The sequence below is a fragment of the Aminomonas paucivorans DSM 12260 genome (assembly GCF_000165795.1).
GTDB classification, from domain to species: Bacteria; Synergistota; Synergistia; order Synergistales; family Synergistaceae; genus Aminomonas; species Aminomonas paucivorans.
Window position 1 is genome coordinate 1,302,038 of the sequence record NZ_CM001022.1, and the last position, 95,674, is coordinate 1,397,711.

General features: G+C 65.7%; 85 protein-coding genes, 4 tRNA genes, 3 rRNA genes and 1 pseudogene (1 of these 93 only partly in view). 80 read left to right on the forward strand and 13 right to left on the reverse strand.

Annotated features, from left to right (window positions below; translation table 11 throughout):
• The 4 genes from coaBC to APAU_RS06070 form a co-directional block, all read left to right on the forward strand.
• On the forward strand, positions 1-852 hold the 3' portion of the coding sequence (coaBC, locus tag APAU_RS06055; protein ID WP_006300845.1) for a bifunctional phosphopantothenoylcysteine decarboxylase/phosphopantothenate--cysteine ligase CoaBC. 360 nt of this gene lie to the left of the window's left edge; 852 of the gene's 1,212 nt are visible here — the last part of the coding sequence; its start codon lies off the left edge, out of view; it ends in the stop codon at positions 850-852.
• Positions 853-861: 9 nt separating this feature from the next.
• On the forward strand, positions 862-2,685 hold the full coding sequence (locus APAU_RS06060; protein WP_040344938.1) for a primosomal protein N' family DNA-binding protein: 1,824 nt from the start codon (positions 862-864) through the stop codon (positions 2,683-2,685).
• Positions 2,686-2,713: 28 nt separating this feature from the next.
• The gene (gene der, locus APAU_RS06065; RefSeq protein ID WP_006300847.1) at positions 2,714-4,057 is read left to right on the forward strand and encodes a ribosome biogenesis GTPase Der; all 1,344 of its coding nucleotides are present in this window, start codon (positions 2,714-2,716) and stop codon (positions 4,055-4,057) included.
• A gap of 108 nt (positions 4,058-4,165) precedes the next feature.
• On the forward strand, positions 4,166-4,447 hold the full coding sequence (locus APAU_RS06070; RefSeq protein ID WP_006300848.1) for an HU family DNA-binding protein: 282 nt from the start codon (positions 4,166-4,168) through the stop codon (positions 4,445-4,447).
• 35 nt (positions 4,448-4,482) lie between these two features.
• Here the strand turns inward: APAU_RS06070 and rsmA are convergent, their stop codons facing one another.
• Positions 4,483-5,346, reverse strand: a complete 864-nt coding sequence (gene rsmA, locus APAU_RS06075) for a 16S rRNA (adenine(1518)-N(6)/adenine(1519)-N(6))-dimethyltransferase RsmA (RefSeq protein WP_006300849.1) — start codon at positions 5,344-5,346, stop codon at positions 4,483-4,485.
• A gap of 127 nt (positions 5,347-5,473) precedes the next feature.
• Positions 5,474-5,551: transfer RNA gene (locus tag APAU_RS06080), tRNA-Pro, on the reverse strand.
• Positions 5,552-5,751: 200 nt separating this feature from the next.
• Here APAU_RS06080 and trmB point away from each other — a divergent pair.
• Positions 5,752-6,708 (forward strand): tRNA (guanosine(46)-N7)-methyltransferase TrmB, encoded by a 957-nt coding sequence (gene trmB / locus APAU_RS06085; RefSeq protein WP_006300850.1) that lies wholly within the window; start codon positions 5,752-5,754, stop codon positions 6,706-6,708.
• Here trmB and APAU_RS06090 read toward each other — a convergent pair.
• Positions 6,705-7,880, reverse strand: a complete 1,176-nt coding sequence (locus tag APAU_RS06090; protein ID WP_006300851.1) for an MFS transporter — start codon at positions 7,878-7,880, stop codon at positions 6,705-6,707. The two genes, trmB and APAU_RS06090, sit on opposite strands and share 4 nt — an antisense overlap.
• Before the next feature lie 101 nt (positions 7,881-7,981).
• Here APAU_RS06090 and APAU_RS06095 point away from each other — a divergent pair, with 101 nt between their 5' ends.
• Both APAU_RS06095 and coaD read left to right on the forward strand, forming a co-directional pair.
• A complete protein-coding gene (locus tag APAU_RS06095) occupies positions 7,982-8,458 on the forward strand; it encodes an RsmD family RNA methyltransferase (RefSeq protein ID WP_040344939.1) in 477 nt (158 codons plus the stop codon).
• A gap of 23 nt (positions 8,459-8,481) precedes the next feature.
• Entirely contained in the window at positions 8,482-8,982 is a 501-nt protein-coding gene (gene coaD / locus APAU_RS06100) for a pantetheine-phosphate adenylyltransferase (protein WP_006300853.1), read from the forward strand.
• On the opposite strand, the gene APAU_RS06105 is transcribed toward coaD, so the two are convergent.
• Positions 8,966-10,186: a tRNA(Met) cytidine acetate ligase gene (locus APAU_RS06105; RefSeq protein ID WP_006300854.1), complete on the reverse strand. Its 1,221-nt coding sequence runs from the start codon at positions 10,184-10,186 to the stop codon at positions 8,966-8,968. The two genes, coaD and APAU_RS06105, sit on opposite strands and share 17 nt — an antisense overlap.
• 86 nt (positions 10,187-10,272) lie before the next feature.
• On the opposite strand from APAU_RS06105, the gene APAU_RS06110 reads away from it, so the two are divergent.
• From APAU_RS06110 to APAU_RS06210, 21 genes and pseudogenes are all read left to right on the forward strand, one after another.
• Entirely contained in the window at positions 10,273-11,469 is a 1,197-nt protein-coding gene (locus APAU_RS06110; protein WP_006300855.1) for an acetate/propionate family kinase, read from the forward strand.
• A 16-nt stretch (positions 11,470-11,485) separates the two neighbouring features.
• Entirely contained in the window at positions 11,486-12,088 is a 603-nt protein-coding gene (locus APAU_RS06115) for a YceD family protein (protein ID WP_006300856.1), read from the forward strand.
• The gene (gene rpmF / locus APAU_RS06120; RefSeq protein ID WP_006300857.1) at positions 12,089-12,307 is read left to right on the forward strand and encodes a 50S ribosomal protein L32; all 219 of its coding nucleotides are present in this window, start codon (positions 12,089-12,091) and stop codon (positions 12,305-12,307) included. It begins immediately after the preceding gene.
• A gap of 119 nt (positions 12,308-12,426) precedes the next feature.
• A pseudogene (fapR, locus tag APAU_RS06125) lies at positions 12,427-13,030 on the forward strand (transcription factor FapR).
• A gap of 14 nt (positions 13,031-13,044) precedes the next feature.
• Positions 13,045-14,046, forward strand: coding sequence for a phosphate acyltransferase PlsX (gene plsX, locus APAU_RS06130; protein WP_006300858.1), 1,002 nt, complete (start codon positions 13,045-13,047; stop codon positions 14,044-14,046).
• The gene (locus APAU_RS06135) at positions 14,047-15,045 is read left to right on the forward strand and encodes a beta-ketoacyl-ACP synthase III (RefSeq protein WP_006300859.1); all 999 of its coding nucleotides are present in this window, start codon (positions 14,047-14,049) and stop codon (positions 15,043-15,045) included.
• 19 nt (positions 15,046-15,064) lie between these two features.
• Positions 15,065-16,045, forward strand: a complete 981-nt coding sequence (gene fabK / locus APAU_RS06140; protein WP_040344942.1) for an enoyl-[acyl-carrier-protein] reductase FabK — start codon at positions 15,065-15,067, stop codon at positions 16,043-16,045.
• Positions 16,042-16,989, forward strand: a complete 948-nt coding sequence (gene fabD / locus APAU_RS06145; RefSeq protein ID WP_006300861.1) for an ACP S-malonyltransferase — start codon at positions 16,042-16,044, stop codon at positions 16,987-16,989. The genes fabK and fabD overlap by 4 nt, the downstream gene beginning before the upstream one ends.
• Before the next feature lies 1 nt (position 16,990).
• Positions 16,991-17,734: a 3-oxoacyl-ACP reductase FabG gene (gene fabG, locus APAU_RS06150; RefSeq protein WP_006300862.1), complete on the forward strand. Its 744-nt coding sequence runs from the start codon at positions 16,991-16,993 to the stop codon at positions 17,732-17,734.
• 28 nt (positions 17,735-17,762) lie between these two features.
• Positions 17,763-18,014: an acyl carrier protein gene (gene acpP / locus APAU_RS06155; protein WP_006300863.1), complete on the forward strand. Its 252-nt coding sequence runs from the start codon at positions 17,763-17,765 to the stop codon at positions 18,012-18,014.
• A 152-nt stretch (positions 18,015-18,166) separates the two neighbouring features.
• Entirely contained in the window at positions 18,167-19,405 is a 1,239-nt protein-coding gene (fabF, locus tag APAU_RS06160; RefSeq protein ID WP_006300864.1) for a beta-ketoacyl-ACP synthase II, read from the forward strand.
• Between the two features lie 19 nt (positions 19,406-19,424).
• Positions 19,425-20,123 (forward strand): ribonuclease III, encoded by a 699-nt coding sequence (gene rnc / locus APAU_RS06165; protein ID WP_006300865.1) that lies wholly within the window; start codon positions 19,425-19,427, stop codon positions 20,121-20,123.
• A 148-nt stretch (positions 20,124-20,271) separates the two neighbouring features.
• Positions 20,272-20,826, forward strand: coding sequence for a bifunctional pyr operon transcriptional regulator/uracil phosphoribosyltransferase PyrR (pyrR, locus tag APAU_RS06170; protein ID WP_040344945.1), 555 nt, complete (start codon positions 20,272-20,274; stop codon positions 20,824-20,826).
• The gene (locus APAU_RS06175; protein ID WP_006300867.1) at positions 20,807-21,763 is read left to right on the forward strand and encodes an aspartate carbamoyltransferase catalytic subunit; all 957 of its coding nucleotides are present in this window, start codon (positions 20,807-20,809) and stop codon (positions 21,761-21,763) included. The genes pyrR and APAU_RS06175 overlap by 20 nt, the downstream gene beginning before the upstream one ends.
• On the forward strand, positions 21,760-23,055 hold the full coding sequence (locus APAU_RS06180; protein ID WP_006300868.1) for a dihydroorotase: 1,296 nt from the start codon (positions 21,760-21,762) through the stop codon (positions 23,053-23,055). Before APAU_RS06175 ends, APAU_RS06180 begins: the two co-directional genes overlap by 4 nt.
• A gap of 29 nt (positions 23,056-23,084) precedes the next feature.
• Positions 23,085-23,840, forward strand: coding sequence for an iron-sulfur cluster-binding protein (locus APAU_RS06185; protein WP_156789447.1), 756 nt, complete (start codon positions 23,085-23,087; stop codon positions 23,838-23,840).
• On the forward strand, positions 23,827-24,780 hold the full coding sequence (locus APAU_RS06190) for a beta/alpha barrel domain-containing protein (protein WP_006300870.1): 954 nt from the start codon (positions 23,827-23,829) through the stop codon (positions 24,778-24,780). Before APAU_RS06185 ends, APAU_RS06190 begins: the two co-directional genes overlap by 14 nt.
• Positions 24,777-25,472, forward strand: a complete 696-nt coding sequence (gene pyrF / locus APAU_RS06195) for an orotidine-5'-phosphate decarboxylase (protein ID WP_006300871.1) — start codon at positions 24,777-24,779, stop codon at positions 25,470-25,472. Before APAU_RS06190 ends, pyrF begins: the two co-directional genes overlap by 4 nt.
• The gene (pyrE, locus tag APAU_RS06200; RefSeq protein ID WP_006300872.1) at positions 25,469-26,059 is read left to right on the forward strand and encodes an orotate phosphoribosyltransferase; all 591 of its coding nucleotides are present in this window, start codon (positions 25,469-25,471) and stop codon (positions 26,057-26,059) included. The genes pyrF and pyrE overlap by 4 nt, the downstream gene beginning before the upstream one ends.
• A 25-nt stretch (positions 26,060-26,084) precedes the next feature.
• Positions 26,085-26,987, forward strand: coding sequence for a bifunctional 5,10-methylenetetrahydrofolate dehydrogenase/5,10-methenyltetrahydrofolate cyclohydrolase (locus APAU_RS06205; RefSeq protein WP_006300873.1), 903 nt, complete (start codon positions 26,085-26,087; stop codon positions 26,985-26,987).
• Entirely contained in the window at positions 26,984-27,835 is an 852-nt protein-coding gene (locus APAU_RS06210) for a hypothetical protein (protein WP_006300874.1), read from the forward strand. Before APAU_RS06205 ends, APAU_RS06210 begins: the two co-directional genes overlap by 4 nt.
• A gap of 61 nt (positions 27,836-27,896) precedes the next feature.
• On the opposite strand, the gene selD is transcribed toward APAU_RS06210, so the two are convergent.
• Both selD and APAU_RS06220 read right to left on the reverse strand, forming a co-directional pair.
• On the reverse strand, positions 27,897-28,940 hold the full coding sequence (selD, locus tag APAU_RS06215; protein WP_006300875.1) for a selenide, water dikinase SelD: 1,044 nt from the start codon (positions 28,938-28,940) through the stop codon (positions 27,897-27,899).
• A 96-nt stretch (positions 28,941-29,036) separates the two neighbouring features.
• The gene (locus APAU_RS06220) at positions 29,037-30,059 is read right to left on the reverse strand and encodes a biotin--[acetyl-CoA-carboxylase] ligase (RefSeq protein WP_006300876.1); all 1,023 of its coding nucleotides are present in this window, start codon (positions 30,057-30,059) and stop codon (positions 29,037-29,039) included.
• An 86-nt stretch (positions 30,060-30,145) separates the two neighbouring features.
• Here APAU_RS06220 and prfB point away from each other — a divergent pair.
• A protein-coding gene (gene prfB, locus APAU_RS06225; RefSeq protein WP_006300877.1) for a peptide chain release factor 2 occupies positions 30,146-31,271 on the forward strand; the annotation gives its coding sequence in 2 pieces (ribosomal slippage) (positions 30,146-30,217 and positions 30,219-31,271; 1,125 coding nt in all).
• The gene (locus APAU_RS06230; RefSeq protein ID WP_006300878.1) at positions 31,271-33,115 is read left to right on the forward strand and encodes a SpoIVB peptidase S55 domain-containing protein; all 1,845 of its coding nucleotides are present in this window, start codon (positions 31,271-31,273) and stop codon (positions 33,113-33,115) included. The genes prfB and APAU_RS06230 overlap by 1 nt, the downstream gene beginning before the upstream one ends.
• Positions 33,116-33,138: 23 nt before the next feature.
• On the opposite strand, the gene APAU_RS06235 is transcribed toward APAU_RS06230, so the two are convergent.
• Positions 33,139-33,498, reverse strand: a complete 360-nt coding sequence (locus APAU_RS06235; RefSeq protein ID WP_006300879.1) for a diacylglycerol kinase — start codon at positions 33,496-33,498, stop codon at positions 33,139-33,141.
• Positions 33,499-33,674: 176 nt separating this feature from the next.
• On the opposite strand from APAU_RS06235, the gene APAU_RS06240 reads away from it, so the two are divergent.
• Positions 33,675-35,342, forward strand: coding sequence for a formate--tetrahydrofolate ligase (locus tag APAU_RS06240; protein WP_006300880.1), 1,668 nt, complete (start codon positions 33,675-33,677; stop codon positions 35,340-35,342).
• A gap of 87 nt (positions 35,343-35,429) precedes the next feature.
• On the opposite strand, the gene APAU_RS06245 is transcribed toward APAU_RS06240, so the two are convergent.
• Entirely contained in the window at positions 35,430-36,380 is a 951-nt protein-coding gene (locus APAU_RS06245) for a TAXI family TRAP transporter solute-binding subunit (RefSeq protein WP_006300881.1), read from the reverse strand.
• Positions 36,381-36,609: 229 nt separating this feature from the next.
• On the opposite strand from APAU_RS06245, the gene rpmE reads away from it, so the two are divergent.
• From rpmE to glmS, 24 genes are all read left to right on the forward strand, one after another.
• Entirely contained in the window at positions 36,610-36,837 is a 228-nt protein-coding gene (gene rpmE, locus APAU_RS06250; RefSeq protein WP_006300882.1) for a 50S ribosomal protein L31, read from the forward strand.
• A gap of 85 nt (positions 36,838-36,922) precedes the next feature.
• Positions 36,923-37,615 carry an FAD-dependent thymidylate synthase gene (gene thyX / locus APAU_RS06255; protein ID WP_006300883.1) on the forward strand — a complete coding sequence of 231 codons (693 nt, stop codon included), beginning with the start codon at positions 36,923-36,925 and terminating at the stop codon, positions 37,613-37,615.
• Positions 37,612-38,562, forward strand: a complete 951-nt coding sequence (locus tag APAU_RS06260) for a DUF1385 domain-containing protein (RefSeq protein WP_006300884.1) — start codon at positions 37,612-37,614, stop codon at positions 38,560-38,562. The genes thyX and APAU_RS06260 overlap by 4 nt, the downstream gene beginning before the upstream one ends.
• Before the next feature lie 16 nt (positions 38,563-38,578).
• Positions 38,579-39,652 carry a peptide chain release factor 1 gene (gene prfA / locus APAU_RS06265; protein WP_006300885.1) on the forward strand — a complete coding sequence of 358 codons (1,074 nt, stop codon included), beginning with the start codon at positions 38,579-38,581 and terminating at the stop codon, positions 39,650-39,652.
• Between the two features lie 10 nt (positions 39,653-39,662).
• A complete protein-coding gene (locus tag APAU_RS12550; protein WP_006300886.1) occupies positions 39,663-40,538 on the forward strand; it encodes a N5-glutamine methyltransferase family protein in 876 nt (291 codons plus the stop codon).
• Between the two features lie 39 nt (positions 40,539-40,577).
• Entirely contained in the window at positions 40,578-41,765 is a 1,188-nt protein-coding gene (gene trxB, locus APAU_RS06275; protein WP_006300887.1) for a thioredoxin-disulfide reductase, read from the forward strand.
• A 44-nt stretch (positions 41,766-41,809) separates the two neighbouring features.
• Positions 41,810-42,742 carry a 1-phosphofructokinase family hexose kinase gene (locus tag APAU_RS06280; protein ID WP_006300888.1) on the forward strand — a complete coding sequence of 311 codons (933 nt, stop codon included), beginning with the start codon at positions 41,810-41,812 and terminating at the stop codon, positions 42,740-42,742.
• A gap of 11 nt (positions 42,743-42,753) precedes the next feature.
• Positions 42,754-43,209 carry a CBS domain-containing protein gene (locus APAU_RS06285; protein ID WP_006300889.1) on the forward strand — a complete coding sequence of 152 codons (456 nt, stop codon included), beginning with the start codon at positions 42,754-42,756 and terminating at the stop codon, positions 43,207-43,209.
• Positions 43,206-43,679, forward strand: a complete 474-nt coding sequence (locus tag APAU_RS06290) for an arsenate reductase/protein-tyrosine-phosphatase family protein (protein WP_006300890.1) — start codon at positions 43,206-43,208, stop codon at positions 43,677-43,679. Before APAU_RS06285 ends, APAU_RS06290 begins: the two co-directional genes overlap by 4 nt.
• 47 nt (positions 43,680-43,726) lie before the next feature.
• The gene (gene fliS / locus APAU_RS06295) at positions 43,727-44,212 is read left to right on the forward strand and encodes a flagellar export chaperone FliS (RefSeq protein WP_006300891.1); all 486 of its coding nucleotides are present in this window, start codon (positions 43,727-43,729) and stop codon (positions 44,210-44,212) included.
• Position 44,213: 1 nt separating this feature from the next.
• Complete coding sequence (locus APAU_RS06300; protein WP_232207691.1) at positions 44,214-44,660, forward strand: flagellar biosynthesis protein FlgN; 447 nt, start codon at positions 44,214-44,216, stop codon at positions 44,658-44,660.
• On the forward strand, positions 44,638-45,765 hold the full coding sequence (locus APAU_RS06305) for a M48 family metallopeptidase (protein ID WP_006300893.1): 1,128 nt from the start codon (positions 44,638-44,640) through the stop codon (positions 45,763-45,765). Before APAU_RS06300 ends, APAU_RS06305 begins: the two co-directional genes overlap by 23 nt.
• Before the next feature lie 59 nt (positions 45,766-45,824).
• Positions 45,825-47,681: a DNA polymerase III subunit gamma/tau gene (dnaX, locus tag APAU_RS06310; RefSeq protein WP_006300894.1), complete on the forward strand. Its 1,857-nt coding sequence runs from the start codon at positions 45,825-45,827 to the stop codon at positions 47,679-47,681.
• Positions 47,678-51,088 (forward strand): DNA polymerase III subunit alpha, encoded by a 3,411-nt coding sequence (gene dnaE / locus APAU_RS06315; protein WP_006300895.1) that lies wholly within the window; start codon positions 47,678-47,680, stop codon positions 51,086-51,088. Before dnaX ends, dnaE begins: the two co-directional genes overlap by 4 nt.
• Before the next feature lie 77 nt (positions 51,089-51,165).
• Positions 51,166-51,393: a trp RNA-binding attenuation protein MtrB gene (mtrB, locus tag APAU_RS06320; RefSeq protein ID WP_232207692.1), complete on the forward strand. Its 228-nt coding sequence runs from the start codon at positions 51,166-51,168 to the stop codon at positions 51,391-51,393.
• Positions 51,380-53,131, forward strand: a complete 1,752-nt coding sequence (gene pyk / locus APAU_RS06325) for a pyruvate kinase (protein ID WP_006300897.1) — start codon at positions 51,380-51,382, stop codon at positions 53,129-53,131. The genes mtrB and pyk overlap by 14 nt, the downstream gene beginning before the upstream one ends.
• Positions 53,132-53,241: 110 nt before the next feature.
• Complete coding sequence (locus APAU_RS13015) at positions 53,242-53,745, forward strand: NUDIX hydrolase (protein WP_269490276.1); 504 nt, start codon at positions 53,242-53,244, stop codon at positions 53,743-53,745.
• A complete protein-coding gene (locus tag APAU_RS06335; RefSeq protein ID WP_006300898.1) occupies positions 53,736-54,575 on the forward strand; it encodes a deoxyribonuclease IV in 840 nt (279 codons plus the stop codon). Before APAU_RS13015 ends, APAU_RS06335 begins: the two co-directional genes overlap by 10 nt.
• Positions 54,576-54,597: 22 nt before the next feature.
• Complete coding sequence (locus tag APAU_RS06340) at positions 54,598-55,662, forward strand: alanine racemase (RefSeq protein ID WP_006300899.1); 1,065 nt, start codon at positions 54,598-54,600, stop codon at positions 55,660-55,662.
• Positions 55,663-55,682: 20 nt separating this feature from the next.
• Positions 55,683-56,516: a diadenylate cyclase CdaA gene (gene cdaA / locus APAU_RS06345; RefSeq protein WP_006300900.1), complete on the forward strand. Its 834-nt coding sequence runs from the start codon at positions 55,683-55,685 to the stop codon at positions 56,514-56,516.
• Entirely contained in the window at positions 56,509-57,750 is a 1,242-nt protein-coding gene (locus APAU_RS06350; protein ID WP_006300901.1) for a CdaR family protein, read from the forward strand. The genes cdaA and APAU_RS06350 overlap by 8 nt, the downstream gene beginning before the upstream one ends.
• Positions 57,751-57,810: 60 nt before the next feature.
• Positions 57,811-59,157 (forward strand): phosphoglucosamine mutase, encoded by a 1,347-nt coding sequence (glmM, locus tag APAU_RS06355; RefSeq protein ID WP_269490076.1) that lies wholly within the window; start codon positions 57,811-57,813, stop codon positions 59,155-59,157.
• A 43-nt stretch (positions 59,158-59,200) separates the two neighbouring features.
• A complete protein-coding gene (locus APAU_RS06360) occupies positions 59,201-60,079 on the forward strand; it encodes a UTP--glucose-1-phosphate uridylyltransferase (RefSeq protein ID WP_006300903.1) in 879 nt (292 codons plus the stop codon).
• Positions 60,080-60,276: 197 nt separating this feature from the next.
• Positions 60,277-62,103, forward strand: a complete 1,827-nt coding sequence (gene glmS, locus APAU_RS06365; protein WP_006300904.1) for a glutamine--fructose-6-phosphate transaminase (isomerizing) — start codon at positions 60,277-60,279, stop codon at positions 62,101-62,103.
• A 91-nt stretch (positions 62,104-62,194) separates the two neighbouring features.
• Here glmS and APAU_RS06370 read toward each other — a convergent pair whose 3' ends face one another.
• From APAU_RS06370 to APAU_RS06385, 4 genes are read right to left on the reverse strand one after another with little or no spacing between them, the layout of a single operon-like run.
• The gene (locus tag APAU_RS06370; RefSeq protein ID WP_006300905.1) at positions 62,195-63,319 is read right to left on the reverse strand and encodes a hypothetical protein; all 1,125 of its coding nucleotides are present in this window, start codon (positions 63,317-63,319) and stop codon (positions 62,195-62,197) included.
• Positions 63,320-63,321: 2 nt separating this feature from the next.
• Positions 63,322-64,182 (reverse strand): response regulator, encoded by an 861-nt coding sequence (locus APAU_RS06375; protein ID WP_006300906.1) that lies wholly within the window; start codon positions 64,180-64,182, stop codon positions 63,322-63,324.
• Between the two features lie 25 nt (positions 64,183-64,207).
• The gene (gene mrtS, locus APAU_RS06380) at positions 64,208-64,735 is read right to left on the reverse strand and encodes a Synerg-CTERM system glutamic-type intramembrane protease MrtS (RefSeq protein ID WP_006300907.1); all 528 of its coding nucleotides are present in this window, start codon (positions 64,733-64,735) and stop codon (positions 64,208-64,210) included.
• 55 nt (positions 64,736-64,790) lie between these two features.
• Positions 64,791-65,198: a Fur family transcriptional regulator gene (locus APAU_RS06385; RefSeq protein ID WP_006300908.1), complete on the reverse strand. Its 408-nt coding sequence runs from the start codon at positions 65,196-65,198 to the stop codon at positions 64,791-64,793.
• Positions 65,199-65,317: 119 nt separating this feature from the next.
• Between APAU_RS06385 and APAU_RS06390 the strand changes: the two genes are divergently transcribed.
• The 20 genes from APAU_RS06390 (at position 65,318) to APAU_RS06485 (ending at position 88,080) form a co-directional block, all read left to right on the forward strand.
• Positions 65,318-65,391, forward strand: a tRNA-Gln gene (locus APAU_RS06390).
• Between the two features lie 93 nt (positions 65,392-65,484).
• On the forward strand, positions 65,485-66,900 hold the full coding sequence (gene glmU, locus APAU_RS06395) for a bifunctional UDP-N-acetylglucosamine diphosphorylase/glucosamine-1-phosphate N-acetyltransferase GlmU (RefSeq protein WP_006300909.1): 1,416 nt from the start codon (positions 65,485-65,487) through the stop codon (positions 66,898-66,900).
• Entirely contained in the window at positions 66,885-67,868 is a 984-nt protein-coding gene (locus tag APAU_RS06400) for a ribose-phosphate diphosphokinase (protein ID WP_006300910.1), read from the forward strand. Before glmU ends, APAU_RS06400 begins: the two co-directional genes overlap by 16 nt.
• Before the next feature lie 27 nt (positions 67,869-67,895).
• Positions 67,896-68,549 (forward strand): 50S ribosomal protein L25, encoded by a 654-nt coding sequence (locus APAU_RS06405; RefSeq protein WP_006300911.1) that lies wholly within the window; start codon positions 67,896-67,898, stop codon positions 68,547-68,549.
• An 11-nt stretch (positions 68,550-68,560) separates the two neighbouring features.
• On the forward strand, positions 68,561-69,175 hold the full coding sequence (gene pth / locus APAU_RS06410) for an aminoacyl-tRNA hydrolase (RefSeq protein WP_006300912.1): 615 nt from the start codon (positions 68,561-68,563) through the stop codon (positions 69,173-69,175).
• On the forward strand, positions 69,172-72,297 hold the full coding sequence (locus APAU_RS06415) for a DEAD/DEAH box helicase (protein ID WP_006300913.1): 3,126 nt from the start codon (positions 69,172-69,174) through the stop codon (positions 72,295-72,297). The genes pth and APAU_RS06415 overlap by 4 nt, the downstream gene beginning before the upstream one ends.
• 73 nt (positions 72,298-72,370) lie before the next feature.
• Positions 72,371-73,207, forward strand: coding sequence for a nucleoside triphosphate pyrophosphohydrolase (gene mazG, locus APAU_RS06420; protein ID WP_006300914.1), 837 nt, complete (start codon positions 72,371-72,373; stop codon positions 73,205-73,207).
• 16 nt (positions 73,208-73,223) lie between these two features.
• Positions 73,224-73,454, forward strand: coding sequence for a NifU family protein (locus APAU_RS06425; protein WP_006300915.1), 231 nt, complete (start codon positions 73,224-73,226; stop codon positions 73,452-73,454).
• Complete coding sequence (locus tag APAU_RS06430; RefSeq protein ID WP_006300916.1) at positions 73,451-74,458, forward strand: PhoH family protein; 1,008 nt, start codon at positions 73,451-73,453, stop codon at positions 74,456-74,458. The genes APAU_RS06425 and APAU_RS06430 overlap by 4 nt, the downstream gene beginning before the upstream one ends.
• Entirely contained in the window at positions 74,430-76,529 is a 2,100-nt protein-coding gene (locus APAU_RS06435; RefSeq protein WP_006300917.1) for an HD family phosphohydrolase, read from the forward strand. Before APAU_RS06430 ends, APAU_RS06435 begins: the two co-directional genes overlap by 29 nt.
• Entirely contained in the window at positions 76,526-77,041 is a 516-nt protein-coding gene (ybeY, locus tag APAU_RS12555; protein WP_006300918.1) for an rRNA maturation RNase YbeY, read from the forward strand. The genes APAU_RS06435 and ybeY overlap by 4 nt, the downstream gene beginning before the upstream one ends.
• 94 nt (positions 77,042-77,135) lie before the next feature.
• On the forward strand, positions 77,136-78,368 hold the full coding sequence (locus APAU_RS06445) for a hemolysin family protein (protein WP_232207694.1): 1,233 nt from the start codon (positions 77,136-77,138) through the stop codon (positions 78,366-78,368).
• Positions 78,368-78,778 (forward strand): cytidine deaminase, encoded by a 411-nt coding sequence (locus APAU_RS06450; protein ID WP_006300920.1) that lies wholly within the window; start codon positions 78,368-78,370, stop codon positions 78,776-78,778. Before APAU_RS06445 ends, APAU_RS06450 begins: the two co-directional genes overlap by 1 nt.
• A gap of 1 nt (position 78,779) precedes the next feature.
• Positions 78,780-79,706: a GTPase Era gene (gene era, locus APAU_RS06455; RefSeq protein ID WP_006300921.1), complete on the forward strand. Its 927-nt coding sequence runs from the start codon at positions 78,780-78,782 to the stop codon at positions 79,704-79,706.
• A 42-nt stretch (positions 79,707-79,748) separates the two neighbouring features.
• Complete coding sequence (gene recO / locus APAU_RS12560) at positions 79,749-80,528, forward strand: DNA repair protein RecO (RefSeq protein WP_006300922.1); 780 nt, start codon at positions 79,749-79,751, stop codon at positions 80,526-80,528.
• On the forward strand, positions 80,525-81,433 hold the full coding sequence (gene glyQ / locus APAU_RS06465; protein WP_006300923.1) for a glycine--tRNA ligase subunit alpha: 909 nt from the start codon (positions 80,525-80,527) through the stop codon (positions 81,431-81,433). The genes recO and glyQ overlap by 4 nt, the downstream gene beginning before the upstream one ends.
• Positions 81,430-83,514, forward strand: coding sequence for a glycine--tRNA ligase subunit beta (glyS, locus tag APAU_RS06470; RefSeq protein WP_006300924.1), 2,085 nt, complete (start codon positions 81,430-81,432; stop codon positions 83,512-83,514). Before glyQ ends, glyS begins: the two co-directional genes overlap by 4 nt.
• On the forward strand, positions 83,511-84,311 hold the full coding sequence (locus APAU_RS06475; RefSeq protein WP_006300925.1) for a pyruvate, water dikinase regulatory protein: 801 nt from the start codon (positions 83,511-83,513) through the stop codon (positions 84,309-84,311). The genes glyS and APAU_RS06475 overlap by 4 nt, the downstream gene beginning before the upstream one ends.
• 30 nt (positions 84,312-84,341) lie before the next feature.
• A complete protein-coding gene (gene ppdK / locus APAU_RS06480) occupies positions 84,342-86,990 on the forward strand; it encodes a pyruvate, phosphate dikinase (protein WP_006300926.1) in 2,649 nt (882 codons plus the stop codon).
• 70 nt (positions 86,991-87,060) lie between these two features.
• Positions 87,061-88,080 carry a deoxyguanosinetriphosphate triphosphohydrolase gene (locus APAU_RS06485; protein WP_006300927.1) on the forward strand — a complete coding sequence of 340 codons (1,020 nt, stop codon included), beginning with the start codon at positions 87,061-87,063 and terminating at the stop codon, positions 88,078-88,080.
• Here the strand turns inward: APAU_RS06485 and APAU_RS06490 are convergent.
• The gene (locus APAU_RS06490; RefSeq protein WP_006300928.1) at positions 88,070-90,394 is read right to left on the reverse strand and encodes a transglycosylase domain-containing protein; all 2,325 of its coding nucleotides are present in this window, start codon (positions 90,392-90,394) and stop codon (positions 88,070-88,072) included. The two genes, APAU_RS06485 and APAU_RS06490, sit on opposite strands and share 11 nt — an antisense overlap.
• Before the next feature lie 208 nt (positions 90,395-90,602).
• Between APAU_RS06490 and APAU_RS06495 the strand changes: the two genes are divergently transcribed.
• The 5 genes from APAU_RS06495 to rrf all read left to right on the forward strand — a co-directional run bounded on the left by APAU_RS06495 (position 90,603) and on the right by rrf (position 95,623).
• A 16S ribosomal RNA gene (locus APAU_RS06495) occupies positions 90,603-92,126 on the forward strand.
• Between the two features lie 48 nt (positions 92,127-92,174).
• Positions 92,175-92,251: transfer RNA gene (locus APAU_RS06500), tRNA-Ile, on the forward strand.
• Between the two features lie 23 nt (positions 92,252-92,274).
• A tRNA-Ala gene (locus tag APAU_RS06505) sits at positions 92,275-92,349 on the forward strand.
• 104 nt (positions 92,350-92,453) lie between these two features.
• A 23S ribosomal RNA gene (locus APAU_RS06510) occupies positions 92,454-95,435 on the forward strand.
• 72 nt (positions 95,436-95,507) lie between these two features.
• A 5S ribosomal RNA gene (gene rrf, locus APAU_RS06515) occupies positions 95,508-95,623 on the forward strand.
• Together the 16S, 23S and 5S rRNA genes with 2 tRNA genes alongside form the textbook arrangement of a ribosomal RNA operon.
• The last annotated feature ends 51 nt before the right edge of the window (positions 95,624-95,674 follow it).

The following is a 95,674-nucleotide window of genomic DNA, read 5'->3' on the forward strand; positions in this document are numbered from 1 at the left end:
CCCGTCACCCTTTTCCCCGCCATGAACGTCCACATGTGGGAGCACCCTGCCACCCAGGAGGCGGGAGAAGCCTGTCGCCGATGGGGCTACGGGGTGGTGGACCCGGAAGAGGGGGACCTGGCCTGCGGCTACGAGGGCAAGGGGCGACTCCCCCGGACGGAGGTCCTGGCGGAGTGGACCTGGCGTTCCCTGTCCCCCAAGCGGGACCTGCAGGGGAAGCGGGTCCTGGTCACCGCGGGTCCCACTCGAGAGTATCTGGACCCGGTCCGCTTTCTCAGCAACCCCAGCACCGGTCGCATGGGGGTGGAGATTGCCCGCACCGCCTGGTACCGGGGGGCGGAGGTGACGGTGGTCTGCGGTCCTGGGGTGGATCGGTCCCTTCCCGGTGTGACCTGGGTGCCCGTGGAAAGCGCCCAGGACATGCACGCCGCCTGCATGGACCTGGCGGATCGGGACGTCATCGTCAAGGCCGCTGCGGTGGGGGACTACCGGGCAGAGACCCCCAACCCCCAAAAGGTCAAGCGCCGGGGGCGCACAGGCTGGACCCTGGAGCTGGTGGCCAATCGGGACATCGCCGCGGACCTGGGGGCGCGCAAACGTCCCGGGCAGATGTTGGTGGGCTTTGCGGCGGAGACCCAGGATCTGGCCGCCCATGCCCGGGAGAAGCTGGCCGCCAAGGGGTTGGACCTCATCGCCGCCAACGACGTTTCCGCTCCCGGGGTGGGGTTCGGCTCGGAGGAGAATGAGGTCCGGCTCTTCGCCCCGGAGGGGGAGCTGGGAGTCCTTGCGGGAAGCAAGGAAGAGGTGGCGGACCGTCTCTGGGATCACATCGCGCTGCGAGTCGACCGCTGAGGGCAGGGCGTGTCCTGTTTCGTTCCGGTTCTCTTCCCGGGGCCCTGGTGGAGGCCCCTTTCCTACCTCTCCCCGGAACCTCTGGAGGAAGGGGTTCGGGTACGGGCTCCTCTGGGACATGGGAAGGCGGAACGTCCCAAGGTGGGCTTCGTCTGCTCCCCCGAGGAGGGAGCCTCGATTCCCCCGGGGCGCTGCAAGCCCCTGCTGGAGGTGGTGGACCCTCGCCCCACGATCCCGCCGGATCTCTGGCACCTCGTGGCCTGGGGGGGGCGACAGTTCGGCGTCCCCGGAGGCAACCTCCTGGAGCTGCTCTTTCCCCGGTGGGTTCTGGAGGGAGAAGCCCTCTGCCCTTGGGGGGCGGAAACCCTGGAACCTCCGGGTTCCCTGGAGCCTCGCTGCGTCCTCCGGTGTCCCGACCGTTCCCGGTGGGAGGAGTATCGCCGAATCCTGGAGGAAGAGGTATCCCCGACCCTGCTCCTTTTTCCCGAGAGGATTCAGGGAGAGTGTTTCGCCGCCTCCCTGGAAGGAGAGGAACGGCAGTTTCGTTGGGTCCTGTGGCCTTCCCGCGCCCGAGACCAGCGGCTTCTCTGGCAGGAGGCCCGGGAGGGGCGGTGGGATCTCGTGATCGGATCCCAAGGGGCGGCGACTCTCCCCCTGAGGGGACTAAGGCGGGTGATCCTGGACGACGAGAGCAGCGAAGCCTGGCGGCCCCTGCGTCATCCCCGCATTTCCCTCCGCAGTCTGGTGGGGGAGCGATGCCGTGTCCGAAGAGGGGCGTTCTTCCTGGGCGCTCGGGTCCCTTCCTCCAAAGTCTTCCTCCGTGCCTCCAAGGATCCGGAAGGACGGACCACCCCGGGGAAACGGCTGGTCTTCGTGGATCTGCACAGCCTCAAGACGGTGCCGGAGGAAGCGGGCGTTCCCCGGTCTCCCGTGAGCCCCACCCTGCGTCGCCGGACGGAGGAGGTGTTACGGCAAGGGGGCAACGCCCTCTGGGTCCTGGACCGCAAGGGCTTCGCCGGGGCTCTTCTCTGCGGGGAGTGCGGCCACTCCTGGGCCTGCCCCGCCTGTGGGGTCCCCGTGGTCTGGTACAGACGGGAGGATCGGCTGCGGTGCCCCTCCTGCGGTTCCCTCCAGGACGTCCCGGAAAGGTGCCCCCGCTGTGGGGGGGGGTGGATCGAAGCGCGACGCCCCGGCCTGGAGTCCCTGTTCGACGAGGCACGGCGGTTTTTTGGCGCTCGGGGGGGCGGAAGCGTGGAGGACGCAAGCCTGCCCCTCCACGCCAAGGAACGGGCGGCACGGAGGGGACGACTTGCCCGGGGAGGGGTCCTGCTGCTGGGAACCCGGGGAGCCCTGGAGATCTGCGACCAGGCTCCGGTAGGCCTGATCGGGTGGGTGGAGGCGGACGGAGAATCCCTGCGGGAGGAGCACGATGCCCGCTTCCGCGCCTACCGGCTTCTCTGGGAGTCCTGTTGGCGGGGGATCGATGCGGATTCCCGCATCGTGGTGGTGCAGAGCCGCATGGCGGGCAAGGGATGGCAGGGAGGGTTGTCTCGGGGGTGGTCCTCCTTCTGGAGGCAGGAGCTGGAAGAGCGTCGCCAGCTTCGTCTTCCCCCTTACGGGGTGCTGGTGCAGGTGGAGGCGCCGCCGGAGGAAAGAAAACGCATCCAGGCTGCTTTGGACGAGGCGGGAGCTTCCTGGATGGAGCAGGAGGGGAGCGATGTCCTTTGGATCCGGGAGGAACAGCCTGCCCGGGTGCCTGCCCTGCTGGGACGTTTTCTTCCCCCGAAGCGTCCCGCCCAGCTGCATCCCCGCATCACCCTGTGGACCGATTGAAAGAGCACGGCAAAAGGAGGGTTCGGTCATGTCCATCATCGCACTGGTGGGACGCCCCAACGTGGGGAAGTCGTCCCTGTTCAACCGCCTCATCGGCAAGCGTCTGGCCATCGTGGACGACATCCCCGGCGTGACCCGGGACCGCCTGTACGGCGAGGCGGAATGGGACGGGAAGCGGTTCTACCTGGTGGACACGGGAGGCATTGAGGCCTCCTCTCCCCACCCCTTCGAGAAAGCCATCGAACACCAGGTGCGCATCGCCCTGGAGGAAAGCGACGGGGTGGTGTTCATCCTGGACGGCAAGGACGGGGTGACCCCCGGGGACGAGGCCATCGCGGACCGGCTGCGCCGGGCGGGGAAACCTGTGGTGGTGGCCATGAACAAGCTGGACAACGACAAGCGCGACGAGAACCTGGCGGAGGCCTACGCCCTGGGGTTCCCCTGCGTGCTGGGCATGAGTGTGGAGCATAACCGGAACATGGGGGACCTGCTGGACGAGATCTCGGCGCTGCTGCCGGAGGCGGAGCCGGAGGAACGCAGCCCCGACGAGCCCGTCCGGGTTGCCTTGGTGGGACGTCCCAACGTGGGCAAGTCCAGCCTGTTCAACAGCCTGCTGGGGGAAGAGCGCACCCTGGTGAGCGACATCCCCGGAACCACCCGGGACACGGTGGACTCCCTTCTGGTCTGGAAGGGCATGAACCTGCGGATCATGGACACGGCGGGTCTGAGGCGGAAGAGCCGCGTGGACGGAGCTCTGGAGTACTACTCCACCGTTCGTACCTTCCAGGCGGTGGACCGTTCCGACGTGACGGTGGTGCTCCTGGATGCCCAGGAGCTTCTGGCGGAGCAGGACAAACGACTGGTGGGCCACGTGCTGGATCGGGGGAAGGGGCTTGTGCTGGGGGTGAACAAGTGGGACCTTCTACCCCCGACGGAGGATCTGGGAGATCGCATCCGGGACCGGATTCGGGAGGAGCTGCCCTTGGTGCGCCACGCCCCGGTGGTGTTCCTTTCCGCCAAGACGGGGCGAGGGGTGCAGCGGGTGCTTCCGTACGTGAAAACGGTGGACGAGAACCGACGCAGGCACCTGAAGACCTCGGTGCTCAACAAGCTGGTTCGGGAGACCCTGGAGTTCGAGCGTATGCCGGGAGACGGAAAGGGGCATTTCCTGAAGATCCTGTACCTCACCCAGGCAGAGACGGTGCCTCCCACGTTCCTCTTTTTCGTGAACGACCGGCGCCTGGTGGAGCGTCCCTTCATCCGAAGGCTGGACCGATTGCTCCGGGAATTGGACGATTTTTCGGGGACCCCCCTGCGAATTTGGTTCCGAGACAGGGAAAATCAGGAAACTTCCAGGTCTGGACGGGGTTGAGCCCTTGACCAGTCCATGATTTGGCGGTAATAATCGAAAATAGCCTAGAGCAGGGCTGATTCAAAACCTTCGCCCTAGGCGATGATCCCAATTCGGAGGTGACGGAAGGTGACCAAGGCAGATCTGGTGAATGAGCTGGCCAAGGCGGTGGAAGACCTGACGAAGAAGAAGGCAGCGGAGATCGTGGACGCCCTCTTCGAAACGGTCCAAGGCGCTCTTGCCAAGGGAGACAAGGTTCAGGTCGTGGGCTTCGGGACGTTCGAGGTTCAGAGGCGGGCGGCGCGCCAGGGGCGGAATCCCCAGGACCCCAAGAAGACCATCAACATCCCCGCGAAGAACGTTCCCGTGTTCCGGGCCGGCAAGGCGTTGAAAGACCTCGTCAACAAGTAGATCTTCCCTGGCTCATCCTTACGCCACACCATCCTTCATCGTTCCCTTTCGGCGGACCGTCCCTCCGGGGCCGGTCCGCCTTCCCGTCTCCAATCATGTTCCTGGGCCAGACGGATCCACTGAGGAAGGGTCAGCTCCTCCGGGCGAGCGGTTCGAGGCAGGGCCAATGGGGCGAGCCTCCCTTCCGCCTCTTCCCGGGGGAGCCGCCAGCCGGCGATCCAGTTGTTCACCAGGGTCTTGCGCCGCTGGGCGAAGGAACCCCGGACGAAGGCGCGCCAAGAGGGATCGTTGGCCAAGTCCGGTTCCCGCTGGATGCGGATCTCCAAGATGGTGGAAGCCACCTGGGGGATGGGGCGGAAAGCCCCGGGGGATACGGCGCGGACCTTCCGGAGGGTACCCATACGCTGCAGGGTGATCCCCAGGGGGGTCCGATCTCGGCTCCCTTCCTGCGCCATGAGGCGCCACGCGGCCTCCCGCTGCACCATGAGCACCAGGGTTCGAGTCCCCCGGGGCGTCAGTTCCTCCAGGAACTTCCAGATCAGGGGGGTGGTGATGTGGTAGGGGAGGTTGGCCGCCACCAGATGGGGGATTTCGGGAAGCAGATCCTGGAAGGTGACCCGGAGGGCGTCCCCCCAGAGGAGGGTACCCTTGGGGGCGTAGCGGGCAAACAGAGGCTCCAGGAAGGGCTCCAGGCGCCGGTCGATCTCCAGGGAAAAGACCTTCCGGCAGGGACTACCCAGGAGGGCCTCCGTGAGGATGCCCTTCCCCGGTCCCACCTCCAGGACCACCGTGTCCGGGTCAGGGGCCGCGGCTGCCACCAGGTCCCGCACCACCTTGGGGTCCACGAGGAAGTTCTGGCCGATCTCGGTTCTGCAGGCGAAGGGGGTCGGATTTTCCATGGGGCGCACCTCCAAGGGTGAGGATGGGGGGAGAACTTCCTGCGGTTCACCCCGAAGGACGGTGCGAGGCGCCGCCCCCGGTAGGGCATACGAAAAAGCGGGGGTCCAAGACCCCCGCTCTGCCTTCTGGTCGGGATGAGAGGATTCGAACCTCCGACCACCTGCACCCCATGCAGGTGCGCTAGCCAGGCTGCGCTACATCCCGAAAGCGAGTGTTATTCTATCCTCCTTCCCCGGTTCGGTCAAGCGGGGTCTTGCCAGAGCACCCAACGGAGGCCACTGTCGGGGCTTCCTGTGTCCCGGGATGCGGGAGCCTGAGAGCGAGCGCTTGAACGGACCCGCCCGGGCAGGGATAATACGAAACCGCGACGTCCCGGCGAGGGCGCACGGGAAAGGATGGGGTGCATGTACTGGGCTTTCCAAGACGTGGTGGTGGACGGAGCGAGGCACCCGCTGCCTCTGTCCTGGGTCGTCCCCGGAGGGGACGGACGGCTGTTCGTGGAGATCGGCTTCGGGAACGGGGAATTCCTGGCTCATCTGGGACGTGCCGAGCCGGGGGCCACCGTGGTGGGGATCGAGGTCTCCCAGTGGTGCGTCACCAAGGCTGCCCGAAGGGTCCAGGCCTGCGGGCTCACCAACGTCCGCCTGCTTTGGGGGGATGCCCGCCACCTGATCCCCCTGTGCTTCGCTCCGGCATCCCTGGATCGGGTCATCCTGAACTTCCCGTGTCCCTGGCCCAAGAACCGTCACGCCTCCCGCCGGGTCACCAGCCCGGAGTTTGCGGGCCTTTTGTCTCGTTTCCTCAAACCAGGCGGTTTTTTTTCCCTGGCCACGGACGTGGACTGGTATGCTCGTTCCGCCCGGGAGTGTTTCGCCGCTCTTCCGGGGTTTTCCCTCCGGGAGGAGAGGACCAATCCCCAGAGGGAGTACCTGACGAAGTACGAGCGGAAATGGAAGGAGGAGGGCCGGGACACCTTCACCCTGGAGGTGGAGTGGGCCGGCGGTGGCGTCCCCGCTCCCGAACCCCGCTTCGAGGAGGAGTCGCTTGAGATGGACATGCCGAACTGCGGTCAGGGTCTTGCCTCGATCCTGGAGGGGCTGCGGGACCGGGAGGGAGGGCGGGGAGACCACCGCTTCGTGTTTCGCGAGGCCTTCACGTCTCCGGGAGGCGAGGGAATCCTCCTGGCCATCACGGTGGACGAGGGTTTCGAGCAGCACTTCTTTCTGCGTTTTTACCCCAGCCGGGGTCGGATTGCCGTGAAGCCCGACCCCACCACCTTGCCCTACCGCACCCCTGCGGTGAAGGAGGCTCTGAAGGAAGCCTCCCGGGCCCTGGGTTCGCCTGCCTCGCGGGAGGCCTAGCGAGGGGCGCCTCGAGAGACCCGGGAGACCAGGGGGTTCAGGGCCAGGAAGGCCCAAGGGGTCAGGGCGATGCAGATCAGGGCTTGGTTGAGCCCCCAGGCGTCCGCCAAAAGCCCTAGGGGGGAGGTCACCCAGTTCGCCAGACCCCAGGAAACTCCCATGGCCAGGGAGCTGGCAGTGCTCCGGGATTCCGGGGTGGTCTTCTGCGCAAGAGCGGTGGTCACGGGGGAGCTGGAGGACAGGACCGCGCCCCCCAGAACCAGGAGAAGCCAGGAAATTCCTCCCTGCGTGACAAGGCCTCCCAGCAGCAGAGCCGGGGCCAGGGCGAAGCTCCCGGTGAGGAAGGGGCGGGTGCCCAGCCGGTCCGAGAGGCGCCCCGCCACCATGCCTCCCGCCATGCCTCCCAGGGTGTAGGCGAACAGCAGCGTCCCTCCCTGGGCCAGGGTCCCTCCTCGCAGGGTGACCCAGAGGGGCAGGAAGACCCGGATCCCCTGGGAGGTGGCGTCTCGGGCGATGGTTAGGGCCAGGATGGGGGCCACCAGCCGTCCCACGTGGAGGAACTGCTTGAACGGGGGGAGCTGAGAACCCGCTCCGGGGGTCCTCCGGGGAAAGATCCCCCGGCACAGCAGAGGGATCAGCAGGGCGCCCGCCGAGACCCCGACGAGGCCCAGGTGTCCCGGAGTATCCCACAGGGCCACGGCATAGAGAGGGCTCAAGGCCGCTCCCAGGGTTCCTGCGGCGGCGAAGATCGCCAGGGCGCCTCCCAGTTCGTTTCCCGGGACCACGGCTCCCACCAGCCCGTGTCCCTGGGGGTGGAACGCCGCGGTGCCCAGGCTGAAGATGCCTACGATTAGGAAGGCCAAGGGGAGAGTGGGAGCCAGGGGGATGAGGCAGGCTCCCCACAGGGTGAGCACCGGTCCCCAGAAGACCAGAAGGGATCGGGCGGACCGATCCGCCCAGAGCCCCGCCAGGGGCTGGGCGATGAGATGGATGCCTCCGAAGAGGGCGTTGAGGGTTCCCGCCTCGCCCAGGGTAAGGGACAGGTTGCGGATCAGAAGCGGCAGGAAAGTGGGGAGGAACGAAGCATGGAGATCGTTGATGAAATGAAGGCCCGAAAGCACCATAAGACCCTTGTGGCTCCGGCGGCCGTCTGCGTTGGTATGGCTGGACATGGGATATGTACCTTCCTTTCCCTTCAGGGTCCCCAGAGTGTACCATCGAGAAGACAGATCGGGCCCATGGAGGGCGTTCTTCCGTCTTCTGGTATCCGGGGTTGAAGGGCCTCCGTCCCACCACGGGAAAGGTGGTCCAGGCGCTGTTCAACATCCTGGGACAGGATCTCGGAGGATCGAGGTTTCTGGACCTTTTCGCCGGGACCGGAAAAGTGGGCCTGGAAGCACACCAGCGAGGAGCGTTGGTGGTGGCTGTGGAGTCGGACCGGCGAAGAAGCACCCTGTTGAGCCGCATGGCCCCGCCGGAGGGGTTTCAGGTGCGCCCCCTGGACGTGCGTCGGGCCCTGCCGATGATGGTGCAGGCCGGGGAGACCTACGACGTGGTGTTCGCAGACCCGCCCTACCATTTGGGGTGGGTGAAGCAGTTCCTGGAACTCTGGGAGGTCTCGTCCTCCTTGCTGGCGCCCGGAGGCTGCATGATCCTGGAGCACAGCAAGAGGGAATCCATCCCCTCCAGCTGGGAAAAGCCCTACGAGACCCGGGTCTACGGGGAGACCCTGCTGACCCTGTTCCGATAGCGAGAGGATCGGAGGAGCGTTCCATGATCCGGGCGGTCTATCCGGGGTCCTTTGACCCCATTACCAACGGGCACCTCTACATTGCGGAGCGGGCGGCCTTTTCCTTTGACGAGCTGGTGGTGGCGGTGCTCCACAACCCCCAGAAACGGGCCACCTTCAGCGTGGAGGAGCGGCAGATCATGGCTCGGGAGGCCCTGAGCCACCTCCCCAACGTCCGGGTGGCGGCCTTCGAGGGGTTGCTGGTGGACTTCATGCGGCACCAGCAGAGCCGGATCATCGTCCGAGGGCTTCGGGCCCTCTCGGACTTCGAGTACGAGTTTCAGCTGGCTCAGATGAACCGCCAGCTGGCTCCGGAGATCGAGACCCTGTTCATCGTCACCGATGCGCAGTACTCCTACCTCTCCAGCCGGGGGGTGAAGGAGGTCTTCCACTTTGGGGGGTCCGTACAGGACATGGTGCCGCCGGGGGTCTATCGGCGCCTTCGGGAACGAATCCCCCCGCCGGACATCAGGGACCCGTCATGAGGGGACGGCTGCGGGGCTCCCTTTCCGGGTCCCCTCCGGGGACGAGGCTCTCCCAGAGGCGGGAGGCCCGACCCTCCAGGGCCAGGATGCCCCGGGAGTAGGGATCCGGGGGGCAGGCGAACCGGGAGAAGAGGGGGAGGGTGGCGGTCTGTCGCATCCGCCGCAGCAGCTTCCGTCCCTGCCCGTTGGCCCCCAGCACGGAGATCCAGGAGGGCCCCAGTCTTTGGGTGGCCCGATTGAACCAGTGGTCGTGCCGAAGGAGCAGGTGGACGCAGAGCCTCTGGATGCGGGAGCGAGGGTAGCGCCGGCTCACGGTCCTCTGGAGGAACTGTTCGTAGTCCCGGGTTTCCCGGGCTTCCTTGAGGAGCTTGTGCTCCAGCCCCTCGGCCATCTCGGCGCTCTCCCGCAGCTCTTCGGGGGTGCTTCGGTCCAGGATGTGGCGCAACAGGGCCCACCAGAGGGGTAGAGGGCCTCCACAGACCCGCCCTCGGTCCGCTTCCCGGACAAGCAACGCCCCGGACCGGGGAGGCAGCCCCTCCAAAGCCTGGGCTCGGTCTCCCCGAAGCCAGTGGGCGCGGATCGCCGTGGCGCTGGGCAGGCCTTCCGTAAAGGATGGGTCGTGGTAGGCCGCTCCTTTGCGAGGGACCGCAAGGAAACGGAATGGATAGCCCTTCCGTCGGGCATGGAGGCGGTAGGCCAGGGCCAGGTTGTTGTTGGGGCGACGAAGTCGTGCCGCAGCCCCGGGGATCCATTCCTCCAGCGCCAGGCTTCGGGCCTCTACGAAGGAATGCCCTTCCTCCAGATGCCTCCTCAGGGATTGCTTGAATCCGGGAGGTTCGTGCATTAGAATACCCACGATTGTGTCCATGGAATCCTCTCCGTCGTCTTCCACGCCGAAGGAAAGGTGTGTCACCAGTCCGGTTCCCCACAGGACATCCAAGGCTCCTGCGGCGAAGATTCCCGCCTGGTGGCAAGAGAAGGCCGTGGGAAGCCCCAGGACCAAGTCGACCCCCTCGGAAAGGGCCATTTCCGCTCGGGTCCACTTGTCCAAGAAGGCTGGTTCGCCCCGCTGGACGAAGTGGGAAGACAGCACGGCGACCACCGCCGCGCCGGGCAGGCGGGCCTTCGTGGCCTTCAGGTGGTGGGCGTGGCCCAGGTGGAAAGGGTTGTACTCCGCGACGATCCCCACCACGGGGTTCTCCATGGACGGTCACCTCGCACCGAAGGATGTGGTTTCACACCATAGGGGCCCGATGGGGGCCGGTCAAGCTGAGGGAGGCTGGTGGAGACGTGAAGATCCTGGTTCTGAACTGCGGCAGTTCGTCCTTGAAATACCAGCTCATGAACATGCAGGACGAGTCCGTGTTGGCCAAGGGGTTGGTGGAGCGCATCGGCATCGCCGGTTCGCGGATCAAGCATGTCCGCACGGGGTTGGATGCGGTGGTACGGGACACGGACATCCCGAACCATAAGGTGGCCATCAAGCTGGTCCTGGAGGCCCTCCTGGATCCGAACCACGGTGCGTTGAGGGATCTCTCGGAGCTTTCCGCGGCGGGGCACCGGGTGGTGCACGGCGGGGAACTCTTCACCACCTCTGTGCGGATCGACGCGGACGTCATCAAGGGCATCGAGGAGGTCATCCACCTGGCGCCCCTGCACAACCCCGCGAACCTCCAGGGGATCCGGGCCATGATGGACGCCCTCCCGGACCTGCCCAGCGTGGCGGTCTTCGACACGGCCTTCCACCAGACCATGCCTCCTCGGGCTTTCGTTTATGGGATTCCCTACCACTACTATGAAAAAGACCGGGTGCGTCGCTACGGCTTCCACGGCACCAGCCACTTCTACGTGGCCCACCGGGCGGCGGAGATCTTGGGTCGCCCCGTGGGGGAACTGAAGATCGTCACCTGCCATTTGGGCAACGGCAGCTCCGTCACCGCCGTGAACGGGGGCAAGTGCGTGGACACCAGCATGGGCCTGGGAACCGCGGAGGGAGTTCTGATGGGAACCCGAAGCGGTAACGTGGATCCCTCGGTGATGCTTTTCCTCATGGAGCAGGAGAACGACCCCAAGGTGGTCAGCCACATCGTCCACAAGGAGAGCGGCCTTCAGGGCATCTCCGGCTTCTCCAGCGACCTCCGGGACATCGAGGAGGAGGCGGAGAAGGGCAACGAGCGGGCTCAGCTGGCCTTCGACATGCTCTGCTACGGCATCCGCAAGTACATCGGGTCCTACGCCGCCGCCATGGGCGGCCTGGATGCGGTGGTCTTCACCGCCGGGATCGGGGAGAACAGTTCCCTGTTGCGGGAGAAGGTCTCCGAGGGCCTGGGTTTCCTGGGGGCCCACTTCGACCCCTCCCGGAACCAGGTGCGGGGCAAGGAGGCGGAAATCAGCGCCCCCGGTTCCAAGGTGAAGATCCTGGTGGTGCCCACCAACGAGGAACTGGTCATCGCCCGGGACACCCGGGACCTGGTGGGAAAGCGCTGAAGGAGAAGGCGAAGCCTTGATCGGTCTCCCCTGGCCTTCTTCCTGGGAAGCCCTTCGGATCGACGTTCCCGCTCTGAAAGCGGACGGGGAGCCCCTGGAGGACGCTTTCTCCCTCCCAGTCCCCCTCCTGTCCCATTGGGGACTGGACTACCGTTTCCCCCAACCCGTGGCGTTTCGGGTCCGGGCCTCCCGGCAGGGGGAGAGGATTCTGGTGGAGGTGGGCATGAAGGGGGTTCTCGTGGTACCCTGCTCCCGATGCCTTGCCCCAGCCTCCGCCTCCATGGAGGGGGAGGGGGAGTTCGCCTTTCGCCTGGGTCCGGAGGGGCGTCAGGAAAGTGAGGACGAAGACGGCGAGGACGCTCCGCAGGAGGATGTGCAGGAGCTGGATGCCTGGGCGGATCGGGTGGAGCTGGCGCCTCTGTTCTGGGAGGTTCTGGTGACCGCGCTCCCTTCGGGAGTGCTCTGCAAAGAGGATTGTCGGGGGCTCTGCCCGCATTGTGGCGCGGACCGGAACGTTCAGTCCTGCCAGTGTGAGGAGGGTTCCGTGGATCCAAGGCTGGAAGCGCTTCGGCGGGCCTTGGACGCAGACGAGGAATTCCAGCGAAGGGAGGGAAAATGAATGGCCACACCGAAACGGCGTGTATCCCACGCCCGGACCCACAACCGCAAGGCTCACTGGCTGGGCGCCCTGGAGGCTCCTGCCATGACCACGTGCAGCCACTGCGGGGAGACGATCCAGACCTATCGGGCCTGCCCGGCTTGCGGTTACTACCGGGGGCGGCAGGTCCTTGCGGGAAAGGAAGAGGCTTCCGCGAAGAAGGATCAGGGCGCGAACTGAGCGACCTGCCTGACTGAAGGGGGGATCGGGGCGACCCGGTCCCCCCTTTTTTGCTCTCTTGACGAAGCCCCGCGGGCTTTTTATACTCCCCATGTGTTCGGAACAGTTCTTAGTACCAGATCACAAGGGAGTGGGCCCCGACGCGATCGGACCGCAAGAAGCTTCGCCACCAAAAGCTGCGACAGTTGATCGACACGAATCCGCTCCTCCCGGACGAAGAGCTGGCGGAGCGGCTTCGCGTCAGCGTGAGCACCGTGCGCCTGGATCGAGCGGTCCTGGGGGTGCCGGAGCTTCGGGAGCGCATGCGGGCCATGGCGGAGGCGGCAGGGAGCCGCCTGACCTCCCTCCGACAGGAGGAAGTGGTGGGGGAGCTTCTGGAACTGGAACCCAACCAGTGGGCCCTCTCCATCTCTGGATACCACGCGGGACATGGCGTTTCGCCATACCGACCGAGTGTGGGACCATTTCCTCTATGCCCAGGCCACCACCCTGGCCATGGCCACCATCGCCGCGGAAATGGTGGTGACCGGTGCGGCCCGTCTGCGATACCGCAGCCCCGCCCTGGTGGGGGAGCGCTTGGTGGCCCGGTCCAAGGTGGGGATCCACAAGGGGAACAAGTATGTGGTGAGCGTCCGCACCCGGGTTCAGGAGCGGGAAGTCTTCGTGGGCCGGTTCATCGTGGTGGCCATCGAAGGGGTTTCTTCTTCAAACGAGAGTCTTTAGGGGGATTACAAGGAATGCTTCTCGCTCTGGATGCCATGGGAGGCGACCGGGCTCCTCAGGAACCCTGCAGGGGGGCCGTTCGGGCTTGTGAATCCCTCCCGGATCTGGAAGTCGCCCTGGTGGGGGACGGCAAACGTCTGGAACCCCTGCTGGCGGAGGTCTCTTCCAACGTGCGTTCTCGGCTGCACGTGGTGCACACCGAGGAATACATCACCATGGAGGATTCCCCCTCCGTGTCCATGCGGCGCAAGCGCAACTCCAGCCTGCGCCTGGCCTTGGACATGGTACGGGGAAAGGAGGCGGCGGGCTGCGTCTCCGCGGGAAACACGGGGGCCATCGTCGCCGGAGGGGTGCTGGTGTTGGGGCGCATCGCCGGAATCGACCGGCCCGGCCTGGGGGTCCCCATCCTCTCCCTGTCCCGGACCAGCCTGCTCATCGACGTGGGGGCCACGGTGCGCTGCAAGCCCGTGAACCTGGTGCAGTTCGCCCTCATGGGGTCCATCTACATGCGCTGCCTCGCCGGGGTCCCGGAGCCTTCCGTGGCCCTGCTCTCCAACGGGGAGGAGGACATCAAGGGGGACGACGTGATCTCCGAGGCTCGGGAGATCCTCAAGGCCAGCTCCCTGAACTTCGTGGGCTATGTGGAGGGCAAGGACGTCCCGGTGGGAAAGACCGACGTGGTGGTCTGCGACGGCTACACCGGCAACGTGCTCCTCAAGTTTGGGGAGGGGCTGGGGGAAGGGGTCTTCGGGCTCATGAAGGAGGAGATCCGGCGGAGCTTTCTGCCCAAGATCGGTCTTGCCTTCATGTGGCCCATGCTTCGACAGCTCCACACCCGGTTCGACTACGAGAAGCAGGGGGGAACGCCCCTGCTGGGAGTGGAAGGCACGGTCATCAAGGCCCACGGGCGCTCCAAGGCCCGAGCCATCGACAATGCCCTACGGGTTGCCCGCCAGTTCGTGCTTCAGCGAGGGGTGGAGACGATCCGGGAGGAAGTTGCCAAGGGAGGAATGTGAATGTCTCTCCTGAAGGGAGTGCCGGTAGGACTTTTGGGCACGGGGATCGCCCTGCCCGAGAAGGTCCTTACCAACCAGGACCTGGAGAAGATGGTGGAGACCACGGACCAGTGGATCGTGGAGCGTACGGGCATCCGTACCCGTCACGTGGCTGCAGAGGGAACGGTCACCACCGACCTGGCGGAGGAAGCTTCCCGCAAGGCCCTGTCTGCGGCGGGGGTGGCCCCGGAGGACCTGGACCTGATCCTGGTGGGGACCAACTCCCCCGACACCCTGTTCCCCTCTGTGGCCGCCAAGCTTCAAGGTCGCCTGGGGGCGAAGAGGGCGGGGGCCTCGGACATCCAGTCAGGCTGCACGGGGTCCGTGTACGCTCTGACCTTTGCCTCTGCAGGCATCGCCGCAGGTCTCTTCCGGAACGTGCTGGTGGTGGGGGCGGAGGTCCTTTCCCGCCTGATCGACTGGACGGACCGGAACACCTGCATCCTCTTCGGGGACGGGGCGGGAGCCGCCGTCCTGGGGCGGGTGGAAGAGGGGCGGGGCCGTTTTCTCGGTGCCTCCCTCCGGGCGGACGGGGCCAAGCACGATCTGATCACCTTCCAGGGCGGACTGGTGGAGTACCCCGCCTCGGAGGAGACCCTCCGGGACGGACGTCACTTCGTGCGCATGAAGGGCAATGAGGTCTTCAAGTTCGTCAACCGGGAGCTGCCGCCTTTCCTGGAGGAGTTCTGCAAGAGCGTGGACGTGGAGGCTTCCTCGGTGGACTGGTGGGTGTTCCATCAGGCCAATTGGAGGATCATGGAGGGAGTCCTTCGCCGGTTCGGCGTCCCGGCGGAGAAGGCGGTGGTGAACCTGGACCGCTATGGCAACACCTCCGCCGCGTCGGTTATGATCGCCCTGCACGAGGCCCTGGAGGACGGACGCATCGGACGGGGGCAGAAGGTGATCGTCACGAGCTTCGGCGCGGGGATGACCTACGGCGCCGTGCTCTTCGAAGTCTAGGATCGAGGTGATCGGGCCAGTGCAGCAGTGGAATCGCGTCACCCAACTCACGGGCATCCATTATCCCCTCTTTCAGGGCGGCATGGCCTGGGTCGCGGAGGCCCGTCTGGCTGCGGCGGTGAGCAACGGCGGCGGGCTGGGCATCATCGCCGCAGCCAACGTCCCCCCGGACCTGCTGGACCAGCAGCTTCGCCTGGTCCGCCAGCTGACGACCCGTCCCTTCGGGGTGAACATCATGCTCCTTTCTCCCACGGCGAACGAGGCCATCGAATTGGCGGCGGAGCACCGGGTCCCGGTGGTCACCACCGGCGCGGGGATGCCCGGCAAGGTCATCGAGCGGCTCAAACCCCTTGGCACGGTGGTGATCCCGGTCATCGCCTCGGTGGCCCACGCGGAGCGGGTGGCCAAGCAGGGGGCGGATGCGGTGATCGCCGAGGGGCTGGAGTCGGGGGGACATATCGGAGAGATCACCACCTTCGCCCTGGTGCCCCAGGTGGTGGACGCGGTATCCATCCCCGTCATCGCCGCCGGGGGCATCGCCGACGGGCGAGGGATCGCGGCGGCCTTCGCCTTGGGGGCTGAGGGGGTCCAGGTGGGCACGCGGTTCGTCTGTGCCGAGGAGTGCCACGCCCATCCCCGCTACAAGGAGATGATTCTGAAGGCCTCGGATCGGAGCACTGTGGTGACGGGCCGATCCACGGGGCACCCGGTGCGGAGCCTGAAGAACAAACTCACCCACCGTTTCGACGAACTGGAGCGTTCCGGTGCCTCGGTGGAGGAAGTGGAAGCCCTGGGATCCGGAAAGCTCCGGGCCGCAGTGATGGACGGGGACGTGGAGTGGGGGTCCGTCATGTCCGGCCAGTGCGCCGGCATGATCCGGGAGATCGCCCCCGCGGCGGTCCTGGTTCGGCGGCTCTTCGAGGAGGCCGCAGCGGCCTGCGGACGTCTCGGTTCCCTGGAGAACCCGTTGCAGCAGTTGGGGAAGGAGGTCCCGCGTTGACCTATGCTCTGGTCTTTCCCGGACAGGGAGCGCAAGAAGTGGGTATGGGCAGGGGATTCTACGACGCCTGCCCCGCGGCGAGACGGGTTTTCGACGAGGTGGACGAAGCCCTGGGCTTTTCCCTCTCCCGCGTGATCTTCCAGGGGCCGGAGGAGGAGCTTCGTAAGACCGCCCTCACCCAGCCCGCGATCCTCACGGTTTCCATCGCCATCCTGGAGGCCCTGCGGGAAGAGTGGAACCTTTCTCTGGAACCCGCCTTCGTGGCGGGGCACAGCCTGGGGGAATACACCGCCCTGGTGGCGGCGGGAACCCTCTCCGTCCAGGACGGCGCCCGCCTGGTCCACCTGCGGGGAGACCGGATGCAGCACGCCGTGCCCCTGGGTGAGGGATCCATGGCGGCGGTGCTGGGCCTGGACGCGGAAGCGATCCGGGAGGTTTGCGCCGAGGTCTCTGCCTTGGGGGTCTGTGAGCTGGCAAACTACAACGCCCCGGGACAGATCGTCCTCTCCGGGCAGGTTCAGGCGGTGGAACGGGCTCAGGAGCTGGCCAAGGAACGGGGGGCGGCAAAGGTCATCCCCCTGAAGGTGAGCGCCCCCTTCCACTGTGCCCTCATGCGTCCCGTGGCGGAGGAGCTGGAGAGGGCCTTTGAAGGCGCCCTGTGGAGCCCCCCCCGCTGGCCCGTCCTGGCCAACGTGGATGCGGCTCCCAAGACCGACGTCCTCTCCATCCGCAAGGCCCTCTACGCCCAGACCTACTCCCCCGTGCTTTGGGCGGAGGAGGTTCGGGCCATGGCGGACCAGGGGGTCCAGGCCTTTGTGGAGATCGGTCCGGGGAACGTGCTCTCCGGTCTGGCGAAGCGCTGCGTCAAGGGCACGAAGACCCTTTCGGTGAGCAAGCCCGAGGACGTGCCCGGGTTGCTTGCATTCCTCGAAGGAGGTCTCTAGAATGACCTCGCCTTCCCGAGTTGCCCTGGTGACCGGAGCGGGACGGGGAATCGGACGGTCCATCGCCCTGGAACTGGGGCGAATGGGGTGCCGGGTCGGGGTGAACTACCAGCGCTCCCGGGATGCCGCCCTTGAGGTGGTGGAACGGCTTCGCGAGTTGGGCTGCGAGGCGGAGGCCTTCAAGGGGGACGCGGGGGATGCCGGCGCGGTGAAGGGCCTTTTCGAGAGCGTGGAATCCCGGCTGGGTCCCGTGGAAGTCCTGGTGAACAACGCCGGGATCACCCGGGACAACCTCCTGGTTCGGATGAAGGAAGAGGACTGGGAGGAGGTCCTGCGCACCAATCTGACTTCCGTGTACCTCTGCACGAAACAGGCCCTTCGGAACATGATGAAGGCCCGGTGGGGGCGCATCGTGACGATCAGCTCCGTGGTGGCGCTGGTGGGCAATCCGGGGCAGTGCAACTACGCAGCGGCCAAGGCGGGCCTTTTGGGCTTCTCGAAGAGCGTCGCTCGGGAGGTGGCCTCCCGGGGAATCACTTCCAATGTGGTGGCGCCGGGGTATATTGATACGGACATGACCCGGGCGCTCCCGGAGGCGGCCCGCACGGCCCTCCTGGGTCAGATCCCCATGGGGCGGCCGGGGACGGGAGAGGACGTGGCCCGCGCCGTTGCGTTCCTGGCTTCGGAGGAAACGGGGTACATCACGGGTCAGGTTCTTGCCGTCGACGGCGGCATGACCATGTAGACCGATCCTGGAAGGAGGTGAACGGCCAATGCAGATGGAAGAAGTCATGTCTCGTTTGAAGGAAATCGTGGTGGACCGACTGAACGTCGAAGAAGAGCAGATCAAGCCCGAGGCGTCCTTCGTGGAGGATCTGGGCGCGGATTCCCTGGACATCGTGGAGCTGATCATGGGCATCGAGGAAGAGTTCGACATCGAGATCCCTGACGAGGACGCGGAGAAGCTCACCAGCGTCGGCGACGCGATCAACTACGTGAAGAACAAGCTCGGGATCGAGGAATAGATGTTTTCTGGGCACATCGGGGGGGATGGTCATCCGTCCCCCCTCTTCATCGGCACCCGACCCGAACGGATTGCCCTCGGGAAGGGGAGCACCTTCCCGCAGACGAAGCGTTCGGCTTGCGGAAAACCCTCAAGACAAGGGAGTGACCTGGTTTGAGAAGAGTCGTCGTCACGGGCCTCGGAGTCGTCAGCCCCATCGGACAGGGACGCGAGACCTATTGGCGGGCCCTCTCCGAGGGCCGCAGCGGTGCCGGCCCCATTTCCCTCTTTGACCCGGAGGGCTACAGCGTGCGCATCGCCGCGGAGGTGAAGGACTTCAACCCCGAGGACTGGATGGACAAGAAGGAGGCCCGACGAGCCGACCGGGTCATCCATTTTGCCTCCGCCGCCGCGGAGATGGCCGTCCGGGATGCCCGTCTGGACGTGTCCGCCCTGGACCCCCACCGCTTCGGAGTCTACCTGGGAAGCGGCGAGGGGGGCATCACCACCACCCATGAAAACTACGGGATTCTCCGCGACAAGGGACCTTCGCGGGTGAGCCCCTTCTTCATCCCCATGATGCTCAGCAACATGCCCGCCGCCTACGTGGCCATCCGCTACGGGGCCAAGGGACCCAACATGGCGGTGGTCACCGCCTGCGCTTCCGCCACCCACAGCATGGGGGAGGCGTACCAGTGCATCCTGCGGGAAGACGCGGACATCATCCTCACCGGGGGGGCCGAGGCTGCCATCACCCCCATCGCCGTGGCGGGTTTCGCCTCCCTGAAGGCTCTCTCCACCCGTAACGACGAGCCCGGACGGGCCTCTCGCCCCTTCGACCTGGAGCGGGACGGATTCGTCATGGGGGAGGGCGCGGGGGTCCTGGTGTTCGAGGAACTGGAGCATGCCCTTCGACGCGGCGCCCCCATCTACGGGGAGGTCACGGGGTACGGCCTTTCCTGCGACGCCTACCACATCACCGCCCCGGATCCGGAAGGGGACGGTCCCAAAAGGGCCATGGCCATGGCGGTGCGCAAGTCCGGATGGAAGCTGGAGGACGTGGAACTCATCAACGCCCACGGTACCTCCACGCCCCTGAACGACAAGATGGAAAGCGCCGCCCTGCGAGGGCTGTTCGGGGACCACGCGGACAAGCTCCTGGTCCACTCCACCAAGTCCATGATCGGCCATGCCCTGGGGGCGGCGGGGGCGCTGGAGACCATTGCGGCCCTGCAGTCCTTCGCCGAGGATCTGGTGCACCCCACCATCAACTACGAGAACCCCGATCCGGAGTGTCCCATCCCCGTGGTGGCTGCCCAGCCGGTGCGCAGGGCCGTGCGGACCATGCTGGTGAACAATTTCGGCTTCGGGGGCCACAACGGAGTGCTGGCCCTCCAGCGTTACGAAGGATAGAGGGGAGAGCCGGGAGGGGATGACGAAGGGGATCCAACCCCCCGCCTTCCTGGGGCGAGCGCTTCGGTACCGTTTCCACAGACAAGAGCTTCTGACGGAAGCCCTGACTCACGCGTCCTTCGCGAACGAGTCGGGGCTTTCCCGTTGCAACGAACGGCTCGAATTCCTGGGGGACGCGGTGCTGGAGCTGTGCGTCTCCGAGAGGCTCTACCGGGAACGACCGGACGCGGAAGAGGGGGACCTGACCCGATGGCGCTCCGCCTTGGTCTGCGCCCCCAACCTGGCCCGGTGGGGCCGGCTTTGGGGTATCCCGGCCTGCCTTCTCCTGGGCAAGGGCTTCCGAAGAGGGGGGCCGAACGAGAACATGGTGGCCGACGCCTTCGAGGCGGTGCTGGGGGCGATCTACCTGGACGGAGGACTGGACGCGGTCAGAGAGGTGCTCCACCCCCTTCCCCTCCCGGAGGTTCTGGAAGAGGGGAAGGACCCCAAGTCTCGCCTTCAGGAGGTTCTCCAGGGACAGGGGCACCCTTGCCCCCGTTACGAACTGAGGGAGCAGTCCGGCCCTCCCCACGAGCGCTGGTTCGTGGTGGAGGTTTCCTGCGGGGAGCAGGTCCTGGCCAGCGGGGAGGGGCGCTCCCTGCGGGAGGCGGAGCGGTGTGCGGCAAACCGCGCCCTGGAATCCATGCAACCGGTTGCATTATCGGGGGAAGAGGGGTAGACTCTCCTACGAAGCACCACCCTTGAAACGGGTCCCGTGAGGCCCGAAAGGGAGGAGGAGAGTCCATGAAGAGGAATAGCGTCTGCGTGAACCGATCATCCGGGAACCTGCACTCGTGCGGGTTCCCTTTTTTGTGCTCGGGAGGTGGATGGGGTTGCTGAGGGAAAAGGCTAGGGTGCTGGAGGCGGAGGACATCGAGCGGATCCTTCGAAGGATGGCCCACGAAGTGGTGGAGAACAACCGGGGGCTGGAAGGGCTCGTGCTGGTGGGGATCCAGAGGCGGGGGATCTACCTGGCCAGGCGTCTGCGGGATCGGATTCAGCAGTTCGAGGACGTGAAGCTCCCCTGCGGGGAACTGGACATCACCCTCTACCGGGACGATCTGACCCTGCTCCACGACCAGCCGGTGGTGCACAGCACCTCCATCCCCGGAGACATCCGGGGCAAACACCTGGTTCTGGTGGACGACGTGGTCTACACGGGGCGTACGGTGCGCTCCGCCCTGGACGCCCTGATGGACCTGGGACGGCCCGACACGGTGCGCCTGGCGGCCCTCATCGATCGGGGGCATCGGGAACTGCCCATCCAGCCGGATTTCGTGGGGAAGAACCTGCCCACCTCCAAGTCCGAGGTGGTGGAGGTGCGTTTGGAGGAACTGGACGGAAAGGACGAGGTGGTCATCTGTGAACGGGACGTCCTCTAGCGCCACGCGGTGGACCCGGCGCAACGTGCTGGACCTGGAGGGATGGAGCCGGGAGGAGATCCTGCTGCTGCTGGAGCAGGCCCGCCACATGGACGACCTCCTCTCCCGGCCCATCAAGAAGGTCCCCGCCCTGCGGGGCAAGCTGGCGGTGAACCTGTTCTTCGAGAACTCCACCCGGACCCGGGTGTCCTTCGAGCTGGCGGAGAAGATGCTCTCCGCAGACGTGGTGAACTGGTCCGCTGCCGGATCCAGCACCAGCAAGGGGGAGACCCTGCGGGACACCGCCTGGACCCTGGAGGCCATGGGGGCGGACATCGTGGTGATCCGTCACGGCGCCGTGGGGGCCGCGGCGTACCTGACCCGCAAGCTCAAGAAGGCGGTGGTGCTCAACGCCGGGGACGGGGCCCACGCCCACCCCACCCAGGGACTTCTGGACCTGTACACCGCCTGGAAACACCTGGGGGACCTGGAGGGGCGGAAGATCGTCATCCTGGGAGACGTGGAACACAGCCGGGTGGCGCGCAGCGACGCCCGGGGCTTCGCCGCTCTGGGGTGCGAGGTGGTCTTCTGCGGTCCCAGGACCCTGATCCCCCTGGAAGTGGAGGCCCTGGGAGGACGCTTCGAGCCCGACGCCCGCAAAGCCGTGGAGGGGGCGGATCTGGTCTACATGCTCCGCATCCAGCGGGAGCGCCAGCAGGACGGGCTTTTCCCCTCGGTGGACGAGTACCATCGCTTCTGGGGGGGGACGGAGGAACTGATGAAGCTGGCTCGGCCCGGCGCCTTGGCGATGCACCCCGGTCCCATCAACCGGGGGGTGGAGATCGCTTCGGAGATCGCCGACGGGGAGCAGAGCGTGATTCTGGAACAGGTTCGCAGCGGCGTCGCCGTTCGCATGGCGCTGCTCTACCTCTGCGCGGGAGGGGCGGTGGACGCATGAGCATCTGGCTGAAGAACGCCACGGTCTTCGACGGGAAGGCCTTCATGGAGGGGACGCGGCATCTGGTGGTGGAGGAAGGGCAGATCGCCCACCTGGGCGCCGAGGCGCCGGAAGGCTTCGAGGGACAGACCCTGGACCTGGAGGGCAAGTGGCTCTGCCCGGGGTTCTGGGACCTGCACACCCACCTTCGGGAGCCGGGGCAGGAGTGGCGGGAGGACCTGACCTCCGGGTCCCTGGCGGGAGCGGCGGGGGGCTACACCACCCTGGTGGCCATGCCCAACACGGATCCTCCCGTGGACTGCCCCAGCGCCGTGTCCTACGTGGCCCGAAAGGGACGGGAGCTTCCGGGCGCCCGGGTCCTCCCGGCGGGTTGCGTGAGCAAGGAGCGCAAGGGGGAGGAGCTGGCGGAACTCCTGAAGATGGCCGAGGAAGGGGCGGTTCTCTTCACCGACGACGGTGCCCCGGTGCGCTCCTCCGGTCTGCTGCGCCTGGCCCTGCGCTACCTGGACGGGACGGGGCTTGCGGTGATGGAGCACTCGGAGGATCGCTCCCTCTTCGGCAAGGGGCAGGTCCATGAAGGGGTCATCAGCGCGGTGAGCGGCCTGGCGGGGGTTCCCTCCTCCTGCGAGGTCCTGGGGGTCCAGCGGGGCATCGAGCTGCTCCGGGAGGTAGGAGGGTGCCTGCACTTCACCCACCTGAGCGCGGCCCGCTCCCTGGAGCTGATCCGGGCCGCCAAGGCGGAGGGACTGTCGGTGACCTGCGACGTCACCCCTCACCACCTGACCTTCTCGGAGGAGGACGTCATGGCCAGCGGTTACGACGGCTACTTTAAAGTGAACCCTCCTCTCCGGTCCGTCCGGGATCGGGAGGCCCTATGGGGGGGGATCGAAGACGGCACGGTGGACGCCATCGGGACGGACCACGCTCCCTGGCACGCCGACGAGAAGGACCTTCCCTTCCAGGAAGCCTCCTTCGGCATCGCCTCCCTGGAGTGCGCCGCCGCGGGGGTCCTGGACGGGGCGGTCCGTCGAGGCGTGGCGGCGGAGAAGGTCCTGGCCGCCCTCACCCGGGCACCTCGCTGCATCCTGGGACGGGGGGGCGACGACCTCCTGGCCGTGGGAGCGGAGGCGGATCTGACGGTGGTGGACCCGGATCGGGTGGAGAAGGTGAACCCTCGCCTCTGGCGCAGCAAGGCCAAGCATAGCCCCTGGTCCGGGGTGGTCCTGAAGGGCTGGCCGGTGCTCACCCTCCTGGGGGATCGGGTTCTCTGGCGGGCCTCGGAGGAACAGTGAGCGTCTGCGGGGGGCACGTTTTTTCGGAGGTGCGGGGGACCCTGGTCTCCCGCATCTCTCTGGGAACGGGGGCGGCGTGGCTGGAAATCCGCCTTCCCGGCCCGATTCCCCCTGTGCGGGCGGGGCAGTTTGCCCTCCTTTCCCTTCCGGAGGTGTGCGACCCCCTGTTGGGAAGACCCCTGGCGGTGGCTCGGGCACAGGAGGACCGGGTCTCCTTCCTCTGCCGCCGGGCGGGGCGGGGGAGCGGGTTGCTGGCGGACCTGATCCCGGGGCAGTCCGTGGACCTGCGCCTTCCCCTGGGACGTCCCGTGGAGGTACCCCAGGATCGGCCGGTCTGGTTCCTCGGGGGCAGCGTGGGGGCGGCTCCCCTTCTGATGGCCCCTGTCCCGCCGGGCTTTCGAGGGTGGGTCCTGGGTTTCCGGGACGCTTCCTGGGGGCCCGCGTTGGAACACCTGCGGGGGCTTCTGGCGGGGTTGCCCCTGACGGTGGCCTGCGACGACGGCTCCCTGGGCCCGAAAGGAAACGCCGTGTCGGCCCTGGGGGAGCGGGTCCGCCCCGGGGATTGCGTGGTGGCCTGCGGCCCCGAAGGGATGCTGCAGGCGCTGCGGGATCTCTCCCGAGCGGGAGGGTTCCAGGCGATTCTGGGGCTGGAGCGGCGCATGGCCTGCGGGTTCGGGGGGTGTCTGGGCTGCCGCATCACCCGGCGGGACGGGACGTCCGCCCGGGTCTGTGTGGATGGTCCCTTCTTCGACGGAGAGGAGCTGGGGGACGATGTCTTCGCCTGACCTGAGGGCCACCCTGGGAGGGGTGACCCTGGATTCCCCCCTAATCCCCGCCTCGGGGATCCTTCCCATGGATCCCGTCCTCTGGATGGGGCTGGAGGGGTGCGACGGGGTATGCACCAAGGGGCTCACCTGGCGTCCTCGCGCGGGGAACCCGGGGGTGCGCCTCGAAGAGACGCCCGGGGGGCTTCTCAACAGCATCGGTCTGGAGAACCCGGGGGTGCAGGCCTGGATGCGGGAGACCCTTCCCGGCCTTGCGGGCACGGGGAAGCGCATCGTCCTGAACCTGGCCTGCGAGGACCTGGATTCCCTGGGGCGGGCGGTGGAGGCCTTGGGAGGGGCTTCGGACCGGATCGCCGTGCTGGAACTGAACCTCTCTTGTCCGAACGTGGACGGGGGGGGAGCGGCCTGGGGGGAAGCTCCCGAAGGGGTCCGGGCGGCCCTGGGGATCGCGCGACCGGGCTGGAAGGGGATCCTCTGGGTGAAGCTCACCCCCCAGGCGGGGGATTTCGTGGCCACCGCTCGGGCCGCCGAGGCGGGAGGGGCCGACGGGGTGGTGGTGGCCAACACGTGGTTGGGCGCCGCCCTGGACCTGCAGACGGGGCTTCCCCGCTTCGCCCGAAGCGTGGCGGGGCTTTCCGGCCCCGCGGTGTTCCCCCTGAGCCTGCGCCTGGTTTTTCAGACCTACGGCAGGGTGGGGATCCCCATCGTGGGGTGCGGCGGGGTTCGTAGCGCCGAGGACGCCCTGTGCATGGTGCTGGCCGGGGCCAGCGCCGTGGAGGTGGGGACCTGGCACTTCCGCAAGCTGGATTGCCTGGCGGGGATGTGTCGGGATCTGCAAGCGCTCCTGCAGGCGCGAGGGGTGGCTTCCCTGGCGGAACTGGTGGGAGCGGCGCACCGGGGCGGGTTTGCCGGAGCGAGGAAGGAGAGGAGCGGGGCATGAACGGAAAGGAACGATTGATCCTGGCGCTGGACACGCCGGGGACCGAGGAGGGGCTGGCCCTTCTGGACCGCCTGAAGGCCCCCTGGATGAAGGTGAAGGTGGGTCCCCGACTCTTCGCCCTGGGGGGAGAGACGTTTCTTCGGGACCTGCAGGAACGGGGGCATCGGGTCTTTCTGGACCTGAAGCTCCACGACATCCCCAACACCGTGGCCCAGGCGGTGGAGGTCTATGCCCGCTGGGGGCTTTGGGCTCTCACGGTGCACACCTCCGGGGGGGAGACCATGATGCGCCGCGCGCGGGAGGCGGCGGGGACGGACCTGCTCCTCCTGGGAGTCACGGTACTCACCAGCCTTGATGGGCCGGAGTGGGAGGCTGTCCATCCCGGGTGTTCCCTGGAACGGGCCCTGAGCGGGCGGGCGGCGCTGGCTCGGGAGTCGGGGCTGGGGGGCGTTGTGTGCAGCCCTCGAGACCTGACCCTGGTGCGGGAGGCTGCCCCTGGGCTCGTCACGGTGGTGCCGGGCATCCGCCTTCCGGGAGACGGGACGCAGGACCAGGCGCGGGTGGATACCCCGGCGGCGGCGATGGGGCGGGGGGCGGACTACCTGGTGGTGGGGCGCTCCATCCTGGGAGCGGCGGACCCGCAGGAGGCGGCGGAGCGGGTGCTGGGAAGCATGGAGGAGGGACGGGCATGACGGCAGGGGAGAAACGCTTTGAAAAACGCTTCGCTCAGCGCATGGCGGAGAGGGGCGCCCACCTGAAGGGGCATTTCCTCCTTTCCTCGGGGCTTCACAGCTCCGACTACCTTCAGTGCGCCCTCTTCCTGGCCCACCCCCGGGACGCCGCCTGGGCGGGGCGGATCCTGGCCCGGCGCCTGGCCCCCCTGGGGGCGGACCTGGTGGTCTCCCCCGCCATGGGGGGGCTTCTCATCGGACACGAGGTGGCCAAGGCCCTGGGGGTTCCCTTCCTGTTCACCGAACGGGTGGAGGGAACCATGACCCTGCGCCGATTTCCCCACCCCGGGAAGGCCCGGTTTCTGGTGGTGGAAGACGTGTTCACCACGGGGAAATCCACTCGGGAAACCGCAGAGGTGCTGGAACGGGACGGAGCGGTGTGGGTCGGGGCTGGCTCCTTGGTGGATCGTTCCGGCAACCCCTCCCTCCTTCCCGTGCCCTGGCGGTCCTTGTGGGCCGTTTCCTTCCCGGTATATGATCCAGCGGATTGTCCGTGCTGCAGGGAGGGACTGCCCCTGGTGAAGCCTGGGAGCCGTCCCCAACCCTAATTTCCGCACCATCGGGAGGGATCCCATGCTTCTCATGGAAGGCAAGACCCCCGCAGGGAGGATTCGGGACTGGGTTCGACGCCAGGTGGAGGAGCTTCGCACGCCCCTCGGGGTCTTCCGGCTGCTCTCCCTGTGCGTGGGGGACGACCCCGCCTCGGAGGCCTACCGGCGGAACCAGATCCGGGCCTGCGAAGCCTCGGGCATCGAGACCGCCACGGTCCGGCTTCCCTCCACGGCCACGGAACAGGACGCCCGGGACCGGATCCTGGAGTTCAACCACGACGAGACGGTGGACGGGGTGATCCTCCAGACCCCTTTGCCCCCTTCCTGGGATGTCCGGAAGCTCCGGGAGGCCCTGGACCCGGACAAGGACGTCGAGGGGACCCACCCCGAGAACCTGGGGCGTCTCTTCCTGGGCTGCACGGGGCACCCTCTCCCCTGCGCCGCCTGGTCCGCCGCCCTGCTGCTGGATTGGTACGGCTGCGGGGATCTCAAGGGCAAGGTGGCGGCGGTGGTGGGGCAGAGCGCCACCGTGGGGCGTCCCCTGTCGACCCTGCTGTTCCATCGGGGGGCCACGGTGGTGCAGATCCACGAGTTCACCCCCCCAGGGAGGCTGGAAGCCTTCCTGAAGGGGGCAGAGGTGGTGGCCGTCGCGGCGGGGGTTCCCGGCCTGGTTCGCGGTGCCTCCCTGAGCCCCGGTGCCTGGGTGGTGGACGTGGGGACCAACCCCACCCCCGGGAAGGGGCTGGTGGGAGATGTGGCCCCGGACGCGGCGGGGGTGGCGGGAGCCCTGACCCCCGTGCCCGGAGGGGTGGGGCCCCTGACGGTGTCCCTGCTCCTGGCGAACCTGCTGCTTCTGGCCACCCGAAGGAGGGCCGGAAGGCCGGTGGAGCTGCCCGATCTGAAGGAACTCCGCTCCGCTCCATGAGACCCTCTGCCCTGTGCCGGGGGCTCCTCCTGGGGGTCCTCCTTTCCCTTCTTCTGCCCGGGGGGGCCTCGTTTCCTCGGGAAGCGCAGGCCCTGGAGCTTTGGGTCACCTCTCCCTGGCTGGGCCTCATGGCCCGCTTCATCGGGGGGGCGCATGCCACGGTGCATTCCATGCGGGTCTGGGGGGTGGATGGCAGGCTGGTGGGGGGAAGCCGCCCCCAGCCTCGGGGGTTGGTGGTGGCCCTGGATCCCCGGGAGGCGGCGGAGCTGGGAATCTCCGCGGGGCGACCGAACCTGCGCTGCCTGTACCGCTCCCTTCCCTTTCGGGGTGCCATGCGTCAGGAGATCTTCTTCGATCCCGCCGCGCTGCCCTTCGTGGGGCAGCGACTGCTCATCGTCCTGGCGAAGGCGGACCAGGAGCACTACGCCTATTTTCAACGACGCTTGGCGGAATTCCAGTCCCGCATGGAGAGCACCCTGGAGGTGGGGCGACAGCTTCTTCAGGATACGGAACTGCTGGACCTGGCGGGGCTTTCGGGGGCCTGGATCCGGGCAGCCATCCCCAAGGCGGTGAGGCCCCCGGAGGCGTTGTGGAAGAAATGGGAGTCCGGGGGCGACCCCGTGTCGTTGCGGGCCTCCCTGGATCGGGCGGAATCCCGGGGGTGGCTGATCCTCTTGGATCCTTGGACCCCTGGGCCCGTCCGGGAGGCAGCGGCGGGGAGAAAGCGGGTGGTGCACCTTCCGGTTCCCCGGAACGACCAGGAAATGTTCCTCTTCTACTACGACCTCTACCTGACCCTCTGGAATACCCTGCGGGGCGGAGCTGCCCCGACCCCCGTCCCCAAGTAGGCGAGGACGCACAAGGCCGCCCCGGGAACCGTTGCCCCGGGGCGGCCTTGCGTTTTTCCCATCACTCTCCGGGATGAACCACCAGGTTCCCGGTGCCTTCCTGCAATCGTCCCACCCGCACGGTTTTGGGGAAGCCCCCCTGGCGGAAGGCCTCCAGGAAGGCCGGTTCGTCCCCTTCCCCCACTGCCAGGAGCAGGCCCCCGGAGGTCTGGGGGTCGAAGATCAGGTCTTCCAGGGGAGGGGATACCCCTTCTCCCATCCGGACCCTGGTTCCCGCATGGTTCCGGTTGGAATAGGCCCCTGCGGGGATGAGCCCCATGGAGGCGGCCTCCAGTGCCCCCGGGAGGACGGGAAGGTTTGCCGCGAAGAGCTGCAGGTCCAGGGTCCCCTCGGAGAGGAGATCGAGGGCGTGGCAGCCCAAGCCGAAGCCCGTCACGTCGGTGCAGGCATGTACGCGGCTCCGAAGCTCCGGCGTCAGGAAGAGGGGAGCGTCGTTGAGCCGTGCCATGGTCTCCACGGCGCCCTGCAGGTGTTCCGGCGACGCCAGCCCCGCTTTCCCGGCGGTGGTGAGAAGCCCCGTCCCCAGGGGTTTGGTGAGGAGCAGCACGTCCCCCGCCCTTGCCCCGGTGACCTTCCAGAGGTCCTTCGTGGGGACCTCGCCGTACACCACCAGTCCGTACTTCGGTTCCTCGTCCTGCACGCTGTGCCCCCCCGCGAGGCAGGCACGGGCCTCCATTACCTTCCGCGCTCCTCCCTGGAGGATCTTCTGAAGCACCTCAAGGGGCTCGCAGGAGGTGGGAAAGCCCACCACGTTCAGGGCCACGAAGGGCCGGCCCCCCATGGCGAAGACGTCGCTTAAGGCGTTGGCCGCGGCGATGGCGCCGAAGGTCTCCGGATCGTCCACGATGGGGGTGATGAAATCCACCGTCAGGATCCCCACCCGTTCGTCGTCAAGGATCCACAGCGCCGCGTCCTCCCCGTGTCCCCAGGAGGCCAGGAGTCGGTCATTGGGGATGGTGGGCAGGGACGCGAGGATTTGGTCCAGCTCCGCTGGGCCGATCTTGGCGGCTCAGCCGCTGGTGCGTGCTCGTTCGGTCAGACGCATGCGCGTCACCTCCCTTCTGTAACCGGTCCAGCTCCGCTGGGCCGAGTCCGGCGGCTCAGCGGCCGATGCGAACGCCCGGTGTCGGATGCACCGGCGTCACCTCCCCTCGGAGCCCTTGGAGGGGCGCAGGTGGTGCACGTCCGCTGCGGCGAACCGGTGTTCTTTCCCCAGGGCGTCGCGGACCCAGAGGGCGCCCTCCCGGTCCACGGAGAGGGCGGTGCCCTCCACGAAGCTGCAGTCCAGCTCCACCCGCACGGGCATCCCCAGGGTGGAGCAGCGTTCTCGGTAGGAAGCCAGAAGCGCCTCGTCCCCTTCCGGGGAGGAGAGCCGAACCATCTGCGACGCCAGGGATTCCAGCACCGCCGCGAGCACCGCGCCTCGGGAGGTGGGGCCGCCGAGCCGATCCTTCAGGGTGGCGATCCGGGCACCCAGCTCCGCCGGGAACTGGGAGGCGGAGAGGTTCACGTTAAGCCCCATGCCCGTCACCACGTGGTGGATGCGGTCCGCCTCCACCGCCGCCTCGCTCAGGATGCCGCAGAGCTTGCGCCCTTCCAGGAGCACGTCGTTGGGCCACTTGATGGCAGCCCTCAGGCCGAAGAGGCGAAAGAGCCCCTCCTGAACCGCCAGGGCCGCGGCGAAGTTGACCAGCTGCACCTGGCCGGGCAAAAGGGGAGGACGCAGGAGCACGGAGAAGTACAGGCCGCCCCCTGGAGGGGAGTCCCAGTCCCGTCCCCGTCGGCCCCGTCCGGATTCCTGGCGTTGGGCTACCACCACCACTCCCTCCGGGGCTCCTTGGCGGGCCAACTCCTTCAGGGGGACCTGGGTGGAGTCCAGGACGGGAAAGTGCAGGATGGGGTGCCCCAGGGGGACGTCCCGGAGAAGCCACTCCGTCCAGGAGGGAGAGAAGTCCTCCGCGTGGGGTTCCCCTTCAAGGCGGTATCCTTTCTGGGGAACCGAGGCCAGGGGGATGCCTTCCTGGCGCAGCCCGTCGGCCAGCTTGGAGATGGCTTGGCGCGTGATGCCCAGGCGGGAGACGAGAAGGGAGCTTGGGATCAGGTCTCCAGGGGTTTCCGCGAGGATCCCCAGCATCTGGAGTCGATGGGGTGTGGATCGGTTCATGGGGGCCTCCTTGTGGGGAACGACGATAGACCGATGATATAATCGGAGCTTACGCAAGACAACCGAAAAACCAAGGAGGGATGGACATGGTCGTTCTGCCCGTCAGCACGGTCATGAATCATCTGCGCTCGCAGGCCTGCGAGTTGCGTGACAGTCTTTGACCTGCCTGCCGCGGAGACACGCATCGAAGGGCTTCTGAAGCAGGCGGCGGACCCGGAGTTCTGGACCCGGGAGGATGCCCAGGAGACCACACGGGAGCTGGCGCAGCTCCAGCAGAAGCGGGAGTCCTGGGAGACCCTGAATCGAGAGCTTCAGGAGATGGAGACCCTGGCGGCCCTTCTGGCGGAGGGGGAGGATGTGGACCTGGAGGAAGAGTTCTACCGCCGCGCCGGGGCCTTCGAAAAGGAGCTGGAACGGCGGCAGATCTTCGTCCTCTTGGACGAGGAATACGACCGATCCGACGCCATCGTCACCATCCACGCCGGGGCGGGGGGGCTGGACTCCCAGGACTGGACGGAGATCCTCTCCCGCATGTACCTGCGCTGGGTGGAGAAGGAGGGCTTCAAGAGCCGCATCCTGGACCAGCTGGCGGACCAGGAGGCGGGCATCAAGAGCATCACCTTCGAGGTGCTGGGGGACTATGCCTACGGCTACCTCAAGGGGGAGAAGGGGGTGCACCGGCTGGTGCGCATCTCCCCCTTCGACGCGGCCAAACGGCGTCACACCAGCTTCGCCTCCGTGGAGGTCCTGCCGGTGCTTCCGGAGGACGCGGACATCGAGATCCGACCGGAGGACCTGAAGATGGACACCTTCCGCTCCAGCGGGGCGGGAGGGCAGTACGTGAACATGACCGACTCGGCGGTGCGGATCACCCACATTCCCACGGGGATCATCGTGAGCTGCCAGGTGGAGCGGTCCCAGCACATGAACCGGGCCACGGCCCTCCAGGTGCTGAAGTCGAAGCTCTTCGAACGGCAGCTCCAGGAGCGGCAGGAGCATCTGGAATCCCTCCAGGGGGAGAAGCGGTCCATCGCCTGGGGGAGCCAGATCCGCTCCTACACCCTCCAGCCCTTCCAGTTGGTGAAGGACCACCGGAGCGGCTGTGAGGTGGGCAACGTGGCGGCGGTGCTGGACGGAGACCTGGAGGAGCTGATCATGTCCACCCTGCGGTTCTTCAAGACCGGGAGGACCGTGGACAAGGAGGGGGCGTGATGGGGGTTTTCCTGAGGAGAGGGGCGTTTTGCCTCCTCTCCCTTTTCCTTTTCGTCTCCGCAGCGGGGGCGGAGGAATTCCTCCTCCCCAAGGAGGACCTCTTCCCCGTGTCCCGACTGGTTCGGGGCATGAAAGGCGTCGCCCGGACGGCGGTCCGGGGGCGGCAAGTGGAGACCTTCGATGTGGAGATCCTGGGGGTGCTTCCCCAAACGGGGCATCCCCGAAACCTCGTCCTCATCCGGGCCTCCGGCCCCCTCATCGAGCGGACCGGCGGGATCGCCGCGGGGATGAGCGGATCGCCGGTGTACGTGAAGGGACGCCTGGTGGGGGCCATCGGCTACGGCTGGGGGTTCAGCGACCACAGGCTGGGCCTGGTCACCCCGGCGGAGGACCTCCTGCGGATTCCCCGCTGGCCCGACCGGACCCCGGCCTTTTCCCCCGCCCCCGTAGTCTCTTCAGATGTATCCCCTTCTCCGTCACCCGGGCCTTCCTCGGGGGACCGGACCCCCCCGGTTTCGGGGGACCAGGGCGATGGGCCCGCCTCGGGAGACCTTCCGGAGCTGGCGGCACCCCTGCTGGTTCAGGGACTGGGTGACCGAAGCGCCGCCGAACTGGGAGCCCTTCTGGGCCGTCCCTGGGTGGCCGGAGGCGCCTCCGGGGCGGCTCCACCGGGCCTTTCCGGCAAGACCTTCGAGCCCGGTTCCCCCGTGGGGGTGCTTCTGGCCTGGGGGGACGTGACCGTGGGGAGCATCGGCACCGTCACGGCGGTGGACCGGAACGGGCGTTTTCTGGCCTTCGGACATCCCTTCCTCAACCGAGGGGCGGTGTCCTTTCCCGTCTCCGCCGCGGAGATCCTGGACGTGGTGCCCAGCCTGGAAAGCCCCTTCAAGATCGGCAACCTGGGACCCCTGGCGGGGACCCTGAACCAGGACCGGGCAGAGGGGATCTCCGGACGCTTCGGCGTCCTCCCCCCCGCCTCGGAATACTCCCTGCGCTTCGAGGACGTGGACACCAAGAGGAAGGAACTTCGGCGCTTCCAGGTGGTTCCCGATCCCTTCCTCCGGGGAAAGATCGCCCCCCTGGCCATGGCGGGGTGTCTGGAGGATCTGTGGGGAAGGCGGGGGCAGGGGACGGGAAAGGTAGAGATCCGCTTCGAAGGAGGAGGCCTTGCCCGACCCTGGAGCCGGACGAATCTCTTCTTCTCCCAGACCGACTTGGCCACGGAGATGCTCAAGGAGTTTGCCCTGATCCACGAGGCCTTGCCCCTCAACCCCTTCCAGGAGATTCGCCCCCTGGGGGTCCATCTGCGTGTGGAGGTCACCGAATCCCCCCGTGTCCTGACCATCGAGCGCATCGAGATGCCCGAGGATCGGACCTATTCCCCTGGGGAAAAGGTGGCGGTCACGGTGACCCTTCGCCCCTGGCGGAAGCCCCCCCAGAAGCGGGTCTTTCAGATGCGGATCCCCCCCAAGATGCGAGGCCGGGGCGAGGTGGTGGTGCGGGGAGGGGGCATCGCCGAACCGGAACAGGAGTCCCTCCAGGAAGGCTGGCGGAGCATCGACAGCCTTGCGGCTCTGCTCAAGGAACTGGACGCCAAGGAGGCTAACCAGGAAATCGTGGTGGAGATTCGGGGGGATCTGCGCAAGGATCCCCGGGATCCGGGGAAGGAGAAGGACACGGGGTCCAAACTCCTGAGCGAGATCAAGGAGGAACGGCTCAAGGAGGGGTCCCTGAAGGTCCTCCGGACGAACTACTACGTGGAGGGGCTATTGCGCAAGTCCCTGACGATCCGTGCCCCCAAGAAGGCGGCGGCGGGGGAGGACGCGGAGGAAGAGCTCGATTGATCGGTGCAAGGCGGGAGAGGTTTTCAGCGGAAGAGCAGCCAGAGGCTCCCCCCGTAACCGATCCAGAGGCTTACGAACACGGAGGCGGAGAGCATGTCTTTGGTTCGCCGCACGTCCTCCCGATACGTGGCCCCCAGGTGGCTGTCGATGAGGGTCTCCACGGCGGAGTTCACCAACTCCAGGGACAGGGGCAGCAGGGAGAGAAGGAAGACCGGGACCAGCACTTCCGCGTCCTTGTCCAGCCACCAACCTGTGGCCACCAGACCCAGGGTGGTCAGGCACTCCTGCGGGATGGCTCTCTCGGTGAGGAAGGCCACGCGAAACCCGTTGCAGGAATTCAGGAACTTGCGAAGCAAGCCGGTGTTCTTCCACGGGGTCGACAAGGGAAAACCTCCTCCGGCTTCGGGTGTCTCCCGAGGCACACGACATTCTACGCATCCCCCAGCGCTTTCATCAACCGCCAAAGCCAGGGAGGAAGGTTCTCCGTGGAGAGGCGGAGTATAGACGTTTTGTTGATGTATAATCGACGGCATACCGCTCTGACCGAGGAGGGATTCGCGTGTTGTCCGATATCGACATTGCCCAAGCCGCTCGTTGCAAACCCATCGGGGAGATCGCCCGGGATCTGGGGATTCCGGAGGAGTACCTCGTCCCCTATGGTCGCAACAAGGCCAAGGTGGATCTGCGCTTTCTCCGCTCCCTGGAGGACCGTCCTCAGGGGAAACTGATCCTCGTCACCGCCACCACCCCCACCGCGGCGGGGGAAGGCAAGACCACCGTTACCATCGGTCTCGCTCAGGCCCTGGTGCGCAAGGGCAAGAGCGCCATGTTGTGCCTTCGGGAACCCTCTCTCGGGCCCTGCTTCGGGGTCAAGGGAGGAGCTGCGGGAGGAGGCTACTCCCAGGTCCTTCCCATGGAGGAGATCAACCTCCACTTCACCGGAGACATCCACGCCGTGGGGGTGGCCCACAACCTCCTCTCCGCGATGATCGACAACCACCTCCAGCAGGGCAACCCGCTGGGGATCGACCCCCGTCGGGTCACCTGGAGACGGGTGATGGACATGAACGACCGGGCCCTTCGCCACCTGGTGATCGGCCTTGGGGGCAAGGGCGACGGGGTTCCCCGAGAGACGGGTTTCGACATCTCCGTGGCTTCGGAGGTCATGGCCATCCTCTGCCTGGCCGACGGCATCGAGGACCTCAAGGCCCGGCTGGGGCGCATCGTGGTGGCCTACACCTATGAAGGCAAGCCCGTCACCGCTTCGGACCTGAAGGCCCAGGGGGCCATGGCGGCGCTGCTGAAGGAGGCCATCCAGCCCAACCTCGTGCAGACCATCGAACACGTCCCCGCCTTCGTCCACGGAGGCCCCTTCGCCAACATCGCCCACGGCACCAACTCCATCGCCGCCACCCGTACGGCCCTGCGCCTCCGGGACTATGTGGTGGTGGAGGCAGGGTTCGCCTCGGACCTGGGGGCGGAGAAGTTCATGGACATCGTTTCCCCTTATGGGGGCTTCCATCCCGAAGCGGTGGTGGTGGTCACCACCGTGCGGGCGCTCAAGCTCCACGGCGGTCTTCCCAAGGACCGTCTGGGGGAGGAAGACCTGGAAGCGGTACGGGCGGGGCTTGCGAACCTGGAGGCCCACATCGGGAACATGCAGCAGTTTGGCGTGCCCGTGGTGGTGGCCCTGAACCGCTTCACCGCCGACACGGACCGGGAGCTGGAGTTGGTGCGCGGTGCCGTCCAGGCCCAAGGGGCGAGCATCGCCCTTGCGGAGGTCTGGGCCAAGGGGGGCGAAGGGGGCCTGGAGTTGGCGGACCGGGTGCTGGAGGCCCTGGACAAAGGCAACCGGTACGGCCCGCTCTACGCCTGGAACCTGCCCCTGGCGGAGAAGATCCGCACCGTGGCCACCAAGGTCTACGGTGCCGACGGGGTGGTCCTTGAAGAAGGAGCGGCCAAGACCCTCAAGGAACTGGAGTCCCTGGGCTACGGGAACCTGCCCGTGTGCATGGCCAAGACCCAGATGTCCCTCTCCGACCGGCCGGAGCTGAAGGGCCGTCCCAAGGGGTTCGAGGTGCACGTTCGGGAGGTCCGCCTCTCCGCCGGGGCGGGTTTTGTGGTGGCCATCTGCGGACCCATCATGACCATGCCGGGACTCCCCAAGTCCCCGGCGGCGGAGCGCATCGACATCGACGCGGACGGGCGCATCACGGGGCTGTTCTAGGGCAGCGGCTTTTCGGCTTTCGACGCATCACAAAAGGGGGAGACGGCGGATGCCGTCTCCCCCTTTTCGAACAGCTCGTTTCTGGGTCTAGGGAAGCTTCAGACCCTTTTCCTTGTAGAACTTCGCGGCGCCGGGGTGCAGAGGAGCGGTGATGCCGTCCAGGGCGGTCTTCAGGGTGATGAGCTTGCCCTTGGCATGGGACTTCTGGACGTCCCCAATATTGTCCCAGAGGCCCTTGGTGAACTTGTAGATCACGTCCGCCGGGACCTTGTCGTCGCACACCAGGATGGCCATGACCGCAGGGGTCTTGGTCTCGGTGGTGACGCCCTTGTAGGTGTTGGCGGGGATGGAGCTCTTCACGAAGTAGGGGAATTCCTTCTGAAGCTTCGCCAGGAAGGCGTCGTCGAAGTCCACCAGGTTGACCTCTTTGGTGGTGGAGAGGTCCATGATGGAGGCCACGGGGTAGCCCGCCACCACGAAGCCCGCGTCGATCTGGTTGTCCTTGAACCGCTGGGTGGTGGCGCCGAAGTCCAGGAAGTCGGTCTTCATGTCGGCGTACTTCAGACCGGCGGACTGGAAGATGGCCCGCACGTCGCCCTCCACGCCCGATCCGGGAGCGCCCACGGAGACCTTCTTGCCCTTCAGGTCCATGATGCCCTTGACGCCGGAGTTCTTCAGGGTGATGAGGTGCACGTGCTCCGGATAGAGGGAAGCGATGACCCGGATGTTCTTGAAGGGAGCCTTGAACATCACTTTTCCGTGGTAGGCCCAGTAGGTGACGTCGTTCTGGGCGAAGGCGATCTCGATGCCGTGGGTGCCGATGAGGTTCAGGTTGGCCACGGAAGCGTTGCCGGTCTCGGCGGTGACCTGAAGGTCCGGAGCGCCCTTGCTAGCCGCCTGGGCGATGGCGCCGCCGATGGGGTAGTAGGTGCCGGACGTGCCGCCGGTGGCGATGGAAAGGAACGTCTTGGCCTGGGCCGCCCCAGCCAGGGCAGCAACCAGAAGACCGGAAATAAGAAGCAGAGAAATGCGTTTCATGACAGATTTGGCCTCCTCTCGATATAGACCCCTCCCGAATTCCCATTCCGCAATAAAGCCTGTTGCCCCGCATCCCTCCCTCGCATTGGTGCCGATTCGTTTCAAGTATAGGGTGTCGGACGGCAAGATTCAACTAAAGTAACGGGGGTGGACGGCATTGCACCAAGGCGGGGACTATGCTAGATTTATACGTTGTGTCCAGGGTCATTCCACACGGAGGTGTGCAGCCATGAAAAAGGATATCCATCCGAAGTACGAGACCTGCAAGGTGACCTGCTCTTGCGGGAATGCCTTCGAAACCCGGTCCACCCAGCCGGAGATCAAGGTGGCGGTGTGCAACGCCTGCCATCCCTTCTATACCGGCAAAAAGGGACGGGCGATCGAAGCGGGGCGCCTGGAGAAGTTCCGGCAGAAGTACGCCGGAGTCGACTACGGCCAGAAGAAGGTCTCCGAATAGGCCGACGGATCGGGGGAGCCTGGCTCCCCCCTTTTCGTATCGTCACAAGCGACTCGAAGGAGCCCGAAGGGAGGAGAAGTCCCACATGGTCTGCGCGGTGAAACTCCTGACCCGAACCGCCGAAGGGGGCCGGGCGGTGGCGGCGGCGGCAAAGCTCTGCTACAGCCCCTCCGACGCGGGGTCCCTGTTCGAAGGGCTCGGGCCCGAGAAGGTCCGATCCTTTCTGGCCCATCTGCGCAAGGCGGGGCACTTTTCTCCCTTCGAGCATGCCTCCTTCACCTTTGCCGTGGACGGTCTGAGTCGGGTGGCCTCCCACCAGCTGGTGCGCCACCGCATGGCCAGCTTTTCCCAGCAGAGCCAGCGCTATGTTCCCGTGGGGACGCCGGAGTGCGTGCTCCCCCCCAGCGTTTCGGAGAACCCGGAGTGCCGGGGCCTCTTCGAGGAACATGCCCGCCGGAGCCTGGAGCTTTACCGGACCCTGGTGGACCGGGGGATTCCCAAGGAGGATGCCCGGTTCGTCCTGCCCCACGGCTGGGCCACCCGTCTGGTGGTGACCATGAACGCCCGGGAGCTGCACCACTTTTTCCGACTTCGCCTGTGCCGCCGTGCCCAGTGGGAGATCCGGGAGGTGGCCCGGCAGATGCTCCTGGCCGTTCGGGAAGCGGAGCCGGAGCTCTTCGACCTCGCCGGACCGGATTGCCTGACCGAGGGCGCCTGCCGGGAGCCTTCCAGCTGCGGGCGACCCTATGCCACCATGGAGGAACTGCTTGCCCGATGAAGACCAAACACGTAACGCTGCTCCTTTCCCGCTTTTTCACCCTGATGGCCCTTCCCTGGGATGCTCCCTGCGAGCGGCTTCCCGTGGGGGGGCAGGCGGTGATCGAAGGGGTTCTCATGAAGGGGTACCAGCAATGGGGGCTATCGGTTCGGGAGCCCGATGGGGGGCTGTGGCGCCGTTCCTGGTCCGTGGCCACCTGGGTGAAGCGTTTTCCCTGGGATTGGCCGGTGTTGCGCGGGGTGGCGGTCATGGCGGACATGATGAAGACGGGCTATCGGGCACTGAACCTCTCCGCGCAGGTGGCCCTGGGGGAGGAGGAGGGCGGCTTTTCCCTGACCGAGACGGTCCTCTCCCTGGTTCTGGCCATCGGTGCGGTGGTGGGTCTGTTCCTGCTCCTCCCTCTGTGGATCTCCGAAGGCCTGGGCGGACGCTGGGGGTGGTCCCCCCACGGAATCCACGCCTTCGAAGGCCTGGTCCGAGGGGGCGTCTTCGTGGCCTACCTGGCTCTCATGGGGTGCTGGGGGGAAATGCGTCGGGTCTTCGCCTACCACGGAGCGGAGCACAAGACCATCAACGCCTTCGAGGCGGGTGAGGACCTGACCCCCGAGACGGCCCTCCGGTATTCCCGAATCCATCGCCGCTGCGGGACCTCCTTCCTTTTGGTGGTGGTGGCGGTGAGCATCCTCGTCTTCGGTCTCGCCGGCACGGGGGGGGCGCTTTGGCGCTTTTCCAGCCGCATCGTGCTGCTCCCGGTGGTGGTGGGCCTTTCCTACGAGATCATCCGCTGGGCCTCCAAGGACAGCCTCCTGGGACGGTGGCTTCTTGCACCGGCCCTTCTGCTGCAGTACCTGACCACCCGCGAACCCTCCTCCGACCAACTGGAGGTGGCCATCGACGCCCTGCGGGTGGCTTTGGGGGATCCCCTTCCGGAAACGCAGAACCCTTAGGTGGTGGTGAAGGCACATGGATCTGATGGGAAAGTTGGAGGAGATCGAATCGACCTTCTCCGAGATTGAGTCGCGCATGGTCGATCCCGCCCTCTCGTCGAACCTGCAGGAGATGCACGCCCTGGGGAAGCGTCATTCCGAGCTTTCTCCCATCGTGGCGGCCCTGCGGGAGTATCGGGGGGTGCTTCGGAGGATTCAGGATGCCCGGGAACTCCTTTCCCAGGAGGACGAGGGACTCCGAGAGCTGGCCAAGGAAGAGCTTTCTACCCTGGAGGAGCAGGTGGAGCCTCTGGAGCAGCGCATCAAGGTCCTCCTCCTTCCTCAGGACCCCAATGACGCGAAGGATGTGGTCATTGAGATCCGGGCTGGTGCCGGGGGCGAGGAGGCGGCCCTCTTCGCGGCGGATCTCTTCCGCATGTACAACCGCTTTGCCGAGCGGGAAGGTTGGGGCTCGGAGCTTCTGAGTACCAACGACACGGGCATCGGAGGCTACAAGGAGGTGGTGTTCCACCTCAAGGGTACCGGGGTCTACAGCAAGCTGAAATACGAAAGCGGCGTCCACCGGGTCCAGCGAATTCCCGTCACCGAGGCGGGGGGGCGGATCCACACCTCCACCGCCACCGTGGCGGTGCTTCCGGAGGCGGAAGAGGTGGACGTGCAGGTCCGCACGGAGGATCTGAAGATCGATACCTACCGGGCCAGCGGGGCGGGGGGGCAGTACGTGAACATGACCGACTCGGCGGTGCGCATCACCCACGTGCCCACGGGCCTGGTGGTGACCTGTCAGGACGAACGCTCCCAGCTGAAGAACCGCGTCAAGGCCATGCAGCTCCTTCGGACCCGCCTTTACGACCTGGAACTCCAGAAGCAGCAGGCGGTGATGGCGGCGGAACGCAAGGGCCAGGTGGGCACGGGGGATCGTTCCGAGCGCATCCGTACCTACAGCTACCCCCAGAACCGCCTCACGGATCACCGCATCGGCTTCACCCTCTACAAGCTGGACCAAGTGTTGGACGGGGACCTCTACGAGCTGGTGGAGGCTCTCACGGTGGCGGAGCAGACGGAGAAGCTGAAGACCCTGGCACCGTGAGGACCCGGCGGTGAAACTGCAAGAGCTTCGCAACCGTTTGGGACACTCCCTCGCGGAGGCGGGGGTCCCTCGTCCCCTCTGGGAGGCGGAGCTGTTCTTGGAGAAGGCCACGGGGTGGACCCGCCGAGAACAGCTGGTGTTCCCGGAACGGGAGGTCTTTGAGACGCCCAGGGATACGGCGGAGGCCTTGGTCCGTCGTCGCCTGGCGGGAGAACCCCTGGATTACATCCTGGGGGAGGCTCCCTTCGGGGCCTGGGCCTTTGCCGTGGGGCCCGGGTGTCTGATCCCCCGCCCTGAATCGGAGGTGTTGGTCCGGGAGGCGGTGGGCCGTCTTCCCAGGGGAGGGAACTTCCTGGACTGGGGGGCTGGCAGCGGCTGCCTAGCCTGCTCGGTGGCTCTGGAACGGCCGGACCTTCGGGGCTGCGCCCTGGAGGCCAGCCCGGCAGCCCTTCGATGGGCCTGGGAGAACCTGCGCCGCCACGGGCTTCGGGACCGGGTGCTCCTCTGGCACGGCCGATCTCCCATGGAGCTTCCCCCCTGGACGGCCCCCTTCCACGGCGTCCTGGCCAATCCCCCCTACATCCCCACGGAGCACTGGATTGCCCTGGACCCGTCGGTCCGGGACCAGGAACCTCGCTGCGCCCTGGACGGAGGAGATCGGGGGCTGGAGCCCCTTCTCTCCTGGCTGGCCCTCCTTCCTCCCTTCCTGGAGCCGGGGGGGTGGATCCTGGCGGAGACCGCGGGGCCCTGGCAGATCGACCTCCTGCAAGAGCATCGCCCCGAGGGCCTGTGCCTGGAGGAAGTGTTAGAGGATCCCTTCGGGGTTCCTCGCTTTGTTCTCTGGCGCCGGACCCGGGTGGGGCTTAGAATAGACATCGAGAAATAACGGACCCCCGCGAGGGCGGTCGAAACGAGGAGGGTACTCATGGAAAAGCGAGAACTGGTCATCTTGGGAGCGGGCCCTGCGGGCATGACCGCAGCGATCTACGGCCGTCGGGCGGGACTGGACGTCCTGGTGCTGGAGAGGGGTTTGCCGGGAGGCCAGATCACCATCACCGACGAAGTCGAGAACTGGCCGGGAGTGCAGCATACCACGGGCCAGGCTCTGGCGGAGAGCTTCCGCAAGCACGCGGAGAAGTTCCACCCCGAGTTCCGGGAAGCCACGGTGGAGAAGGTGGAGCTTCGGGACGGCCGCAAGATCCTGGTCACCGAGAAGGGCGAAATCGATGCAGAGGCCGTCCTGGTGGCCACGGGGGCGAACTTCAAGAAACTGGGCTGCCCCGGCGAGGCGGAGTACACCGGGCGGGGGGTCAGCTACTGCGCCGTCTGCGACGGGGCCTTCTTCGAGGACGAGGTGGTGGCGGTCATCGGCGGGGGCAACACGGCGGTGGAGGAGGCTTGCTACCTCACCCAGTTTGCCAGCAAGGTCTACGTGGTCCATCGGCGGGACAGCTTCCGGGCGGACCGGGTCCCGGTGGAGCAGGCCATGGCCAACCCCAAGATCGTCCCGGTGTGGGACTCCGTGGTGGAGTCCATCGAAGGCGGCGACATGGTGGAGCGCCTGATGCTGCGGAACGTGAAGACCCAGGAGGTTTCGCCCCTTCCCGTGGCGGGGGTGTTCGTCTTCGTGGGTACCGACCCCAACAGCCGCTTCGTGGCGGACCTGGTGGAGACGTCCAAGGGAGGCTGGATCCGCACCAACCCCCGGATGGAGACCTCCGTGGAGGGCATCTTCGCTGCCGGAGACGTACGGGACACCTATCTGCGCCAGGTGGTCACCGCCGCCGGGGACGGAGCCACCGCGGCCATGGCTGCCTATGCCTACATTGCCGAACAGGTCCACCTCCAGAGCGTGTTGCTGGAGCCGGAGCGGGTGAACGCCCTGTTCACCTCCAGCATCGACCCGGCCCATGTGGCCCTGGTGCAGCAGGTGGAAGCCTGGTCTGCGGAGTCGGGGATCCCCGTGAGCGTGGTGGATGGGTACCGCAACGGGCGGATGATGGAAAAACTGCGCATCCTGGAGATGCCCACTCTGGTGAAGCTCCAGAAGGGAGTGGAGCAGGGACGAAGGGCCGTGACGAACCTGGAGGAGGTTCGGGCATTCCTTCAGTAGTTCCTCCACGGTCCTGGGAAGTCCTGAAGAGGTGAGGTGATGCCATGATCGTGACGGTAACGCTCAACCCTGCGGTGGACGAAGAGTACCTCGTCCCGGAGTTTCGGCCTGGGAGCTGGTTTCGGGCCACCAGCGTCAACCGTTCCGCGGGAGGGAAGGGCATCAACGTTTCCATCCTGCTGCGGCAGATGGGGTGCGACTCCGCGGCCCTGGGCTTCCTGGCGGGGTACAACGGAGAGTACGTCCGGGACGCCCTGCGACGGGAGCGTATCACCACCAACTTCGTCAACGTGCGGGGGGAAACCCGCACGAACACCTATGTGGTGGACGAGGTGGGACACGTGGAGACGGGCATCGCCGAGCTGGGCCCCTACATCCCCGAAGAGGCCCTGAGCCGGTTCTTCCGGAACTACGAGAGGATCCTGCACCGTGCCGACGGGGTGGTCATGGGGGGATCCCTTCCCCCGGGAGTTCCCCAGGATATCTTTCGAGAGCTGACCCTCTTGGCCCGTCGCCACAGCAAACCGGTTTTCATCGACGCCTCCGGGTCCCCCCTCCTCATGGCGTTGGAGGGGGGACCCACGGTGGCCAAAATCGACCATCGCTTCATGTCCCTGGTAATGGGGGTTCCCCTTTCCACCCTGGACAACCTGGTAGGGATCGCCCAGAAGGTGCATGCCCAGGGGGTGCCCTGGATGGTAGCCTCCTACCGGACCTACGGAGACCTCTTCTCCACCCCCGAGGGAGTCTTCATCGCCGAGGTGGAGCGCAAGGGCATCGTCTCCCTCTTCGGAGCCAGCGACGCTCTGTTGGCGGGACTGGTCCTGGGGTTGGGAGAACGCATGCCTGCGGAGGACGCCATCCGCTTCGCCATGGCGGCGGCCCTGGAGGACGCCATGCACATGGAAAAGGGAGTTCGTTCCCGGGCGTCGGTGGAGCAGCATCTTTCCAAGGTCAAACTGGATCGGGTGGGGTAGGAGGTGCGGGGATGAGGATTGCGGACGTGATGGACCGGGACCTGACGGCCCTGACGGTGGACTCCACCCTGGGGGAGGCCATCGAGGTCCTTTCCCGGCACGGCCTCACGGGGGTTCCCGTGGTGGACGACCAGCTTCGGCTTGTGGGATTCCTGAGCGAGCAGGACATCGTCCGGGCGGCTCTTCCGGGGTACTTCGAGTATCTCCAGGATTCCTTCGTGATCCCCGACTTCGGACAGTTCCAAAACCGTCTCCGTCGGGTCAGCCTGGAGCGGGTGGAGAAGTACATGGTCCGCAAGGTCATCTCCTTCCAGGAGGACGACAGCGATTTCTACGTGGCCATGACCCTCATCAAGCACAACATCAAGCGGGCCCCGGTGGTCCTGGACGGGATCCTGGCGGGGATGGTCAATCGGGCGGACCTGCTGGAACGGATCATGTGCGACGAGCTGAACGGTCAGGCATGATCCCCATCCTCTTCGTTTGCTCCGGAAACACCTGCCGCAGCCCGATGGCTGCGGCGTTTTTCAATGCTCGGGCGGAGGCGGATGCGCCCTCCTCCGGCCTGCGGGCGGAATCGGCGGGGATTGCGGCGGTTCCCGGTGCCCCCGCCACGGCCCCGGCGATTCAGGCTGCGGCGGAAAGGGGCGTGGACCTCTCCTGCCACCGGGCGCGCTGTCTGGACGAATCCCTTTGGAAGCAGGCTTCTCTGGTGTTGTGTCTGTCCTCGACCCATCTGCGTTTTCTCCGGGGATGGGCCGTCAAGGGAGCCCCGGTGCCCCGACTCTACGGGGAGTATCTGTCCCTGAAGGGATCCCCGGAGGTGCCGGACCCCTACGGGGGCACTCTGGCGGTCTATAGGACGGTGGCAACTTTGCTCTGGGACTGGAGTCCTCTCCTTTTGGACCTCCAGACTCGGAAGGGACAAGGGACTTAAGGCCTCTCGGGAGAAGGGCCGATAACGGACGGAGAGGGGGGATCTGCATGGACGAGAACGCTGTCCTGAAGGCCCGCGACGTATACCGAACGAACCAGATCCAGACGGCGAGCCGGGAGCAGCTGCTGCTGTTGACCTACGACATCGGCATCCGCTCCTGCGCCATGGCCCTGGATGCCCTGGAAAACAAGGATACGGAGGGAACGAACCAACACCTCCAGAAGGCCCAGGCGGTGATCCGGGAACTCATGATCACCCTGAACGTGGAGCAGGGAGGCGAAGTGGCCCAAAGCCTCATGAGCCTCTATGACTATCTTTACTACCAGCTGGTGGAAGCCAACGTGCACAAGAATCCCGAGCCAGTGATCCAGGTGAAGCAGATGCTGGAGGAACTCAGACAGACCTGGGTCGAGGCCATCGACAAGCTGAGGCAGGAGGCACAGCCCGAAGCCGTGACCCCGTCCCCGGCTCCGGTGCCCGTTCAGACCTCCGCTGGGGGCTCGCTTTCGGGAGGGTTCAACCTTGCAGGCTGACTTGAAAGGACAATTGGAGGTTCTCCTGGAGGAGGAACGCCAGGTCTACCTGGTCCTGGAGGGGTTGATCCAGGACGAAGAAGGCTGCGTCCGGGAACAGAACATGGAGGGTCTCATGATGATCCTCCAGGAAAAACAAAAGCACATTTCCCGGCAGGAGAAACTCCTGGAAGGCTGGGGGGGCTTGTCCCGTGCCATGGGGGTCAAGGAGGGGAGAGAGGGTCCCGCCTTTTGGGCCGCCCTTTCCCGGCGGGTGGATCAGGAGGGATTCCACGATCTGGTGGAACGGGTCAACGGAATCCGAGATCTGGCGGCGTCCCTTCTGGAAAAGGAGCAGCGGGTTCAGAAGGAGCTGGAGTTCCATCTGGAGGCGATGCGGGCGAAGCTCGTCCAGATGAAGCAAGGGCGCCAGGCACTGAAAGGCTATGCGCGAACGCAGGGAGGCTGAAACGCGGGCCCACCCCTGCGTCCTGGTCCTGTGTCTGGTTGCCTTCCTCTTTGCCCTTTCCTCCTGTCCTCGCGCGGAAGGAGCGGCCACGTCGGCGGATGTCCTGTCCCGGGAGATCCGGACGGGCAAGGAGGTCTCCGAGCAGATCGAGAAGCACTGGACGCGGGTGACGGACCCGGTCCTGTGCGCCCGGTTGGAGATGATCCTGGATAGGCTTCGTCCCACCCTGTCCCGTCCTCTTCCTTACGAGCTTCGCCTTGTGGATCGACCGGAGCCCAATGCCTTTGCCCTCCCCGGGGGCATTTGCTACCTCACCCGGGGGATGTTGGGCTTCGTGCGCAGCGACCCGGAGCTGGCGGGGGTGGTGGCCCACGAGCTGGTCCACGCGGATCGTCGGCACGGGATGATCCAGATGGCGCGAAACGAGCGGGTCTCCCTGCTTGCCCTCGCGGTGGCCGTGGCCAGTCGAGGCCAGGCCGCAGCGGTGCTGCTGGCCAACCTGGGCCAGATGGCGGTGATGAACGCCTACAGTCGGGACTTGGAGCGGGAAGCGGATGCCGGAGCCCTCGGCATGCTTTTGCAGGGAGGGTACGATCCCGTGGGCATGGTGACCCTTCTGGAGAGGCTGCAGGAAGAGCAGCTGAAGCACCCCTATGTGGACCCGGGAATCGCTCAGGACCATCCGGACCTCACGGAACGGATTCGTTACGTGGAGGAGGTCCTTGAGGAAAAGGGAATCCGAGTGGCGCGAAAGGGCGTTCTCGGACTCCTTCGCGTCCGGGTGAGCCGCGAGGGTCCGGAGTGGACGGTCCGCCTGGATGATCGGCTGTGGCTTCGCTGTCCTGAGGCGCCCGGGGCGGAAGCGTGGAGCGCCCGTGTAGCCCGAAGGCTTGAGGAACAGATGCAGATGGAACTGGCTCCCCACGAAATCCTGCTCGTCGGCGAGGGTCCCTCTCGGTCCCTTAGGGTGGGGGGAAAACTGCTGCTGGCTTCGGGAGAATTGCCCCCCCTTCCGACTCAGACCCTCGACTCCCTTCGGGAGACTCTTGTAGAATCCCTCCTAGAAGCCCAGAAGAAACACCCCATGGGACGTTTCCTCCAGTAACAAACCCGGCGCTTTGTCCACCGGTCGCCCTGGGGAATCCACTCCTTGGAGGCGAATCTATGTATCTCTCCCTGTATCGGCGGTATCGTCCCTCCTGTTTTTCCGAGATTGTGGGTCAGGAAGGGGTAGTGGAGGCCCTCCTTCGGTCCCTGCAGGAGGGTAGGGCCAGTCATGCCTATCTGTTCTCCGGGCCTCGGGGCTGCGGCAAGACCAGCGCCGCCCGTCTGGTGGCCAAGCGGTTGAACTGCGCCAGTCCCGCCCCGGGAGGAGAGAGCTGCGGGCAATGCCCGAGCTGCCTTGCCTTGGCGGCGGGAGAGCATATGGACGTGGTGGAGATCGACGGGGCGTCGAACCGGGGGATCGAGGAGATTCGGGAACTCAAGAGCCACGTGTCCCTGGCCCCTTTCCAGTCCCCTCACAAGGTCTACATCATCGACGAGGTCCACATGCTCACCGAACCGGCCTTCAACGCCCTCCTCAAAACCCTGGAGGAGCCGCCGTCCCGGGTCTATTTCATCTTGGCCACCACGGAGCCCCAGAAGGTGCCCGTCACCATCCGTTCCCGATGCGTCCACCTGCCCTTCCAGCGAATCCCCAACGACGACGTGGTGGCTCGGCTTCACGAAGTCTGCCGGGCGGAGGGAGTGGAGGCGGAACCCCAAGCCCTTTGGGAGATCGCCCGGCAGTCCGACGGAGCCCTTCGGGATGCCCTATCCCTCCTGGAACAGGTGCTGGCCCTTCAGCCCGAGGCTGTTACGGTGGCCGCCCTGCGTCGCCTCCTGGGGGGTACGGGAAGAGAGGATCTGGAGAGGTGGCTCCAGGCCTTCCGGCAGGAGCCAGGTCAGGCCTTTCCCCACCTCTCCCGACTGGCCCAGCGCGGGGCGAACCTGGAGAGGCTTCTGGAAGGGTTCTACCTCCTCTTTCGAGACCTTCTCTTTTTCCGGATCTGGGGGGAAGCCATCCTTCCCGGATTGGGGGTTTCTCCAGAGGAGGCGGAGTACCTGCGCCAGGAGGCCCTCCAGTGGTCCGAGTCCTCTCTGGAAAGGGGCGCGGCCCTGTGCGCCTCCCTTTTCCCACGGGCTCGGCAGGGGCTTCGGGCGGACGTGTTCTCCGGTCTACTCTTTCAGCGTCTGGGAGAGGCACGGCAGCTCCCCGAAGGGGCCCCGAGGGGGGGCCCTATTGTGCCGGAGCCCACAGAGCCCTCCGGTGGGGAAAACGCCCCGTCCCCTCCCCCCGTTTCCCGGCCCCTCCCCCCTTTCCGGCAGGAACCATGCGGCGAGCGCGGGTCCGGTACGGCGGGGGTTGCGCCCTCTCCTCCCGTCTTTCCGCTTCCGGTGGAGGAGTCCTCCTGTCCGGTCCCTCGGGTGAGGGAGGAGGACGAAGAGAAGGCGGGTCTCGGGGAGGTCGAGGAGGAACAGCGGGTTTCCGACCCCTCGGGATGGAATCCCCTGGTGCTGTACCTGGCCCAGCGGGACCTGCCCCTGGCGGCGGGGATTCTCCGCTCCCGGATCGTCCGGGAGGGGGAGTCCCTTGCGCTGGTCGTGCCGGAGGAGGACCGGATCCTTTCCCAGACCCTTCGCAGCCCCAAGTCCCGCCGCATCCTTCGGGAGGGGGCTCAGAGCCTTTTTGGGGGGGAGCTGCGGCTTGCCGGGGAGGAGGCCCCCCCGTCGTCTCCTCCGGAGAGAGAAGGTGCCCCCGGCTCTCCCGAGGGGGATTCCTTTACCCCCCCCGACTCCGTGGTTTCACGGGTGGAGGGCTTGGGAAGGGAATTCCAGGCACCTCCAGGCGGGGAACCTGCGGAGAAGGGTGAGTGGATCCACGAGGCCATTTCCTGGTTGGATGCGGAGGTCCTCTTCATCCAAAAGGGAACCAGGGAGGAAGAATCCGGCACGGGTGACGGAGGGGTGGGGGAATGAGCGAGCCGTTTATCCATCTCCACGTGCACAGCGAGTACAGCCTTCTGGACGGGGCCATCCGCTGCACCGAGCTGGTGGAGACCGCTTCGAGCATGGGCATGAACGCCGTGGCCCTGACGGACCACGGGGTCATGTACGGGTGCGAGGAGTTCTTTGAGAAGAGTGAAAAGGCGGGCATCAAACCCATCTTCGGGTGCGAAGTCTACGTGGACCCCAGCGGCATCGACAACCGAGAAGGGAAGGGAAAAAACCACCATCTGGTCCTGTGGGCGGAGAACGAGACGGGGTACCGCAACCTGGTGAAGCTGGTCTCCCTGGCCAACACGGAGGGTTTCTACTACAAACCTCGCATCGACCACCACCTCCTTGCGCGCCACGCCGAGGGGCTCATCGGTTCCTCCGCCTGCCTTGCCGGGGAGATCCCCTCCCTGATCCTTTCGGGGGACTACGAGGCAGCCCGGGATCGAGCCTTTCTCTACCGGGACATTCTGGGAGAAGGTCGGTTCTATCTGGAGGTCATGCACAACGCCCTCCGGGAACAGGCCCTGGCGAACCGGGAGCTGGTTCGCTTGGCCCGGTCCGAAGATTTCCCCCTGGTGGCCACCAACGACGCCCACTATCTTCGGCGCAGCGACGCCTCCTGGCACGACGTGCTCCTCTGCGTGCAGACCCAAAGCACCGTCCAGACCACGGACCGCTATCGGTTCGGGGCAGACGATTTCTATTTCCGAAGCCCCGAGGAGATGTGGTCCCTTTTCGGCGCGGAGCTGCCCGACGCCCTTCGAAACACCCAGGAGATCGCGGATCGGTGCAACGTGAAACTCACCCTGGGGAAGTACCTCCTGCCGGAGTTCCCCATCCCCGAGGGGCAGACCCTGGAGACCTTTCTGGAGAAGCGGGCCTGGGAGGGGTTGGCCCGAAGACTGGGGACCCAGGAAATCCCGGAGGCCTACGGGGAACGTCTTCGCTACGAGCTGGGGGTCATCCGGCAGATGGGGTTCCCCGGCTATTTCTGCATCGTGGCGGACATCATCACCGCCGCCAAGGGACAGGGTATCCCCGTGGGGCCGGGGCGAGGGTCCGCCGCCGGTTCGCTGGTCGCCTGGGCCCTGGGCATCACGGAGCTGGACCCTCTCCGCTACCATCTGCTTTTCGAGCGATTCCTGAACCCCGAGCGGATCAGCATGCCTGATATCGACACGGACATCTCCGACAAACGAAGGGATGAGGTTCTGGCCTACATCGTCCAAAAGTACGGGGCCGATCGGGTCTCCCAGATCATCACCTTTGACCGGATGAAGAGCAAGGCGGCCATCCGGGACGTGGGCCGAGCCCTGGCCATGCCCTACTCCGACGTGGACCGGGTGGCCAAACTGGTCCCCGAAGGAGTGAAGACCCTGGGGGAAGCCCTGGAGAAGGCCCCGGATCTGAAGCAGCTTTCGGACCAGGACCTCCAGGTCCGTCAGCTCATCGAGACGGCCTCCCACATCGAGGGCATCGCACGGCACTGCTCCCAGCACGCCGCCGGGGTGGTGATCACCCCGGTTCCCCTGGTGGAGATGGTGCCGGTCCGCAGGATCGGGGAGAACCAGGTGGTCACCCAGTACTCCATGGAGCCCATCGAACACCTGGGCCTGGTGAAGATGGACTTTCTGGGGCTCCGGACCCTTTCGGTGCTGGAGGATACCCTGTCCAACATCGTGGCCAACCACAAGCCCCCCCTGGACCTCTCGGCCATCCCCATGGACGATCCGGAGACCTTCGACATGCTCCAGCGGGCAGACACCCTGGGGGTCTTCCAGCTGGAATCCTCGGGCATGCAGGACCTCCTTCGGCGGCTTCGACCGGACTGCTTCGAGGATCTCATCGCCGTGCTGGCCCTTTACCGCCCCGGCCCCTTGGGCAGCGGCATGGTGGAGGACTACATCGAACGCAAGCACGGACGGGCAGTCACCCAGTATCCTCATCCCTGTCTGGAGAAGGCCCTGAAGGAGACCTACGGGGTCATCCTCTACCAGGAGCAGGTCATGCAGTGCGCCGCAGAGCTGGCGGGGTACTCCCTGGGGGAAGCGGACCTGTTGCGTCGGGCCATGGGCAAGAAGAAGGCCGACGTAATGGAGAAGCAGCGTTCCAAGTTCGTGGACGGAGCGCGGGAGCGGGGCGTGGACCCGGTGAAGGCGGAGGAGATCTTCGACAGCATCGAGAAGTTCGCCGAGTACGGGTTCAACAAGTCCCACAGCGCCGCCTACGCCCTCATCAGCTACCAGACCGCCTACTTGAAGGCTCATTACGGGGCGGAGTTCCTGGCAGCGTACCTTTCCAGCATGGTGGGGGCCCGCATGGACATCCTGGGTCGCTACATCCGAGGGGTTCGGGACCTGGGCTTCCCCGTCCTTCCCCCGGACGTGAACGAGTCCAAAGCCGCTTTCGCCGCCGTGGGGAAGGTGATCCGCTTCGGCCTTTCCGGCGTGGGGAAGGTGGGGGAGGCGGCGGTGGACTCCATCCTCAAGGCCCGGTCGGAAGGGGGCCCCTTCGCTTCCTTCTGGGATTTCCTCATCCGGGTGGACCTGCGGGCCGTGAACCGAGGGGTGGTGGAGAACCTCATCAAGGCTGGAGCCTTTGATGCCCTTTGGCCGAATCGGCGTCAGCTTCTGGAAAACCTCCCGACGCTGCTGGAGATGGGACAGAAGCGGGCGGAACGGGGAAACCAGACGAGCCTCTTCCTGGAAGAGCAGGAGGCCGACGATGTCCCCCCCATGGAACCCTGTGAGGATTTCGAGGTCCGGCAGAAGCTGGATTTCGAGAAGGAAGCCCTGGGACTGTACATCTCCGGGCACCCTTTTGAACAGATTGAGGGGAGGGTCCGTCCCTACACCACCTGCTCCCTTGCGGAGGTGGAGCACTGGCAGTCTCGCGATACTCCTCCCGTGGTGGGAGGTTTGTTGGTGGGTGTAAAGGAACGCTATACTAAACGGGGCGATCCCATGGGCATCCTGGAGTTCGAGGACACGGAGACCAAGCTGGAGACGGTCTGTTTCCCCAAGCTCTGGCAGAAGGTGAAGCCCCTGCTTCAAGTGGGAAAGGCGTACACTTTCTCGGGGAACGTCAAGAACGACGGTCGCCTTTCCCTGCTCCTGGAGGAGATCCAACCCTCCGAGGAATGGGGGCGGGAACGGTCCCCGTGGGTGCGCGTGGAGATCACGCAGGTCGATGGGGAGGAGGGATTTTTCCGAGCCTTGGCCAGGGAACTCAAGGGACACGCCGGTTCCGCCCCGCTGCTGGTGCACGTGGAGGACCAGGGGTCGCGCGTGGTCCTGCACCCTCGATCCCTGAAGGTATGTGACACCCCCGCACTGCGAAGCCGTCTGGAGGAACTCTTTCCCGGACGGGTGCGCGTGGGAGCTTAGAGGTCCGGAGCCCTTCCCGTGAGGGCCCGAGGAGGTGGAAGCTCGTGAAGGAAGGCGAAGAAGCCAAAACATCGGTCTTGAGCGACTACGTGGTGGTCAAGGCCCTGGAGAACGGGGTGACGGTCATCGGCCTGACCCGAGGCCAGGAGACGAAGTTTGCCCACACGGAGAAGTTGGACGACGGGGAGGTATGGATCGCTCAGTTCACGGAACACACCTCCGCCATCAAGGTGCGCGGCGCCTCGGAGATCCACACGAAGCACGGCATGCTCTTCAGTGGGAGGGGTCGAAATGAGAAGGGTTAAGATCGTCTGCACCTTGGGTCCCGCTTGCAGCGACTACGATGTCCTTCGCACCATGGCGGAGGCGGGGATGAACGTGGCCCGCCTGAACTTCAGCCATGGGGATTACGAGACTCACGCCCTGAACCTCAAATTGGTACGGAGGGTAGAGGAGGAGATCCGACGTCCCCTGGCGGTCCTGCTGGACACCAAGGGGCCGGAGATCCGCACGGGGCTGCTCAAGGGCCATGCTCCCGTGAACCTCCTGCCCGGCAAGACCTTCGACCTGATCGTTCCCCAGATCGACGGGGACGAACGGGGGGTCTCCATCAGCTACCCCAACCTCCCGGGGGAAATCGCCGAGGGGCAGGACGTGTTCATCGACGACGGCAGCCTCCACCTTCGGGTGGAACGGGTCTACGAGGACCGCATCACCTGCAAGGTCCTGGTGGGGGGGGAGCTGGGGGAACGCAAGGGAGTCAACGTGCCCGAGGCCACCCTTTCCGTCCCCACCCTCACCTCCAAGGACATCGAGGACATCCGCTGGGGCGTGGAAAACGGCATGGACTTCATCGCCGTCTCCTTCGTCCGCACCCGGGACGACATCATGCAGGTCCGCCGGGTGTTGGAAGAACTGGGGGGCACCATGAAGATCATCGCCAAGATCGAGACCCGCCAGGCGGTGCAGCACCTGGACGAGATCGCCCAGGTGGTGGACGGCATGATGGTGGCCCGGGGCGACCTGGGGGTGGAGATGCCTACGGAGGACGTCCCCCTGGTGCAGAAGCGCATCATCGAGGTCTGCCGGAACCAGGGTAAGCCCGTCATCGTGGCCACCCAGATGCTGGATTCCATGATCCGCAACCCTCGCCCCACCCGGGCGGAGGCCAACGATGTGGCCAACGCGGTGCTGGACGGGGCGGACGCGGTGATGCTCTCCGGCGAGACTGCCAAGGGGAAGTATCCCGTCCAGGCGGTGGAGACCATGAACCGCATCGTCACCCGGGCGGAACAGGAGATGCGCCTCTGGCAGAGGACCTGCCAGTCCCCCGCCGTGGCCAACAACGTCTCCGACGCGGTGAGCCACGCCGCCATGAGCATTGCCGAGGACATGCGGGCGGCTTCCGTCATCTCCCTGACCCGAAGCGGCAGCACCGCCCGGATGGTCAGCAAGTACCGCCCCCTCTGCCCCATCGTGGCGGCCACCCCGTCGCGCAACACCTGGCGCGAGCTGGCCCTGCTCTGGGGGGTGTACCCGGTGATGCGGGAGGAGGCCAACAACGCGGAAGAGGCGGTGGAAGCCGCCATGGCGGCGGCCCTGGAGGAGGGCTTCGTCTCCGAAGGGGACTTGGTGGTCATTACCGCGGGGGTGCCCGTGGGCATCCCGGGGACCACCAACATGGTCCAGGTCTACACCATCGGCCAGATCCTGGTGAAGGGCCTGTCCCTCATCAAGAGAGAGGCCTCGGGTTTCGTGTGCCGAGCTCGAAACGCCCAGGAGGCCCTGACCAAGATGCGCCCCGGGGACGTGCTGGTGGTGGAGCAGACCGACCGGGAATACGTCCAGGCCATGAAGAAGGCCGTGGCCATCATCACCGAGGAGGGGGGACTTACCAGCCATGCGGCCATCGTGGCCCTGGAGCTGGGGGTTCCCTGCGTGGTCAGCGCAAGGGACTGCATGAAGCTCCTCCAGGACGGCATGCTGGTGACGGTGGACGGAACCCGGGGTGTGGTCTACCAGGGGCGGGTGAAGCTGCGCTGACCCTGGAGCCCCTTCGTGTTTCCTCCCATGCTCTGGCTCAAGACCCCCTGCGGCCCGACGAACCCTGGCCGCGCACTGTCTCCGGAGAGGGTCGGTGGGGAGCCGTCCTGATCCCCCTGTGGAGGGAAGGCGGAGGTTTCTTCACCCTCCTGACGGTGCGCTCCGCCTCCTTGCGCCGCCATCCGGGGCAGATCGCCTTTCCCGGGGGGGCTCGGGACCCGGAAGACCGGACCCCCGGACAGACCGCTTTCCGGGAAGCCCGGGAGGAAGTGGGGCTGCTCCCGACGGAATGGCGCCCCCTGGGGCTCTGGGGACAGGAACGGACCTTCACTTCCCGTTTCCGCGTGGTCCCCGTGTTGGCGGAGGCTGCGTCCCCCGGTGCCTGGGGGCGCTTTTCTCCCGATGGGGCGGAGGTGGTCACCCTGGTTCCGCTTGCGGTCCCTCCCCTGAAAGCAGGGTTTTCCTGGGAGACGGTTCCCGGTAGACAGATCTCCTACGTCGGGCCGACGCACCGCCTCCCCTGCGGGAAACGGGTTTGGGGACTTACGGGGAGGCTCCTGTGGCGGCTTTCCCGGCTTTGCTCGGGGGAAGGGGTTCCGGTGCCGTGGCTCTGATCGGCTCCCACGTGTCCATTGAGGGGGGACTGTGGAGGGCGTTTGAACGAGGGCAGGAGATGGGCTGCGAGGCCCTTCAGATCTTCACCAAGAACCAGCTTCAGTGGTTCGCCTCTCCCCTCCCCTTAAGGGAGTGCGAACGGTTTTACCGGGCCTGGCGAGAGAGCGGAATCTCCACGGTGGTGTCCCATGCCTCCTACCTCATCAACCTGGCGGGGGAAGAGGCGGTGCGCCGAAAGAGCGTGGACGCCCTCGTCCAGGAGCTGCAGCGTTGCGATGCCCTGGGGATCGATCGGGTGGTGCTTCATCCGGGCTTCCACAGGCAGCTCACCCGGCAGGAGGGGATGAAGCGGGTTCTGCATTCCCTGGAAGAGGTGCTGGAGCAGACGGAGGCCCTCCGGGTGCGTATCCTCCTGGAAACCATGTCCGGACAGGGCACTTCCCTGGGAGCGACCCTGGAGGAGTGCACGTCTCTCTGCGCTTCCGCCGGGGACCTGCGTCGAGTGGGGGTGTGCCTGGATCTGTGTCATCTCTTTGCGGCGGGGTACGAGCTTCGCACCCCCGAGGGGTACGAGCGTCTCGTGGGAACCGTGGAGAGGGAGCTGGGGCTGGATGCCGTGGGGTGCTGGCATCTGAACGATTCCAAGGACCCCAAGGGTTCCCGGAAGGATCGGCATGCCCACCCGGGAAGCGGTGCCCTGGGGACGCTTCCTTTTTCCCTGGTGGTCTCGGACCGTCGGTTTCCGGATGTCCCGGCAATCTTGGAAACTCCCGCGGATCGAGGGAAGGAGAACCTGGCGCTGCTGCGCAAATGGCGGGGCCGGGAATGAGGAATGGGGAAGGAGCCTGGTCATGGCGTTGCCCGAACTGATGGTCCACGGAGATCGGATCCTCCATAACGTCCGGGAGGTGGTCCGGCGTTGCGGCGCTGCGGGAGTGGATCTGTGGGGGGTGACGAAGGGCCTCTGCGGGAACCCCCAGGTGGGGCGTCTTTTCCTGGAGGGAGGCTGCACCGCCCTGGCGGACAGCCGGGTGCGCAACCTCCGGGGGTTGCGGGAGGCAGGCATCCGCGCCCCCCTGTATCTCATCCGCATCCCCATGGAGCAGGAATTGGAGGAGCTGGTGGAGGTGGCGGACGGAGCCCTGGTCTCCATGGGGGAGACCCTGGAGGCCCTGGAGGAACTCTGTCGCAGCCGGGGGCGGACCTTCCGCGCCGTGGTGATGGTGGATGTGGGAGACCTGCGGGAAGGGGTCCTCCCGGAGGAGCTGGAATCCCTGGGGCGGCGGTGCGCCGCCCTGCGCCACGTGGTCGTGGAGGGACTGGGCACCAACCTGGGGTGCTTCGGGGGCATCCTGGCCACCCCGGAGAACCTCACCGAACTGCTCCAGGGGGCAGAACGCTTCCGGGAAGCATCGGGGCTGGAGGCTCCCCTGGTTTCCGGAGGGGCAACCCTATCCTTGAAGCTGCTGGAGGAGGGGACCCTTCCCCGGGGAATCAACCACCTTCGCGTGGGAGAGGCTTTGCTGCTGGGGACCGACTCCACGGGGATGCGCACCATCCCCTACCTGAACCAGGAGACCATGGAGATCCGGGCCCAGGTGGTGGAGCTTCGCCGCAAGCCCTCCGTCCCCCGGGGAACCGTGGGGGTGGACGCCTTCGGGGCGGTCCCGTCCTTCGAGGATCGGGGCAACCGCAGAAGGGCCATCCTGGCGCTGGGCAAGCAGGACGTGCGACTGGAGGGGTTGACCCCCCTGGAGTCGGGCGTCGAAATTCTGGGCGGATCCAGCGATCATCTGGTCTGCGACGTGGAGGAGGTGCCCGCCTTGCAGCTGGGAGACGTGCTCTCCTTCCGTCCCAACTACGGAGCCATGTTGGCGGCCGCCACCTCTCCCTACCTGGACCTGCGGGTCCTCTGATCCGACAGGGACGCCTTCTCTTGCCCATCCCGGATCTCCGCTGGCAGGATTTTCTGGACATCTTCATCATCGCCTTCATCGTCTACCGCCTTCTCCTTTTGGTGGTGGACACGAGGGCCATGCAGCTTCTCAAGGGGCTGTTCGTCCTGGCTGCCGTGGCGGTGGTGGCCTATTTTCTGGAACTGAAGGCCCTCACGTGGCTTTTGAGCCGCTTGCTAGGAGCCCTGTTCATCGCCATCCCCATTCTCTTCCAGCCGGAACTGCGCCGGGTGCTGGAGGAGCTGGGGCGGGGGCACCTATGGAGGGTCCGGGAGATCCAGGAGCGGGCGGAGAGCCTGGCGGAGGAACTGTTGCGGGCGCTCCTCTACCTCCAGGGGCATCGCATCGGAGCGCTGGTGGTCCTCCAGAAGAACACGGGGCTCAAGGAGGTCTGGCGCTCCGCCGTGAGCCTCCGGGCAGCCCTCTCCCAGGAGCTTCTGGTGTCCCTCTTCTGGCCCGGGAACCCCCTCCATGACGGGGCGGTGATCCTAGATCGGGAGATGGTCATCGCTGCGTCCTGCTACCTGCCCCTCACGGAGAAGAGCGACCTTTCCCGATGGTACGGCACCCGCCATCGGGCTGCCCTGGGGGTCACGGAGATCTCCGATGCCCTGGCCCTGGTGGTCTCGGAGGAACGCGGGGAGGTCTCCCTGGCGGTGAACGGCCACCTTTCCCGGGGCCTGAACGAGGATCAGATCCGCCGCCTGCTCCTTCACTACTTCCGGGGAGGGGAAAAAGAATCCTCCCTGTGGGAACGTTTCCGGGAGGAACTCAAGGGAGACGTGGATTTGGAGAGGACCGATTCCCGTGAATAAGAAATGCCGCGGGGGCCGAAAGACCTTGGATCAATGGCTCTCCTCCCGCTGGTCCCTTCGGGTTCTGTCCCTGGGGGTGGCCCTGTTGGTCTGGTTCTTCGTGGCCTGGGACCATCAGGCCCAGGGACATCGGACCCTGCGTCTGCCCGTGGAGGTGGTGAACCTCCCGGAAGGGACGGTCTTCTCCGTGGAGGAAAAATGGGTGGAGGCCCGATTCCTGGGAGATGTGGAAAGCCTGGCGGACCTAGAAAGAGAACGCCCTCAGTGCACCCTGGACGCCAAGGGACTCTCCGTGGGGAGTCATCGACTTCCCGTCCGCGTTCCCATCCCCAAGGGGGTTCGCACCGTCTCCCTCTCTCCGAAGACCTTGAAGCTCACCTTGGAGCGACACCTGGAGCGCCGACTTGCCGTGCGGGTGGAACGGGGGGAGGACTTTCCCGAAGGGGCCCGCATCCACTCCTTCCGGGTGGTGCCCCAGGAGGTGGTCATCCGGGGGGCGGAACGGGATGTCCTGGCGGTGGACCTGGCCAGAGTGGTGGTCCATGCGGAGGACCTGAAAACGAAGAAGCGGGCCTTCGACGTGGACCTGGTCACCCGGGCGACAAAGGGGAAGCTGCTCCGTCCTGTGGAGGTGGAGCCGCGCTCGGTCCGCCTGACCCTGGTGGTCTCCGCGGATCGCCGCTCCCTTCGGTGCCCCCTCCGCATCCCCATCGTGGGGGCCCCGGAACGGGACTACCACGTGGAGGGGGTCTCCATCAGCCCCGACCAGGTGTTGGTGGAAGGACCTCCCGCCCTCATGGAGGGGATGAAGGAGCTGGTCCTGGACCCGTTGGACATCACGGGGCTCAAGGGAGACCTGGTGCTGGATCTGCCGATCAAACCGCCCTTCCCGGAAGTTGCTATAATCGGAGCGCAGCATGCCCAGGTGCGCGTCACCCTGGAGCGGAAGGTCAACCAGAGGACTTTGGCGAACATCCTCCTCCGGGTGGAGGGAGAAAGCCCCGTTCGTCAGTGGGTCCCCACTCCGGAACGGGTGAGCGTCACTCTCGAGGGTTCCCCTTCCGCCTTGGCGCACGTCGACGAGGAAAACCCGTTGGTGGAGGCCTATGTCGATGTGAGCAATGTGGTGACGCCCCGCATCGTCCTTCCAGTTCTCGTCCGGAATCGACGGGAAGACTTGAGAATCCTCCGGGTGGAGCCTCCCCGGGTGCAGCTTCAAGGGCAACTGCCCTGACCGAGCACAGGACGATACCGTATCGAGGTGAATTCGGTGGATGTGAAAAAGAGCCAAGCCGTGCGCTGTTTGTTCGGGACCGACGGGGTGAGGGACGTGGCGAACCGGGGCATGATGACCCCCGAGATGGCCCTACGGCTGGGCCGGGCGTTCATCCTCTTCCTGGCCGAACGGGGCATCCCTCGCCCCCGGATCCTCCTGGGCAGGGACACGAGGCGTTCCGGCCCCATGCTGGAAGCGGCCCTGACCAGCGGCATGGTGTCCGCGGGCGCTCAGGTGCGGACCCTGGGGATCATCCCCACTCCCGGGGTGAGCTATCTCCTCCAGGAAGGGGAAGCGGACGGGGGAGCGGTGATCAGCGCCTCTCACAATCCCGCGGAGTACAACGGCATCAAATTCTTCGACGGGGCGGGTTTCAAGCTTCGGGACGAGGACGAAGCGGCCATTGAGGACTATCTGGGAGACCCTCTGCTCGACGACTGGCGTCCCACCGGAGCTTCCATCGGCGAGACGGAACCCCTTTTGGGGGGGATGGATCGTTACGTGCTCTGGCTTCGGGAGTGCGACCCCGTAGGGCTTCGGGACGGCTGGACCGGAGTGTTCGACTGTGCCCACGGAGCCGCCTGCGTCCCCGCCAAGGCTCTGGTTGCGGGGAGTCCCTCCTCCCTTCGCTGGATCGGAGATGCCCCCAACGGTCTGAACATCAACGAGGGGGTGGGGGTCATGCACCTTTCCGCCCTTTCCGAAGAGGTCTTGCGCGCCCGTGTCCCCTTTGGGGTGGCCTTTGACGGCGATGCGGACCGAACCCTCCTGTGCGATTCCCGGGGTCGGGTCCTGGACGGGGACGTGATCCTCTGGGTCCTGGCTCGGTGGCTCCACGGACAGGGGATTCTGGGCAGCGGCCTGGTAGCCACGGTGATGAGCAACCTGGCCCTGGAGGAAAAGCTCCAAAGAGAGGGGATCCGGGTTTTCCGATGTCCCGTGGGGGACCGCTACGTCCTGGAGACCATGCACCGGGAGGGCTCCCTTCTGGGGGGAGAGCAGTCCGGGCACGTGATCCTTCGCGACTGGGTCCGCACGGGGGACGGCCTCTGCACTGCCCTCCTCTTCCTGCGGGCCTGCAGGGAACTGGAGGAGGACGTGGATACCCTCTGGGACCGTTTTGCCCGGTATCCGCAAAAACTGTGCAACGTCAAGGTCCGGGATCGCAAGGCCGTCATGGAGAGCCCCCTGCTTCGGGAGACCCTCGGGGACGCGGAGGCGGAGCTGAAGGATCGAGGGCGCCTCCTCCTTCGCCCCTCCGGCACGGAGCCCCTCATCCGGGTTCTGGTGGAGGCAAGGGACGTGGACCTCATGGGACGGGTCACGGACCGGATCGTCCAGGTCCTAGAGTCCATCAAGGGCTAGGTTCCTTACGGGGAAATCAGCAGACCGGAAAGGAGAGTTCCTTTTGAGCCATCTCCAGCATTGCCTGTTTCCCGTGGCGGGGTTGGGAACCCGCTTTCTCCCCGCCACCAAGGAGACGCCCAAGGAAATGCTCCCCCTCATTGACCGTCCCCTCATCCATTACGGAGTGGAGGAAGCGGTTGCCTCGGGCTGCCGGGACATCGTCTTCGTCACCGGGCGGGGCAAACGTTCCATCGAGGACTACTTCGACCGCTCCCACGACCTGGAATCTCTGCTTCTGGAGAGAGGCAAGGGCGACCTGGCGGAGCTGGTTCGCTCCATCAGCGAGCTGGCTCGTTTCTCCTACGTCCGCCAGACGGAACCCCTGGGCCTGGGGCATGCGGTGCTCTGCGGGCAGGCCTGCTGCAGCAGCGACTACTTCGGGGTGATCCTGCCCGACGACGTGATGGTGGCCCGTCCTCCCGTGTTGGCCCAGCTGGACGCGGTGCGTCGATCCTGCGGAGGATCCGTGCTGGCCCTGGAGCAGGTTCCCTGGGAGGAGACCTGCCGCTACGGGGTGGTGGACGCGGAGGATCTGGGGGGCGGCGTGTTCCGCATCCGGGGGCTGGTGGAAAAACCCCGGCAGGAGGATGCCCCCAGCCGCCTTGCCATCATGGGGCGCTACGTCCTCTCCCGAAAAGTCTTTGCCCATCTGGAGAACCTGGGTCCCGGTTCCGGAGGGGAATTCCAGCTTACCGACGCCCTCCAGTCGCTGCTCCAGGAGGAACCTCTTTTCGGGCTGGTCTACCAAGGGCAGCGTCTGGATTGCGGCACCAAGGAAGGTTGGCTCCGTGCCACCGTGAGCCTGGCCCTCAAGGACCCGGCCCTGCGGAGGCTCATCCTGGACGTGCTCCGACAGGAGGAGGTGGTGCTGGGGATCTGACGGGGATTTTGTCTTGCGCCCGTGGAAGCGCCTGATCCGGTTCGCCGGATGACGAGGACGGGGAGGATCGAGTTTCGGCGGATGCCCCGGGGCGTGGAAGCGCGCCCTCAACCGCCGCTCCAAATCCCGGGAGCGATCCCGGGGACAAAGGCGGCGGAGCTTCGTTTCCCTGGTTGGTCGAAAAGGAGGATGCCTCCATGTGCGGCATCGTTGGTTACGTGGGTCCGCGGAACGCCGCGGACGTGTTGTTGGATGGCCTTCGGCGGCTGGAGTACCGGGGCTACGATTCTGCCGGGCTTGCCGTCCGGGGCGCCGAGGGTGTCCAGGTGGTCAAGGAACTGGGCAAGGTGGCGGATCTGGCGCGGGTCGTGCAGGAGAGGCAGATGAGCGGGAACCTGGGGGTGGGTCATACCCGATGGGCGACCCACGGAGGGGTGACGGAGGTCAACGCCCATCCTCACTGCGATGGCTGCGGCCGGTTCGCCCTGGTGCACAACGGCATCGTGGAAAACTACCTGGATCTCCGGGAGGATTTGGAGAACCGGGGAGTGGCCTTTGTCTCCCAGACGGATTCGGAAGTGGTGGTCCAGCTCTTGGCTCAGATCCACCAGGGGGACATGCTCACCACCCTGGTGGACCTGCAGAAGCGGCTGCGGGGGTCCTTTGCCCTGGTGATCCTCTGCCACGACGACCCCGACGGGTTCTACTGCGTCCGCCGAGGCTCGCCCCTCGTCCTGGGGGTGAACGACCAGGAAGGGCTGTGTGCTTCCGATGTCCCCGCCCTCCTGCCCTACACCCGGGAGGTCCTCTACCTGGAGGAGGGGGAGATCGCGGAAATCCGGCGGGGTTCCGCCCGCATCTGGGACCAGGAGGGGCATCCCGTGGACCGCAAGCCCGTGCAGGTGGACTGGGATGTGGCCATGGCCGAGAAGGACGGTTTCCCCCACTACATGGCCAAGGAAATCCACGAGCAGGGGGCGGTGTTGCGTTCCACCCTGAAGGGACGGCTTACCGAACAGGGGGTGGACCTTTCGGAGGAACTGGACTGGTCCGGTGAGTTTGTCCGTTCCCTGAAACAGGTCCATCTGGTGGCCTGCGGCACCTCCTACTACGCCGCCCTGGTGGCGGAACGGGTGTTGGAACAGTGGACGGACCTGGACGTGAGGGTGGACATCGCCTCGGAGTACCGCTACCGACAGGTCCGGGTGACCCCCCAGACCCTGGCGGTCTTCGTCTCCCAGTCCGGGGAGACCGCCGATACACTGGCGGCGCAGAGGAAGGTCCGCTCCCTGGGAGCCCGATGCCTGGCGGTGACCAACGTCCGAGGGGCCACTCTGGCCCGGGAAGTGCATGACCGCCTCCTCCTCAAGGCGGGACCGGAGATCGGCGTGGCCGCCACCAAGACCTTCATGGGACAGATGGCTACCCTCTATCTCCTGGCTCTTAAGCTGGGGTGGGATCGCGGTACCCTGAACCCCGCGGAGGCGGAGCGGCTTGCCGCCGCCCTGATCCAGCTTCCCTACCAGGTGGAACGCACCCTGGAGCGGGAGGAGCAGGTCCGAAGGGTGGCCGAAAAGTATAGCAAGTACGACAACTTCCTCTACCTGGGGCGGGGGATCTCCTTCCCCGTGGCCCTGGAGGGAGCGCTGAAGCTCAAGGAGATCTCCTACGTCCATGCGGAGGCCTACGCGGCGGGGGAGATGAAGCACGGCCCCATCGCCCTGCTGGAGCCGGACGTCCCCGTCATGACGGTGATGCCTCGGGACAGCCTCTACGAAAAGAGCCTCTCCAACCTCCAGGAGGCGAAGGCCCGTCGCTCTCCCCTGGTGGCGGTAGCCACCGACGGGGACGACCTGGTGACCCGGCACGTGGACGATGTGCTGCGCATCCCCTGGAGCGACGAGGTGTTTTCCCCCTTCCTTTCGGTGATTCCCCTCCAGCAGTTCGCCTACCACGTGGCCCGGTTCCGGGGTCGGGAGATCGACCAACCCCGCAACCTTGCCAAGAGCGTCACGGTGGAGTGAGGGAGAGCGGGCAGGACAAGGCAAAGAGAAGGGGGCGGGACCTCGGGTCCCGCCCCCTTCTCTTTCGTCCTTTCCTTCCTCCTACGCCTCGTCAGGGGGTCGGGGTGGGTGCCAGGGGTTCGTCGATCACGGGGAAATAGATCCGAAGGTGGGTGAGTTTCGCCAAGGCCTGGTCCTGTCTTCCCGAAACCTCTGGCAGCTTCTCCCAGGGGCCCCCGTCGATCCGGCAGAGCACCAGAGGGCGCCTGCCGTAGGTGGACCAGAGGTCCCACAGGGCCTCCCCCTCCCCGGGACCGGGCACCAGCCCCCCGGAAAAGAGCGGCGGAGTCCCCACCAAGGGGCTGCTTCCGTCCGGGGCCGCCACCACGAGCCACTGGGTCATGGTCCAGGCCCCTTGCATCTCCGAGGATTTCCCGTGATCCATGGGAAGGATCTGGAACCCCCCCACCACCCCGTGGGGGGAGGTGCTGATGTCGATGACCCCCGGGTGGTTGGCCCGAAGGCGCCCCCGGTCCTGGAAAAGGGTTCCCTCGAAGCGCCCCACTCCTCGGACGGGTCGCAGGACCCGCCCGATCAGCTTCGCCCCCCGGGAGCGGCTCCAGGCGTAGACGCGCCCCCCCGGGCGGTTTTCCAGGTCCACCAGGTAGGGGACCTCCTCCCGGCGGACGTGCATCCAGAGGGTATCCCCCATGCGCGGGATCAGGGAGCCCGAGAGGGGGCCCTCTTCCCCGTCAGCTCGGCGCACCCGGACGGGGTTCCCTACCGGGGGAGCCCAGGCGCCGAAAACCCCCGTGCCCGCTTCCGCGTCCAGGACCACACTGGCCCCGGGGCCCGCAGCGGGGGCCACGGTCTTCTGGGGGATCAGGCTCAGGGTGCGCCCCTTGCCCTGCTCCACGTCCACCAGGAGATGGAGGGCGTTCACCGCCGAGGCCGCCACCGATCCGGGGACCCCCCAGCGCGTGGCGGTGAAGGAGGGCCATCGGGTCTTTTCAGGCAGGGCCACCACGCGGCCCAGCTCTCGCGTGGAACCGTCGGGAAGGTGGACTTGGACCACCCCGTCCAGGTTCAGGGGGATTTCCAGGGCAAAAAGGTCTTGGGAGGTGCAGCCTGAGGCCCAGGAGGCGGCGGGCAGAGGGAACAGCCACGCCGCGATGAGGAAGGGAAGGAGCCCGAGAGCCGGCCGAGGGAAGGGGTAACGCCGCAGGGAAAAGGACACGGTCATGCCTCCTGTTCCGTCCCTTCGTCTCCCAGGTGGCGGCGGATCTTTTCCTTCACCACCTCGGGGCGGAAGGGTTTGACGATGAAGTCGTTGGCTCCCGAGCGGAGCGCCTTGACCAGGCGGGCCCGGTCTCCGTAGCTGGAGATCACGATGATGGGGGTCTTGGCGTTGCTGGGGGTTCCACGAAACCGGCTGATGAGGGAGAAGCCGTCCATTCCCGGCATCACCAGGTCCGTGAGGAGCAGCCTCGGAGGGGTCGCCAGGGACAGCCGATAGGCTTCGTTTCCGTTGTCCGCCTCCAGCACGGGCAGGTCCATCTCTTTGAGGATGTGCTTGAGCCCCACCCGGATCACCGGGGCATCGTCGGCGATCAGGATCGGCTGACGGGACGCCTCCGTTCCCGTCCCCCCTGCCCCGGGAGGAGTTGTAGGGAGATCCGATCCCTCCGGGGCTTCGGGAAGGGGGCCCGTAGTAGAGGAAAAGCCCAGGGCCTTCTCCAGTTGGGGGGTGGAGGGGGGCAGGGACAGGACGTCGTCGCATCCTGCCATGCGGGCCTTGAGTCGAACCCGCATCTGCTCCCATTCCTCGTCGAAGGCCAGGACGCGACAGGAGGCTCCGTAGGGGAGGTTTCGCAGCACCTGGAGGAAGGGTTCCAGCTCTTGGGGCGGCGTGTCCTTCAGGGAGAAGAGGACCGCGAGCCTCTCCCGGGATTCCAGCACCATTGCCAGGGAGGTCAGATCCGGGAAGGTCTCCGCCTCCAAACCCGCTCCCTTGGCGAAGGAATCCAGGGCGATGCGGACCTTGGAGCGGTTCTCGGGAAACACCAGGGACAACAGCCCCTGGGGAACGGGTTCGGTCATGACGCCCTCCTTTGCGGAAACCCCTTCAGAAAGGGCTGGGGAAGAACCAGATCGCCCAGAGGTTTCCTAGCCCATGATACAGCGTCCCGGGAGCGATGGAGCCGTGGCGTTCCCGAAGCCACCCCATCACCAGGCCGGGGAAGAAGGTGGCCAGGAAGATGGGATAGGGGAAGAGGATCAGGTGGGAGGCCGCGAAGACCAGGCTCGTCAGCGCCACGGCGCAAAGAGGGGAGAGGCGGCGTCGCAGAAGACTCTGGATCCAGCCTCGGTAGAAGGTCTCCTCAATGATTGCCGCCGTCGCCCCGGATAGGGCCCATCTCCAGACCGTCCCCAGATCGGGGTGTCGGGGCAGGGTCTGCCCCGGCCAGTGGAGCGCCAGGAAGGTGAGAGGGATCAGGGTGACCAGCAGGGCGAGGGTCAGGTCCCTTGAAGCGCCGCGGGACCAGGTCCAGCGAAGCCCGTAGCTGCCGGGATCCTCCTTCCGCCAGTGACACCAGAGGTGGGGACCGTAGAGGAAGAGGGCTGCCACTCCGATCTTGGCGAAGTTTTCCACGGGAACTACTGTGCCGCCGCGGGGAAGGGCACGGGGGCGGGAGAAAAAGGCACGATCACAGGCAACGAGGGCAAACGCCGTAAAGGAAGAACTCTAACCGATCCACCTGAGCACCCTCCAGTTCCACCTGGAGCTTCATCTCCTCCGGGAGGCCGACGTCCAGCAGCCTTCCGCAGCGGGTGCAGAGGAAATGCCCATGGGGATGGGTGCCCGGATCGAAGTAGACCCGCTTCTCGTCGATGGAAAGGACCTTCAGGAGTCCCGCGTCCGCCAGGATCTGGGTGGTGCTGTAGATCGTGGCGATGGAGAGGGTGGGGAACTCCTCCTTCACCTCCTGAAAGAGCCGATCCGCCGAGGGGTGGTCCGTCCTCCCCTCCAGCCTCTTCAGGATCGCGATCCTCTGCGCGGTGATCTTTGCCCCCCGGTCTTTCAGGCGGCGGATGCCATCCTCAACGGTCCACATGATCGATCCTCCCGGTGCAAATCGAAATGAATTGATCCTAGACTCTTTCGAGCCCTTTGTACAGAGTCTCCGTCGTCCCTGTTGCTGGGGGGGCGACAAATGCCTATAATGCTGCCGATTGGGGTGTAGCCAAGGGGTAAGGCAGCGGACTTTGGATCCGCCATCGATGGTTCGAATCCATCCACCCCAGCCAGGTCCGTTGTGGGGGAAGCCCTAGGGCTCCCCCCATTTTCCGTGGTCTGGCGCCCCTGGGGTGGCCGGACGGCGGGGAGGAGAGGGTGGTTGCATGGATTTCGGTGACGCCGTAGGGGCCCTGGTCCTGGCTGCGGGCAAAGGGACCCGTCTGAAGAGCGAAACCCCCAAAGCTCTCGTACCCCTTCTGGAGGAGCCCTTGCTTTTCTACCCCCAGGCCAGCCTTCAGGTGCTGGGACTGGCGAGGCGGGCCGTGGTGGTGGGACACCAGGCGGATCGGGTGCGCCAGGTGTTGGCGAACGTGGATCCGGAGGCTGTGCCAGTGGAACAGGTGGAACTGCTGGGAACGGGACATGCGGTCCAGTCCTGCCGGAGCTGGTGGAAGGGGCTGGAGCATCTCCTGATCCTCCCGGTGGATACGCCCCTGCTTCGGCCGGAAACCCTTCGGCTTCTCCTGGAGGAGCATCTTCGGGAGGACAACGGATGCACCGTCCTGAGCTTCACCCCCCCAGATCCCAAGGGCTACGGCCGCATCCTCCGAGGCGTCCGAGGAGTCTCCATCGTGGAGGAACGGGATGCCACGGCGGAGCAGAAGGCCGTGGGAGAGTGCAACAGCGGCATCTACGTCTTCCGCGTCGCCGCTCTGGACGCAGTCCTCCCCCGCCTGGGCCGGGAGAACGCCCAAGGGGAGTACTACCTGACCGACGTCCTGTCCCTTCTGGCCCAGGAGGGCGAAAAGGTGGGGGTCCGCCAAGCGGACGACGACGTGGAGGTCTTCGGCATCAACGACCCCTTCCAGCTTGCGGAGGCCACGGACCATCTCCGCCGGCGGATCCTCTTCCGATGGATGGGCCAGGGACTCAAGTGCGTCGACCCTTCCAGCACCTGGATCGGTCCTCGCGCCCGGTTCGGCGCGGACGTCTGGCTGGAACCCCACGTCCAGATCTGGGGGGCCTCGGAGGTGGGAACCGGTTCCCGGGTGGGGAGCTTTTCCGTCCTGGTGGACAGCACCTTGGGACACGGGAGCGTCCTCCTGGGGCCGGTGCGCCTTCAGCACAGCTGCCTCGGAGCGGAGGTCCAGGTCGGCCCCTTCGCCTACCTTCGGGACGAGACCGTCCTGGCGGACCGGGTCCACGTGGGCCGGTTCGTGGAGATCAAGCGCAGCTCCGTGGGGGAGGGATCCAAGGTCCCTCACCTCACCTACCTGGGAGACGCCACGGTGGGCCGAGGTTCCAACATCGGAGCGGGAACCATCACCTGCAACTACGACGGGGTCCGCAAGAACCCCACGGTGGTGGGGGACGGCTGCTTCATTGGAAGCGATACCATGCTGGTGGCCCCGGTGGAGGTGGGAGACGGAGCCACCACTGCGGCGGGTTCGGTGATCACTCGGGACGTCCCCCCCGGTGCCTTGGGGGTGGGGCGCACGCGACAGAGGAACGTGGAGGGGTGGCGGGACCGTCCCCGGAGGGGTGAAAAGGGAGGCCAAGAAACATGTCCGCAGGATTGAGGGAGATTAAGGTTTTCTCGGGGAGTTCCCATCCCCAGTTCGCGGAGAGCATCTGCATGAACCTGGGGGTTCCCGTGGCAGCCTCCAAGCTGTTCCGGTTCTCCGACGGGGAGATCGGCGTCTCCATCGAGGAGAGCGTCCGGGGGGCGGACGTGTACGTGGTGCAACCCACCTGCGAACCGGTCAACGAGAACCTGATGGAACTGTTGATCATCATCGATGCGTTGGTGCGGGCCTCGGCCTACCGCATCAACGTCGTGACCCCCTATTTCGGGTACGCCCGGCAGGATCGGAAGACCCGCTCCCGGGAGCCCATCACGGCGAAACTGGTGGCGAACCTCCTGGGCAAGGCGGGGACCCACCGGATGATCGCGGCGGACCTCCACGCGGGACAGATCCAGGGGTTCTTCGACATCCCCGTGGATCACCTGACGGGGATCCCCCTGCTGGCCTCTTACTTCCGCAAGTCCCTGAGGGATGACGTCCAGGAGGGGAGGGTGGTGGTGGTGTCTCCGGACATCGGAGGCGTCGTGAGGGCCCGGAGTTTCGCTGGGCACATCAACGCGGACCTGGCCATCGTGGACAAGCGCCGCTCCCACGATGTAGCCAACTTCTCCGAGGTCATGGAGATCATCGGGGACGTCAAGGGCAAGACCGCCATCCTGGTGGACGACATCGTGGACACCGCCGGAACCCTGGTGCACGCCGCCGAGGCCCTCCGGGAGAAGGGGGCGGGGAAGGTCTACGCCTGCGCCACCCACGGGGTGCTCTCCGGCCCTGCGGTGGAGAGGGTGCAGAACTCCGTCATCGAGGAACTGGTCTTCACCGATACCATCCCCATGAAGGAAAGCAAGCGCATCGACCGGATCACCGTCCTGTCCATCGCGCCCCTGTTTGCCGAGGCGATCCGGAGGATCCATTCCGACCACTCGGTAAGTATCCTGTTCCATCAGCGTCCCACACGCTGAAAGCTACGCCCCAAGGAGGCGAGAACGATGCAAGATCGTGCGAAAGTGGTGTTTCGTTCCCGAGAGGAAACCGGAACCGGAGTGTGCCGCAAGCTCCGGGTGGAGGGCCTGATCCCTGCGGTCCTTTACGGCCCCGCGTTTCCCGAAGGCAAGAAAGGTGTGGTGGGCTACAAAGAGGTCCTGCCCGTGGTTTCGAGTTCCCACTGGGAAACCACCATCCTGGAGCTGGACCTGGGAGACGGTCGCCAGGAGATGGCCCTGATGAGGGAGATCCAGCGTCACGCCCTCACCCGCAGCCCCCTGCACATCGACTTTCTTCAGCTGGTGAAGGATCACAAGATCCGCGTGAAGGTTCCGGTGCATCTGGACAACCGGGACACCTGCGCGGGGGTCAAGCTGGGTGGCCTGCTGGAACAGTTCCTCTACGAGCTGGAGGTGGAGGTCCTTCCCCAGGACATTCCCGAGCAGATCCGACTGAACGTCCAGGGTCTGGGCATGAACAAGGAAATCAAGGTCTCCGACGTCCCCCTGCCCCAGGGAGCCACGTGGGTTCAGGATCCGGATTCCGTGGTGGTCTCCCTGGTCCCGCCCAAGGGCGCCGAGGAGGAGGCTCTTCCGGAGGAGGAGCAGGAGATCCAGGTGGTGGCCAAGGGTAAGGCCAAGAAGGAAGGGGAGGCCTAGGCTCCGCAGCCATGAAGCTCGTGGTGGGCCTGGGCAACCCAGGCCCGGAGTATGTCTGGTCCCGACACAACGCCGGCTGGATCGCTCTGGACGGCATCCTGCAGCGCCTCGGAGCGGGGAAACCCAAGCTCCGCTTCGAGGCGTCCTTTTGGGAGGGGCTCCCCTACGAAGGGGAGCGCTGCTCCTTTCTCAAACCCCTGACGTACATGAACCGAAGCGGCCTTTCGGTGCGCGAGGCGGTGCGTTACTTTGACCTGCCTCCTTCCTCCGTCCTGGTCGTCTACGACGACGTCTCCCTGCCCTTCGGCAAGATTCGCCTGCGGGAGCAGGGGAGTGCGGGGGGGCAAAAGGGCATGGTCTCCATCCTGGGCGCCCTGGGGACCCTGGAGGTCCCGCGCCTTCGCATCGGCATCGGCGAGCCTCCGCCCCAGAACGCCCCGGAGGGGCCCAAGAGGGAACTGGCCCCCTGGGTGTTGGGAACCTTCGGCCGCCGGGAACGGGATCTCTGGGACCCCCTTCTGGATCGGTGCCACGAGGCCTTCCGCCTGTGGCTCACCCTGGGTTTTCCCCAGGCCATGAGCCGGGTGAACGACCCGGCCTTCTGCAACCTTCCCGCCACCCCATGAAGGACTCCATAGGAAGCCTTTCCTCCCCCTCGCCCTCCTCTCCTTTCGAGGAGGGGACGACGGGGTACCTCCTTGGGGCCCCCTGCCATCTCCCCGCCCGGGGAGCCGCCCGGGCCTGGGCCTGCGGCTTCCCGGGAGAACGGGTTCTGGCCATCCTTCCCAACTCTCGGGAGCTGTTGGACTACGTTTCGGACTTCGAGGCCCTGTTCCCGGAAGGACGATGTTTCGCCCTCCCGGAGATCCCCCTTCAGGGGGACCAGGAGGAGCGCAAGCCCCTTCTGGTGCACCGAGGGGACCTGGTAGGGGCCTGGCTTCGAGAGGGCGGAACCCTGGCGGCCACCGCATCGGGGATGCTCATGCCCTTTGCCTTTTCCGACGGGACCTTTCGGATCGTCCGAGGGGAGGACGGAGTCCGGGGGAGCCTCCTTTCCTGGCTGGTGGACAAGGGCTACCAGCGGACGGATCTGGTGTGGCTGCCCGGGCAGTATGCCCTTCGGGGGGCTCTGCTGGACCTGCTCCCCCCTGCTTCCTCCGTGGGCGTCCGAGTGGCCTTCGACGACGAAGGGGTGGAGTCCCTCCGCCTCTTCGACCCGGAAACCCAGCGGAGCGTCCGCACCGTGGAGTATCGGGATGTGGGGGCGATCCGAGGAAAGGAATGCCTCGGGTTCCGGGAGCTGCCCCTTCCGGAGGACCTGCGGATCGTCCTGTTCGAACCCGGGGAGGCGGAGCTGGCGGCGGAGAACACCCACTGGCTCTGGGAGCAGCTTCGGGAGGAGGACCCCGCCATGGATTCCTTGGAATCCTGGACGGAATTCCTGCTTCGCTTCTCCTCCCGGGAGATCCACCGGATCTCCGAGAAGGTGGGTGGATCGGGGGAGCGGATTCCCTTGCGCCCCCTTCCCCCCTTCCGTGGGCAGCTTCGGGAGGCGGAGGCCTTCCTCCAGGAGCGGATGCGGGAGGGGGTGGAGGTCCGGTACTACGGCCAGACCACCTTCTTCCGGGAGTGGGCCCGGAACCTGGGGGCCTCCGTGGAGGAACGGATCCTCTCGGAGGGCTTTCTGGACGAGAACCGGCGGGTGCTGTTCCTCTCGGAGCTGGACCTGACGGGAGTGAAGGTGCGGCCTCGCTCCGGCTCCTTTTCCCCTCCCTCCGATTGGGGGGAGGACCTCACCCCGGGGGTGTTGGTTCTCCACGAGGACTACGGGGTGGGGCGCTTCCTGGGTACGGAGCGGATGCCCCTTCACGGAGGGATCCAGGAGTACTTCATTCTGGAGTTCGCGGAGAGCAAACGGCTGCTGTTGCCCTCCTACCAGGAGTCCAAGCTCACCCGGTACGACGGCGTGGGGGGAGAGGACGTGTCCCTGGACTCCCTCCGGCGGGGGCACTGGAAGCGGGTCCTGGAGGAGGCGAAGAAGCGGGCCGCCGAGGCGGCCCAGAAGCTCCTGGAAGCCCAGGCCCGGCGGGAGATCAGCGAGGGCTTCCCCTTCCCCCCCTTGCGGGAGGAGACGGCCCTGCTCCTGGATACCTTCCCCTACCGGGAAACGGAGGATCAGATCCGGGCCTGGGAGGAGATCCGGGAGGACATGGAGCGCCCTGTTCCCATGGACCGGCTGCTGGTGGGGGACGTGGGCTTCGGGAAGACGGAGCTGGCCCTGAGGGCGGCCTTCAAGGCCGCCATGGGGGGAAAACAGGTGGCCCTGATCACCCCCACCACCCTTCTGGCCCACCAGCACGGTCAGACCTTCCGGGATCGTCTGTCTCCCTTCCCCCTTAGGGTGGAGGTCCTCTCTCGCTTTCGCACCGAGGCGGAGCAGAAGGAAGTGCTCGGGGCCCTGGCGGAGGGGAAGGTGGACGTGGTCATCGGCACCCATCGGCTTCTGAGCGGGGACGTGCGGTTCGCCCGCATGGGGCTTCTGATCGTGGACGAGGAGCACCGCTTCGGGGTCCTCCACAAGGAAAAGTGGCGCGCCGCCTTTCCCGCTGCGGACGTGCTTCTCCTCTCCGCCACCCCCATCCCCCGGACCCTGCACCTGGCCCTGGGGGGGTACCGGGACCTCTCCGTCCTGGCCACCCCGCCCCACCACCGCAGGCCCGTGCTCACCGTGGTCTCCCCCTGGTCGGAGAGCCTGGTGCGAGGGGCGGTGTTGCGGGAAAAGGCCCGAGGCGGGCAGGTGTTCTGGGTGCACAACCGCATCCAGAGCATCCACAAGCAGGCCCTCCGGCTTCGGAGGCTCTTCCCCAACCTTCGCCTGGAGGTGGCCCACGGGCGCATGAAGGAACGGGAACTGGAGGAGGTCATGGGGCGTTTCGTGGAGGGCAAGACGGACCTGCTTTTGTGCACCACCATCATCGAAAGCGGTCTGGACCTGCCCCGGGCCAACACCCTGGTGGTGGACGACGCCCACGACCTGGGGCTGGCCCAGCTCCATCAGCTACGGGGACGGGTGGGACGGAGGGAGGAACAGGCCTTCGCCTTTTTCCTCTACCCGGAGAGGGCGGAGCTGTCCCGGGAGGCTCGGGACCGCCTGGAGGCCATCGCGGAGCTGGACGAACTGGGCGGGGGGCTCCAGCTTGCCCGGAGGGATCTGGCCATCCGAGGGGGAGGGGATCTCATGGGCCTGCTCCAGCACGGACACGCCGCCCGCATCGGCTTCGAGCGCTACTGCCAGCTTCTGGAGGAGCAGATCCGCCTTCTGCGGGGGGAATCCCTCGCCCTCCCCCTGGTGGAGTGGAGTTTCCCCGTATCCATCCCCCCCTCCTATCTGGAGGAGGAGAGGCTGCGCGTCCGTCTCTATCGAAGGCTGTCCCGCGTCCGAACCCCCGAGGAGGCGGCTGCCCTGGAGGAGGAACTGACGGATCGTTTCGGGAAGGCGCCCCACGAGGTCAGGCTGCTGTTGGGGGGGACTCGCCTGCGGGTTCTGGGATGGGGCATGGGGGAACGCTTCCGCATCGGCCCCCACCGCATGGAGGCGTGGCTCCTCCCGGGGCTTTCCCTCGATCCTCCCAAGGGGTGGCTGCGGGAGAAGGACGTTTGGGTGGGTCCGGGGGGGCTGGAGGGAGTGGCGAGCCTCTGCTCCTTCTTCGAGGAGAATCGGCGACCCGGGGAACCCCTGCAGGTTTGAGGGCCTGAGGGACGCTTCCTCTGCTACAATACCAGACGATCCACACCCCCTTGTGGGGAGAGAGGGTGACCCCGTGGAAAACGTGAAAGTCCCCTACCAGGGGCTGGAGGGATTGGCGTCCCTTATGGCGAGGTTGCGGAGCCCCGAGGGGTGCCCTTGGGACCGGAAACAGACCTACTCCTCCCTGAGACGGTACATCGTGGAGGAGGCCTTCGAACTGGTGGAGGCCATCGAGGCGGAGGACCGGGAAGGCATCTGCGAGGAATCGGGGGATCTCCTGCTCCAGGTGGTGTTTCTGGCGCAACTGGCCCGGGAAGAGGAGTCCTTCACCCTGGAGGATGTGCTGGAGGGGATCATCGAAAAGCTGGTGGTGCGCCACCCCCACGTCTTCGGAGACGTGATCGCCGAGACCCCCGAAGAGGTCAGCCGAAACTGGGAGATCATCAAATCCCGGAAGCGCCTCGAGGGGGCCAAGGATGACTCTGCCCTGGCGGGAGTCCCTCGCTCCCTCCCCGCCCTGTACCGGGCCCTGCGTCTTCAGGAGCGGGCGGCCAAGGTGGGATTCGACTGGGAACCGGGGGACGAAGCGGTGGTGCTCGCCAAGATCCAGGAGGAAGCGCGGGAGCTGGAAGAAGCCGTCCGCGAGGGGACGCGGGATCAGGCTCTCCTGGAGCTGGGAGACCTCCTCTTCGCCGTGGTGAACCTGGCCCGGAGGCTGGACCTGGATCCGGAGGACGCCCTGCAGAGGTCCTGCGGCAAGTTCTCCCGCCGGTTTCGACGGATCGAAGATTCTCTGAAGGATGAGGGCAGAAAGATGCAGGACTGCCCCCTTGCGGAACTGGACGCTTTGTGGGATCAAGTCAAGAGCCAGGAAGGACCGGGGGAAGCGGGAACGCCCCGGAGTTCCTAAAGGAGGATACGGAAGAATGGAACAGCGTGTGTTGCAGGTGATTCAGGAGCAAATCCGGCCGAACCTCCAGGCCCACGGTGGGGACATCGAGTTCAAGGGGTTCGACGAGGTGGAAGGCGCTGTGACCGTAGCCCTCACGGGAGCTTGCGGCGGATGCCCCTTTGCCCAGGAGACCCTGCGGGTGCAGGTGGAGCAGGTCCTCCGGGCCGCCATCCCGGAGGTCAAATCGGTCCGGCGAGAGGCGTGAGGAAACCCTTTCCCTTGTCTTCCTCTCTGGAGGGGGCCACGGCGGCCCCTGCCCGACGATCCTTGATCCGCAACCTTCGACTCGCCCCTTGGCCGGGGCAGGAGGCCCTGCTTCGCCGTATGGAGGAGGAACTCCCCCTGCGGGCTTTTGCCCGGGGGGAGGACCTGTCGCTTCGGGGCGAGGACGGGGCTCTCCTGGAAAGGGCGCTGGCCTTTCTCCGGGAAGCGGGGCGGAACGCCCGGGAAGGTCGATCCATGGAGGACCCGGAGGTCCGTCATGCCCTTCAGGAGCTGCAAGGGGGAGGTCCGGGACTCCCGGAGGAGCGGGATGCCTCCCAGCTCATCTACACCACCTCCAAGGGCAAGCCTGTTCACGCCTACACCCGGGGACAGCGGGCCTACCTGGAGGCCCTGCGGGAGCATGACGTCACCTTCGCCATCGGTCCTGCGGGAACGGGAAAGACCTATCTGGCGGTGGCCTATGCCCTGTCCTGCCTGAAGGAGGCCCGGATCACCCGCATCGTCCTGGTGCGCCCGGTGGTGGAGGCGGGGGAGCGCCTCGGCTACCTCCCCGGGGATCTCCTGGAGAAGGTGGAACCTTACCTTCGTCCCCTGTACGACGCCTTCTACGACCTGCTGAGCCCGGACCGCTTCCTCCGGCTCATGGACAAGAAGGTCATCGAAATCGTCCCCCTGGCCTACATGCGGGGGAGGACCCTGAACGACAGCTTCATCATCCTCGACGAGGCGCAGAACACCACGCCGGAACAGATGAAGATGTTTCTCACCCGCATGGGGATGGGGTCGAAGGCGGTGGTCACCGGAGACGTAACCCAGGTGGACCTCCCGCAGGGAAAGGAGTCGGGTCTGAGGACGGTGGAGCAGATCCTGTCGGGCATCCCGGGCATCGCCTTCGTGCGCCTTGCCCCCACCGACGTGGTGCGCCACGCCATCGTCCAGAAGATCGTCCAGGCCTATGAAGACTACGAAGGAAGACGACAGTAGCGTCGTCCCGCAACGGGTCCGGGAGGTCCTCCGCTGGTTTCGGCATGGGGATCCCCAGGCGGTGGACCACCGGAGGTTCCGGTGGTCCCTGGCCCTTTTGGCTTCCCTCCTTCTGGTGGGCAACTGGTGGTTCTTCGTGCGCCACAGCGCCTTCCGCGTCGGTTCCCCCGCCCCTCGGACCTACTTCAGCGTCGCTCGCCTCCGCTATTCCGATCCCGCGGAGACCCAGGAAAACCGCCGTTGGGTGGAGGAGCATGTGGATCAGGTGGTGGTCCGCCAACCCGGGTCGGTGGTGCAGATCCAGCGGCGCCTGGAGCTTCTGGAGTCCGCTCCCACGCAGGATTTCCTTTCCCCGGAGCTGCAGTCCCTCCTGAAGGCCTTTCCCGGGAAGGAGAAGGTGCAGCTCCTTCAGCTCACCGTGTCCCTGGGAAGGCGCCTTCTGACCCACCGGGACGGGCGGGTTTCCCTGAGCGAGCAACAGTGGGATCTGGTCAGCGCCCTGCCGGTGCCCCAGGGGCAGAAGAACGTGGTCTTCCAAATCCTCACGGAGGTGTTTTCCAACTCCCTCGCTTCGGACGGGGACGTCACACGACTGGCCAGGCAGGCCTTGGGGGATTCGGTCCGGGCGGCGGAGCGGGATCTCCCGTCGGGGAGAGTCCTGGCCTATCGGGGGCAGGTGGTGACCGACGCCGTGGCCCGGCTTCTTCGGGAAGAGGGGTTCCCCGACGCGAGCTTCTCCTGGTCCCGTCTGGCCTTCGTCTTTTTTGCCGTCCTGGCCTGGGGCTTCTGGCCGGCGTGGCTGGAACGGCGGGAAAAGCTGAATCTGGGGGGGCGGGCCTGGGCCTTCGTCCTCCTCCTGCTGGGGTTGATCTGGGGGATCCAGCTTCTGGCGGCGGGGCGCTACGTGGACACCCTGGGCATCATGGCCCTGGGGGCGTGGTTCTTCCTGGCCTTTCCCAACGCCTTCGCCTTCCATCTGACCCTGGGGGGCGGGGTCCTGGGGGCCCTGCTGGCCTTCAGCCCCACCCCATCCTTTCTGGGACTGCAGACCATCCAGGCGGGGGTGGCTGCGGGGCTGGGGTACCTGCTCTTCAAGGGGCTCAACTCCCGGATGCGGTTGCTGCAGAGCCTTGCCCTCTACGGTCTCTGTCTGGTCGCGGTCTCCTGTTTTCTTCGTTGGGGCTTGGGGATCGTCCTGACGTCCCGAGATGTGGGGCTTTACCTGCTCCTGTGCGCCCTGTGGAGCAGCCTGGTCCTGGCTCTCCTTCCCCTGTGGGAGTCCCTGTTCGACGTGGTTTCCCCGCTGCGTCTCATGGAGCTGAGCAACCCCTCCAACCCGCTTCTGAAGCGGCTTCAGGTGGAGACCCCCGGTACCTACCACCACGTCCTCATGGTGGGGACCTTGGCGGAGGCGGCGGCGGAGGTGCTGGGCCTGGACGGGCTCCTGGTGCGGGCGGGGGCGTACTACCACGACATCGGAAAGCTCCGGCGCCCCAAGTTCTTCGTGGAGAACCAGAACAACGGGGAGAACGTGCACGACCACCTGGCCCCCTCCCTGTCCGCCCTGGTGATCCTCTCCCATGTGAGAGACGGTCTGGAGATCGCGCAGGAGTACGGTCTTCCCAAGGTCCTCCGCAGCTTTATCCCGGAGCACCACGGTACCACCTGCTTGGCCTACTTCTTCCGAAAATCCAAGAACCTGGGAGAATCCCTGCCCGTGGAGCAGTTCTGCTACCCCGGGCCTCGTCCCCGGTCGAAGGAAACCGCCCTGGTGATGCTGGCGGATTCCGTGGAGGCGGCGGTGAAGGCGTCCACGACCAGGGCCGAGAACCCGGAGGACCTCCGAGAGCTGGTGGCGGAAGTGATCCAGTCGAAGATTGCGAGCCACCAGCTGGATCACGTGGATTTCTCCCTTCGGGATCTGACGGTCATCCGGGAGACCTTCCTGGAAATTCTCCGATCCATGCGCCACTCTCGAACTGTCCGTGCCCTGGGCGGATCGGGGGAGGAGCCGCAAAAAGCAGACGCGACGCAGGAGAAGGTCCCGGATGAGGAGGGGAAACAAGGGTGAAGGTGGTGCTGAATTGGGGGGCTTCCTTGCCTCCCGAACCCTTTGCGGGGGAAGAAGGAGAGGCGCTTCAGGATCGAATCCGATGCGTCTGGGCTCGGCTGCTCCTGGCAGAGGGGACCCTGCCCTCGGGGGAAGAAACGCGGGAGGCGGAGGTGTCCGTCTCCTTCGTGGACCCAAATTCCATGGCGGAGCTGAACCGGACCTACCGCCAGGTGGAGGGGCCCACGGACGTGCTCTCCTTCCCCCTCTGGGAGGAAGAGGGGCGTTTCTGCCCTCCCCCGTGGGAGGTCCTGCCCCTGGGGGACGTGGTGATCTGCCCCGATCAGGTCCAGCCCCAGGAGGGCGGGGGATCCAAGGAACGACAGATGCTTCTGGTGCTTCACCACGGCTTTCTGCACCTCCTGGGGTGGGATCACGACACCCCGCAGAAGGAACAGGACATGTGGGAGTTGCAGGAACGCATGGTTTCTGACACCCTGGAGGGGAACTTCGCGTCTTGGGCGCACTCGTGACAGACGGAAACCGGAGAATCGTGGAACCGAACGAAAGAGGGAGTGGAACGTGAGCGAAGACATCGTAGGTAGTACCGGGTTCTTACTGGTCCTTTTGATCCTTTCCTTCTTCTTCAGCGGCACCGAAACCTCCATCACCGCCGTGGGCAGGGGCAAGCTCCTTGCCTTAAGCGACCTCCACCCTCCTCGACGGGGACTGCTCTCCTGGCTTTTGGGGAACACCCAGAGGGCCCTCACGGTGACCCTGGTGGGCAACAACCTGGTCAACATCGCCGCCAGCTCCCTGGCCACCTCCCTGGCCATCGCCTTCTTCGGGCAGCGGGGCCTTCTCCTGGCGGTGATCCTCATGACGGCGGTCATCGTGGTGTTCTGCGAGATCCTCCCCAAGACCCTGGCCATCGCCTATCCGGAGAAGGCCCTTCTCCTGATGCTCCCTGCTCTTCGGGGGGTGGCGTTTCTCCTGGCCCCCCTGGTCCTCCTCACCCAGGCGGTCATCCGGGGGTTGGGGCGCCTGATGGGGATCCCCCTGGAAAACCGGGGGGCCTTCGTCACCCGCCAGGAGATCGACCATCTGGTGAAGGAGAGCGGAGCCAGCGGCGCCCTGGAGGAAGAGGAACGCAAGATGATCCACGGGATCATCGCCTTCGAAGAGACCCGGGTGTCGGAGATCATGGTCCCCCGAACGGACATGACCGCCCTGCCCTCCTCCTGCTCCGTACGCAGCGCCATCGAGGCCTTTCGGGAGAGCGGCCATTCCCGCATGCCCCTCTTCGACGGGGACCTGGACCACATCGACGGGGTGCTCTACGTGAAGGATCTTCTCCAGTGCCTCTCCTCCGGGGACGTGGACAAACCCGTGGCGCCCTTCCAGCGCAAGTCCCTCTTCGTGCCCGAAACCATGAAGATCGCCGAACTCTTCGACCTCATGAAGAAGGCCCGGGTGCACATGGCCATCGTGGTGGACGAATACGGGGGCACCGCGGGGCTTTTGACCCTGGAGGACCTGCTGGAGGAGATCGTGGGGGAGATTCAGGACGAGTACGACGAGGAGGTCCCTCCGGTCCAGAAGGAAGCGGACGGTTCCTACGTGGTCCAGGGGCAGGTCCACCTGGAGGACCTGTCCGACGCCCTGGGGTATCCCTTCGAGGCGGAGGATGTGGACACCGTGGGGGGCTTGGCCCTCTCCCTCTTCGGAGGGTTCCCCAAGTCGGGACAGGAAGTGACGGAGGGACCTTGGCGGATTCAGGCCCTGGACGTGAAGAACCATCGGGTGCTCCAGGTCCGGTTCAGTCCCTGCGGGGACGACTCGCAGCATTTCGAGGAGTGATGGTTTTGGCTCTCAAGGAGATCGAAGAAGTGCTGGAAACCCTTTGGGAAGAGGCGGGGAAAGCCCGATCGCGAGCCTATGTGCCCTATTCCGGCTTTGCCGTGGGGGCGGCGCTGTACACCGCAAGCGGGCAGATCTTCACCGGGTGCAACGTGGAAAACGGCAGCTATGGGCTGACCCAGTGCGCCGAGCGGGTGGCCCTGGGCGTCCTGACGTCCCAGGGGGGGGATCAGGCGGTGGCTCTGGCGGTCCAGGGACCCCCAGGGCGAAGCTGCTCTCCCTGCGGTGCCTGTCGGCAGGTCCTGCTGGAGCACAACCCGAAACTGCGGGTCTGGTTCTGGTGGGAGGGCCGACGGGTGGAACGGAGCATCCCGGAGCTTCTTCCCGAAGCCTTCCTGCTGGAGGATTGACGTGGAGCCTTCTAACGGCAAGCCCTTCCGCTCCGGCTGCGTCGCCCTCCTGGGGCGCCCCAACGTGGGCAAGTCCTCCCTGGCCAACGCCCTGGTGGGGGTGAAGATCGCCGCAGTTTCCCCCAAGGCCCAGACCACCCGCCAGGTGGTTCGGGGGATCGTCCAGACCCCGGAAGCCCAGATCGTCCTGGTGGACACGCCGGGGGTTCACGAGCCGAGGCACGAGCTGGGACGCTTCATGATCCGCCAGATCCGGGAGGCTCTGGAGGAGGTGGTGGGCATCTGCTTCCTCGTGGAGGCTACGGACCAGCGCCTCTCCTCCCTGGACCGGCGCATCCTGGAGTGGATTCGGGAGGCCAAGCGCCCCACAGCTCTGGTGGTGAACAAGGTCGATCTGCTGAAGTCCCCCGAGGCCCTCTGGAAGGTGGTGGCCCTCTACCAGGACGCCTACCCCTTTGAGGAGATCATCCCCCTCTCCGCGACTCGGGGCTCCAACCTGGACGTGCTCCTGGAAAGGATGACCTCCTGGCTTCCCGAGTCGGAGCCCCTGTTCCCCGAGGACCTGCTCATGGACCGGACGGAACGTTTCCTGGCGGGGGAGATCATCCGGGAGAAGGTCTTCCTGGAGACGGAACAGGAGGTTCCCCACAGCGTGGCGGTGCTGGTGGAGTCCTTCAAGAGCCCCGACGAGTATCCGGACCGCAAGCGCCTTTCCATCCGGGCCAGCATCGTGGTGGAGAAGGAGGGGCAGAAGATCATCCTCATCGGATCGCAGGGGGCGAAGATCCGCCAGATCCGCCTGGCGGCGGAAGAGGAACTGGAAAGCACCTTCGGCCACCCCGTGAATCTGGACTTGTGGGTCAAGGTACGCCCCCATTGGCGGCGGTCCGAGCAGGGGCTGCGGCAGATGGGGTACGGGGATTCGTGAACCCCTCGCCCCCTCCTGCGACGAAGGGGGGCCCCCCGACCCGTGCCCTCCTTCTTTGACGCCTCCCGGGATTGCGGCGACGCTCCCGCAAGACAGGGGTACTGGTCCGCCTCCGGAGTGGTCTTGCGACGCCGGGAGGACCCGCACGAGGGATTCCGCCTTCTGGCCTTCCTCAAGGGGACGGGGCTCTGCTGGGTGAACGCTCCCTGGGCGGCCCGGGGACGTCGGAGGTTCGGCGCGGCCACGGAGCCCCTCTCCTGGGGGGAATACCGGTTCTACCAGAGCCCCAGACGCACCACCCTCCAGGATGCCCGGCTCGTGGACTCCTACCTGTCCCTGCACCGGGACGCGGAGTCCTTTCGGGAGGCCCTGGAGGCCTGCCTTTGGCTCTCCCGTCTCCCCCTGGGCATCCCGGGAGACGAGGTGCTGGGCCTGTTCTGGAGTCACTTCCGGGCCCTGACCCTTCCCCTGGTGAGGCCTCCCCTGCGGGTTCGTTTTCTCTACCGCTGGTTGCGGGTCCAGGGCAGCGCCCCGGAGCTGCGCCGCTGCTCCCGATGCGGCGAGCCCCTCAGGGGCTCCCTCGCCTGGGGCCGATGGGGGTTGGAATGCTGTGCCGGGAGGGCGGAGGTGCCCCCGGATTTCTTGCAGGACCTGTGCCGTGCTGCTATGCTTGCCCGTGAACCGTTCGTTGAATGGGTAAAAACCCGCTACCCAGGCGGGTTGAGCCCCTCCGACAGGGCACGGTGGAAAGAGGCGGAAGGGTGGCTCCAGGGTTTTTTCCCTGAGGGCCGATCCCTGTTCCAGAAGGGGGAAGGTTCTTGAACTTTCAGGAGATCGTGATGCGGTTGGAGCGTTTCTGGGCGGAACAGGGGTGCATCATCCAGCAGCCCTACGACATCGAGGTGGGAGCGGGAACCATGAACCCCGCCACCACCCTGCGCGTCCTGGGACCGGAGCCCTGGCGGGTGGCCTACGTGGAACCCTCCCGCAGGCCCACCGACGGACGCTACGGAGAAAACCCGAACCGCCTCCAACACTACTATCAGTATCAGGTGATCATGCAGCCCGCCCCGGAGGAGATCCAGGAGATCTATCTGGACAGCCTGCGGGCCCTGGGCATCGACCCGGCGGAGCACGACATCCGCTTCGTGGAGGACGACTGGGAATCCCCCACCATCGGGGCCTGGGGGCTGGGATGGGAGGTCTGGCTGGACGGCATGGAGGTCACCCAGTTCACTTACTTCCAGCAGGTGGGGGGCATCGACATGGAGTCCGTGCCTGCGGAAATCACCTACGGGCTGGAACGGATCGCCATGTTCGTCCAGAAGGTGGACAACGTCTACGACCTCCAGTGGGTGGGGGACGTGAAGTACGGGGACGTCCACCATCGGGGAGAGGTGGAACACTCCACCTACAACTTCGACGTCTCCGATGCGGCACGGCTCTTCGAGCTGTTCTCCCACTACGAGCAGGAGGCAAGGCACATCCTGGACGCGGGCCTGGTCCTGCCCGCCTACGATTACGTCCTGAAGTGCTCCCACACCTTCAATCTCCTGGATGCACGCAGCGCCATCAGCGTCACGGAGAGGACCGGGTACATCGGCCGGGTGCGGGCCCTCGCCGGGGCCTGCTGCAAGGCCTACGCCGCCCAGCGGGAGGCCATGGGGTACCCCCTGATGGACCGCTTCCGCTTCGCGGATCAAGAGAACAGGGGGAGTCGGCGATGAACCGGGACGACAGGGCACGAGACCTTCTCTTCGAGATCGGGACGGAGGAGATCCCTGCGGGCTTCCTCTCCTGGGGGCTGGAGGAGATCCGCCGCCTGGGGGAGGAGGAGCTTCAGGCCGCCCGGATCCCTCACGGGGGCATCCTCTCCTACGGCACCCCCCGGCGTCTGACCCTATACGTCCGGTCCCTGGCCTCCCGGCAGGAGGACCTGGTGGAGACGGTGAAGGGGCCCCTATGGGCGCAGGCCTTCGACCCCAACGGGCACCCCACCAAGGCGGCGGCGGGCTTTGCCAGAAGCCGGCAGATCCCCGTGGAGGACCTCCAGATGCGGGAGGTGGACGGGGTCCCCTACGCCTTCGCGGTGCTCAAGCAGGAGGGACAGGAGACGGAATCCCTGATCCCGGAGGTGCTCCAGCGGATCCTCAAGCGCCTCGTATTCCCCAAGAACATGTACTGGCAGGACCCCACAGTGCGCTTCGCCCGCCCCATCCGCTGGCTGGTGGCCCTCTGGGGGGATCAGATCGTCCCGGTGACCTTGGGGGAGGTGCACAGCGACCGGTTCACCCGGGGACACCGCTTCCTGGGCAAGCGCAACCTGGAGATCCGGGAGGCCAAGGACTATCTGGAGGCGCTCTTCGACGAGTTCGTCCTGGCGGACCCCCAGAAGCGCCGGGAAAAGATGCTCTCCGGCATCGCCTCCCTGGAGAAGGACATGGGGGCGGGGGCGGATCTGGACCCGGACCTGGTGGAGGAAAACCTCAACCTGGTGGAGTACCCGGTCCCCTTCTTCGGCTCCTTCGACCCCTCCTTCCTGGACATCCCCTCGGAGGTCCTGGTGACCACCATGAAGAAGCACCAGCGCTACTTCCCCGTCCGGGACCGTTCGGGGAAGCTCTGTCCCTTCTTCGTGGGGGTCAGCAACAACCAGGCCACCCGGATGCAGGTGGTGCGGGAAGGGAACGAACGGGTCCTCAGGGCGCGCCTCTCGGATGCGGCGTTCTTCTGGGCGGAAGACCAGAAGGCCGGCCTCTCCAGCCGGGTGGAAGGGCTGAAGACGGTTCTCTACCAGGAACGCCTCGGTTCGGTGCACCAGAAGTCCGAGCGGGCCCGAACCTTGGCCATCTGGCTGGTGGAGTCCCTGGGGCTGGGGGAGATCCGTTCCCTGGTGGACCGGGCGGCGTTCCTCGCCAAGGCGGATCTCCTCACGAACATGGTGTACGAGTTCCCGGAGCTGCAGGGAGTCATGGGAAGGGAGTACGCCCGGCGGGAGGGAGAACCGGATCGCGTGGCCCTGGCCCTGCACGAACAGTACCTTCCCCGTTTCGCCGGGGACCGGCTACCCACCGACGCGGTGGGTGCCCTGGTGGGTCTGGCGGATCGGGCGGACACCCTTGTGGCCATCCACCACGTGGGCCTGGAGCCCACGGGTTCCCAGGACCCCTACGGCCTGCGCCGGGCTTCCCGGTGCATCGACGAGATCCTCTGGGGTCTGGAGCTGGACGTGCCCGTGGTGGACCTCTTCGCCAAGGCCGGGGCAAATCTGGGGGCATCTCCCGAGACCCTGCAGGCGGTGGGGGATTTCTTCCAGCAGCGCCAGCTGGTGCAGCTGCGGGAGAAGGGCTACGGTCACGGCATGGTTTCCCTGGCCCTCCAGTGCGTGGGACACCGGCCCCTCCAGACCCTTCGGCTCCTCCAGGTGCTGGAGGAACTCAAGGGGGAGGCTTGGTTCGCCTCCCTGGTCACCGCAGCGGTGCGGGTGCGGAACATCCTGGCCAAAACCCCCGAAGGGGGCGACCTGGACCCCTCCACCCTGACCTGTGACGCGGAACGGGGACTGCTGGCCGCCCTGACGGAGTGCGGTCCCCTGGTTCGAGAGGCCGTGGCCCGATACGAGTGGCGCGAGGTGGCCCAGCTGCTCCTCCGTCTGGAAGGGCCCGTGACCCGGTTCTTTGACGACGTGCTCGTCATGGACCCGGACGAGAAGGTCCGCACCAACCGGCTCGGTCTGCTCCGCCGGGCGCAGGATCTCTTCGACGCCATCGGGGATTTCTCCTACCTGAAGAACGAGGTGAAGCCATGACCGTGGAACTCTACGTGGTGTCCGATTTCACCGGAGAGACCGCCGAACACGTCGCCCGGGCGGCGGCCAGCCAGTTCGGTCCCGAGGCGGCCAAGCTGGTGCGCTTCCGCTATGTGAACAACGAGGAAAAGGGCATGGAGATCCTTCGTACCGCCAAGGAACTCAACGCCGTCCTCATCTGCACCCTGGTGGACCACTCCTTGAGGAAGTGGTTCGTCCGGAAGGCCACGGAGGAAGGGCTGGACCTGGTGGATATCCTGGGGCCCATCCTGGACATCCTGGGGCGCCGTCTGGACCGCCCGCCCCTGGAGACGCCGGGGCTGCTGCGCCGGATGGACGAAGAGTACTTCCGTCGGGTCAAGGCCATCGAATTTGCCATCAAGTGCGACGACGGCCGCTCCCCCGAATTCCTGGACCAGGCGGACCTGGTGGTCATCGGGGTCTCCCGGACCAGCAAGACCCCCCTGTCCATGTACCTGGCCCACAAGGGCATCATGGCGGCCAACATCCCCCTGGTGCCCGAGGCGGATCCTCCTCAGGAACTCTTCTCCCTGCCTCCGGAGAAGGTGGTGGGACTGGTCATCGCCCCGGAAAAACTCGTCCAGATCCGCAAGGAGCGGCTGCGGGTCCTGGGATTGGATGCGGAGGTCTCCAACTACGCCCAGTGGGAGCGGGTGCAGGAGGAGCTGGATTTTGCCAAGAACATCATGAGACGCACCGGATGCCGGACCTTCGAGGTCACCAACCGGGCCATCGAGGAAACGGCCCAGGAGATCCTGGACTGCCTGAGGCGGTAGGCAGGGACCCGATCCGAGGGGGGAGACGACATGAGCGTCGTGCAGTGGGTCTATGAGTACGAGCAGGGAAACGCGAGCATGAAATCCCTGTTGGGCGGGAAGGGGGCCAACCTGGCCCAGATGTGGAACATCGGCCTGCCCGTGCCGCCGGGTTTCATCCTCACCACGGAGGCCTGCAAGGCCTACTGGGAGGACCGGGCGGGGCTCCTGGATGCGGTGTGGCCGCAGGTGAGGCAGTCCATGAAGCGCATGGAATCCGCCACGGGCAAAACCTTTGGGGGCAAGGAGAATCCTCTCCTGGTCTCCGTGCGCTCCGGTGCCCCGGTCTCCATGCCCGGGATGATGGACACCATCCTGAATCTGGGCCTCAACGGGGACACGGTGGAGGCTCTGGCCGCGGCCTCGGGAGACGAGCGCTTCGCCCTGGACAGCTACCGCCGGTTCATCCAGATGTACTCCGACGTGGTTCTGGAGCTGGAGCACGGAGACTTCGAGTTCTGTCTCGCCCAGGCAAAGAAGGAACAGGGCTGCCGCCACGACCACGAGCTGTCGCCGGAAATGCTGCGCAAGCTGGTGGGACAGTACCTCCAGATGGTTCAGTCCAAGGGGAAGGTCTTCCCCGAAGACCCGTGGGAGCAGCTTCGTCTGGCCATCGAGGCGGTGTTCCGAAGCTGGAACACCCCTCGCGCGGTGACCTACCGGCAGATCCAGCGCATCCCCGACGATCTGGGCACGGCGGTCAGCGTGGTCTCCATGGTCTACGGCAACCTGGGGAACGACTGCGGCACGGGGGTCTGCTTCACCCGCAACCCCGCCACGGGGGAACGAGAACTCTTCGGGGAGTTCCTGCTCAACGCCCAGGGAGAGGACGTGGTGGCGGGTATCCGCACCCCCCGGCCCATCCAGGAGCTGAAGGCCGACATGCCGGAGGTCCACGGGGAACTGCTCCGTCTCACCAGCCTCCTGGAACAGCATTACAAGGACATGCAGGACATCGAGTTCACCGTGGAACGGGGGAAGCTCTACCTCCTGCAGACCCGAAACGGCAAGCGCACCGCCAAGGCGGCGGTTCGCGTGGCGGTGGACATGGTCCGGGAAAACCTCATCCCCAAGGACGAGGCGGTACGCCGGGTCACCCCGGAGAACGTGGAACAGCTTCTCCATCCCCAGCTGGACCCCAACCTCCCCATGAACGTCCTGGCCCGCGGGCTTCCCGCATCCCCGGGGGCGGCGGTGGGGAAGGTGGTCTTCCAGGCCGACGAGGCGGAGAAGCTGGGGCGCAGCGGCGAGGCGGTGATCCTGGTCCGCCCCGAAACCACCCCCGACGACATCCACGGCCTCTTCGCCGCCCAGGGTGTCCTCACGAGCCACGGGGGCATGACCAGCCACGCCGCCGTGGTGGCCCGGGGGCTGGGCAAGCCCTGCGTCTCCGGCTGCGAAGCTCTGGACATCGACCTGCAGCGGGAGACCATCCGGGTGGGGGATCGGATCATCCGCAAGCACGAGATCCTCACCCTGGACGGAAGCCGGGGGCTCGTGGTTCTGGGAAGCCTCCCCCTGATCCAGCCCAGCTTCACCGACGACTTCCGGGAACTGTTGTCCTTTGCGGACGAGATTGCCGCCCTGGAGGTGTGGGCCAACGGGGACACCCCGGAGGATGCGAAGAGGGCGAGGGAGTTCGGCGCCCGGGGCATCGGACTCTGCCGCACGGAGCACATGTTCATGCAGGCGGAACGCCTGCCGGTGATGCAGGAGATGGTGGCGGCCACGGACCGGGAAGAGCGCGTGGCTGCATTGAACCGCCTCAAGGTCATGCAGAAGGACGACTTTCTGGGGATCTTCGAGGCCATGCAGGGGTTCCCCGTCACGGTGCGTCTTCTGGACCCGCCGCTTCACGAGTTCCTGCCCAAGGTCCCGGAACTGCAGGGGCGCATCGCGGAACTGGAGAAAAAGGGGCAGGGGGATGCCCCGGAGGCGGAACACCTTCGCCGTCTGGCCCGCAAGGCGGAAAGCCTCAGGGAATCCAACCCCATGCTGGGTTTTCGGGGGTGTCGCCTGGGCATCATCTACCCGGAGATCTACGAAATGCAGGTGGAGGCCATCTTCGAGGCGGCGGGGGAACTGGTCGCCCGGGGCGTTTCGGTCCACCCGGACATCATGATGCCCCTGGTGGGGACCCTGGAGGAGATGAAGCGCCTCCGCGCCATGGTGGGGGAGATCGCGGAGCGGGAAGAAAAACGCACCGGCGTCCGGGTGCCCTATCTTGTGGGTACCATGATCGAACTGCCCCGGGCGGCTCTGGTGGCGGGGCAGCTGGCGCAGGAGGCGGAGTTCTTCAGCTTCGGCACCAACGACCTCACCCAGACCACCTTCGGGTACTCCCGGGACGACGCGGAGGGCAAATTCCTGGCGGAGTACGTGCGGCTCCACGTGCTGCCCGAGAACCCCTTCCACGTCCTGGACCGTGACGGGGTGGGACGCCTCCTGGAGATCGCCGTGCAGGACGGACGGGGAACCCGACCGGCCATCCAGATCGGTATCTGTGGGGAACACGGGGGGAACCCCAGCAGCATCGCCTTCTGCCACAAACTGGGGCTGAAGTACGTCAGCTGCTCCCCCTTCCGAGTCCCCGTGGCCCGTCTTTCCGCGGCCCTCTCGGTCCTGGGGCTGCTCTCCTGACGGAACGCACGAACCGAAAGGGGCCCCGCCTGCGCAGCGGGGCCCCTTTTTTGTCGAAGGGAGGAAGCCCATGACCATCCGAGAAGAATGGGAAGCCACGGAGGCGCAAATCCTCTCACCCCGGGCATGCCCTGCCGCAAGGACGAAGGGCAGGCTTCGGGAGGAGCCGCCCTGTCCGCTTCGCACCTGCTTCCAGCGGGACCGGGATCGGGTGATCCACTCCAAGGCCTTCCGACGCCTCAAGCACAAGACCCAGGTGCTCCTCCTGCCCGAGGGAGACCACCTGCGCACCCGCCTCACCCACACCCTGGAGGTCTCTCAGATCGCCCGCACCATCTCCCGAGCCCTGCGCCTCAACGAAGACCTCACCGAGGCCATTGCCCTAGCCCACGACCTGGGACATACCCCCTTCGGTCACATGGGGGAGCGGGTGCTGAACCGGCTGGCCCGAGAGGCGGGGCTGGAAGGCTTCCACCACGCCCAGCAGAGCCTCCGGGTGGTGGACCATCTGGAAAAGGGGGGGAAGGGGCTCAACCTGACCTGGGAGGTGCGCATGGGCATCCTCCAGCACTCCAAGGGGCAGGTCCGGGTGGGGGAGGGGTTCGCCCTGGAATCCCCCTCCTCCCTGGAGGCTTGGGTGGTTCGGGTGTCCGACTCCATTGCCTACCTGAACCACGACCTGGACGACGCCCTGCGAGCCCGGCTCCTTCGGGAGGAGGAAATCCCCGATGTGGTCACCCGGCGCCTCGGAAAAACCCACGGAGAGCGAATCTGTCGCATGGTGGAGGATGTGGTGGCCTCAAGCGGGGAGGAGATCCGCTTCGGGGCGGAGGTGCTGGAGAGCATGGAAGCCCTTCGGGCGTTTCTGTTGGAGCGGGTCTACGCGGCTCCCCCCGTGAAGGCGGAGGAACCCAAGGTGGCCTTTCTGGTGGAGACCCTCTTCCGCCGCTGCCTGAAGACCAATCCCCAGTGGGGTCCCAGGCAAGTCCTGGACCACATCTCCGGCATGACGGATCGCTATGCCCTTCAGGTCTTCGAACGGGAGAACGTCCCCCGTCCCTGGCCGGAGAATCCGATCGTCAATTGGTAATGCGGTACTGTTTCAGCAGATCCTGGTATTTCTTTTCCACCTCGTTGGCCGGGCTCAGGTCCTTGGCGTAGGGTTTCGCCTGGGGGTTGGCAGGAGTGGCCGCCTTGGCGGGGGGACGCTTCGCCGCCACCACCGGCTCCGCAGGAGCCTCCGTCGCCACGGGGGTCTCCGGCGTCTCGACGCTAGCCTCCGACTCCGCAGGCTGCACGGACCGCTCCTGGCTCCCGTAGCGCAGGGCGTAGCGTCCCTGCACCGAGGCGTCGTCCGCAGGGGCCAGGAGAAGCTGCGGGGCATTGCCGTCCTCCCGAGCGGCGACGCGGCTTCCCCCGTGGAAGGGGCATTCCGCCGTGGGGGCTTCCCCAGTCCGGAGGGCCACCTCGGCTCCCTGGCAGGAGCCGGTGGCAAGAAAACCGGTCTTCCGGCAGACCCGGACGATTTCCACATGTCCCTCCGCAGGGACGGTGAAGCGAGCTGGGGTTCCCCGCAGGCGAACCGCCTCCGTCACGAACCGCTTCCACACCGGAGCGGCCACCTTCCCCCCCACCGCCTTGGCCCCCAGGGAGGTGTGGTTGTCGTTGCCCACGTACACCACCGCCACCAGGCCGGGAACCCCGCCCACGAACCAGGCGTCGCTCCAGTCGTTGGTGGTTCCCGTCTTGCCGAAGGTCTCCACCCCCGGGACCTGCGCTGCCCGTCCCGTCCCCCAGAGGACCGCCTGCACCAGCATGGAACGCACCGCCAGGGCTGTCTCCATGGAGATGCCCCGATCCAGGCGAGGCCCGTTCTTCTCCAGAATCTCCCCGGAGGCGGAGCGGATCTCCCGGATCCCGAAGGGCGTCACCCGGTAGCCGTTGTTGGCGAAACAGGAGAAGGCCACCGCCATTTCCTGGGGCGTCACGCTGGTGGAACCCAGGGCCAGAGACAGATCGTCGGGAAGGTGCGGGGTGGTGATCCCCATCTTGCGGGCCACCTCCTGGATGGAGGGGATCCCCACGATCTGGGCCAGGCGGACCGCCGGGGTGTTGAGGGAGCGTCCCAGGGCCTCCACGAGGGTCACCTCTCCGCTGAACTTTCGGTCGTAGTTCTGGGGGGACCATCCGTTGGGAAAGGTCAGGGGCGCATCCAGCAGATGGTCCACGGGGCGATAGCCGTTTTCGAAGGCCGCCGCATAGACCAGGGGCTTGAAGGAGGAGCCGGGTTGGCGGAAGGCCTGCACCGCCCGGTTGAACTTGCTTTTCCGAAAATCCCGCCCTCCCACCAGGGCGAGGATTTCCCCCGTGTCCGGGTCCAGAGCCACCAGAGCCCCCTCGTGGGGCAGACCGACAAAGGCCTTCTCCGCCGCCTTCTGGAGGTCCAGGTCCAGGGTGGTGAGAATGCTCAAGCCTCCCCGGTAGACCGTATCTGCTCCATAGGCGGGCAGAAGGTTCTTGAAGAGCAGATGGGACACGAAGTAGGGCGCCTGCTGGAGTTCCAGCTTCCGTCTCTTGCCGGAACGAAGCTGCAGAGGCTTGGCCAAGGTGCCCTTCTCCTGGTCCAGGCTGATCCAGCCCAGGTCCGCCATCCGGTGGAGCACGTAGCGCTGCCTCGTCTTGGACCCTTCGGGATTGCGCACCGGCGTGTAGTACTCCGGGGCCGCGATGAGACCCGCCAGAGTGGAAGCCTCCGCCAGGGAGAGGGCGGACGCCTCCTTGCCGAAGTAGCTCTGCGCCGCCGCCCCGATGCCGTAGGTGCCGTGTCCCAGATAGATGGTGTTCACGTACATTTCCAGGATCTTGTCCTTGGAGTAGATCCTCTCCAGGCGGATGGACAGAATGGCTTCCTTGATCTTCCGGGTGAAGGTCTTCTCCCGGCTCAGAAACAGGTTGCGGGCCAACTGCTGGGTGATGGTGCTGCCCCCTTGCCGTGCCCTCTGGTGGGAGAGGTCGATCCACAGAGCCCGGAGGATGGCCGCGGGGCGCAACCCCGCGTGTTCGTAGAACTCGCTGTCCTCCGCTGCCAGGGTGGCCTTCAGGAACCACGGAGAGATCTTCCCCAAGGGGACCCAGGTCCGGTTTTCCTCGAAGAGGGTGGTGATGACACGGCCGTTTCGATCCAGCACCGTCGTGGCCAGGCTGGGCTGTCTCCGAAGGATCTCCTCGGAGGAAGGCAACGTCTCCGAAAGGTCCTTCAACAGGACCGTGACCCCCACGGAGAAGAAGGCGGCGCTCCCCAGGAGCAACAGAAGGAGAAAGCTCAGGAGGATCTTCACGATTCCCCCGGGTCTGCGGCTTCGGGAAAAGGGGATTCTGCGGGCGTTCGGGACGGTATGCTTCATCGTCGACCTCCGGATGGTCGTGTAGTGGAGAAGGGATCGCGAAGGAATCGGGGAACCCGCGCGGATTATAGCACAGCAAATTTACTCCCAGGGGTTGCGCGACTCCGGGAGGCGTGCTAAACTCCCCTTTGTCGCCGCAAGGCGGCACCGAACCTTGCCAACTGAATACAGCGCGCGAAAGAGCAACCAACCGTCAAAAGACCAGTATTGTTCGGAGAGTTTGATCCTGGCTCAGGACGAACGCTGGCGGCGTGCTTAACACATGCAAGTCGAACGGACTGTTAGTGAAAGCTTGCTGGATCTAACAGTTAGTGGCGGACGGGTGAGTAACACGTGAGAACCTATCCCGACCCGGGGGACAACAGGTGGAAACGCCTGCTAATACCCCATAGGCGCAGAGATGCGTGAAAGGAGCAATCCGGGGAGGGAGGGGCTCGCGGCCTATCAGCTAGTAGGTGGGGTAACGGCCCACCTAGGCGATGACGGGTAGCCGGCCTGAGAGGGCGCACGGCCACACTGGAACTGAGACACGGTCCAGACTCCTACGGGAGGCAGCAGTGGGGAATCTTGGGCAATGGGGGCAACCCTGACCCAGCGACGCCGCGTGAGGGACGAAATCCCTTGGGATGTAAACCTCTGTTGTGCGGGACGAAGGACGTGACGGTACCGCACGAGGAAGCCCCGGCAAACTACGTGCCAGCAGCCGCGGTAATACGTAGGGGGCGAGCGTTGTCCGGAATTACTGGGCGTAAAGCGCACGCAGGCGGGTTGTTAAGTCGGCTGTGAAAAGCACGGGCTCAACCTGTGTCTTGCGGTCGATACTGGCAGCCTCGAGTACGAGAGAGGGAAGTGGAATTCCCGGTGTAGCGGTGAAATGCGTAGATATCGGGAGGAACACCAGTGGCGAAGGCGGCTTCCTGGCTCGTGACTGACGCTCATGTGCGAAAGCTGGGGGAGCGAACGGGATTAGATACCCCGGTAGTCCCAGCCGTAAACGATGGATGCTAGGTGTGGGTATCGTAGGGTATCCGTGCCGGAGTTAACGCGATAAGCATCCCGCCTGGGGAGTACGGCCGCAAGGCTGAAACTCAAAGGAATTGACGGGGGCCCGCACAAGCGGTGGAGCACGTGGTTTAATTCGATGCAAACCGAAGGACCTTACCTGGGTTTGACATGCACGTGGTACGGAGATGAAAGTCGAAGGACCCTGGGGCAACTCAGGGAGCGTGCACAGGTGCTGCATGGCTGTCGTCAGCTCGTGTCGTGAGATGTTGGGTTAAGTCCCGCAACGAGCGCAACCCCTGTGGTTAGTTGCTAACGGGAGAGCCGAGCACTCTAGCCAGACTGCCGTCGACAAGACGGAGGAAGGTGGGGATGACGTCAAGTCATCATGGCCTTTATGCCCAGGGCGACACACGTGCTACAATGGCCGGCACAGAGGGCAGCAAGCGTGCGAGCGCAAGCGAATCCCGTAAAGCCGGTCCCAGTTCGGATTGCAGTCTGCAACTCGACTGCATGAAGCTGGAATCGCTAGTAATCGCGGATCAGCCAAGCCGCGGTGAATACGTTCCCGGGCCTTGTACACACCGCCCGTCACACCACCCGAGTTGGGGGTACCCGAAGTCACCGGCCTAACCCGTAAGGGGAGGAGGTGCCGAAGGTATGCCTGGTAAGGGGGGTGAAGTCGTAACAAGGTAGCCGTACCGGAAGGTGCGGCTGGATCACCTCCTTTCTAAGGAGTTCAACCATTCGACGGTGGTTTTCTCTCGTGCGCTGTTGTGGGCCGATAGCTCAGTTGGTTAGAGCACGCGGCTGATAACCGCGAGGTCGGAAGTTCGAATCTTCCTCGGCCCACCAGTTTCTTTACAAGGTGCATCTTTGGGGATGTAGCTCAGTGGGAGAGCGCCTGCCTTGCACGCAGGATGTCGGCGGTTCGAATCCGCTCATCTCCACCATTCTTAGCACCGACGCACCATGACACCGACCAAGCGGAGTCAAGAGATCCCCTCGCGAGGGGGGATGTTTTGTCTGCGGAGGCGGGACCATAGGGGAAAGATGAGGTTAAGGTACAAAGGGCACGCGGGGAATGCCTTGGCGCCAGACGCCGAAGAAGGACGTAGCAAGCTGCGATAAGCCTCGGGGAGGAGCAAGCATCCATTGATCCGAGGATTTCCGAATGGGGCAACCTGACGGGAGCAGTCCCGTCGCCCTCGGATGAGGGCGGGCACCCGGTGAAGTGAAACATCTCAGTAGCCGGAGGAGAGGAAATCGAAGAGAGTCCCCAAGTAGTGGTGAGCGAAAGGGGATGAGCCTAAACCATGCACGTGTCAAGCTTGCGGGCGTTGCGTGCGTGGGGTTGCGGGATCTTCCAGGAGCCTTCCGCAAAGGGCTCGGGCAGTTACAAAGGCGCACTCTAGCGGAACCGTGTTGGGAAAGCGGGCCGCAGAAGGTGAAAGCCCTGTACGCGACAGGGTGCGTCCTGCCTGTGGAAGACACCCAAGTAGGGCGGAGCACGTGGAATTCCGTCTGAATCCGGGCCGACCACGGTCCAAGGCTAACTACGTCTGGCGACCGATAGTGAAGCAGTACCGAGAGGGAAAGGTGAAAAGCACCCCTGGCGGGGAGTGAAATAGACCTGAAACCGCGTGCCTACAAGCAATCGGAGCCCCTTCGTGGGGTGACGGTGTGCCTCTTGGAAAATGAGCCGTCGAGTTATGGTTTGTGGCGAGGTTAAGGACTGCAAGGTCCGGAGCCGCAGGGAAACCGAGTCTGAATAGGGCGTCCAGTCGCAAGCCATAGACCCGAAGCCGCACGATCTATCCATGTCCAGGTTGAAGTCCGGGTAACACCGGATGGAGGACCGAACCAGGGCCTGTTGAAAAAGGCTTGGATGAGGTGTGGATAGGAGTGAAAAGCTAATCGAGTGCGGTGATAGCTGGTTCTCCCCGAAATGCATTGAGGTGCAGCCTCGTGCGACGAACGTACCGGGGGTAGAGCACTGAATGGGTGAGGGGGCCGATGGGTCTACCGAGCTCAATCAAACTCCGAATACCGGTACGGGATGCACGGGAGTGAGACTACGGGTGAGAAGATCCGTGGTCGAAAGGGAAACAACCCAGCCCGACAGCTAAGGTCCCAAAGCCCATGCTCAGTGTTGCAAGGATGTGGAGGAGCCCAGACAGCCAGGAGGTTGGCTTAGAAGCAGCCACCCTTGAAAGAGTGCGTAATAGCTCACTGGTCGAGCGCCTCTGCGCCGAAAATGTGGGGGGCTAAGCATGGCACCGAAGCTTCGGCATCAGACCTTAGGGGTCTGATGGGTAGGGGAGCGTTCCGTACGGGGTGAAGCAGGCCTGTAAGGGACTGTGGACTGTACGGAAGTGAGAATGACGGCATGAGTAGCGAGAAGCAGGTGAAAAACCTGCTCGCCGGAAGCCCAAGGATTCCTGGGGAAGGTTCATCCGCCCAGGGTTAGGCGGGACCTAAGGGGAGGCCGAAAGGCGTACTCGATGGACAGCCGGTAGACATTCCGGCCCCGCTTGAGCAACGCTTGTACCGATGGGGTGACGCAGGAGGCTAGGTGCGCCGGGTGCTGGACGTCCCGGTCCAAGGCCGTAGGGGGGTACTTCAGGGAAATCCGAGGTACCGGTACCCTGAGAGCTGATGGGGACTACGAATGATCGTGGGAAGGCATTGAAGCCAGGCTGCCAAGAAAAGCCTCTAGGGAGGAGCTCGAGCGCCCGTACTCCAAACCGACGCAGGTGGGCTGGCTTAGCAGGCCAAGGCGGACGGGATAACCCTCGTTAAGGAACTCTGCAAGTTGACCCCGTAACTTCGGGAGAAGGGGTGCCTCCGCGGTGAAGCGTCACGCATGTGGAGCCGCTGGAGGCCGCAGAAACCAGGCTCAGGCGACTGTTTAATTAAAACACAGGACTCTGCTCAAGGCGCAAGCCGAGGTATAGGGTCTGACACCTGCCCGGTGCTGGAAGGTTAAGGGGAGAGGTTAGCCGCAAGGCGAAGCTTTGAACTGAAGCCCCAGTAAACGGCGGCCGTAACTATAACGGTCCTAAGGTAGCGAAATTCCTTGTCGGGTAAGTTCCGACCTGCACGAATGGTGTAACGATCTGAGCGCTGTCTCGACGAGGGACCCGGCGAAATTGTGGTACTGGTAAAGACGCCAGTTACCCGTGGTGGGACGGAAAGACCCCGTGGAGCTTTACTGTAGCCTGATATTGGATTTCGGTACTCTCTGTACAGGATAGGTGGGAGACGTAGAAGCCATGGCGCCAGCTGTGGTGGAGTCGCCGTTGGGATACCACCCTTGGAGTGCTGGGGTTCTAACCGCTCATAGCTGAAGCGCTAGGCGGGACACTGTCAGGTGGGCAGTTTGACTGGGGCGGTCGCCTCCCAAAGAGTAACGGAGGCGCGCGAAGGTCACCTCAGCGCGAATGGAAATCGCGCACTGAGCGCAAGGGTATAAGGTGGCTTGACTGCGAGAGCGACAGTTCGAGCAGAGACGAAAGTCGGTCCTAGTGATCCGGTGGTTCCGAGTGGAAGGGCCATCGCTCATCGGATAAAAGCTACCCCGGGGATAACAGGCTGATCTCCCCCGAGAGTTCCCATCGACGGGGAGGTTTGGCACCTCGATGTCGGCTCGTCGCATCCTGGGGCTGAAGCAGGTCCCAAGGGTTGGTCTGTTCGCCCATTAAAGCGGTACGTGAGCTGGGTTTAGAACGTCGTGAGACAGTTCGGTCCCTATCCACCACGGGCGTAGGGGATTTGAGGGGATCTGCTCCTAGTACGAGAGGACCGGAGTGGACGAACCGCTAGTGTACCGGTTGTGGCGCCAGCTGCATAAGCCGGGTAGCCATGTTCGGATCGGATAACCGCTGAAGGCATCTAAGCGGGAAGCCGGCCCCGAGATGAGATCCCCCACTGGGAAGCCAGGTAAGGCATCCTGAAGACGACAGGATTGATAGGCCGGGGGTGTAAGCGGTGTGAGCCGTTGAGCTGACCGGTACTAATATGCCGAGGCCTTAACCTCATCTTTCTCTTGTGGTCGGTCTCCGGCCTGTCCGGGAGGACAGGATCTTGGAGGAGCGATTGCAGACAAGTTTCTGGTGGCCCTAGCGGAGGGGACACACCCGGATCCATGCCGAACCCGGTCGTTAAGCCCTCCAGCGCCGATGGTACTACGGGGGGTACCCGTGGGAGAGTAGGTCGCCGCCAGAATTAGTTACCCCAAGAGTAGGGGGGCCGTCCATCCGGACGGCCCCCCTACTC

Excerpts from the sequence above, each read along its gene's own strand:
- der (WP_006300847.1), top strand. The coding sequence starts at position 2,714 with ATGTCCATCATCGCACTGGTGGGACGCCCCAACGTGGGGAAGTCGTCC.
- rsmA (WP_006300849.1), bottom strand. The coding sequence starts at position 5,346 with ATGGAAAATCCGACCCCCTTCGCCTGCAGAACCGAGATCGGCCAGAAC.
- trmB (WP_006300850.1), top strand. The coding sequence starts at position 5,752 with ATGTACTGGGCTTTCCAAGACGTGGTGGTGGACGGAGCGAGGCACCCG.
- APAU_RS06090 (WP_006300851.1), bottom strand. The coding sequence starts at position 7,880 with ATGTCCAGCCATACCAACGCAGACGGCCGCCGGAGCCACAAGGGTCTT.
- coaD (WP_006300853.1), top strand. The coding sequence starts at position 8,482 with ATGATCCGGGCGGTCTATCCGGGGTCCTTTGACCCCATTACCAACGGG.
- APAU_RS06105 (WP_006300854.1), bottom strand. The coding sequence starts at position 10,186 with ATGGAGAACCCCGTGGTGGGGATCGTCGCGGAGTACAACCCTTTCCAC.
- rpmF (WP_006300857.1), top strand. The coding sequence starts at position 12,089 with ATGGCCACACCGAAACGGCGTGTATCCCACGCCCGGACCCACAACCGC.
- plsX (WP_006300858.1), top strand. The coding sequence starts at position 13,045 with ATGCTTCTCGCTCTGGATGCCATGGGAGGCGACCGGGCTCCTCAGGAA.
- APAU_RS06135 (WP_006300859.1), top strand. The coding sequence starts at position 14,047 with ATGTCTCTCCTGAAGGGAGTGCCGGTAGGACTTTTGGGCACGGGGATC.
- fabG (WP_006300862.1), top strand. The coding sequence starts at position 16,991 with ATGACCTCGCCTTCCCGAGTTGCCCTGGTGACCGGAGCGGGACGGGGA.
- acpP (WP_006300863.1), top strand. The coding sequence starts at position 17,763 with ATGCAGATGGAAGAAGTCATGTCTCGTTTGAAGGAAATCGTGGTGGAC.
- rnc (WP_006300865.1), top strand. The coding sequence starts at position 19,425 with ATGACGAAGGGGATCCAACCCCCCGCCTTCCTGGGGCGAGCGCTTCGG.
- pyrR (WP_040344945.1), top strand. The coding sequence starts at position 20,272 with ATGGGGTTGCTGAGGGAAAAGGCTAGGGTGCTGGAGGCGGAGGACATC.
- APAU_RS06180 (WP_006300868.1), top strand. The coding sequence starts at position 21,760 with ATGAGCATCTGGCTGAAGAACGCCACGGTCTTCGACGGGAAGGCCTTC.
- APAU_RS06190 (WP_006300870.1), top strand. The coding sequence starts at position 23,827 with ATGTCTTCGCCTGACCTGAGGGCCACCCTGGGAGGGGTGACCCTGGAT.
- pyrF (WP_006300871.1), top strand. The coding sequence starts at position 24,777 with ATGAACGGAAAGGAACGATTGATCCTGGCGCTGGACACGCCGGGGACC.
- pyrE (WP_006300872.1), top strand. The coding sequence starts at position 25,469 with ATGACGGCAGGGGAGAAACGCTTTGAAAAACGCTTCGCTCAGCGCATG.
- APAU_RS06205 (WP_006300873.1), top strand. The coding sequence starts at position 26,085 with ATGCTTCTCATGGAAGGCAAGACCCCCGCAGGGAGGATTCGGGACTGG.
- APAU_RS06210 (WP_006300874.1), top strand. The coding sequence starts at position 26,984 with ATGAGACCCTCTGCCCTGTGCCGGGGGCTCCTCCTGGGGGTCCTCCTT.
- APAU_RS06220 (WP_006300876.1), bottom strand. The coding sequence starts at position 30,059 with ATGAACCGATCCACACCCCATCGACTCCAGATGCTGGGGATCCTCGCG.
- APAU_RS06230 (WP_006300878.1), top strand. The coding sequence starts at position 31,271 with ATGGGGGTTTTCCTGAGGAGAGGGGCGTTTTGCCTCCTCTCCCTTTTC.
- APAU_RS06245 (WP_006300881.1), bottom strand. The coding sequence starts at position 36,380 with ATGAAACGCATTTCTCTGCTTCTTATTTCCGGTCTTCTGGTTGCTGCC.
- rpmE (WP_006300882.1), top strand. The coding sequence starts at position 36,610 with ATGAAAAAGGATATCCATCCGAAGTACGAGACCTGCAAGGTGACCTGC.
- thyX (WP_006300883.1), top strand. The coding sequence starts at position 36,923 with ATGGTCTGCGCGGTGAAACTCCTGACCCGAACCGCCGAAGGGGGCCGG.
- APAU_RS06260 (WP_006300884.1), top strand. The coding sequence starts at position 37,612 with ATGAAGACCAAACACGTAACGCTGCTCCTTTCCCGCTTTTTCACCCTG.
- prfA (WP_006300885.1), top strand. The coding sequence starts at position 38,579 with ATGGATCTGATGGGAAAGTTGGAGGAGATCGAATCGACCTTCTCCGAG.
- trxB (WP_006300887.1), top strand. The coding sequence starts at position 40,578 with ATGGAAAAGCGAGAACTGGTCATCTTGGGAGCGGGCCCTGCGGGCATG.
- APAU_RS06280 (WP_006300888.1), top strand. The coding sequence starts at position 41,810 with ATGATCGTGACGGTAACGCTCAACCCTGCGGTGGACGAAGAGTACCTC.
- APAU_RS06285 (WP_006300889.1), top strand. The coding sequence starts at position 42,754 with ATGAGGATTGCGGACGTGATGGACCGGGACCTGACGGCCCTGACGGTG.
- APAU_RS06290 (WP_006300890.1), top strand. The coding sequence starts at position 43,206 with ATGATCCCCATCCTCTTCGTTTGCTCCGGAAACACCTGCCGCAGCCCG.
- fliS (WP_006300891.1), top strand. The coding sequence starts at position 43,727 with ATGGACGAGAACGCTGTCCTGAAGGCCCGCGACGTATACCGAACGAAC.
- APAU_RS06305 (WP_006300893.1), top strand. The coding sequence starts at position 44,638 with ATGCGCGAACGCAGGGAGGCTGAAACGCGGGCCCACCCCTGCGTCCTG.
- dnaX (WP_006300894.1), top strand. The coding sequence starts at position 45,825 with ATGTATCTCTCCCTGTATCGGCGGTATCGTCCCTCCTGTTTTTCCGAG.
- dnaE (WP_006300895.1), top strand. The coding sequence starts at position 47,678 with ATGAGCGAGCCGTTTATCCATCTCCACGTGCACAGCGAGTACAGCCTT.
- pyk (WP_006300897.1), top strand. The coding sequence starts at position 51,380 with ATGAGAAGGGTTAAGATCGTCTGCACCTTGGGTCCCGCTTGCAGCGAC.
- APAU_RS06340 (WP_006300899.1), top strand. The coding sequence starts at position 54,598 with ATGGCGTTGCCCGAACTGATGGTCCACGGAGATCGGATCCTCCATAAC.
- glmS (WP_006300904.1), top strand. The coding sequence starts at position 60,277 with ATGTGCGGCATCGTTGGTTACGTGGGTCCGCGGAACGCCGCGGACGTG.
- APAU_RS06375 (WP_006300906.1), bottom strand. The coding sequence starts at position 64,182 with ATGACCGAACCCGTTCCCCAGGGGCTGTTGTCCCTGGTGTTTCCCGAG.
- APAU_RS06385 (WP_006300908.1), bottom strand. The coding sequence starts at position 65,198 with ATGTGGACCGTTGAGGATGGCATCCGCCGCCTGAAAGACCGGGGGGCA.
- glmU (WP_006300909.1), top strand. The coding sequence starts at position 65,485 with ATGGATTTCGGTGACGCCGTAGGGGCCCTGGTCCTGGCTGCGGGCAAA.
- APAU_RS06400 (WP_006300910.1), top strand. The coding sequence starts at position 66,885 with ATGTCCGCAGGATTGAGGGAGATTAAGGTTTTCTCGGGGAGTTCCCAT.
- APAU_RS06405 (WP_006300911.1), top strand. The coding sequence starts at position 67,896 with ATGCAAGATCGTGCGAAAGTGGTGTTTCGTTCCCGAGAGGAAACCGGA.
- pth (WP_006300912.1), top strand. The coding sequence starts at position 68,561 with ATGAAGCTCGTGGTGGGCCTGGGCAACCCAGGCCCGGAGTATGTCTGG.
- APAU_RS06415 (WP_006300913.1), top strand. The coding sequence starts at position 69,172 with ATGAAGGACTCCATAGGAAGCCTTTCCTCCCCCTCGCCCTCCTCTCCT.
- APAU_RS06425 (WP_006300915.1), top strand. The coding sequence starts at position 73,224 with ATGGAACAGCGTGTGTTGCAGGTGATTCAGGAGCAAATCCGGCCGAAC.
- APAU_RS06435 (WP_006300917.1), top strand. The coding sequence starts at position 74,430 with ATGAAGACTACGAAGGAAGACGACAGTAGCGTCGTCCCGCAACGGGTC.
- APAU_RS06450 (WP_006300920.1), top strand. The coding sequence starts at position 78,368 with ATGGTTTTGGCTCTCAAGGAGATCGAAGAAGTGCTGGAAACCCTTTGG.
- glyS (WP_006300924.1), top strand. The coding sequence starts at position 81,430 with ATGAACCGGGACGACAGGGCACGAGACCTTCTCTTCGAGATCGGGACG.
- APAU_RS06475 (WP_006300925.1), top strand. The coding sequence starts at position 83,511 with ATGACCGTGGAACTCTACGTGGTGTCCGATTTCACCGGAGAGACCGCC.
- ppdK (WP_006300926.1), top strand. The coding sequence starts at position 84,342 with ATGAGCGTCGTGCAGTGGGTCTATGAGTACGAGCAGGGAAACGCGAGC.
- APAU_RS06485 (WP_006300927.1), top strand. The coding sequence starts at position 87,061 with ATGACCATCCGAGAAGAATGGGAAGCCACGGAGGCGCAAATCCTCTCA.
- APAU_RS06490 (WP_006300928.1), bottom strand. The coding sequence starts at position 90,394 with ATGAAGCATACCGTCCCGAACGCCCGCAGAATCCCCTTTTCCCGAAGC.